This is a genomic window from Paenarthrobacter nitroguajacolicus (genome assembly GCF_029952445.1).
GTDB classification, from domain to species: Bacteria; Actinomycetota; Actinomycetes; order Actinomycetales; family Micrococcaceae; genus Arthrobacter; species Arthrobacter nitroguajacolicus_B.
The window spans coordinates 1-115343 of the sequence record NZ_JAQPPK010000014.1 but is presented as its reverse complement, the minus strand read 5'-3'; the positions used below and the strand labels follow the sequence as shown (position 1 = coordinate 115343).

At 63.6% G+C, this 115343-nt stretch carries 105 protein-coding genes, 1 tRNA gene, 1 pseudogene and 1 riboswitch (1 of these 108 running past the window's edge); of the genes and pseudogenes, 45 read left to right on the top strand and 62 right to left on the bottom strand.

Annotated features, from left to right (window positions below; all coding sequences use genetic code 11):
- On the bottom strand, positions 1–186 hold the beginning of the coding sequence (locus tag PJL15_RS12295) for a GtrA family protein (RefSeq protein WP_281451424.1). The gene continues 381 nt to the left of window position 1, outside the view; the window shows 186 of its 567 coding nt (coding positions 1–186); the start codon lies at positions 184–186; its stop codon lies beyond the left edge, outside the window.
- Positions 187–366: 180 nt separating this feature from the next.
- Here PJL15_RS12295 and PJL15_RS12290 point away from each other — a divergent pair, with 180 nt between their 5' ends.
- From PJL15_RS12290 to PJL15_RS12270, 5 genes are read left to right on the top strand one after another with little or no spacing between them, the layout of a single operon-like run.
- A complete protein-coding gene (locus PJL15_RS12290; RefSeq protein ID WP_281451423.1) occupies positions 367–1554 on the top strand; it encodes a 5-(carboxyamino)imidazole ribonucleotide synthase in 1188 nt (395 codons plus the stop codon).
- Positions 1551–2114, top strand: coding sequence for a 5-(carboxyamino)imidazole ribonucleotide mutase (purE, locus tag PJL15_RS12285; RefSeq protein WP_281451422.1), 564 nt, complete (start codon positions 1551–1553; stop codon positions 2112–2114). Before PJL15_RS12290 ends, purE begins: the two co-directional genes overlap by 4 nt.
- A gap of 11 nt (positions 2115–2125) precedes the next feature.
- Complete coding sequence (locus PJL15_RS12280; RefSeq protein ID WP_281451421.1) at positions 2126–3772, top strand: LCP family protein; 1647 nt, start codon at positions 2126–2128, stop codon at positions 3770–3772.
- 50 nt (positions 3773–3822) lie between these two features.
- Positions 3823–5073 (top strand): mannose-6-phosphate isomerase, class I, encoded by a 1251-nt coding sequence (gene manA / locus PJL15_RS12275; protein WP_281451420.1) that lies wholly within the window; start codon positions 3823–3825, stop codon positions 5071–5073.
- Positions 5074–5076: 3 nt separating this feature from the next.
- Complete coding sequence (locus PJL15_RS12270) at positions 5077–6012, top strand: lipid II:glycine glycyltransferase FemX (RefSeq protein WP_281451419.1); 936 nt, start codon at positions 5077–5079, stop codon at positions 6010–6012.
- A 696-nt stretch (positions 6013–6708) separates the two neighbouring features.
- Here the strand turns inward: PJL15_RS12270 and glpX are convergent.
- A complete protein-coding gene (gene glpX, locus PJL15_RS12265) occupies positions 6709–7731 on the bottom strand; it encodes a class II fructose-bisphosphatase (protein WP_018777307.1) in 1023 nt (340 codons plus the stop codon).
- Between the two features lie 200 nt (positions 7732–7931).
- Here glpX and PJL15_RS12260 point away from each other — a divergent pair, with 200 nt between their 5' ends.
- The 5 genes from PJL15_RS12260 to PJL15_RS12240 all read left to right on the top strand — a co-directional run bounded on the left by PJL15_RS12260 (position 7932) and on the right by PJL15_RS12240 (position 13296).
- Positions 7932–8615, top strand: coding sequence for a DUF4245 domain-containing protein (locus PJL15_RS12260; protein ID WP_281451418.1), 684 nt, complete (start codon positions 7932–7934; stop codon positions 8613–8615).
- Between the two features lie 57 nt (positions 8616–8672).
- Positions 8673–9287 (top strand): carbonic anhydrase, encoded by a 615-nt coding sequence (locus PJL15_RS12255; protein ID WP_281451417.1) that lies wholly within the window; start codon positions 8673–8675, stop codon positions 9285–9287.
- A gap of 87 nt (positions 9288–9374) precedes the next feature.
- Entirely contained in the window at positions 9375–10802 is a 1428-nt protein-coding gene (locus PJL15_RS12250) for a class II fumarate hydratase (RefSeq protein WP_281451416.1), read from the top strand.
- A 152-nt stretch (positions 10803–10954) separates the two neighbouring features.
- Complete coding sequence (locus PJL15_RS12245) at positions 10955–11623, top strand: TetR/AcrR family transcriptional regulator (protein ID WP_281451415.1); 669 nt, start codon at positions 10955–10957, stop codon at positions 11621–11623.
- Positions 11620–13296 (top strand): MDR family MFS transporter, encoded by a 1677-nt coding sequence (locus tag PJL15_RS12240; protein WP_281451414.1) that lies wholly within the window; start codon positions 11620–11622, stop codon positions 13294–13296. The genes PJL15_RS12245 and PJL15_RS12240 overlap by 4 nt, the downstream gene beginning before the upstream one ends.
- Here the strand turns inward: PJL15_RS12240 and PJL15_RS12235 are convergent, their stop codons facing one another.
- Both PJL15_RS12235 and PJL15_RS12230 read right to left on the bottom strand, forming a co-directional pair.
- Complete coding sequence (locus tag PJL15_RS12235) at positions 13297–13773, bottom strand: NUDIX hydrolase (protein ID WP_281451413.1); 477 nt, start codon at positions 13771–13773, stop codon at positions 13297–13299.
- 66 nt (positions 13774–13839) lie between these two features.
- Positions 13840–14391, bottom strand: coding sequence for a prepilin peptidase (locus tag PJL15_RS12230; RefSeq protein WP_281451412.1), 552 nt, complete (start codon positions 14389–14391; stop codon positions 13840–13842).
- A 61-nt stretch (positions 14392–14452) separates the two neighbouring features.
- Between PJL15_RS12230 and PJL15_RS12225 the strand changes: the two genes are divergently transcribed.
- Both PJL15_RS12225 and PJL15_RS12220 read left to right on the top strand, forming a co-directional pair.
- Positions 14453–15214 (top strand): hypothetical protein, encoded by a 762-nt coding sequence (locus PJL15_RS12225; RefSeq protein WP_281451411.1) that lies wholly within the window; start codon positions 14453–14455, stop codon positions 15212–15214.
- Positions 15215–15281: 67 nt separating this feature from the next.
- The gene (locus tag PJL15_RS12220; RefSeq protein ID WP_281451410.1) at positions 15282–15926 is read left to right on the top strand and encodes a GNAT family N-acetyltransferase; all 645 of its coding nucleotides are present in this window, start codon (positions 15282–15284) and stop codon (positions 15924–15926) included.
- A 56-nt stretch (positions 15927–15982) separates the two neighbouring features.
- Here PJL15_RS12220 and PJL15_RS12215 read toward each other — a convergent pair whose 3' ends face one another.
- Positions 15983–17377, bottom strand: a complete 1395-nt coding sequence (locus PJL15_RS12215; RefSeq protein WP_281451409.1) for a PhoH family protein — start codon at positions 17375–17377, stop codon at positions 15983–15985.
- Positions 17378–17614: 237 nt separating this feature from the next.
- Positions 17615–18418 (bottom strand): isoprenyl transferase, encoded by an 804-nt coding sequence (locus PJL15_RS12210; RefSeq protein ID WP_281451408.1) that lies wholly within the window; start codon positions 18416–18418, stop codon positions 17615–17617.
- Between the two features lie 107 nt (positions 18419–18525).
- Here PJL15_RS12210 and trhA point away from each other — a divergent pair, with 107 nt between their 5' ends.
- Positions 18526–19167 (top strand): PAQR family membrane homeostasis protein TrhA, encoded by a 642-nt coding sequence (gene trhA / locus PJL15_RS12205; RefSeq protein ID WP_281451407.1) that lies wholly within the window; start codon positions 18526–18528, stop codon positions 19165–19167.
- A 51-nt stretch (positions 19168–19218) separates the two neighbouring features.
- Here the strand turns inward: trhA and PJL15_RS12200 are convergent, their stop codons facing one another.
- On the bottom strand, positions 19219–19527 hold the full coding sequence (locus tag PJL15_RS12200) for a hypothetical protein (protein ID WP_281451406.1): 309 nt from the start codon (positions 19525–19527) through the stop codon (positions 19219–19221).
- A 106-nt stretch (positions 19528–19633) separates the two neighbouring features.
- On the bottom strand, positions 19634–20539 hold the full coding sequence (gene mca / locus PJL15_RS12195; RefSeq protein ID WP_281451405.1) for a mycothiol conjugate amidase Mca: 906 nt from the start codon (positions 20537–20539) through the stop codon (positions 19634–19636).
- Between the two features lie 74 nt (positions 20540–20613).
- Here mca and PJL15_RS12190 point away from each other — a divergent pair, with 74 nt between their 5' ends.
- Both PJL15_RS12190 and greA read left to right on the top strand, forming a co-directional pair.
- Positions 20614–21072 carry a DUF4307 domain-containing protein gene (locus tag PJL15_RS12190; RefSeq protein WP_281451404.1) on the top strand — a complete coding sequence of 153 codons (459 nt, stop codon included), beginning with the start codon at positions 20614–20616 and terminating at the stop codon, positions 21070–21072.
- A 152-nt stretch (positions 21073–21224) separates the two neighbouring features.
- Positions 21225–21719 (top strand): transcription elongation factor GreA, encoded by a 495-nt coding sequence (gene greA / locus PJL15_RS12185; protein ID WP_281451403.1) that lies wholly within the window; start codon positions 21225–21227, stop codon positions 21717–21719.
- A gap of 141 nt (positions 21720–21860) precedes the next feature.
- On the opposite strand, the gene PJL15_RS12180 is transcribed toward greA, so the two are convergent.
- The 4 genes from PJL15_RS12180 to PJL15_RS12165 form a co-directional block, all read right to left on the bottom strand.
- On the bottom strand, positions 21861–22478 hold the full coding sequence (locus PJL15_RS12180) for a rhomboid family intramembrane serine protease (protein ID WP_281451402.1): 618 nt from the start codon (positions 22476–22478) through the stop codon (positions 21861–21863).
- 14 nt (positions 22479–22492) lie between these two features.
- A complete protein-coding gene (gene ilvA / locus PJL15_RS12175) occupies positions 22493–23731 on the bottom strand; it encodes a threonine ammonia-lyase (RefSeq protein ID WP_281451401.1) in 1239 nt (412 codons plus the stop codon).
- 3 nt (positions 23732–23734) lie between these two features.
- Positions 23735–25015: an AI-2E family transporter gene (locus PJL15_RS12170; RefSeq protein WP_281451400.1), complete on the bottom strand. Its 1281-nt coding sequence runs from the start codon at positions 25013–25015 to the stop codon at positions 23735–23737.
- Between the two features lie 120 nt (positions 25016–25135).
- On the bottom strand, positions 25136–26086 hold the full coding sequence (locus tag PJL15_RS12165) for an aldose 1-epimerase family protein (protein WP_281451399.1): 951 nt from the start codon (positions 26084–26086) through the stop codon (positions 25136–25138).
- 99 nt (positions 26087–26185) lie between these two features.
- On the opposite strand from PJL15_RS12165, the gene galT reads away from it, so the two are divergent.
- From galT to PJL15_RS12150, 3 genes are read left to right on the top strand one after another with little or no spacing between them, the layout of a single operon-like run.
- Positions 26186–27337: a galactose-1-phosphate uridylyltransferase gene (gene galT / locus PJL15_RS12160; protein ID WP_281451398.1), complete on the top strand. Its 1152-nt coding sequence runs from the start codon at positions 26186–26188 to the stop codon at positions 27335–27337.
- Complete coding sequence (galK, locus tag PJL15_RS12155; RefSeq protein WP_281451397.1) at positions 27334–28494, top strand: galactokinase; 1161 nt, start codon at positions 27334–27336, stop codon at positions 28492–28494. The genes galT and galK overlap by 4 nt, the downstream gene beginning before the upstream one ends.
- Before the next feature lie 53 nt (positions 28495–28547).
- Positions 28548–29786 (top strand): acetyl-CoA C-acetyltransferase, encoded by a 1239-nt coding sequence (locus PJL15_RS12150; RefSeq protein WP_281451396.1) that lies wholly within the window; start codon positions 28548–28550, stop codon positions 29784–29786.
- A gap of 120 nt (positions 29787–29906) precedes the next feature.
- On the opposite strand, the gene PJL15_RS12145 is transcribed toward PJL15_RS12150, so the two are convergent.
- Positions 29907–30815: a Bax inhibitor-1/YccA family protein gene (locus tag PJL15_RS12145; RefSeq protein ID WP_281451395.1), complete on the bottom strand. Its 909-nt coding sequence runs from the start codon at positions 30813–30815 to the stop codon at positions 29907–29909.
- 421 nt (positions 30816–31236) lie between these two features.
- Between PJL15_RS12145 and PJL15_RS12140 the strand changes: the two genes are divergently transcribed.
- From PJL15_RS12140 to PJL15_RS12125, 4 genes are read left to right on the top strand one after another with little or no spacing between them, the layout of a single operon-like run.
- On the top strand, positions 31237–32571 hold the full coding sequence (locus tag PJL15_RS12140; protein WP_281451394.1) for a branched-chain amino acid ABC transporter permease: 1335 nt from the start codon (positions 31237–31239) through the stop codon (positions 32569–32571).
- A gap of 9 nt (positions 32572–32580) precedes the next feature.
- Positions 32581–33549 carry a branched-chain amino acid ABC transporter permease gene (locus PJL15_RS12135; RefSeq protein ID WP_281451393.1) on the top strand — a complete coding sequence of 323 codons (969 nt, stop codon included), beginning with the start codon at positions 32581–32583 and terminating at the stop codon, positions 33547–33549.
- Complete coding sequence (locus tag PJL15_RS12130; RefSeq protein WP_281451392.1) at positions 33546–34565, top strand: ABC transporter ATP-binding protein; 1020 nt, start codon at positions 33546–33548, stop codon at positions 34563–34565. The genes PJL15_RS12135 and PJL15_RS12130 overlap by 4 nt, the downstream gene beginning before the upstream one ends.
- Positions 34562–35335: an ABC transporter ATP-binding protein gene (locus tag PJL15_RS12125; protein ID WP_281451391.1), complete on the top strand. Its 774-nt coding sequence runs from the start codon at positions 34562–34564 to the stop codon at positions 35333–35335. The genes PJL15_RS12130 and PJL15_RS12125 overlap by 4 nt, the downstream gene beginning before the upstream one ends.
- Before the next feature lie 238 nt (positions 35336–35573).
- Here the strand turns inward: PJL15_RS12125 and PJL15_RS12120 are convergent, their stop codons facing one another.
- From PJL15_RS12120 to PJL15_RS12005, 24 genes are all read right to left on the bottom strand, one after another.
- Positions 35574–36932, bottom strand: coding sequence for an ABC transporter substrate-binding protein (locus PJL15_RS12120; protein ID WP_281451390.1), 1359 nt, complete (start codon positions 36930–36932; stop codon positions 35574–35576).
- Positions 36933–37155: 223 nt separating this feature from the next.
- Positions 37156–37229 (bottom strand) — tRNA-Leu (locus tag PJL15_RS12115).
- Positions 37230–37250: 21 nt separating this feature from the next.
- Positions 37251–38171 carry an N-acetyltransferase gene (locus PJL15_RS12110; protein ID WP_281451389.1) on the bottom strand — a complete coding sequence of 307 codons (921 nt, stop codon included), beginning with the start codon at positions 38169–38171 and terminating at the stop codon, positions 37251–37253.
- A gap of 102 nt (positions 38172–38273) precedes the next feature.
- A complete protein-coding gene (locus tag PJL15_RS12105; protein WP_281451388.1) occupies positions 38274–39722 on the bottom strand; it encodes an NAD(P)/FAD-dependent oxidoreductase in 1449 nt (482 codons plus the stop codon).
- A 38-nt stretch (positions 39723–39760) separates the two neighbouring features.
- Positions 39761–41149, bottom strand: a complete 1389-nt coding sequence (locus PJL15_RS12100) for a S8 family serine peptidase (RefSeq protein ID WP_281451387.1) — start codon at positions 41147–41149, stop codon at positions 39761–39763.
- Complete coding sequence (locus PJL15_RS12095) at positions 41146–42102, bottom strand: Ppx/GppA phosphatase family protein (RefSeq protein ID WP_281451386.1); 957 nt, start codon at positions 42100–42102, stop codon at positions 41146–41148. The genes PJL15_RS12100 and PJL15_RS12095 overlap by 4 nt, the downstream gene beginning before the upstream one ends.
- Positions 42099–42791, bottom strand: a complete 693-nt coding sequence (locus PJL15_RS12090) for a DUF501 domain-containing protein (protein WP_281451385.1) — start codon at positions 42789–42791, stop codon at positions 42099–42101. The genes PJL15_RS12095 and PJL15_RS12090 overlap by 4 nt, the downstream gene beginning before the upstream one ends.
- 68 nt (positions 42792–42859) lie before the next feature.
- Complete coding sequence (locus PJL15_RS12085) at positions 42860–43600, bottom strand: FtsB family cell division protein (protein ID WP_281451384.1); 741 nt, start codon at positions 43598–43600, stop codon at positions 42860–42862.
- A 132-nt stretch (positions 43601–43732) separates the two neighbouring features.
- Entirely contained in the window at positions 43733–45013 is a 1281-nt protein-coding gene (gene eno, locus PJL15_RS12080; RefSeq protein WP_039240289.1) for a phosphopyruvate hydratase, read from the bottom strand.
- 116 nt (positions 45014–45129) lie between these two features.
- Positions 45130–45729: a MazG nucleotide pyrophosphohydrolase domain-containing protein gene (locus PJL15_RS12075; protein WP_281451445.1), complete on the bottom strand. Its 600-nt coding sequence runs from the start codon at positions 45727–45729 to the stop codon at positions 45130–45132.
- A 115-nt stretch (positions 45730–45844) separates the two neighbouring features.
- Complete coding sequence (locus PJL15_RS12070) at positions 45845–46987, bottom strand: adenosine deaminase (protein ID WP_281451383.1); 1143 nt, start codon at positions 46985–46987, stop codon at positions 45845–45847.
- Positions 46988–47015: 28 nt separating this feature from the next.
- The gene (locus tag PJL15_RS12065) at positions 47016–47699 is read right to left on the bottom strand and encodes a DedA family protein (RefSeq protein WP_281451444.1); all 684 of its coding nucleotides are present in this window, start codon (positions 47697–47699) and stop codon (positions 47016–47018) included.
- 192 nt (positions 47700–47891) lie between these two features.
- The gene (locus tag PJL15_RS12060) at positions 47892–48542 is read right to left on the bottom strand and encodes a DedA family protein (protein WP_281451382.1); all 651 of its coding nucleotides are present in this window, start codon (positions 48540–48542) and stop codon (positions 47892–47894) included.
- 86 nt (positions 48543–48628) lie between these two features.
- Complete coding sequence (locus tag PJL15_RS12055; protein ID WP_281451381.1) at positions 48629–49939, bottom strand: thymidine phosphorylase; 1311 nt, start codon at positions 49937–49939, stop codon at positions 48629–48631.
- Entirely contained in the window at positions 49926–50348 is a 423-nt protein-coding gene (locus PJL15_RS12050; protein WP_281451380.1) for a cytidine deaminase, read from the bottom strand. Before PJL15_RS12050 ends, PJL15_RS12055 begins: the two co-directional genes overlap by 14 nt.
- Positions 50349–50350: 2 nt before the next feature.
- Positions 50351–51640 carry an ABC transporter permease gene (locus PJL15_RS12045; RefSeq protein ID WP_281451379.1) on the bottom strand — a complete coding sequence of 430 codons (1290 nt, stop codon included), beginning with the start codon at positions 51638–51640 and terminating at the stop codon, positions 50351–50353.
- The gene (locus tag PJL15_RS12040) at positions 51637–52986 is read right to left on the bottom strand and encodes an ABC transporter permease (protein WP_281451378.1); all 1350 of its coding nucleotides are present in this window, start codon (positions 52984–52986) and stop codon (positions 51637–51639) included. Before PJL15_RS12040 ends, PJL15_RS12045 begins: the two co-directional genes overlap by 4 nt.
- A complete protein-coding gene (locus PJL15_RS12035) occupies positions 52976–54496 on the bottom strand; it encodes an ABC transporter ATP-binding protein (protein WP_281451377.1) in 1521 nt (506 codons plus the stop codon). The genes PJL15_RS12040 and PJL15_RS12035 overlap by 11 nt, the downstream gene beginning before the upstream one ends.
- A 128-nt stretch (positions 54497–54624) precedes the next feature.
- Positions 54625–55731, bottom strand: a complete 1107-nt coding sequence (locus tag PJL15_RS12030) for a BMP family lipoprotein (protein ID WP_432443816.1) — start codon at positions 55729–55731, stop codon at positions 54625–54627.
- Positions 55732–55975: 244 nt separating this feature from the next.
- The gene (locus PJL15_RS12025; RefSeq protein WP_281451376.1) at positions 55976–56989 is read right to left on the bottom strand and encodes an NADP-dependent oxidoreductase; all 1014 of its coding nucleotides are present in this window, start codon (positions 56987–56989) and stop codon (positions 55976–55978) included.
- A complete protein-coding gene (locus tag PJL15_RS12020) occupies positions 56986–57417 on the bottom strand; it encodes an organic hydroperoxide resistance protein (RefSeq protein ID WP_281451375.1) in 432 nt (143 codons plus the stop codon). The genes PJL15_RS12025 and PJL15_RS12020 overlap by 4 nt, the downstream gene beginning before the upstream one ends.
- A gap of 43 nt (positions 57418–57460) precedes the next feature.
- Complete coding sequence (locus PJL15_RS12015) at positions 57461–57895, bottom strand: MarR family winged helix-turn-helix transcriptional regulator (protein ID WP_281451374.1); 435 nt, start codon at positions 57893–57895, stop codon at positions 57461–57463.
- A 122-nt stretch (positions 57896–58017) separates the two neighbouring features.
- Positions 58018–59223: an amidohydrolase gene (locus PJL15_RS12010; protein ID WP_281451373.1), complete on the bottom strand. Its 1206-nt coding sequence runs from the start codon at positions 59221–59223 to the stop codon at positions 58018–58020.
- A 110-nt stretch (positions 59224–59333) separates the two neighbouring features.
- On the bottom strand, positions 59334–60431 hold the full coding sequence (locus tag PJL15_RS12005) for a mannose-1-phosphate guanylyltransferase (RefSeq protein ID WP_432443819.1): 1098 nt from the start codon (positions 60429–60431) through the stop codon (positions 59334–59336).
- A gap of 289 nt (positions 60432–60720) precedes the next feature.
- Here PJL15_RS12005 and sdhC point away from each other — a divergent pair, with 289 nt between their 5' ends.
- The 5 genes from sdhC to PJL15_RS11980 all read left to right on the top strand — a co-directional run bounded on the left by sdhC (position 60721) and on the right by PJL15_RS11980 (position 65154).
- Entirely contained in the window at positions 60721–61101 is a 381-nt protein-coding gene (gene sdhC, locus PJL15_RS12000; RefSeq protein ID WP_018777254.1) for a succinate dehydrogenase, cytochrome b556 subunit, read from the top strand.
- A 3-nt stretch (positions 61102–61104) separates the two neighbouring features.
- The gene (locus tag PJL15_RS11995) at positions 61105–61581 is read left to right on the top strand and encodes a succinate dehydrogenase hydrophobic membrane anchor subunit (protein ID WP_026542860.1); all 477 of its coding nucleotides are present in this window, start codon (positions 61105–61107) and stop codon (positions 61579–61581) included.
- 99 nt (positions 61582–61680) lie between these two features.
- On the top strand, positions 61681–63480 hold the full coding sequence (gene sdhA / locus PJL15_RS11990) for a succinate dehydrogenase flavoprotein subunit (protein ID WP_281451371.1): 1800 nt from the start codon (positions 61681–61683) through the stop codon (positions 63478–63480).
- Positions 63480–64262 carry a succinate dehydrogenase iron-sulfur subunit gene (locus tag PJL15_RS11985; protein ID WP_018777252.1) on the top strand — a complete coding sequence of 261 codons (783 nt, stop codon included), beginning with the start codon at positions 63480–63482 and terminating at the stop codon, positions 64260–64262. Before sdhA ends, PJL15_RS11985 begins: the two co-directional genes overlap by 1 nt.
- Before the next feature lie 115 nt (positions 64263–64377).
- Positions 64378–65154: an alpha/beta hydrolase gene (locus PJL15_RS11980; RefSeq protein WP_281451370.1), complete on the top strand. Its 777-nt coding sequence runs from the start codon at positions 64378–64380 to the stop codon at positions 65152–65154.
- Positions 65155–65225: 71 nt separating this feature from the next.
- Here PJL15_RS11980 and PJL15_RS11975 read toward each other — a convergent pair whose 3' ends face one another.
- Positions 65226–66527: an ABC transporter substrate-binding protein gene (locus PJL15_RS11975; protein WP_281451369.1), complete on the bottom strand. Its 1302-nt coding sequence runs from the start codon at positions 66525–66527 to the stop codon at positions 65226–65228.
- Positions 66528–66637: 110 nt separating this feature from the next.
- On the opposite strand from PJL15_RS11975, the pseudogene PJL15_RS22715 reads away from it, so the two are divergent.
- Both PJL15_RS22715 and PJL15_RS11970 read left to right on the top strand, forming a co-directional pair.
- Positions 66638–67474, top strand: a pseudogene (locus PJL15_RS22715) (glycoside hydrolase family 43 protein); the annotation flags it as partial.
- A 51-nt stretch (positions 67475–67525) separates the two neighbouring features.
- Positions 67526–69784, top strand: coding sequence for a hypothetical protein (locus PJL15_RS11970; RefSeq protein WP_432443818.1), 2259 nt, complete (start codon positions 67526–67528; stop codon positions 69782–69784).
- A gap of 75 nt (positions 69785–69859) precedes the next feature.
- Here the strand turns inward: PJL15_RS11970 and PJL15_RS11965 are convergent, their stop codons facing one another.
- The 14 genes from PJL15_RS11965 to glyA all read right to left on the bottom strand — a co-directional run bounded on the left by PJL15_RS11965 (position 69860) and on the right by glyA (position 81897).
- Positions 69860–70012 (bottom strand): hypothetical protein, encoded by a 153-nt coding sequence (locus tag PJL15_RS11965; RefSeq protein WP_281451367.1) that lies wholly within the window; start codon positions 70010–70012, stop codon positions 69860–69862.
- Between the two features lie 19 nt (positions 70013–70031).
- Positions 70032–71117: a YihY/virulence factor BrkB family protein gene (locus tag PJL15_RS11960; protein WP_281451442.1), complete on the bottom strand. Its 1086-nt coding sequence runs from the start codon at positions 71115–71117 to the stop codon at positions 70032–70034.
- Positions 71044–71721 carry a 2'-5' RNA ligase family protein gene (locus PJL15_RS11955; protein ID WP_281451366.1) on the bottom strand — a complete coding sequence of 226 codons (678 nt, stop codon included), beginning with the start codon at positions 71719–71721 and terminating at the stop codon, positions 71044–71046. Before PJL15_RS11955 ends, PJL15_RS11960 begins: the two co-directional genes overlap by 74 nt.
- Positions 71722–71725: 4 nt before the next feature.
- Entirely contained in the window at positions 71726–72838 is a 1113-nt protein-coding gene (gene trpS, locus PJL15_RS11950) for a tryptophan--tRNA ligase (RefSeq protein ID WP_281451365.1), read from the bottom strand.
- Between the two features lie 20 nt (positions 72839–72858).
- A complete protein-coding gene (locus tag PJL15_RS11945; protein WP_281451364.1) occupies positions 72859–73692 on the bottom strand; it encodes an exodeoxyribonuclease III in 834 nt (277 codons plus the stop codon).
- A gap of 10 nt (positions 73693–73702) precedes the next feature.
- Positions 73703–74269, bottom strand: a complete 567-nt coding sequence (locus tag PJL15_RS11940; RefSeq protein ID WP_281451363.1) for a hypothetical protein — start codon at positions 74267–74269, stop codon at positions 73703–73705.
- A 125-nt stretch (positions 74270–74394) separates the two neighbouring features.
- Positions 74395–75228 (bottom strand): ABC transporter permease, encoded by an 834-nt coding sequence (locus tag PJL15_RS11935; protein ID WP_281451362.1) that lies wholly within the window; start codon positions 75226–75228, stop codon positions 74395–74397.
- Positions 75225–76043, bottom strand: a complete 819-nt coding sequence (locus PJL15_RS11930; protein WP_348651488.1) for an ABC transporter permease — start codon at positions 76041–76043, stop codon at positions 75225–75227. Before PJL15_RS11930 ends, PJL15_RS11935 begins: the two co-directional genes overlap by 4 nt.
- Positions 76044–76095: 52 nt before the next feature.
- Positions 76096–77025 carry an ABC transporter ATP-binding protein gene (locus PJL15_RS11925; RefSeq protein ID WP_281451441.1) on the bottom strand — a complete coding sequence of 310 codons (930 nt, stop codon included), beginning with the start codon at positions 77023–77025 and terminating at the stop codon, positions 76096–76098.
- Positions 77026–77176: 151 nt separating this feature from the next.
- On the bottom strand, positions 77177–77497 hold the full coding sequence (locus PJL15_RS11920) for an SHOCT domain-containing protein (RefSeq protein ID WP_281451360.1): 321 nt from the start codon (positions 77495–77497) through the stop codon (positions 77177–77179).
- Positions 77498–77636: 139 nt separating this feature from the next.
- The gene (locus PJL15_RS11915; protein WP_281451359.1) at positions 77637–78302 is read right to left on the bottom strand and encodes a response regulator transcription factor; all 666 of its coding nucleotides are present in this window, start codon (positions 78300–78302) and stop codon (positions 77637–77639) included.
- On the bottom strand, positions 78299–79477 hold the full coding sequence (locus PJL15_RS11910; protein WP_281451358.1) for a sensor histidine kinase: 1179 nt from the start codon (positions 79475–79477) through the stop codon (positions 78299–78301). Before PJL15_RS11910 ends, PJL15_RS11915 begins: the two co-directional genes overlap by 4 nt.
- A gap of 99 nt (positions 79478–79576) precedes the next feature.
- The gene (locus PJL15_RS11905) at positions 79577–80470 is read right to left on the bottom strand and encodes a bifunctional methylenetetrahydrofolate dehydrogenase/methenyltetrahydrofolate cyclohydrolase (protein ID WP_281451357.1); all 894 of its coding nucleotides are present in this window, start codon (positions 80468–80470) and stop codon (positions 79577–79579) included.
- Between the two features lie 131 nt (positions 80471–80601).
- Positions 80602–81897 (bottom strand): serine hydroxymethyltransferase, encoded by a 1296-nt coding sequence (glyA, locus tag PJL15_RS11900; protein WP_281451356.1) that lies wholly within the window; start codon positions 81895–81897, stop codon positions 80602–80604.
- A gap of 116 nt (positions 81898–82013) precedes the next feature.
- Positions 82014–82099, bottom strand: a riboswitch (ZMP/ZTP riboswitch).
- 35 nt (positions 82100–82134) lie between these two features.
- Between glyA and purU the strand changes: the two genes are divergently transcribed.
- Together purU and PJL15_RS11890 are read left to right on the top strand one after the other, a co-directional pair.
- Complete coding sequence (gene purU, locus PJL15_RS11895) at positions 82135–82986, top strand: formyltetrahydrofolate deformylase (RefSeq protein WP_281451355.1); 852 nt, start codon at positions 82135–82137, stop codon at positions 82984–82986.
- Between the two features lie 89 nt (positions 82987–83075).
- Positions 83076–83597: a gamma carbonic anhydrase family protein gene (locus PJL15_RS11890; RefSeq protein WP_281451354.1), complete on the top strand. Its 522-nt coding sequence runs from the start codon at positions 83076–83078 to the stop codon at positions 83595–83597.
- A 71-nt stretch (positions 83598–83668) separates the two neighbouring features.
- Here PJL15_RS11890 and PJL15_RS11885 read toward each other — a convergent pair whose 3' ends face one another.
- Positions 83669–85375 (bottom strand): flavin monoamine oxidase family protein, encoded by a 1707-nt coding sequence (locus tag PJL15_RS11885; protein ID WP_281451353.1) that lies wholly within the window; start codon positions 85373–85375, stop codon positions 83669–83671.
- Positions 85372–86886: an amino acid permease gene (locus PJL15_RS11880; protein WP_281451352.1), complete on the bottom strand. Its 1515-nt coding sequence runs from the start codon at positions 86884–86886 to the stop codon at positions 85372–85374. Before PJL15_RS11880 ends, PJL15_RS11885 begins: the two co-directional genes overlap by 4 nt.
- Before the next feature lie 110 nt (positions 86887–86996).
- Between PJL15_RS11880 and alr the strand changes: the two genes are divergently transcribed.
- Both alr and PJL15_RS11870 read left to right on the top strand, forming a co-directional pair.
- Positions 86997–88229 carry an alanine racemase gene (gene alr, locus PJL15_RS11875; RefSeq protein ID WP_281451351.1) on the top strand — a complete coding sequence of 411 codons (1233 nt, stop codon included), beginning with the start codon at positions 86997–86999 and terminating at the stop codon, positions 88227–88229.
- A complete protein-coding gene (locus PJL15_RS11870) occupies positions 88219–89817 on the top strand; it encodes a PucR family transcriptional regulator (RefSeq protein WP_281451350.1) in 1599 nt (532 codons plus the stop codon). The genes alr and PJL15_RS11870 overlap by 11 nt, the downstream gene beginning before the upstream one ends.
- Here PJL15_RS11870 and PJL15_RS11865 read toward each other — a convergent pair.
- On the bottom strand, positions 89814–90659 hold the full coding sequence (locus PJL15_RS11865; RefSeq protein WP_281451349.1) for a carbon-nitrogen hydrolase family protein: 846 nt from the start codon (positions 90657–90659) through the stop codon (positions 89814–89816). The two genes, PJL15_RS11870 and PJL15_RS11865, sit on opposite strands and share 4 nt — an antisense overlap.
- 307 nt (positions 90660–90966) lie before the next feature.
- Between PJL15_RS11865 and PJL15_RS11860 the strand changes: the two genes are divergently transcribed.
- The 6 genes from PJL15_RS11860 (at position 90967) to PJL15_RS11835 (ending at position 98703) form a co-directional block, all read left to right on the top strand.
- Positions 90967–92157 carry an ROK family transcriptional regulator gene (locus tag PJL15_RS11860; protein WP_281451348.1) on the top strand — a complete coding sequence of 397 codons (1191 nt, stop codon included), beginning with the start codon at positions 90967–90969 and terminating at the stop codon, positions 92155–92157.
- Positions 92158–92287: 130 nt separating this feature from the next.
- On the top strand, positions 92288–93844 hold the full coding sequence (mmsA, locus tag PJL15_RS11855) for a multiple monosaccharide ABC transporter ATP-binding protein (RefSeq protein ID WP_281451347.1): 1557 nt from the start codon (positions 92288–92290) through the stop codon (positions 93842–93844).
- Positions 93845–93889: 45 nt separating this feature from the next.
- Positions 93890–95161 carry a multiple monosaccharide ABC transporter permease gene (mmsB, locus tag PJL15_RS11850; protein WP_281451346.1) on the top strand — a complete coding sequence of 424 codons (1272 nt, stop codon included), beginning with the start codon at positions 93890–93892 and terminating at the stop codon, positions 95159–95161.
- 72 nt (positions 95162–95233) lie between these two features.
- Positions 95234–96334, top strand: a complete 1101-nt coding sequence (locus PJL15_RS11845) for a substrate-binding domain-containing protein (RefSeq protein WP_281451345.1) — start codon at positions 95234–95236, stop codon at positions 96332–96334.
- Positions 96335–96517: 183 nt separating this feature from the next.
- A complete protein-coding gene (locus tag PJL15_RS11840) occupies positions 96518–98008 on the top strand; it encodes an ABC transporter permease (protein ID WP_281451344.1) in 1491 nt (496 codons plus the stop codon).
- A gap of 2 nt (positions 98009–98010) precedes the next feature.
- A complete protein-coding gene (locus PJL15_RS11835) occupies positions 98011–98703 on the top strand; it encodes an ABC transporter ATP-binding protein (RefSeq protein ID WP_281451343.1) in 693 nt (230 codons plus the stop codon).
- Here PJL15_RS11835 and PJL15_RS11830 read toward each other — a convergent pair.
- The 3 genes from PJL15_RS11830 to PJL15_RS11820 are packed head-to-tail and all read right to left on the bottom strand — an operon-like array spanning position 98681 to position 101681.
- Positions 98681–99862 (bottom strand): ABC transporter permease, encoded by a 1182-nt coding sequence (locus PJL15_RS11830; protein ID WP_281451342.1) that lies wholly within the window; start codon positions 99860–99862, stop codon positions 98681–98683. The genes PJL15_RS11835 and PJL15_RS11830 overlap by 23 nt on opposite strands.
- Positions 99859–100587, bottom strand: a complete 729-nt coding sequence (locus PJL15_RS11825; RefSeq protein WP_281451341.1) for an ABC transporter ATP-binding protein — start codon at positions 100585–100587, stop codon at positions 99859–99861. Before PJL15_RS11825 ends, PJL15_RS11830 begins: the two co-directional genes overlap by 4 nt.
- 2 nt (positions 100588–100589) lie before the next feature.
- Positions 100590–101681, bottom strand: coding sequence for an efflux RND transporter periplasmic adaptor subunit (locus tag PJL15_RS11820; protein WP_281451340.1), 1092 nt, complete (start codon positions 101679–101681; stop codon positions 100590–100592).
- Positions 101682–101986: 305 nt separating this feature from the next.
- Here PJL15_RS11820 and PJL15_RS11815 point away from each other — a divergent pair, with 305 nt between their 5' ends.
- Positions 101987–103057, top strand: coding sequence for a Gfo/Idh/MocA family protein (locus tag PJL15_RS11815; RefSeq protein ID WP_281451339.1), 1071 nt, complete (start codon positions 101987–101989; stop codon positions 103055–103057).
- A 52-nt stretch (positions 103058–103109) separates the two neighbouring features.
- Here PJL15_RS11815 and PJL15_RS11810 read toward each other — a convergent pair whose 3' ends face one another.
- Complete coding sequence (locus tag PJL15_RS11810; RefSeq protein WP_281451338.1) at positions 103110–103544, bottom strand: DoxX family protein; 435 nt, start codon at positions 103542–103544, stop codon at positions 103110–103112.
- Positions 103545–103738: 194 nt separating this feature from the next.
- On the opposite strand from PJL15_RS11810, the gene PJL15_RS11805 reads away from it, so the two are divergent.
- The gene (locus PJL15_RS11805; RefSeq protein ID WP_281451337.1) at positions 103739–104848 is read left to right on the top strand and encodes an FAD-dependent oxidoreductase; all 1110 of its coding nucleotides are present in this window, start codon (positions 103739–103741) and stop codon (positions 104846–104848) included.
- A 58-nt stretch (positions 104849–104906) separates the two neighbouring features.
- Here PJL15_RS11805 and PJL15_RS11800 read toward each other — a convergent pair whose 3' ends face one another.
- Entirely contained in the window at positions 104907–107126 is a 2220-nt protein-coding gene (locus PJL15_RS11800) for an NADP-dependent isocitrate dehydrogenase (RefSeq protein WP_281451336.1), read from the bottom strand.
- 351 nt (positions 107127–107477) lie between these two features.
- On the opposite strand from PJL15_RS11800, the gene PJL15_RS11795 reads away from it, so the two are divergent.
- Positions 107478–108479, top strand: coding sequence for a trypsin-like serine peptidase (locus tag PJL15_RS11795; RefSeq protein ID WP_281451335.1), 1002 nt, complete (start codon positions 107478–107480; stop codon positions 108477–108479).
- Between the two features lie 123 nt (positions 108480–108602).
- On the opposite strand, the gene purH is transcribed toward PJL15_RS11795, so the two are convergent.
- On the bottom strand, positions 108603–110273 hold the full coding sequence (gene purH, locus PJL15_RS11790) for a bifunctional phosphoribosylaminoimidazolecarboxamide formyltransferase/IMP cyclohydrolase (protein WP_281451334.1): 1671 nt from the start codon (positions 110271–110273) through the stop codon (positions 108603–108605).
- Positions 110274–110766: 493 nt separating this feature from the next.
- Complete coding sequence (locus PJL15_RS11785) at positions 110767–111696, bottom strand: endonuclease domain-containing protein (protein WP_281451333.1); 930 nt, start codon at positions 111694–111696, stop codon at positions 110767–110769.
- 236 nt (positions 111697–111932) lie between these two features.
- Between PJL15_RS11785 and PJL15_RS11780 the strand changes: the two genes are divergently transcribed.
- Genes PJL15_RS11780 through PJL15_RS11770 form a run of 3 tightly spaced genes read left to right on the top strand, consistent with a single transcriptional unit; the run spans position 111933 to position 115206 of the window.
- Positions 111933–112877, top strand: coding sequence for an N-acetylglucosamine kinase (locus PJL15_RS11780; protein ID WP_281451332.1), 945 nt, complete (start codon positions 111933–111935; stop codon positions 112875–112877).
- Positions 112852–113802 carry an N-acetylmuramic acid 6-phosphate etherase gene (murQ, locus tag PJL15_RS11775; RefSeq protein ID WP_281451331.1) on the top strand — a complete coding sequence of 317 codons (951 nt, stop codon included), beginning with the start codon at positions 112852–112854 and terminating at the stop codon, positions 113800–113802. The genes PJL15_RS11780 and murQ overlap by 26 nt, the downstream gene beginning before the upstream one ends.
- Before the next feature lie 51 nt (positions 113803–113853).
- A complete protein-coding gene (locus PJL15_RS11770; protein ID WP_281451330.1) occupies positions 113854–115206 on the top strand; it encodes an MFS transporter in 1353 nt (450 codons plus the stop codon).
- Positions 115207–115343: the final 137 nt, after the last annotated feature.

Genomic DNA, 115343 nt, shown 5'->3' with positions numbered 1-115343 from the left:
CGTTGCCACCACGGCCCCAACGAAGCGCGCCTTGGACGGGCTGTCAGTCATGGGCCCATGCATGAGGTAGTACGTGAGGCCGTTGTCAATAACGAACGCAACACCACCCACAGCGCCGAACTTGGCAACTTCGCGCCAGAAAAGCGAAGCAAGTCCGCGGATGCGATCTGCAAGTGTGGTGATCATGACCCTCCATGGCCGTTGAAAAGTGGGCCGATGGGCCTTCACCATTTTAGCGCCGATTTCCAAGCGCTGCCCGGGAGTACGCTGTGAGAACGCCGATATACCGTCTGGAACGGATCATAAAAGGCACCGAATGAGCGGCAGAATCATTGATCCCGTCGCCGGTTCGGTAGGCTGAACCTTGTGACTTTTCCAGTAATTGGCGTTGTTGGCGGCGGCCAACTCGCACGAATGATGGCTCCGCCCGCTACCGCCTTGGGCTTCGAACTGCGAGTTTTGGCTGAAGGCGAGGACGTTTCGGCTGTTGCAGCCGTAGCCACCGCGCCCATTGGCGACTACAAGGACCTGAACGCCCTCCTGGAGTTCTCAAAGGGCCTGGATGTGCTGACGTTCGATCATGAACACGTTCCCACCGGACACCTGAGGGCGCTGTTGGACGCCGGCGTGAACGTCCAGCCCGGCCCTGATGCCCTGGTGAACGCCCAGGACAAGCTCGTTATGCGGGCCGCCATCGACCGCCTCGGCCTCCCCAATCCCGAATGGTCCGCAGTGCACTCGACCGAGGAACTGGTTGCGTTCGGCGACAGGATCGGCTGGCCGGTAGTACTGAAGACCCCGCGCGGAGGCTACGACGGCAAGGGCGTCAGGATCGTCGACTCGGCCCAGGAAGCCTTGGAGACCGATGACTGGTTCCAGGCCACGAGCCCCCTGCTGGCAGAAGCGAAGGTGGACTTCAGCCGCGAGCTTTCCGCGCTCGTTGCGCGCACGCCCAGTGGCGAGTCCCGGGCCTGGCCCGTTGTCCACACCATCCAGGTGGACGGCGTTTGCGACGAAGTCATCGCCCCGGCCCAGAACATCGCAGTGGAGGTCGCTGCCGCCGCGGAGGAAGCCGCGCTCCGCATCGCCAACGAACTCGGCGTCACCGGCGTGATGGCTGCCGAATTGTTCGAAACGCCGGGCGTCGGGGCAGGATTCCTGATTAACGAACTCGCCATGCGTCCGCACAACACCGGGCACTGGACCCAGGATGGTTCCATCACCAGCCAGTTCGAGCAGCACCTTCGTGCAGTTCTGGATTTGCCGCTGGGTGCCACCGATGCCCTGGCTCCCGTAGTGGTCATGAAGAATTTCCTCGGCGGCGAAAACCAGGATCTCTATACAGCCTTCCCGCTGGCCCTGGCCTACGAGCCCGCAGCCAAAGTGCATTCCTACGGCAAGTCCGTTCGCCCTGGCCGAAAGATCGGCCACGTCAACCTCGTCGGCAGCTCTGTTTCCGACGTCGATTCCGTCCGCCGGCGCGCAACCACCGTGGCCAACATCATCCGTGACGGCCGCAAGCCGGACCAGAGCACTCTCGAGGAGACCCTATGACCACCACACCACAAGCCCCGCTGGTAGGACTCGTCATGGGCTCGGACTCCGACTGGCCGGTCATGGAGGCTGCCGCGGATGCCCTGGCCGAATTCGGCATCCCCTTTGAGGCAGACGTTGTTTCTGCCCACCGCATGCCCACGGAAATGATCAACTACGGCCAGACTGCGCACCAGCGCGGCCTTCGCGTCATCATCGCCGGCGCAGGCGGGGCAGCGCATCTTCCGGGCATGTTGGCCTCGGTGACGCCCCTTCCGGTCATTGGCGTTCCGGTTCCGCTGAAGACACTGGACGGGATGGACTCCTTGCTGTCGATCGTCCAGATGCCTGCCGGTGTCCCGGTGGCTACGGTATCCATTGCAGGGGCCCGCAACGCAGGTCTCCTGGCAGTGCGGATGCTCGCTTCAGGTACTGACGAACTTGCTGCCAAGCTGCGTGGCGACCTTCTCACGTTTGCCCAGGAACTTAATGATGTGGCCACCAAGAAGGGTGAAAACCTTCGCCGCAAGGTAGAGGAAGTCTTCTCCCCGGCCAACGCGTCAGCCCGGAGCACCCGCTAGGAAGGCAGCGGATGACAACCATGCACAAGAACCCGAATCAGCCCGGTTCCGCCCTGACTGATCCTGTCCGCTACCCATCCGGTGCCAGTGCGCCGGTGCGGACCAAACGCGCCTTCGTGCTGGTCCTCCTTACCCTCTTCGTACCCGGCAGCGCGCAGATCGTTGCGGGCGACCGAAAACGCGGACGCCTGGCCCTGCGCGTCACGCTCACAGTGTGGGCGCTGGCGCTGGTAACCATCGCCATCGCCGTCGTGAACCGGACAATGCTGCTGAGCATCGTCACCCACCCGGTTGGATCGCTGTTCATCATCGTGATCCTGGTGGCCCTGGCCCTGGGCTGGGCCTATCTGTTCCTCAACACCCTGCGGATCATCAGGCCCACGCTCCTTGCTCCCGGAATGCGCCCCATCATTGCGGTGGTGGTGGCGGTTTCCACTATCCTGGCGAGCGGGTCCCTCGGCTACATCGCCTACGTCCTGAACGTCAGCCGCAACGCGATCGGCAGCATCTTCGAGTCCGGCCCCTCGATCGACCCCGTGGATGGTCGTTACAACTTCCTGATGATGGGTGGCGACGCCGGCGACGACCGGACCGGACGCCGTCCGGACAGCCTGTCTGTCATCAGCGTTGACGCCAAAACGGGCGAGAGCGCAATCATTTCAGTCCCCCGCAACCTGCAGAACGCACAGTTCAGCGAGGGATCGCCCATGCGGAAGATCTACCCTGAGGGCTACAACTGCGGCGACGAATGCCTCATCAACGCGGTCAACACCGAGGTCACCAACAAATACCAGGACCTTTACCCGGGCGTACAGGACCCCGGTGCGCAGGCTACCTTGGAAGCCGTGTCCGGAACCCTCGGCATCACCGTCCAGGCGTATGTCCTGGTGGACATGGACGGCTTCGCCAAACTCATCGATGCCATGGGCGGCATCCGCATCAAAGCCGGCGGCTGGGTACCGATCAGCGGCCCCGTCACTGACGAGGCCAACGGTATCCACGGCATGCCTGATGGCTGGATCCCGGCCGGGGACCAGCACTTGGACGGCTTCCATGCCCTTTGGTATGGCCGTTCCCGCGAATTCGTGGACGACTACGCCCGCATCGCACGCCAGCAGTGCGTACAGCAGGCCATGCTCAAGCAACTGGACCCTGCCACCCTCCTGACCAAGTTCGAGGACATCGCCAACGCCGGAACCAAGGTGGTTGATTCCAACATCTCGTCCAACCAGTTGGGCAGCTTTGTGGACCTCGCCTTGAAGTCCAAGAACCAGCCTGTCAAACGCCTGACCATCGGGCCGCCGGACTTCGACGCCTCGTTCTCCACGGTGCCCGATTTTGACCTGATCCACTCCAAGGTCCAGGAAGTCCTCGCCTCCTCCAACAGCCCCAAGGCGAGTGACGTCGTCGTGTCCCCTGGCAGTAACGGCGCCTCCCTTGGCAGTCCCGGCGCGGGAAGCATCATGGCCGCCGGTCCGGCCACCGGCCTGGTTCCTGCGAGCCAGTTGCCTTCGCCGTCGGCCGACTTCACCCCGGTGACCACCACTCCGGATGGCACGCCGATCACCATCGAATTGCTCAATGGCCTCAAGGCCCAAGGCGATGAGCAAGGCATCCGCGACCTCGTGGCCACCAACGGCCAGTGCGCACCGCTGTAAATCCTCCCCGTTCCACCCCACGTTCAGCGCAACGATAAGGACTTTCTTTCGTGTACCAGATTGAGAATGTTTTGCGACCCTATGCGTGGGGTTCGACGACGGCGATCGCCGGACTGTTGGGGCGGCCGGCGTCGGGCGCTCCGGAGGCAGAAATGTGGATCGGAGCCCACCCGGACTCCCCCTCCACAGCCGTACACCCCAACGGTGTCACCCAGCCGTTGGATGCCCTGATCGCTTCGGATCCGCAGCACTTCCTCGGGTCCGAAAGCGTCACCGAATTCGGTCCCCGCTTGCCCTTCCTCACCAAACTCCTGGCCGCGGAGCAGCCGCTCTCCCTGCAGGTCCACCCCAGCCTGGAGCAAGCCCGCGAAGGATTTGGGCGCGAGAATGCCTCCGGAATTGCCCCCGACGCCGCCGAACGCAACTACCGCGATGACAACCACAAGCCGGAGATGATTTTCGCCCTCACGCCGTTCAAGGCGCTCTGTGGCTTCCGCTCCCCCGCTGATTCCCGTGGCATTTTCGAACACCTGGCACGGGTCCTTGATTCCGCCGCCATCGATGTACCCGCTGTCATCGTCGACGTCGTCTCCGACCTCGGCCAGGCGGACGACGCCGAGGCCTTGAAGGCCGCCTTCAGCCGGCTGATCCAGGGCGGAAGCGACGTCTCCAATGCCATCGGCGAGGTAGTCGCGGTCCTGGCCGCCGGAGCGCCGTTGGAGCCGCACCGCGAAGCCCTGACGGCAATGCTCGACATCAACGAAGCGTTCCCCGGGGACCCTGGCGTCCTCATCTCCTTGCTCCTGAACCACCTGTCCCTGGAACCCGGCGAAGTTGTCTACCTGCCGGCCGGGAACATCCACGCCTACCTGCACGGGCTGGGCGTCGAGGTCATGGCGTCCTCGGACAACGTCCTCCGCGGCGGGCTGACACCCAAGCACGTCGATGTTCCGGAGCTGTTGAAGACCGTCCGCTTCGAAGCGCTGGGGGTTCCGCGCGTCGAGGCCAGCGGGACCGAATTCGGACAGGAACTGTACCGTCCGCCGTTCAAGGAGTTCCAGCTCCAGCGCATCGAACTCGCCCCTGACGCAGCGCCGGTGCCGTTGGCACAAAACGGACCCGCCGTCGTCGTGGTTGTTTCCGGTGCCGTGCTGCTCGACTCGCCCAAGAGCGATCTCCAGCTCGCGCGTGGCGCTTCGGCGTTCATCCCCGACGTCGAGGCCCCTGTTAACGTCCATCCTGTCCAAGGCGCCACAGGTACAAGTGTTGCCTTCGCGGTGACTACCGGCTTGGGGAACTGACGCATGGAATTTTTCCTTCAAACGCCCGCATGGGCGGCCGTCCAGCGTTCCCTGGGCCGCCGTGTCCACGAAAAGTCCGGGCCCGGGTGGAGCTTCCTCGCCATCGAGGAAAAGAACCCGGCCGGCAAAGTCATCTATGCCCCCTACGGGCCGGTGGCGGATTCCGTGGAAGCCTTCGACGCCGCGACGGCGGCTTTGGTGGAACTGGCCAAAGCCGAGCATGCGGTCTTTGTCCGCATGGAACCGGCTGCGGCAGGATTCACAGCGTCCGACGCCGGTCCCCTCCTGCGTGCCCGCGGCATGCGGCCTGCGCCCGTCAACCAGCAGCCCGAACTTAGCTGGGTGGTGGACCTGGATGGGGATTTCAAGGATGTCCTCGCCGGCATGAAGCCAACAAACCGGAACCTGTACCGCAACATCCACAAAAAGGGTGTGACGTTCCGGGCTTCCCAGGACCCGGCAGACATTTCCGTCCTGCTGCACTTCCTCCACCTGACGGCCGCCCGGAATGGCTTCAAGCCCCAAAGTGACGAATACCTGACCCAGGTTGCGGCGTCGTTACTGCCTTCCGGTGCCGGTACCTTGTTCATCGCCGAGCTTGAGGGTGAGCCGATCGCGGCTGCTTTCGCCTACGACTCCGCCGACACCCGGGTGTACGCCCACGCAGCCTTGGATGACACCCACCGCAAGCTCAGCGCAGGCATCCCCCTCCTTGTGACCCTGATGGCCGATGCCAAGGAAAAAGGCCTCAAGCACGTGGACCTCTGGGGCGTTGCGCCTGAGGACCAGCCTGACCACAAGTGGGCGGGCTTCACGGCGTTCAAAAAGTCCTTCGGTGGCCGCGAAGTCTCCTACCCCGGCACTTGGGACCTCCCGGTCAACAAACTCCGCTACGGCGCCTACCAGCTGGCCCGGAAAGTCCGCGACAAGCTCCGCTAACCTCCTCCCCCTTTTGGGGCGTGCCGCCACCACCCACTTTGAGCACGCGACCTCCGGGACGCGCCGGTCTTCACGGCGTGTCGGGCGCCCTAAGTCGGAAAGTAGGTGGCGACGGCACATCCAGCGGCACGCTCCCGGAAAGCCCGACGTCGGGCACTCACCCGAGTACCGCCGTCGGGCTTTCGACGCGGATCAGCCCTGACGCCGTCCAAATTCAAATGTCCCCACGTCCCGCTGCGACCCACTTTGGGCCCGCTGGGGTCGGGACACGCCGGCGGTTACGGCGTGTCCGGCTGCCCTAATCGGCAAAGCAGGTGGCGACGGCGCACTCCATGGGCGCCGCTCCAAGAAAGCCCGACGTCTGGCACCCACCCAAGTACCGCCGTCGGGCTTGCGACGCGCATCAGCCCTGACGCCGCCCAAATTCAAATGTCCCCACGTGCCGCTGCGACCCACTTTGGGCCCGCCCGGAAGGGGGCACGCCGCTGATTACGGCGTGGCGGGCTGCCCTAATCGGCAAAGTAGGTGGCGCCGGTACACCCATCGGCACCGCCCCACCAAAAAATGCGCGAAGCCGAAACCGGGCGGGCACAGAAAAGGACGGCGGGTATCGCGAAAGCGGCATCAAATCGACGAGGTACGAGGAGATAGCCGCCGAGCGATGCCCGCCGTCCTTCAGTTGGTACGTAGGGGGTACTACGCCTTGCGCGCGTACGTCTCCCACTTGGATGCGTGGTGCTCAGCGTCAACGAAACGGACGGTGCCGGACTTCGAGCGCATCACGATGGACTGCGTGAGGACGCGGTCCTTCTGGTAGCGGACGCCGTGCAGGAGGTCGCCGTCGGTGATGCCGGTGGCTGCGAAGTAGCAGTTGTCCGAGGTGACGAGGTCGTTGGTGGACAGGACGCGGTCGAGGTCGTGTCCGGCGTCGATGGCCTTCTGCTTCTCGTCGTCCGACGTCGGCCACAAGCGGCCCTGGATGACGCCGCCGAGCGACTTGATGGCGCAGGCTGCAACGATGCCTTCAGGCGTGCCGCCGATGCCCATGAGGGCGTCGACGCCGGTGCCGGTGCGGGCTGCGGCGATGGCGCCGGCAACGTCGCCGTCCATGATGAACTTGGTGCGGGCACCGGCCTCGCGGATTTCTTCAACCAGCGGACGGTGGCGGTCGCGGTCAAGGATCATGACGTTGAGCTGGTTGACCTTGACGCCCTTGGCCTTGGCGATCAGGTGCAGGTTCTGCTTCACGGGCAGGCGAAGGTCCACCATGTCGGCAGCTTCCGGGCCGGTGACGAGCTTCTCCATGTAGAACACGGCGGAGGGGTCGAACATGGAGCCACGCTCGGCCACTGCCAGAACAGCCAGGGCGTTGTTGATGCCCAGGGCGGTGAGGCGGGTTCCGTCGATGGGATCGACTGCGACGTCGCACTCCGGACCGGTGCCGTCACCAACCTGCTCGCCGTTGAACAACATGGGGGCTTCGTCTTTTTCGCCTTCACCAATCACCACAACGCCATTGAAGTGGACGGTGTGAAGGAACGAACGCATGGCGTCGACGGCGGCGCCGTCTGCTTTGTTCTTATCGCCGAAACCTACCCAGTGGCCACCGGCGATTGCCGCAGCTTCGGTGACGCGGACGAGTTCAAGCGCAAGGTTGCGGTCGGGTTCGTCGATGCCGACGGCGAGCGACGGCGAAATCGTGGAATACTGCTGGGTCATTGGTGCAGGAGACACTTGAACCTCTTCTTCGAGTGACGATTCACGGGACCGGACATGGTTGCGCGGGGCAACCCGGGGTTCCTCTACCAACGATCATAGTCGCCACGTCCACCGGGAGTCGTTGAATGACCACCGCCCGCAATACCGGTGGTGAGGTTGCCCGATGTGTGTTCCCTGCCTTGATAAGGGATCATGGAGGGGTGAGTGAAACGCAGGACAAGCCCGCTGCCGGCAACCAACCGGATGCTGCCGCGGCTGACCAAACCAAAGCCCCCGATGCCCCGGATGCCCCGTACAAACCCGTCATTGCGGCGAAAGCTGCCAAACGGGCCAACGCCTCCGTCATTGGCATGGTCATCGCACTTTTGCTCTGCGTGCTGGCTTTCCTCCCCATCGTCTTGATGAATCCCGCCCCCAAGGGCGAAAGCTTCAGGCCGCCTATTGATGTCGCTTCCATCGCCAAAAACGCCGAAGGTGTGGCGGGATTCACACCCGTATCGCCTGATACCGGCGACACATTCACCCCGAATTACGCCCGCTGGGAATCCGGCAGCGGAACCGGCGTGCCCACCTGGGAGGTTGGCTACTTGACTCCCAAGGAAGCTTTCATTGGCGTCACCCAGACCAATAAGGCCAACCCCACCTGGACGCTGCAGCAGACCGGCAACCTCCCGGTGACCGGAACCCGCAACGCCGGCGGCCAGGAGTGGGAACTGCGCGACTCGGGCAAGGAAAAGCGCAGCATGGTCCTGGAGTACAAAGGCACCACCATCATCCTGAGTGGCACGGCCAGCCTCGATGAGTTCGCGACCCTGGCCGCTGCCGTCGTCAAGTCTGCCGACCAGGGCACGGCACCTTCCGGTTCGGCGTCGCCGTCAGCCTGAGCACTTCGGGCGCAATAGTTTCACGGACTGCCCTGCCGGCGTCGTAAAGTAAGGTTCGTGCCTACTTACCTGACTCCAGCCCTGGCGTGGCGCCGTCTCCGCGAGGGCAACGAACGCTTTGTCTCCGGCGAATCCCTGCACCCCAACCAGGATGCCGCCCGCCGCTCGTCCCTGCTCAATGACCAGAACCCGTTCGCCGTGATCTTTGGTTGTTCGGATTCCAGGCTCGCCGCCGAGATCATTTTTGATCTCGGTCTCGGCGATGCCTTCGTGGTCCGGACCGCCGGCCAGGTGATCGACGACGCCGTCCTCGGTTCCCTGGAATACAGCATCAGCCAGCTCCGGGTCCCCTTGATCGTCATCCTCGGCCACGACAGTTGCGGCGCAGTGACAGCCACCAAGGCCGCCGTCGAAACCGGTGAAATGCCTGCGGGCTTCATCCGCGACCTCGTTGAGCGCATCACACCGTCCGTTTTGACAGCCAAGCGCAACGAGCAGGAAGACGTCAACGAGATGGTAGTGGAGCACGTCAAGCAGACCGCTGCCCGTCTGGCCGACAGCTCGCGTGTGATTTCCGACGCCATCGACGACGGCCGCGTCGCCGTCGTCGGCCTGTCCTACAAGCTCGACGAAGGCCGTGCGGCCCTCGTTTCAGGGATCGGCAAGCTCTAGGAGGACGTGCTCCGGCGTCAAAGCCGGAGCACGTAGCACTCTCCCCCGGGTTTTCTGTGAGGCGTCGAATCGCCATAAGCTAGCCCCATGACTTCCACCACTGAGTTCCGTATTGAACATGACACGATGGGCGAAGTTCGCGTCCCCGTGAACGCCCTGTACCGCGCCCAGACGCAGCGTGCTGTGGAGAACTTCCCCATCTCCGGCAAGACGCTTGAGCGCACCCACATCGAGGCCCTGGCCCGCGTAAAGAAGGCTGCCGCACTGGCGAACGCCGAACTGGGGGTGCTCGATGGTGAGCTCGCCGAGGCCATCGCTGCTGCTGCCGATGAGGTTGCAACCGGTAAGTACGACGGCGACTTCCCGATTGACGTTTTCCAGACCGGCTCGGGCACCTCGTCCAACATGAACACCAACGAGGTCATCGCCGAACTGGCCTCCCGCGCCCTCTCGGCCTCGGGCAGCGACAAGGTGGTCCACCCCAACGACCACGTCAACGCTTCGCAGTCCTCCAACGACGTCTTCCCGACGTCCGTCCACGTTGCCGCCACCTCGGCCTTGATCAATGACCTGATCCCAGCCCTTGAGTACCTGGCAGCATCGCTTGACCGCAAGGCCGAGGAGTTCAAGGACGTCGTCAAGTCCGGCCGCACGCACCTCATGGATGCCACCCCGGTCATGCTTGGCCAGGAGTTCGGCGGCTACGCAGCACAGGTCCGCTACGGCATCGAGCGCATTAACGCAGCACTCCCCCGCGTTGCCGAAGTACCCCTGGGCGGCACCGCCGTTGGTACCGGCATCAACACCCCCGCAGGTTTCCCGGAACGCGTCATCGAACTGCTCGCCGCCGACACCGGCCTGCCGCTGACCGAAGCCCGCGACCACTTCGAGGCCCAGGCAAACCGCGACGGCCTGATCGAAGGCTCCAGCCAGCTCCGCAACATCGCGATCTCCTTCATGAAGATCAACAACGACCTCCGCTGGATGGGTTCGGGCCCCAACACGGGCCTCGGCGAAATCGCCATCCCCGACCTCCAGCCGGGATCCTCCATCATGCCCGGCAAGGTCAACCCGGTCATCTGCGAAGCGTCCATCATGGTCTGCGCCCAGGTCATCGGCAACGACACCGCGATCGCCTGGTCCGGCACCAACGGCGCTTTCGAACTGAACGTTGGCATCCCCGTCATGGCCGCCAACCTCCTTGAGTCCATCCGCCTGCTGGCCAACACCAGCCGCGTCATGGCCGACAAGATGATCGACGGCATCACCGCGAACGTCGAGCGCGCCCGCTTCCTCGCTGAGGCTTCCCCGTCCATCGTGACGCCCCTGAACAAGTACATCGGTTACGAAAACGCAGCAAAGATCGCCAAGATCGCCGTCAAGGAAGGCCTGACCATCCGCCAGGCAACCGAGAAGCTCGGCTTCGTAGGCGAAGGTGAAGGAAAGGTTTCCGAGGCTGACCTGGACAAGGCCCTGGACGTCACCACCATGACGTCCCCGGCCCACAAGGCCTAGGACAACCAGCCTCACCGGAGGCACTAAGAGTACGACGACGGCCGGTACCTTCCGCACGGAAGGTACCGGCCGTCGTCGTACCCGGGATGTGTGAGAGACGGCACACGGCTATCTTTTTGCACTTTCCTCTTTTGAGTGCAAAACTTTACTTTGTGAGTAATAGTGCAAACATTGACGGCGGCCTCCGCGAGCGCAAAAGGGTCGCCACGCGTTTGGCGATCACCGCCGTCGCGCGTTCCCTGACAGCCGAACGCGGACTGAACGGCTACACCGTGGAGGAGGTCTGCGAAGAAGCCGGCATCTCCCGGCGCACTTTCTTCAACTACTTCCACTCCAAGGAGGATGCCGTGATTGGTTCCTTCTCGGATGAAACGCCGCACGACGCCCTGGAAAACTTCAACCGGGATCCCCAGCGTGTGGATGGGGGCATCTCGAACACGCTGCTGGCCGCGCTTTACCACCTCACCCTGGACATCGTGGAGCGTTCCACCATCAGCCACACCGAAGTCCATCAATTGATCGCCGCCATCAAAGCCGAGCCGCAGCTCCTTGGCCGCATGACGCTTGAGGGCGAGGCCCGGGAACGCGAGTTCATGGAACTGATCGCAGCCCGGGAAGGCCTGGACCCCAACCATCCGGAGATCGTTGTGGCATCGGCTGTTTTCGGCGCCGTATCCAAAAAGGCGTCGCAGGAGTTCTTCTCCGAGGACAACAGCCGGTCCTACCGCGAACTTCTGGACCAGAATCTCTCCGCAGCCCGGAAACTTTTTTCACAACCGCTGGACACCACCCCTGTAGAAACCCCGAAGGACCCCGCATGAGTACACTCTCGAAGGCAGCCGAGCCCTTGCTGCTGACCCAGAAACGTATCTGGATCATCTTCTCGGCGCTGATCGCAGGCATGCTCCTGTCCAGCCTCGACCAAACGATCGTCTCCACCGCCATGCCTACCATCGTGGGCAAGCTTGGCGGCGTGGAGCACCAGGCGTGGATCACCACCGCCTACCTGCTGGCCACCACCATCGTCATGCCCATCTACGGCAAGTTCGGCGACATCCTTGGCCGCCGCAACCTGTTCCTGGTAGCCATCGCGCTGTTTACGCTCGCATCCGTTGGCTGCGCGTTCGCCACTGATTTCTGGGGCTTCGTAATTTTCCGTGCCATCCAGGGCTTGGGTGGCGGCGGTCTGATGATCCTGTCCCAGGCCATCATCGCGGACATCGTTCCAGCCAAGGAACGCGGCAAGTACATGGGCCCGCTGGGTGCCATCTTCGGCCTCTCCGCTGTTGCCGGTCCGTTGCTGGGCGGGTATTTCGTTGACCACCTGACCTGGGAATGGGCCTTCTACATCAACATCCCCATCGGCATCGCAGCCTTCCTCACCGCCTGGTTCACCCTGACCCTGCCGAACAAGAAGGCCGAGAAGAAGATCGACATCCTCGGCGTCCTGTTCCTTTCCGCCGCAACCACCTGCCTCATCTTCTTCACTGACTTCGGCGGCAAGAAGGACGAAGGGTGGGATTCACCCCTGACATGGGCTTTCGGTGCCGGCATGGTCCTGGCCGCGGTGGCCTTCGTCATGGCGGAACGCCGCGCCGAGGATCCCATCATCCCGTTGAGCCTGTTCAAGAACCCCATCTTCGTCAACGCCACGGCCATCGGCTTCACGCTGGGCCTGGGCATGTTCGCGGCCATCGCCTTCGTGCCCACGTTCCTGCAGATGTCTTCCGGCACCTCGGCCGCCGAATCGGGGCTGTTGATGCTGCCCATGATGGTAGGCCTGATGGGCACGTCCATTTACTCCGGTATCCGGATTTCCAAGACCGGCAAGTACAAGATGTTCCCCATCCTGGGTGCTTCGCTGACCATCGCGGCCATGCTGTGGCTGACCACGCTCACCGCCGAAACGCCGATCTGGGTCATTTGCGTCCAGCTGTTCATTTTCGGTGCGGGACTTGGCTTGATCATGCAGGTGATTGTCCTGGTGGTGCAGAACTCCGTACCGGCTGACCAGATCGGAACAGCCACCAGCACCAACAACTACTTCCGCGAAGTAGGTGCTTCCCTGGGGGTGGCAGTGTTCGGTTCCATCTTCACCAACCGCCTGGCCGAGTCCCTGACCAAGGCCTTCACCGGGGCCGGTGCCTCCTCGGAGCAGGCCTCGCAGTCCACCAGCACGCTTGACCCGCAGGCGCTGGCCCAGCTTCCGGAGCAGCTGCGTGACGCAATCGTCAACGCCTACGCCAACTCCTTGGCGCCCGTGTTCTGGTACCTGGTGCCGTTCATCGCGATCGCCCTTATCCTCGCTATTACGTTGAAGCAGATCCCGCTCTCCGATACTGCGGGCATGGTGGCGCGAGGCGAAGCTGTGGGCGGCGCCGAAGCTGAAAGGCTTGAGGCTGAGCGTCTGGGAACTTCGCAGCAGGCCTCCAACAGCGAGGTCTCTGAGGGTCTTCACGAGGATCGTCCAACTGCCGACGCCGGACGTCAGTAGCTAGTCCTCCATCTGGTAAGCCACGGGGCCTTCGGGCTCCGTGGCCAGCCTGATGGCTTCAAGGTTTCCGGCGCTCATTTCCGGGAGGTCGTCCAAGGCAAACCACCCCACGGCCAGGGATTCGTCGTCGTTGACCCGGGCTTCGCCGGACACATATCTGCAGCGGAACGTGATGTCCAGGAAGTCGCAAACGTCACCGTTCGGAAAGGTCACCGGACCCACGACGCCGACGCCGATGATCCGCTCGGTCTCTGCCACCACCGCTGTTTCCTCAAAGATTTCACGCACGAGCCCCGGCGCTGGATGTTCGCCCGGTTCCAGCATTCCGGTGATGAGGGCCCAATGCCCGTTATCGGCGCGCTGGCCCAGCAGCACCCTGCCTTCGTCGTCAAACACCACCCCCCGGACGGCCGGGAGCCACAGTGGATCATGGCCAATCTTCTCCCGCAGTCTGAGCACGAAATCCGGTGCACCCATGGTTCAGCGTTCCTCATAAGCGTGATCGGTCCGGCGGCGGTTGCAGCCTTTGCAGACAGGCTAGCCTCAAGCTGGCAGCAGCACCATTGCGGCGGCCGCTCCGGCCAGCATGAAGGGACCGAACGGGATGGCCGAGCGCATGGTTCCGCGTCGCGTGGCAAGGACGGCGAGGCTCCACAGCCCTCCCAGCAGGAAGGCCGCGAAGGTTCCCGCAAAGAGATGGCTCCAGCCCAAGTAGCCCAGATAAAGGCCCAGCACACCGGCCAGCTTCACGTCGCCAAAGCCCATGCCGGGCGGATGGATGAAACGCAGCACGAAATAGAAGAGCCAGAGGACAACTCCGCCGGCCAGTGCCGCCAGTCCCGGTACCCCAAATAGAGCCGCAGACGCCGCATGGCCGTTGCCCGCCTCCGGGAAAGACGCCAAAACCGCCGCAGCCAGGAGCAGGACACCGGCCACGCCATAGGACGGAAACACGATGCGGTTCGGCAGCAAGTGGCTCCGGATATCGATAACCGTGAGCCGGACAGCCATCACCACGAAATACAGGCAAGCAGCCGCCAGCAACCAGAAGCCCACGGGGCTTGCTGTCCAGAGCTCGGAGAGTCGTCGGATCACCTTCGGATGCTATCCCGTTTTATCCGTCGGGCCTGCTTGAACCCTTCGGTAAACTGTGGATATGGGGCGCTACAGTGCAGAAGTACCGGGCTTTGACTTGTCCTCCACATTCAGGAATCTTTGCCGCTCTTCGCCATGGAAGTGGACCACTTTGCGGTTCGAGTACCTTGAGCGACCCGGCACCGGGGCCAGCCTGGTGCGCGCCTGGCTCCGACGTCCCGGGGCGCTCCGCCTTGAGACGGTTGATGGGCAGTTGCTCCACAGCACCACCGGCATCAACGACTCCCGTGATGACATGTACGTCAGCGCGACCCGGCGCTCCTGGTTGCTTCCGGCCCACCTCGTGACGCCGGTATACGACGACGCCGGGCTGGTCCGTCGCCGTCCGGAGGCGGCTTACGGCGAGCCCTCGTTCGGCAACGGCCGCCTCGCCGCGGCGTTGGATCCGGTGGAGTTGGCGGGCAATGCACCTGTCCCCATCGAGTTTCCGGACACCAACCGCGTTTTTGCCGAATCGATGTGCGAGGTGGACCACGAAGGCCGCCCGGCCTTGGAAGCGATCGTGACACCGAGCCGGACCTACGTCCCTTCCGATCCGATCCACCCCCTGGTCCATGTCGGGAGGACGCTCCTCCGGATCGACATTGGCACCGGGGTCTGCGTGGCCAGCCAGAGCCTCGACGGAGATTCGTCCGGCACAGGCCATTGGCTAAAGATTTTGGGCGTCGACGAGTATATGCTCGATGACTTGTTCCTTGCGGAGTCGATGAACCTCACGGATGTGCGGCGCCACATTCCCTGGGACATCGGCCCCGCCGCCTGACGGCGCCCGGTTGTTTCCCGGTTTGCCGGGTTGCCAGGTTGCCGGGTTGCCGGGTTAGGCTACGGCGATGACATCGCTGGCAGAAATATGGCCCCCGTTCGGACTGACCCTCACCACCCCGAGGCTCACAGTCCGTCCAATTCTCGACGACGACATCCCCGCCGCCGTGGACGCGGCCCGCTCCGGTATCCACGAACCAGGCAAGAGCCCGTTCAGCATGCCATGGGCCGAAATGCCTGACACCGAGCTGGCGCCCAACATGGCGCAGTGGTACTGGCGGTGCCGGGCCAACTTCACACCCGACTCCTGGACGCTCCTCCTCGCGGTCTGGCATGACGAGCAATTCCTCGGCGTGCAGGACCTCGGCGCCAAGAACTTCAAAACGCTCAAGACCGTCAGTACGGGTTCCTGGCTCAAGCAGTCCATACAGGGCCAGGGCTTCGGCAAAGAGATGCGCGCCGCCGTCGTCAGCTTTGCTTTCGATTATCTGGGCGCCGAAGTGGCTGAGTCGGAGGCCGCCGCCTGGAACCAACAATCCCTGGGCGTCTCATCCAGCCTCGGCTACGAACCGAACGGAATTCACCGCGACGGCTGGGGCGAAAAGGTCGAGGAAGTCCAAAGAGTCCGCCTCACCCCAGCCACCTTCAAACGCCCCGACTGGACCCTCAAAGTCCAAGGCCACGAAGAACTGAAAAAGTACCTCAAGCTCTAGGCCAAGGGCCGTGGCCCGGCGAACCGGACCACGGCCCTTGGCACCACTTGAAGAGACTAGATTTCAGCTCCTTCGAGCAACTCCGTCACCAAGGCCGCAATCGGCGAACGCTCGGAACGGGTCAACGTAATGTGGCCGAACAGCGGATGTCCCTTCAGGGTCTCAACCACTGCAGCAACGCCGTCGTGGCGCCCCACTCGGAGGTTGTCGCGCTGGGCGACGTCGTGGGTGAGGACGATCTTGGAGTTTTGCCCGATGCGGCTCATGACGGTCAAGAGAACGTTCTTCTCCAGGGACTGCGCCTCATCCACGATCACGAAGGCATCGTGCAGCGAACGCCCGCGGATGTGGGTCAGTGGCAGGACCTCGAGCATGCCGCGATCCATGACTTCTTCCACCACTTCCTGGCTGACCAGGGCTCCGAGGGTGTCGAACACCGCCTGGGCCCATGGGTTCATTTTCTCGGATTCGGAACCCGGGAGGTAGCCGAGCTCCTGCCCGCCTACCGCGTAGAGGGGGCGGAACACAACCACTTTGCGGTGCTCTCGGCGCTCCAGGACCGCTTCCAGGCCGGCACAGAGGGCGAGTGCTGACTTTCCAGTGCCTGCCCGTCCACCGATGGACACGATGCCCACGGAGGGATCCATCAGCATGTCAATCGCAAGCCGCTGTTCCGCCGAGCGGCCGTGGAGGCCGAAGACATCACGATCGCCCTTGACCAGGCGCACCTGCTTGTCAGCTCCAACCCGACCCAACGCGGAGCCCCGGTTGGAAAGGAGTACCAGCCCTGTGTTGACGGGAAGTTCGGCGGCTGCCGGAATGAAGACCGGTTCGTGACCATAAAGGGCGGTGATTTCGTCGTCGTTGGCTTCAATCTCGGCCATGCCGGTCCAACCGGAGTCTTTGACCAATTCGTTGCGGTACTCATCGGCTTGGAGCCCCATGGCCGATGCCTTGACCCGCATGGGGAGGTCCTTGGAGACCACCGTGACGTTGTGGCCCTCATTGGCCAGGTTCTTGGCTACGGCCAGAATCCGGCTGTCGTTATCGCCCCCGCGGAAACCTGCCGGAAGCACCTCCGGGGAGATATGGTTCATCTCCACCCTGAGAAGTCCGCCGTCCTTGCCCAATGGAATGGCTTGGTCCAGTCCCCCGTGTTCGATCCTGAGGTCGTCCAGGAGGCGCAGGGCTTTCCTGGCGAAATAGCCAAGTTCGGGATCGTGGCGTTTTCCTTCCAACTCGCTGATGACCACGATGGGAACGATGACTTCGTGCTCCGCGAACCGCAACAGTGCGTGGGGGTCCGAAAGCAGGACAGATGTATCGATCACATAGCTGCGGCCCGTGGCGGACGCTGTTGCCCGCGCTTTTTGTGGGACCCGCTTGGCGCGAGAGGTAGCTGCACTTTCCCCGTCGGAAACCATTGCGGGCAGTTGCTCAGAAATAGCCACATCGACTCCAGCCCCGGGCGGTCGCCCGGCCTAATGGTGAAGCGGCTCGGCCGGAAGGCCGGGCGTGGCCTCCCATGTAACTGGTGCGATGTTCCGCTCCATGTACTGGCCTCCCCGATCAGCGGGCGGTTTTGCCTGCTGATGGGATTAACGTAATCCCGGACACATTCATTTCCGCAATCCGTCGTCGGCAAGTCGCATGTCCGGCTCGTTAATTTTCGGTGAACCGGCCGCCGGCTAGGTTCCGTAGCGGCGCTGCCGCCCGGCATAATCCCTGAGCGCACGCAGGAAATCGACCTTGCGGAAGGCGGGCCAGAGGGCCTCGCAGAAATAGAACTCGCTGTAGGCGCTCTGCCACATAAGAAAGCCGGAGAGCCGCTGCTCCCCCGAGGTCCTGATCACCAGGTCCGGATCGGGCTGGCCCCTCGTGTAAAGGAACCTGGAGATGTCGTCCACCGAAAGTTCATCTGCCACCTCCGTCATGGTGCGCCCCTTGGAGGCGGCGTCGTGCAGAAGTTCCCTCACGGCGTCGACTATTTCACGGCGGCCACCGTAGCCGACGGCGACGTTGACGTGGATGTTTTCGTGGACCGGCGTGCGCGAGGTCAGCTTGTTCAGCCGCTCGGCCAGGTAGTCGGGAAGAAGTTCGGGGGCACCCATGGCGTGAACGGAGACGTCCTCGTCTTCGTCCAACCGGTCCATGGTGTTGGCGATGATGCCCATGAGAAGGTCCAGCTCCTCGCCGGAGCGGTTCATGTTGTCCGTGGAGAGCATGTAGAGAGTGACCACTTTGACGCCGAGTTCCTGGCACCAGCCCAGGAACTCGTGGATCTTGTCGGCGCCGGCCTGGTGTCCCTGGCTGGTGGGAGCGTTGAACTGGCGCGCCCAACGACGGTTGCCATCAACCATCACCCCGATATGCCGGGGGATCTGGTCCTGCTTGAGCGAGCGCAGCAGTTTGCGCTCATAGAAGCCATAGAGGAAACCGGGCAGCTCCACCGGACTCTCACCTGACTTCCATTCTTGTACGACGACGCACATCCAAGGCTACCTTCCCAAGGTGGCGAGCCGGTGCAGTCGCAAGTCAAAAACCGTCCCACTGTTGTTACCCAGAAGTAACTTACCGGAACGTAGGTTATTCTTGGACCATGCCCGAGCTCCTCGAAACGAAGCCCCTCTGGCGCGGATGGATCCACGCAGTTGCGGCTCCTTTTGCACTTGCCGCAGGGATCGTCCTGGTGACGGTTGCCCCCACTGCGGATCGCAAAATCACGTCCGCCATCTACGCCCTCACCGGTTTCCTCCTGTTCGGCGTCAGCGCCGTGTACCACCGGGGAAACTGGTCGCCCAAGGTCCGCATGCTGCTCAAGCGGCTGGACCACACGAATATCATGCTGGTCATCGCCGGCAGCTACACGCCACTGGCGTGGTCCTTACTGGAACGGTCCGAGGCCGTGACACTGCTCTGGCTGGTATGGTCCGGGGCCATCGTCGGTGTGTTGTCCCGGATCCTGTGGACCCACGCCCCGCGCTGGCTCTACGTGCCGGTCTACATCGCCCTCGGTTGCGGGGCACTGTTCTACCTGCCGCAATTCTTCGCCGCGAATGCCGCCGCCGCCATCCTCATTTGCGTTGGCGGAGCTCTTTATATCGCAGGAGCGGTGTTCTACGCGCTCAAAAAGCCGAACTTCAGCATGCGGCATTTTGGCTTCCACGAGTTGTTTCACGCCTTCACGGTGCTGGCCTTCGCCGCGCACTTCATCGCCATCATGATGGCCGTACTGGGCTAGCCCGGCGGCACGCCCGGTCGTGCCCAATCGCGCCCCGCGCGGCACGCCGAATCAGCGGGTTCGGGGACCGGCGTCGCCGTTCTCATCAGCGGGATTGCCGGTATCTACCGGATTGCCGTCGGCGGAGGACCCACCGGCTTCGGCGGCCAGGCGCGCCTCCTCAACCTGCGCACGGTAGCGGACACGCCGGATCCTGCGGACCATGTCCACGATCAGGAAGGTGGTGAGGATCACGATGAAGGCCGTGAGGACAAAACCCCAGGTGCCCGGCGTCACCTGATCCTCGGACAGGCCAGGCCGCAGCGTGCCCGTGGGATCGGGCGACGGAGTGACGGTCAGGGCGAGAATCAAGTGGTGCACGGTCAAACCTTCTATGGGAGCTGGTGCGCGCCGGCCGGCAAAGCGTAGCCGGGATGCTGGTGGGCCATCCAGTAATTTCTACGAACGATAGAAACTACGGGCGTTCCTATCTTATCCCTGCAAAGAGGTCCTTTTCCGGCAGCTCGGAGGACACCCGGGACTTGATCAGCGTGTAGTCCTCCCACGGCCACGCGGTCCGCTGCAGTTCCGGCGAAACAGCGAAGAAGAACCCCAAGGGGTCGATCTGGGTCCGGTGGGCCCGCAGGGCGTCGTCGCGGGCCTCGAAGTAGTCGCCGCAGTCGATCTGGGTGGTGGTCTGGTGGCCGCCGCTGGGCGGCGTGTGCCCCTCGGCGTCGGCCTCAAGCCACGCCGCAAGCCGCTCCGCGTACGGCGACTGCAGGCCTGCCTCCTCCAACGCAAAATGCAGGGCACGGAAACGTGCGGGGCTGAAGGCCCGGTCGTAATAAAGCTTGTCCGGAGCCCAGGGTTCGCCCATGCCCGGATAGCGCTCCGGATCGCCTGCGGCCTCGAAAGCTTCGACGGCTACCTTGTGGGCCATGATGTGGTCCGGATGGGGGTAGCCACCGTTTTCGTCGTAGCTAAGGATGACGTGTGGCTTGAATTGCCGGACCAGGCGCACCAGCGGGGCCGTGGCCCGCTCCAGCGGCTGCAGCGCGAAGCATCCCGGCGGCAGAGGAGGAAGGGGGTCGCCTTCGGGCAGGCCCGAGTCCACGAATCCAAGCCACCGCTGCTGGATGCCCAGGACCGCTGCCGCGTTGGCCATCTCCAGGCGGCGGGCGCCCGCCATGTCCCGTTTGGGATGTGGTGCGTCCTCCATGGCCGGGTTCTGGATGTCTCCACGGGATCCGTCCGTGCACGTGGCTACCATGACTTCGACGCCCGCTGCGGCGTACATCGCCATGGTTGCCGCACCCTTGCTGGACTCATCGTCCGGGTGGGCGTGGACGGCGAGCAGCCGCAGCTGCTGGTCGGAACTGCTGGACGCTGTCACGTGACGGCTCCTCTTTCATGGATCTGGCTTCGTGGGCGGCAATACGCCACCGGGATCGGCACTAAACTGGATGGGTGACTTCAGAGGACCTTTCGGCCACCCACGTACCGGCAAGCACCAGCCTAGCCAATCGCTACGGCGGTCAAAAGCGCGCCATGACACGCAAAACCAAGCGGAACATCATCATTGCCGCTTTGGTGGTTGCAATCGCCCTGGCCGCGTACGTGGCAACAGGGTCCGCGCAGGCTCCGGTTACGTTCAAGGACATCGGCTACAGCACGGTGGACGACACCCAGGCGGAGGTCGATTACCAGGTCACCAAGGCCCCTGCGGCTACCGCGAAATGCGCCATTAAGGCCCTGGATTCCAAGTTTGCGGTGGTGGGCTGGAAGGTAGTGGAGATCGGCGCCAACGAGCCCCAGGACGGTGCCGACGGCGGCAGGACCACCATCCAGCGGACGACGCTCCGGACCGAGTCCCCGGCCGTCTCCGGGGTGGTTGACAACTGCTGGATCGTGGACAGCGGGAAATAACAAACGTGTGACCCACGGCTCAACGGGTTTGGGTTCGTCCAGAGGATTTACTACAATGGATGAAACCTTCACCCCGTTAAGTTGGTTACTGAGTTTTTCGAGTGGCCATCTCGGCGGGGTCTTTTGCATTGTCAGATCTAGAGGAGAAATCCGTGTCTACCACCAACAGCGCCACTGCGGCTTGGCTTACCCAGGAAGCTTTCGACCGCTTGAAGGCTGAGCTGGACCACCTTTCCGGCGCTGGCCGGGCGGAAATCGTCCAGAAGATCGAAGCTGCCCGCCAGGAAGGCGACCTCAAGGAAAACGGCGGATACCACGCTGCCAAGGAAGAGCAGGGCAAGATCGAAGCCCGTATCCGGCAGCTGACCGCCCTCCTTCGCGACGCCCACGTCGGCGAAGCCCCGGCTGACGACGGAATCGTCGAGCCCGGCATGCTGGTTGTTGCCCGCATTGCCGGTGACGAAGAGACCTTCCTGCTTGGCTCCCGCGAAATTGCCGGAGATTCCGATCTGGACGTCTTCAGCGAGAAGTCGCCCCTCGGCGCAGCCATCATCGGCCACAAGGAAGGCGACAGCCTCAGCTACGTCGCCCCCAACGGCAAGGAAATCCCGGTGGAAATCGTCTCCGCCAAGCCGTACGTCGCCTAAGCAGCACCCCAGGCACAAAAGCACGACGCCGGCCCCTCCTTCGCGGAGGGGCCGGCGTTTTGCGTTGCGCGGCTACCCAACTGGGTGACAGTACACGTCGCAATGAGGGCTCAGTGGAGCATGTACTGTCACCCAGTTGGGTCAGAGGGCGTCGATTGCGGGCTTGGGACGCAGCAGCACGGCAGCGATGATGCCGCCCACCGCTCCCCCGAGGTGCGCCTGCCAGGAAATGTAGCCCATTACCGTGGGCAACACCCCGAAGAGGATGCTGCCGTAGGCCATGAACAGCACCACGGACAGCAGGATCTGCCACCAGCTCCGGTTGAAGAATCCCCTGACCAGCAGGAATGCGAAGAATCCGAACACCAACCCGGAGGCGCCAACGGTCACCCCTCCCCCGCCAATGAGCCACACGGTGAGCCCGGAGCCCAGCCAACTGAATGCCAAGGCCGTGATAAACACGCGGATCCCTGAGAGGAACACCAGGAAGCCGAAAATGATCAGCGGCAGGGTGTTGGAGAGCAGGTGGTGGAGATTGGCGTGCAGCAACGGGAACGTGAGGATGTCAAGGACGCCGTCCATGGATCGGGGGCGCAGCCCGAACGTGGCGTTGAGACCGTGCCGCATGAGCGTGTTGAAGATCTCGATGACATAGAGCAGGACCACGAACCCGCCCATGAACAGCAGGCCGCCCTTCGCCCGTCCGGCCAGGGATTCCCCGGCTTCGGCTCTTGATCCTTCAGGCGTTCCAAGCACCAAAATGCACTCCCCCGTCAGTGCACCACGATTGGCTGGAAGCCCTCGGCCCGCAAGGCCCCGAGAACCTGTTCGCCGTGTTCGTGGCCCTTCGTTTCCAGGTTGATGGTGATGGAGACATCGCCCATGCTGATGGAACCGCCCAGCCGCGTGTGGTCCAGGCCGGTGACGTTGGCGTCGTTCTCGGCAATGATGCGGGCGATCGTCGCCAAGGAACCGGGGCGGTCGTCCAGCATCATGCGGACTGTCATGAACCGGCCCGCGGCCGACAAACCGCGCTGGATGACTTTGAGCATGAGCATAGGATCGATGTTGCCGCCGGAAAGCACGACGGCGGTGTTCCCAGGGTTTTCGATTTTGCCGTCCATCAGGGCGGCTACTCCCACGGCACCGGCGGGTTCGACCACCATCTTGGCCCGTTCCAGCAGGAAGATGAGGGCCCTGGCCAAGGAGTCTTCGCTGACAGTAACGACGTCGTCAACGAGTTCGCGAATGATGCTGAACGGCAGCTGTCCCGGGCGGCCCACCGCGATGCCGTCGGCCATGGTGGACACCTTCTTCAAGGGCACCAGGGCGTCGGCAGCCAAGGAGGGCGGGTACGCCGCAGCGTTTTCTGCCTGCACGCCAATAACCCTGATCTCACGGCCAAGCTCCTTGGCGCGCGCCTTGATGGCTACTGCCACACCTGCCAGGAGTCCGCCGCCTCCGACGCCCATGAGGATGGTGTCCACATTGGGGATCTGGTCCAGGATCTCCAATCCGATGGTGCCCTGGCCTGCAACAACGTCAACGTTGTCAAAGGGATGCACGAAGACGGCACCGGTTTCGTTGGCATAGCGTTGTGCTTCGGCCAGTGCCTCGTCAACGTTGTGGCCGTGGAGGATAACCTCTGCGCCGTGGCTGCGCGTTGCGGCCAGCTTGGGAAGGGCGACGCCCAGCGGCATGTAGATCCGGGCGTTGATGCCCAGGCTCTTGGCAGCCACTGCCACACCTTGGGCGTGGTTGCCTGCCGAAGCGGCTACGACGCCGCGCTTCTTCTCTTCGTCCGTCAGCCTTGCCATGCGCACATAGGCGCCACGGACTTTGAACGAGCCGGCGCGTTGCAGGTTCTCACACTTGAAAAAGACGTTGCCGCCTACAAGGTGACCCAGTGCCCGCGACGACTCCACCGGAGTCTTGGTAATAATGCCCTCGAGCAACTCCTGCGCCTTGAGGACATCGTCCAGGGTGACGGGCAGGGTATCGAGGGTATTCACTGACTATTCTCCTTTGTTGGTGTCGGCCACAGGGCCCTCCACAGAGGTGCTTCCTGAAGCCTTGGTCTTGCCGGTACCGCCCCTGGTGAGACGGGATTCGGGTCCGGGAAGGTGGACTTCCTTGAAGTTGGCGTCTTCGTCTTTCCGCGCCGGGCCGGCCGCAGCTTGGAGTTCGACGCCACCCAATCCTTCATCATGTTCCCACGTCCGGCCCGCAATGTAGCGAACCGCCGTATTTACTACGGCGAGCAGCGGAACGGCGAACAGGGCTCCCGGGATGCCGGCCAGATATGAGCCTGCGGCCACCGAGAGGATCACTGCCACTGGGTGCAGGGCCACGGCTTTGCCCATGACCAGGGGCTGCAGGATGTGGCTCTCAAGCTGCTGGACCAACAAGACGATGGCCAGCATGATCAGTGCGTTGATGGGCCCATTGGCGACGAGGGCCAGCAGGACGGCGATGGCACCGGTGACCAGCGCGCCCACCACCGGTATGAAGGAGCCGATGAAAACGAGGACAGCAAGGGGCAAGGCCAGCGGGACCTGGATGATCGCGGCACCGACGCCGATGCCCACAGCGTCCACGAACGCCACGAACATCTGGATCCGGACGTAGCTGACCATGGAGGTCCAGCCCCGCCGTCCTGCACCGTCGGTGGCACGCCGTGCGGTCTTGGGCAGGAGGCGCACCAGGAAGCCCCAAATCCGGGATCCTTCAAGGAGGAAGAAGATCAGGATGAAAAGTGCCAGGACCAGGCCGGCAGCGAAGTGTCCGGCGGTGCTGCCGAAGGACAATGCGCCACTGAGGATGCTGCTGCTGTTGTTCTGCAACGCGTTGGCGCCATCGGCGATGTACTGGTCAATCTGGTCCGCGGTCAGGTGGAGCGGGCCATCCGCCAGCCAGGTCTGGATCTGCTGGATGCCCACCAGGGCCTCCTGCCAGAGCGCCCCGAATCCGGACACCAGTTGCCTGCCCACCAATGCGAGCGCGCCGGCGATGACCCCGATGAAGCCGAGCACGGTGATGGCGACGGCGGCTCCGTTGGGAATCTTGCGGTTGCGCAGCCACGCCACCACCGGGTAGAGCAGGCCTGCCAGCAGGGCAGCCACCATCACGGGAATGATGAGGAAACTGACCTTGCCCAGCAGCCACACCAAAGCGCCGATCATGAGCAGGATCAGCCCGGCACGCCACGACCACGCGGCAGCAATCCGTACCCCGTAGGGGATGTCTTCGGCGATTTGGCGGTCAGAACGGGGCTTGGCGTCCGGTGTTGGCGTCATAAACCCATAATTCCGTAGCCCGCGCCGTATGGGAAACCGACCCGCAGGCCGCCGACCGCAAACGGAGGGACACAGCCTGCAGGCACAGGGCCTGAAAGGACACAACCTGAGCTACACCGCCTAAACGGACGCTGTGATGCCCCAGTTCATGGTGAACGCCTCACCCGGCGCCAACCAGCGGAGGCCATCCCCGCTGTTGAACGCGTTCGCCGGGCCAGTCATCGGCTCGATGGCCACTGCCCTGGAGCGTCCCGGAAAGGTGTCGGTGATGAAAACGTGGACGTAATGGCAGTACTCGTCCTGCTCCAAGCTCACACTGCGGCCGTCAGGACCGGTCAGCGTATGGCGTGCCACACCGCCGTCGAACGTCAGGTCCGTCAAGGCGACGTCCACCAGCGCCGAACCAACCGCGGTACCGGCGGAAAAGTCGTACTGGCCATCCGCCGGGGTTGCGCTGCGTGGGATCAGCCGCTCATCGGCGACCAACCGGGTGCGCGCCTTGACGGTGAGGACGAGGTCTTCGGGCGCGGTATCACCGAGGCGAAGGTAAGGATGGGCGCCCAGGACGAAGGGAGCCTCACTCTGCGAGTCATTCACCAAAGTCTGTGAAACCCGCAGGTCCAGGGCCTCGTCGAGTTCGTACCGCACCCGGTGCCGCATCAGGAACGGATAGCCGTGCTGCGGGAAGACCGTGGCGTCCAGGGTCACGGAGAATTCGGACTCGTCCGCGAGCACATAGCCAGTGTTCCGCAGCAGGCCATGGCTGGCGTTGTTGCGGGACGCCTCAGTGATGTCGAGTTGCTGTTTCTTCCCCTCGAGGTACCAGACTCCGTCTTCCACCCGGTTGGCCCACGGCGCCAGGGTGATGCCGGTGGCGCCGGGGGGGATTTCGTCGTCGCCATAGCTCTCCGTCAACTGGATGCCCCCGCGGGAGTAAAGTCGCAGGCCCGCGGCCAGCTCGGTGACGACGGCGACGGCGTCCCCGCGTCGCAGCTCGAACTGGCGGCCGGTGGCAAAACGGCGTGACTCGGAGTGTTGGGCGTTGTCGGAGGGCAAGGAAGAGGCGGACATGCCATTACGGTACTGCATTCCGAAGGTGCCGCCGCAAGCGCAAATGTTTGCTTTTGTTAGAAACTATGCGCTTTTGGTCATTCGTGGAACAATGGAGTCATGAGTCGCATCACCAGAACCCGCCTCGCCGACAGCCGAGAGCTGATCTATTTTGACGATCCCGGAACTCCGGAACGGACACCCGCGTCGCTGGTGGACCACCGCGAGCTTCCAGCGCGTGGCGAGCCCGGCGAGGTCAGGTATGACGCGCTGTCCGGTGATTGGGTGGCTGTGGCCGCCCACCGGCAAACCCGGACGCATCTTCCCCCGGCGGATCAATGCCCCATCTGCCCCACCACGCCTGCGAATCCATCCGAGATCCCGGCGCCGGACTACGACGTCGTGGTCTTCGAGAATCGTTTCCCGTCCCTCGGACCGGCGCTGGGCGACATTCCCCCGCTGCCCGCGCCGGGACTGAGCGGGCATGGCATCACCGGACCGGCTTTCGGCCGCTGCGAAGTGGTCGCCTTCACTCCAAAGCACACGGGCTCTTTCGCGGAATTGGGTGAAACCCGCGCACGAACCGTGATCGAAGCCTGGGCCCAGCGGACCGGGGCCCTGAGCGCCCTGCCCGGCATCAAACAGGTGTTCCCGTTCGAGAACCGCGGCGCGGACATCGGCGTCACCCTGCACCACCCCCACGGCCAGATCTACGCGTACCCCTATGTAACGCCGCGTGCAGCCCAGCTTGGCGCTGTGGCCGGCAAATATTACGACGACGTCGACGCGAAGGAAACGCTCGCGGCGTCGCTGCTCAGGGCCGAACGCGAAGACGGCAGCCGCATGGTCCTCGAGGCCAAGCACTTCAGCGCCTACGTGCCGTTCGCCGCCCGCTGGCCACTGGAAATCCACCTGGTCCCACACCGCAGCGTGCCAGACCTCGCAGCACTGACCGGCGAGGAACGCGACGAACTTTCGCATGTCTACCTGGACCTGCTCAAACGGCTCGATTCCCTCTACCCCACACCCATGCCGTACATCTCGGCGTGGCACCAGGCACCGCTGGACCCGGCCCTCCGCCCCGCGGGCCAGTTGCACCTGCAGCTGACCTCGCCCCGGCGAGCGGCCGATAAGCTCAAGTACCTGGCCGGCTCCGAAGCCGCAATGGGCGCATTCATCAACGACACAACACCTGAAGCTGTGGCCGAGCGGCTGCGCAGCGTCGCGGCAGCACCATCGACCAACCAAACCATGGAAGGCATCCGAGCATGACCACTACAACGGACGCCACCGTCCTCACCGCCCGCTTCCAGGAAACGTTCGGTGCAGCGCCCGACGGCGTGTGGCAGGCACCCGGGCGCGTCAACCTGATAGGCGAACACACCGATTACAACGAAGGCTTCGTGCTTCCCTTCGCCATCGACAGGACCGCGAAGGTTGCCTTGCGCGTCCGCGACGATTCAACGGTCCGCATGTTGTCCACTTTTGGTGGCCACGGCATGGTGGAGGCCAGTGTTGCAGATCTTGAGCCCGGCTCGGGAGAAGGCTGGTCCCGCTACCCGCTTGGCGTCGCTTGGGCACTGCAGGAGCGCGGCATTGAGGTGCCCGGTTTTGACCTGCTGCTTGACTCCGATGTCCCCCTTGGCGCGGGATTGTCCTCTTCCCATGCCATTGAGTGCGCCGTCATCTCCGCACTCAACGAACTGACGGGCGCCGGCTTTGCCGCGGAGGAACTCGTCCTGGCCACACAGCGGGCCGAAAACGTCTTCGTCGGTGCGCCCACCGGAATCATGGACCAGTCAGCATCCCTGCGTGGCGCCAAGGGGCACGCTGTCTTCCTTGATTGCCGGGATCAGCATGTGGAGCTGGTGCCCTTCGACGCCGAGGCCTCAGGCCTGGTCCTGTTGGTCATCGACACCAAGGTCTCGCACTCACACGCCGACGGCGGCTACGCTTCCAGGCGCGCGTCCTGCGAGTTGGGTGCCGAAATCCTTGGCGTCAAAGCACTGCGCGACGTCGGCGTGGACGCCTTGGAGGAGGCGGCCGGACTCTTGGACGAAACGACTCTCCGGCGGGTCCGCCACGTTGTCACCGAGAACGACCGCGTTCTCCAGACCGTGGAAGTACTCGGGGCTCAAGGCCCCGCAAGCATCGGAGCCCTGCTGGACGCCAGCCATGTCTCCATGCGCGACGACTTCGAAATCTCCTGCCCGGAACTTGATCTCGCCGTGGACACTTCCCGTGCCAATGGCGCCATCGGCGCGCGTATGACCGGCGGCGGTTTCGGTGGCTCGGCCATCGCGCTGACTCCGGTGGGACAGGAGCAGCAGGTGCGTGACGCCGTCGTGCATTCCTTCGCGGAGGCGGGCTTTACCACGCCGGACATCTTTACGGTCACTCCAGCCGCGGGCGCACTTCGCCTCGTCTGAGCTGCACCGTTTGCGCCCGGCAACCGCCCCGCTGCCGGGCGTAAGCTGGGGCCATGACTGAGGCTGTCATTGTTTCCACTGCCAGGAGTCCCATAGGTCGCGCCTTCAAGGGCTCCCTCAATGATGAGCGGCCTGACGACCTCGCCACGGCCATGGTCCTGGCCGCGCTGGACAAGATACCGGGATTCGATCCCGGAGCCGAGGACGGGCGCGGCCTGGATGACATCCTCCTGGGCTGCGCCGAGCCGAGCGGCGAGGCGGGCTCGAACATGGCGCGGGTGGTGGCGGTTTTGGCCGGGCTGGACCGGGTTCCCGGAGCCACCATCAATCGTTTTTGCGCCTCGAGCCTGCAAACCCTGAGGATGGCCTTCCACGCCATCAAATCCGGTGAAGCCAACGCCGTTGTCTCAGCCGGAGTGGAAAGCGTGTCCCGCTACCAGAACTGGGCAGGCGCGGGCGAAACCGATACCGCCAACCACAACCCACTTTTTGAAGCATCGGCCCAACGCACTGCAGCCCGGGCAGCCTCCAACATTCCGTGGACTGACCCCCGGCTCGGTGGCCGCTTGCCGGATATCTACATCGCCATGGGCCAGACAGCGGAAAACGTTGCCACCAGCTACGGCATCAGTCGGGCCGAGCAGGATGAATGGGGAGTGCTGAGCCAAAACCGTGCCGAGACCGCGATAGCCTCCGGGTTCTACGCGCGGGACATCACGCCCTACACCCGCAAGGACGGGGTGGTTGTTGACCGTGACGACTCTCCCAGGGCAGGAGTGACCTTGGAAGCGGTGTCCGCCCTGCAGCCCGTCTTTCGTCCGGAAGGGACCGTCACGGCGGGCAATGCCTGTCCCCTCAACGATGGCGCGGCGGCCGTGGTGGTCATGAGCGACACCAGGGCGCGCGAACTCGGACTGGAACCATTGGCGCGTGTGGTCTCCACCGGGGTCAGCGCGCTCTCGCCCGAGCTCATGGGCATGGGGCCGGTGGAGTCCACTCGGCGTGCACTTGCCTTGGCCGGACTGACCATGGACGACATTGACCTTGTGGAACTCAACGAGGCCTTTGCCGTGCAGGTGGTAGCAAGTGCCCGCGAGTTGGGCATCGATCCCGGCAAACTCAACGTCCACGGGGGCGCCATCGCTTTGGGACACCCCTTTGGCATGACCGGTGCGCGGATGACCAGCACGCTGCTCAACGGCCTCAAGGAACGCGATGGGACTTTGGGCCTGGCGACGCTCTGCGTAGGCGGCGGCCAGGGCATGGCGGTGGTGTTCGAGCGGCTGAGCTAGCGCCGAGGGGTTGGCTCTCACCCCTTTGACGCGCGCTTTCCGGCGAAACCTCACCCCTCGACGACACAAAAATGCCCCCGAAGTGACTCGGGGGCATTTTCTGTTGAAGGCTGTGAACGACTAGTCGTCGCCTCTGAGGATGGCCAGCAGTCGGATGATTTCGACGTAGAGCCAAACCAGCGTCACAGTCAGGCCGAAGGCGGCAACCCAGGAGTAGCGCTCCGGGGCGCCCGCACGAACGCCTTGTTCGATGCTGGTGAAGTCCATGATGAGCGAGAACGCAGCAAGGCCGATTGCCAGGATGCCGATGAAGACACCCAGCGGGATACCCGCGATCGTGATGCTGGTGCGCAGGCCGAAGGGCTCCTGCACAGCGCCGGTCCACATCATGACCAGGTTGATCAGTGCGAAGACCGCGTAGCCGATGGTCGCGATCATGAAGAAGCGCACCATCTTGGGGGTGGCGCGGACCTTGCCGCTCTTGAAGAGCACCAGGGTGACACCGAAGACCGCAAGGGTTCCGATGACGGCCTGCAAGCCGACGCCGGGGTACATGCCGTCCAGAATGCGGGTCAGGCCACCAAGGAAAAGACCCTCGAGTCCGGCATAGGCCAGGATCAGTGCCGGTGACGGTTGCTTCTTGAACGTGTTGACCAGGGCCAGGACGAAGCCGCCCAGTGCGCCCACGATCATCAACAAGCTGGAGAGGCCGGGTGCCACGAACAGTGTCACGGCCGCGCCGATCACCAGGACCACCAAGCACGCAACGGTCTTCATGATGACGTCGTCATATGTCATTCGGCCGGTGTCAGCGGGGCCTGCCGCCGGCTGGTTGTACATCTGCTGAAGTTGCTCGTTGGTCATGCCCTGTTGCTGGGCCGACCATGCAGCCTGGCCGTCCATGACCTGTCCGGGCGCGCGGCCAGCGGGGTTAAATTGCTGGCCGTACGGATTTTGCGGTACAGGCGGGGCCTGCTTTGCTCCACGGAAATTCTTTCCGTTGAAGACTGGGTTGCCGCCAAGTGCCATTACGGGTGTCCTCCTGAGAAAGGGCTAAGTGATAGTTCACGGTACCAATTACCACGCGTGCGCGGCAGGGAAAGTTCCCTTGTTCACCGAGACGAAACTCAACCGTGACACGTAACGCGGATAATCGCCGGCGGAGGCTTACTTCCGTGAAACAACAGGCACACTGCCACACAACAAATGTTGCATAGGCCTTGCCTGAATCGGAGGTTGCCTATAGCTTCACAGTTGTTACCTGATCGCGATCTTTGCACCGAAGGAACTGGGCATTTATTCGGCCCGACGAGCTGTAACATAGGCCACACATGGGTGACTTAGATCACAATAGAGGCAGCTAGGCAAGAACTGTTCACAAGCCCCATGACCCGTTCGCACCGGCTGCAATGGCGCAGTCGGGACCACCCCCACTGTGGAGGTTTCCATTTTGAGAAGCACACTGCGCGACCCGTCCAAGAGACGGTCCAAGGGACTGCAGAGAGTCGTGGGGGCACTGTTCGCAGCGCTGATCGCCACTCTGTTGATCGCCGCCCCCTCGGCACAGGCAACCACCCCCTCGCCTTCGCCATCACCCACTACTTATCAGGACAACATCAGCGGGTTCCTCCGCGATGACACCAGGGCCCCCATTCCTGGCGTCAAGATCAAGGCCTCTGGCAACGGATTCGAAGGTGAAGCCACCTCCGGAGCGAATGGCGCCTGGAGTATCGGCGTTCCCGTCCAGGGCACCTACACCGTTGAGCTCGACACCTCCACCTTGCCGGACGGTATCAAGCTCGCGGATGGACAGGAAAATCCAAGGAACGTCACGTTCAGCCAGACGTCCAACCTGTCGGTGATCTTCGCCTTCGGCAAAGGCATCGTGGTCCAGCAACAGGACTTTGGCCAGAACCTCCTGAACCGCCTGGTGGCTGGGCTGAGCTTCGGCCTTCTGCTGGCGTTGGCCGCGGTGGGACTGTCATTGATCTTCGGAACCACGGGCCTTACCAACTTCGCCCACGGCGAGATGGTCACCCTCGGCGCAGTACTCGTTTTCATGTTCAACGGTTTCGGATTCCCCTTCTGGCTGGCAATCCTGCTGGCCCTGGTTGGTGGCGGACTCTTCGGCTACGTTCAGGACGCAGGACTCTGGCGGCCCCTGCGGAAGCGTGGTTCCGGCCTGGTCCCCATGATGATCGTCAGCATCGGCCTTGCGCTGGCCATCCGCTACGTCATCCAGTTCTTCTTCGGCGGCGCAACACAGCAGCTTCCAGGAGCACAAAGCGCTGAGATCCAGATCGGTCCGGTCTCCATTTCCCCCAACAACCTGTGGTCGCTGGTCATCAGTGCCGTTGTGATCGCCCTGATCGGCTTCATCCTGCTGAAGACCCGCCTGGGCAAGGCCACCCGCGCTGTGGCCGACAACCCCGCACTCGCGGCAGCCTCCGGCATCGACGTCGACTCCGTCATCCGCATCGTCTGGATCGTCGGCGGCGTCCTTGCTTCCTTGGGCGGCATCCTTTGGGCCTACTACCGGCCGGGCGTCACCTTCGACATGGGCTCGCAGATCCTGCTGCTCATCTTCGCGGGTGTGACGCTCGGTGGATTGGGCACTGTTTTCGGTGCCCTGATCGGTTCGATCGTCGTCGGCATCTTCGTGGAACTGACCACTGTTTTCGGCCTTCCTGCCGACCTCAAGTACGTTGGAGCCCTTTTCATCATGATCGTTGTCCTTCTGTTCCGACCGCAGGGTATCCTCGGCCGGCGTGAGCGTGTGGGTTAGGAGCGGGCCATGGATTTCGGATTTATTTTCTCCAGCGCCCTTGGTGAATTGTTCAGCCCGACGACGGCGGCCTACGCGCTTGCCGCTTTGGGCCTTGCCGTGCACTTCGGCTACTCAGGCCTGCTGAACTTTGGCCAGGCAGGCTTCATGGCAGTGGGCGCCTACGGCTTCGCCATCTCCACGCTGACCTTCAACGCACCGTTCTTTGTCGCCCTGCTGATTTCGGTTGTCTGTTCAGTTATCTTCGCCTTCATCCTTGGTATCCCCACCCTCCGGCTACGGGCCGACTATCTGGCCATCGTCACCATCGCAGCCGCCGAAATTGTCCGGTACGTTGTCACCACCAACCAGCTCACCAAAGTCACCGGCTCCGCCAACGGCCTGGCTGCCTTCGAGAACACCTTCTACGCCATGAACCCGTTCCCCGAGGGGTCCTACATGGGCATGAACAACCGCGATTTCTTCATCCGCGTCGTGGGTTGGGGCCTGGTGATCGTGTGCTGCGTCCTGGTGTGGCTGCTGATGCGCAGCCCGTGGGGCCGCGTCCTGAAGGGCATCCGCGAGGATGAGAATGCTGTCCGGTCACTGGGCAAGAACGTGTACTCCTACAAGATGCAGGCACTGGTTATCGGTGGCATTTTGGGCGCTTTGGCCGGCATGATTTTCACGCTCCCCCGCGGCGCCGTCCAACCGTCGAACTACGGTACGGAACTGACGTTCTTCCTGTGGACCTGCCTCCTGCTCGGCGGCATGGCCACCGTCCTGGGGCCGGTCATCGGGGCAATGATCTTCTGGGTCGTGCTCTCGCTGACCCAGAGCCTGCTCTACGGCCTCATCGAATCAGGGGCAGTCACGTGGCTGACCACAGTCCAGGCCGGCCAGCTCCGCTACATCCTGGTGGGCGTAGCGCTGATGCTCCTGATGATCTTCCGCCCGCAAGGCGTGTTCGGCAATAAGAAGGAGCTTGCTTTCGCATGAGTGAGACCAACGACAACAATATCGGTAACACCGAAAACACCGAAAACATCGACTACATGACTGATTCGCGGCCCATCGCCGTCGGAGAAAACACTCCAGGTTGCAAGAAGCGTGACCCGATCGTGGTGGCTGAGGACGTTACGCGTTCGTTTGGCGGCATCAATGCCGTGGACGTTGAATACCTTGAGATTCCCCGCCACAAGATCACGGCATTGATCGGACCCAACGGCGCAGGAAAGACCACCCTGTTCAACCTTCTGACAGGCTTTGACACTCCCAACACCGGCAAGTGGCAGTTCGAAGGCAACAGCCTCGCTGGCGTCTCCTCCTACAAGGTGGCGCGGATGGGCATGGTCCGGACCTTCCAGCTGACAAAGGTGATGGGCAAACTGACCGTCATGGAGAACATGCGGTTGGGTGCCGCCGACCAACCTGGCGAACGGCTTTCCAAGGCCTTGTTCAAGGGCATGTGGGGAGGTCGCGAAAAGGAGATCACGGCCCAGGCCAACATCCTCCTGGAGAAATTCAAGCTGGATGCCAAGAAGGATGACTACGCCGCATCACTCTCAGGTGGTCAGCGCAAGCTCCTGGAGATGGCGCGCTCCTTGATGGTGAGGCCCAAGCTGGTAATGCTCGATGAGCCCATGGCCGGCGTCAACCCGGCCCTGACCCAATCACTGCTGGACCACATCAAGAACCTCAAAGCCGAAGGCATGACCGTCCTCTTCGTTGAGCACGACATGAACATGGTCCGCCACATCGCCGACTGGGTGGTGGTCATGGCCGAAGGCAAGGTCGTGGCAGAAGGTCCCCCGGGGGAAGTCATGAAGAACCCTGCCGTTATCGATGCCTACCTCGGCGCCCATCATGACGTCGACCTTGGCGATGCTGAAGGCATCAAGGAACTTGAGGCAGAACTTGAAGCCGACGACGAGTCCGTGGTCGGAACGGAAGATGCGGGCATTTTGTCGGAGATCACCGAACCCACTGAACCCAGGAAAGAGGAGGGGAAATGAGCAGCAGCACCAGCGCCATGCCGGCTCCGGCTCCCGCCCCCACAGGCGACTCGGTGGTCAAGGTCACCAACCTCGTTGCGGGGTACATTCCCGGCGTCAACATCCTCAACGGCTGCAGTATCGAAGCCCGTAAAGGCGAACTCATCGGCATCATTGGACCCAACGGCGCCGGCAAGTCTACGCTGCTGAAGGCAATGTTCGGCCTGGTTAAGGTGCACTCTGGCACGGTCGTGGTGCGCGGGCAGGACCTCACGGGATTGAAGGCCAACAAGCTGGTCACCCAAGGCGTGGGCTTCGTGCCACAAACCAACAATGTGTTTGCCACTTTGACCATCGAAGAGAACCTGCAAATGGGGATGTTCCAGCGCCCCAAGGTCTTCGCCGAGCGCTTCGACTTTGTCACCAGCCTCTTTCCGGAGCTGGCCAAGCGGCGCGCCCAGCGGGCAGGTTCCCTGTCCGGTGGAGAACGCCAGATGGTGGCCATGGGCAGGGCGCTCATGATGGACCCGGCGGTGCTGCTGCTCGACGAGCCATCCGCCGGCCTCTCCCCCGTCAAGCAGGACGAGACCTTCCTCCGCGTCCACGAAATCAACCGTGCCGGTGTCTCGGTGATCATGGTGGAACAGAACGCACGCCGCTGCCTCCAGATCTGCGACCGCGGCTACGTCCTGGACCAGGGCAAGGACGCCTACACGGGCACTGGCCGGGAACTCATGAAGGACCCCAAGGTCATCCAGCTGTACCTGGGCACCCTGGCCGACGAGGTCTAGCCAAAGCAACGCGGGGTCACTTATGGCCGATGTTGGGTCTCCCAACGGGCCATAAGTGACCCCGCGTTGCTGTGTGCACAGCCACCTTGCCCGTTGAACCTCCCCACAACCCGGGGTCACTTATGGCCCATGTTTGGCCCCTGGATGGGCCATATCTGACCCCGCGTTGCATTAACGGAACAGGTCCCCTTCCTGATGAGGAAGGGGACCTGTTTCTGGTTGCTCGGGAGTGTTCGGCTTAGAGCTTGCCGAACTCCTCGCGGACCGGCTTGTAGGTGTTGTCATCCTGGTATTCGTAGATACCGATGTACGCCTCGGTGGGGTCACCGGCGTCGGAGAACGTTACGGGACCGGACTGGCCGTCGTAGTCGATGTCCTTGCCCTGGCGGAGCAGCGTGACACAAGCTGCGAAGCTGGTGCACTTCTCGCCACCTTCAGAGACTTCCTTCAGCTTGGCTGCGATGTCCGTACCCTTGGTGCTCTTGGCGGCCTCTGAAGCCAGTGAGATCAGGTTCACGGCGTCGTAGGACTCGCCTGCGTAGCTGTAATCCTTCAGGGCCGGGTCGATTGCCAGGAGCTTCTTCTTGAAGTCGTCCTTGGCGAACGTGCCGGGGATGGTTCCCTGCGCGCCCTTCAAGGTGCCCGCCTGGAAGTCCTTGCTGTAGTCCGAGGTGTTGCCGTCCACCATGAACAGCTGCGTGGGCTTGATGCCCTTGCCGGTGATCAGCGGAACGATGCTCTTGGCCTGGTCGAAGGTGATCAGGGCAATCGCATCCGGCTTGGCTGCCAGGACCTTGTCCACCTGGCTGCTGAACTGGGAGTCACCTTCGTTGAAGAGTTCTTCGGCTACAACCTTGCCGCCGGCTGCCTCAAAGGCTTCCTTGACGTTCTTCTGGAGTCCGGTGCCGTAAGCGTCGTTGAGGACGATCATGCCCACGGTCTGGGCGCCACAGGTGGCCATGTAGTTGCCAAGGACCTTGCCCTGCAGGACGTCCGAGGGTGCAGTACGCCAGTACAGGCCCTTGTCGTCCCACGTGGTGAAGTCAGGCGACGTGTTCGCAGGCGAGAACTGGATGACACCGGCACCGGTGATCTGGTTGATGACCGTCTTGGAAACACCCGAGGAAGCAGCGCCAATAACGGCACTCACGCCTTGGCCGAGAAGGGCCGTGGTGGACTGCGTCGCAATGTCGGTCTTGGTGTCACCGGAGTCGCGGTGGATCACAGAAACCGGAGCGCCCAGGACACCACCGGCGTCGTTGACTTCCTTGATGCCGAGGTTCACGCCGGCGATTTCGGGTGGGCCGAGGAACGCCAGCGACCCCGTTGTCGGCAGGAGCGAACCAAGCTTAAGTGGTGTGGACGTGGTGGTGGTCGAGGGTGGTACAGATCCCGAATTGGTGGCAGCCTGGCTGTTGCCGGCTCCCGCTCCGCCGCTGGGTGCCGGGCAGGAGATACCTGCCGCCGCTGAGGCGGAGGTAGACCCAGTCTGTGTCGGCGTCGAAGACCCGCCACAAGCTGTGGCCAAAAGGGCGACCCCAATGCCAAGCGCTGTTAGCTTGGCGGCTCGGGGCGCCGCTGGGGAAAGATCAAACATTCGTTGTCTCCTCGATCGAAAGGTGCGAACTGCCTTTGATGCGATTACTCAGGTGTTCCTGATTAAGACTCAAACTAGTGCAATTGATCGGCGAACATAAGTGATTCAGGTCACATCCCTATAACACTCGTTGCCTGTGGGGAATCTACGAGGTCACTGGGAATTTGCGCTGAAGAAGAGGCACGTACTCGGGAAGGGAGATCGCGGTCTCACCTGCCCGCCGTGCCCCAGGTGGGACTCGAACCCACAACACGCGGATTTTAAGTCCGCTGCCTCTGCCAATTGGGCTACTGGGGCGCCCGGACCATGGTATCCCAGCTACAGCCCGTTGAACGGTTCGGCATACCGGAAGGTACCCTGGACGCCGTCGGGCCAGTCCGTCAGCGCCAATAGCTGGAAGTGGTCTCCCCACACGGCTTCGGGAGGCTCCACGCCCAAAGACCTCGCCGGCACAAAGCCGAAGCGCTGATAGTAGGCCGGACTGCCGAGCAGCGCAATACCCGGCTCGCCAAGGGCAACAGCCCGGGCCATGGTCTCGCGCATCAATGCTGAACCAATGCCACGGCCCTGGAACGGGGGCAGCACACCGATGGGGCCAAGACCCAGCAGCTCCAGCTCCCCTATCCAGCCGCGGGTACTGATGGCATGGCCCACGATGTCCCCACCGATTTCAGCCACGATGCTAAGTTCCGGAATGTACTCGCTGCACTCAAAAAGCTCCCGCAACAGGATCACCTCGATCGGGACACCCTCCACCGGCTCCCCCGTGACGGGCGAGACGGAAAACGCCCGCGCCGTCAGTTCGAGGATTTCGGACCGGTCGTCGGCCCGCTCCGACCGCAGCACCACCCCCTGTGCCAGCAGCCGCAGCACCTCCATCGCCCGTGATACATCCGCGACGGGCACCAGCAAATGGTCGTGGTGGAAGCCGGCGAGGACGTTGCAGCTGATTCCTGCGTGCGTGAGCGCCGCGCTGACCGCAGCGGTCAGCCCAACGGCTTCCAGCGCAGAGTGGACCTGAAGCGTGATCCATGCGGCCACAAAGTCATAGCTGAGGCCGAGCCTGTCCGCTTCTTCCCGATGCAGGACTACCGTCAGCCCTTCGGCCTCGCGGACCGCTGCCTCGATGGCACCCTCCACCGGGCGGCCATGAGGCCAGAGCGCATACACGTAGTCACCATCACGCACCACGGGGTGCAGCGACGCGAGCAAGGTGGTCAGATCAGTTTCGCCGGGCATGGCAACAGTCTAAGGAGCCGGATGCGCCTCAGGGCTTAAACGCCGATTAAACGCCGACGGCGGCCACTCCCCTCAAGGGGAGCAGCCGCCGTCGGGCGTGTACTACTTGGCGTCAGCAGTTACCGGGGTCTTGTCCTCGGCAGACTTCCCAGGCGCAGGCGCCGGTGCAGCGGCCGGCTTGGGAGCCGGGGTTGCTGCGGCAACGAAGGCACCGCGCGGGTTGTCCAGATCGATCAGCTGCGTGGTGTCGCGGCCGGCAAAGAAGGACAGGATCCAGCCGAAGATCACGCGGAACTTGCGTTCGACGGTCGGCATGGCCATACCGTGGTAACCGCGGTGTGCGAGCCAGGCGAGGCCGCCCTTGAGGCCGATGCGGCCCAGGAGGTTGATGTTGGCAACACCCTTCCACTCGCCGAAGCCGGCAACAGCACCAAGGTTCTTGTGCTTGTAATCGTGCAGCGGCTTGTCCCAACGGGAAGCCCACAGGTTCTTGGCGAGCTTCTTGGCCTGGCGAAGTGCGTGCTGGGCGTTGGGGACGCAGGTGCCGTCCGGCAGGCCCTTGCCCGTGAGGTCCGGAACAGCGGCGATGTCGCCGGCTGCCCAGGCGTTCTCGATGATGCCTTCATCGCCTGCGATGCGCAGGTCAGGAAGGACGCGGACGCGGCCACGCGGTTCCAGCGGGAAGTCGGTGGAGCGGATCATCGGGTTGGCCTGCACGCCGGCAGCCCACACCAGGGTGTCGGCTTCGACTTCACCGGCGGAGGTCTTGTCCGGCAGGTTGATCAGCTTGAGGTTGTCCTCGGCGCTGTCCAGGGAGGTGTTGAGGAGTACTTCGATGCCGCGGCTGCGGAGGTGCTCCACAACCCACTCTGCCTGCGAAGCGGTGACCTCGGGCATGATGCGTCCCATTGCTTCAACCAGGACGAAGCGGACTTCTTCCTGGCGGACGCGCGGGTTGTTGCGGACCGCTGCACGGGCGAGGTCTTCCATTTCGGTGAGGCACTCGATGCCGGCAAAGCCGCCACCGACAACCACGAAGGTCAGTGCCTTGGCGCGCTCTGCGGGATCGGTCATGGTGGAAGCGGCTTCAATACGCTCCAGGACCTTGTTGCGCAGTGCAACGGCTTCCTCGATGGTCTTCAGGCCGATGCCCTTGTCCGCGAGGCCCTTGATGGGGAAGGTACGGGTGATGGCACCGGCTGCGATGACTACATCGAAGTACGGGATCTCGAAGGGCTCGCCGCCATCCGAGGGCGCCACGACCGCAGTGCGGTTTGCGTGGTCGATGCCAGTGACGCGGCCCTGGATGAGCTCAGTCTGCTTCAGGTGCTGACGGTGCGAGACGACGGCGTGGCGTGCCTCGATGTTGCCACCAGCCACCTCGGGGAGGAACGGCTGGTAAGTCATGTAGGGCAGCGGATCAACGACGGTGACGATGCCACCTGCATTCGCGATCTTCTTCTGCAGTTTGAGTGCTACGTACAGGCCGACGTAGCCGCCGCCGACGACGAGAACCCGGGGACGGTCAATGAGCTCTGGGGTGGTTGCCATGTGTCCAGAGTACAACACTTTGTGAAAATCTTCACTAACTACGTTTTGCTGGGCGGATCCACTGTCGCAAAGGTGCCGGTATCGGCCTCTTCAGGCACGGCTGGAGGGTTCTTGGACACCTTCCGCAGCTGGATCGCCGCTCCTGTCACCAAGGCGACGAAAAGGGCTCCAAAACCCAGCACGACGGCGGCAGGCAAGGCCTCGTCGACAGTCGCTGGAGTCTTCGCGACGGGAACGGTCGGATCGGCCAACGTTGGCGCGGCACTGGTGGGACTGGCAACCGGTGCTTGTGAAGGCTCGCTGAGGACACCGCGCCGATGCACCCGGATCCAGTCCGCGATGGAGCCCAGTGGATTGCTGCTGGTGGCGGGGACGTCACCCTTGAGAGCGGCCTCGGCGTCGAGGATGCCGTAACCGTACAACGGATCCTTGCCCGGAGCGCCCGCGTCCTTCGCGGTACTGACAATCCGGTTGATGACCTGGTTGGCACTCATTTCCGGCCATTTGGAACGGATGAGGGCTGCCACGCCGGAGACGATGGGCGCGGCTCCCGATGTTCCTGCCCACTCGGCGTACCCGCCGCCTGGAAGACCGCCCACGAGGTTCTCCGCCGGGGCAGCCACACCGATGCTGATGCCCTGGGACGATGAGTCGACGCTGGCGCGGCCCTCGCCGTCGAGGCCTGCAACCGTAAGGACGCCGGGAATGGTGGCCGGAGCGCCCACCTGGATGTTGCCACCCACCCTGTTCCCGGCGGCGGCCACAATCACCACGTCCTTCTGCTCCGCATAGAGGAACGCTGCGTCCCAGCTCTGAGGCCAGTCCGGCGACGTGCTGCCAAGGGAAATGTTGATGACCTTCGCCCCGTTGTCCACGGCCCAGCGAACGGCGTCGGGAATCTGTTCCTGGTCTGTCTTGCCTCCAGGGTTTGGCGAGCCAAGCCACGTGGAGACGGAAAGGATTTCAGCCTCGGGTGCCACACCAATGGTCCCGTCCGGTCCCCCGGATGCAGGGGTGGTGGGCGCTGCGGACGCGGTGGGCGAGGCGGAAGCCGACGGCGGCGTGGGCGTCGTGTGGCCGCGGCCGGCCAACATGGTGGCTACCAGCGTCCCATGCTCTGTCTTGGCACCGATGCTCTTTTGCCCATTGGGTGCACCGGCTCCGGAGACATCTGTCCCGCCCGTCACGGCACCTTTGAGGTCCGGGTGGTTGCCATCGACACCGCTATCGATAACCGCCACCTTGACCCCCGCGCCCTTGGAGACCTGCCACGCGGCAGTAACGCCGGAATCCTTGAGCCAGAACTCCTTGTCCCGCCAGGCATCGGCAGCAGCGGCCGGAGCCGTTGCCAAGGCGCCAAGGAGCGCGCCCCCTGCCAGCATGGCGGCAAGCGCGGCGGAGATGGCGCGGCGGTGCGGCACCGTCATGCAGCGTCCCGGATGCTCAGCGCAATACCGTCCAGGATGTCGTGCTCACTGGAAACGGCTGTACGGATGCTGCCATTGCTGACCTCGCCCAAGCGGGCCAGGATACGACGCCACACCAAAGCGCCTGCCCCGATGACATCAACGCGGCCTGGATGCATGTAGGGAAGCGCTGCACGTTCCGCACGGGTCATTTCGAGCAAGCTGGTGCACGCGTCGCTGATGGTCACGAGGTCCAGGGAGGCGCCGTGGATCCGCTCCGGCTGGTATTCGCTAAGGCCCAGCGCGTGTGCGGTGATGGTGGTGACGGAGCCGGCCACCCCCACCACGGCCGTGGCGCGCCCAAGGGGGACGGTTTGTGCGGCAAGGTCGAGGGCGGCATCGACATCGGCTTCGGCGGCGGCAATTTGCGCGGCGGTAGGCGGATCGTTGCGGAGGTGGCGTTCGGTGAGCCGCACGCATCCGATGTCAACGGAGCGCGCAGCGATAACGCCGGCCGAGTCGCCCAGGACAAACTCCGTGCTTCCGCCACCGAGGTCCACCACGAGGATGGGGTCCTCTCCGGTTGCGGGCAGAGCGCTGCTGGCTCCGGCAAAGGACAACGCAGCTTCCTCGTCACCGCTGATGACCTCGGGTTCGACGCCCAGGAGCCCGCGGATGCCATCAACGAAGACCTGTCGGTTGCGGGCATCACGGGTAGCGGACGTGGCCGCGAAGCGCACCCGCTCGGCCCCGTGCTCCCGGATGAGGTCCGCGTAATCGCCAGCCGCTGCGAAGGTGCGCTCCAGGGCCTCGGGAGCAAGCTCACCGGTTGCGTCGACGCCCTGGCCCAGCCGGACCACGCGCATTTCACGCACGACGTCGGACAGCGGCCCGGGTGCCCCGCTTTCGGAGGCGTCCGCGATCAGGAGGCGGATGGAATTGGTTCCGCAATCGATGGCGGCCACGCGGGTCATGCGGTTCCCTCTTCTGCCGGGGATTCTGCGGATTCCCCGGATTTTGACTTTCGCACCGGCGCGGGGCGGCCAACGATGTCCGGCAGTCCCTGGGGGCCGTGGCGGCTCAAGTCCCGGGAGGGGGCTTCGCCAGCAGTGTCCCAGGCGCCGTCGCAGTAGCAGCGGTCCTTGGTCCACCATTCGGTGATGGCTTCCAGGGCTTCGTCGCCGAGCGGATTCACGCCGGGACCGGCAGCCAGGGAGTGGCCCACCAGGACATGGAGGCACTTCACGCGGGTGGGCATGCCGCCTGCGGAGATTCCGTCGATTTCAGGGACGGCGCCTGTACCGGAGCGGTCCGCGATGTCGTTGCGGGCCTGCAGATAGGCCTCATGGGCGCCCCGGTAGGCCTCCGCCAGTTCGTGGTCGCCGGTCAGGCGATCGTTCATCTCGTTCATGAGCCCCCCTGCTTCAAGCCGCGACACAGCGGACGTGATGACGGGGTGGGTCAGGTAGAAGGTGGTGGGGAACGGAGTCCCGTTGCTGAGCCGGGGCGCCGTTGCCGCTACCAGCGGGTTCCCGCACACACAGCGTGCGGGGATCTCAACGACATCCCGCACTGGCCTGCCGAGCTGGCGGCTGAGGACCTCGAGATCATGTGCTGATGGCTGGCGGGATTCCTGCGGCACGGCTGCCGTGTTCTCTTCCACTTGCGCTGCCAACCTTCCTGCCCTTTTTGCCGTGTCCCATGCGGACACGACGGCGGTGGGCGCCGCGTCTAGTCAGTTGCCGATCGTCTGATGGACTCCCAGAGAGCATCCACCCACGGCAGATTCTCCGGGTTTGCAGTTGATCCGGAGCCGGTGCGGCCACCCGGCGTGCCGGCGGCATCTTCCCCGCCAAACACCCAGTAGCCCGTTTCACCCGGCATAACCATGTTAATGCGGTCTCGGGCCTGCTGTTTCACATAGTTGGGATCCTGCCACCGGGAGATCTGCTTGTTCAGCTCCGTTTGCTCGGCTTTCCGGCTGGCTATCTCGGCCTCCAAGGCGGAGATTTCGGCGCGCTTTTCCAGGAAAATCTTCACTGTGGGTGCCAAAAGGATAGTGATGGCAATCATCACGACGGCAAGGGCCAGCATCCGGCCCGAAAAAGCTTTTGCAGGCACGGGATCGAGGTTGTCGGAGTCCCTGTCCCCCGGGCGCGTCGAGCGTGGCTTACCCGCGGAGCCGCCCTTGCTTGCGGACCCACTTTTGTTGCCACTTGCCTTCGTGGCACCCGTCGCGGCTTTGCCGCCTTGCCCGGGCACTGAGGTGCCGCCCGCCGTCGTCGACGGTTTAGTCGACGATTTAGTCGACGGAGTATCACTGCTGCGCGTGGCACCCAACGTGATGATGTCGGCGTCCGCGGAAGCCTGGGAGGAGGGACGGCCGGAAGCGGGCGTCCCGGCAGGACGGCCTGCGCCTGCAGGACGGCCAAGGGCGTCGGCCCTGGGTACTTTTGGTCGACGGGTGGCCATGACACTCCTGTAATGCCCGGTGCTTGCCTGGCGGGGTTTGCAGCGCTTGCTTTCGAACCTGGCCAGCCTTAAACAGAACCGGTGGCCATGGTCTTTCCACCATAGCCACCGGTCAGCTGTTTTCGCTGAAGGCTAGCCCTTGAAACGCGGGAACGCGCTGCGGCCGGCGTAGCGTGCGGCGTCGTCGAGTTCCTCTTCGATACGCAGCAGCTGGTTGTACTTGGCAACGCGCTCGGAGCGGGCCGGGGCACCAGTCTTGATCTGACCGGCGTTGGTGGCAACGGCGATGTCGGCAATGGTGGTGTCCTCGGTTTCGCCGGAGCGGTGCGAGGTGATGGTGGTGTAGCCGGAACGCTGGGCCAGGGAAACGGCGTCCAGGGTCTCGGTCAGCGAACCGATCTGGTTGACCTTGACCAGCAGGGAGTTGGCCGTGGCGGCGTCGATGCCCTGCTGCAGGCGGACCGGGTTGGTGACGAAGAGGTCATCGCCCACCAGCTGGACCTTGTCGCCGATGGTGTCGGTGAGGGTCTTCCAGCCTTCCCAGTCGTTCTCATCCAGTGGGTCCTCGATGGAAACCAGCGGGTAGTCGGCAACGAGTTCGGCGTAGTAGGCGCTCATTTCCGTGGCGGAGAGTGCCTTGCCCTCGAACTGGTAGGCGCCGTCCTTGAAGAACTCGGAGGAAGCGACGTCCAGGGCCAGTGCAATGTCCGTGCCCGGCGTGTAGCCGGCGTTCTTGATGGCTTCCTGGATGAGATCCAGTGCAGCGCGGTTGGACGGCAGGTTGGGGGCGAAGCCACCCTCGTCGCCGAGGCCGGTGGAGAGGCCCTTTTCCTGGAGAACGGCCTTGAGGTTGTGGTAGACCTCAACACCCCAGCGCAGGCCTTCGGAGAAGGTCTCGGCACCGATCGGGGCGATCATGAATTCCTGGATGTCAACATCGGAGTCGGCGTGCGAGCCACCGTTGAGGATGTTCATGAGGGGAACCGGCAGAACGTGTGCGTTCGGGCCGCCCAGGTACTTGTACAGCGGCAGGTCTGCGGAGGCGGCTGCAGCGTTGGCAACGGCCAGGGAGACACCCAGGATGGCGTTGGCGCCGAGCTTGCCCTTGTTGGGCGTGCCGTCGAGGTCGATCATGGCCTGGTCGATGCTGCGCTGGTCAGTGGCGTCGAAGCCAATGAGTGCCGGGGAGATCTCGTCGATGACGGCGTCGACGGCCTTCTGGACACCCTTGCCGAGGTAACGGCCCTTGTCGCCGTCGCGGAGTTCGACAGCTTCGTGCTCGCCGGTGGAAGCACCGGAGGGAACTGCTGCGCGGCCGATCTGGCCGTCGGAGAGCAGGACCTCAACTTCTACGGTCGGGTTTCCGCGGGAATCAAGGATCTCGCGTGCGTGGATGGCATCGATAAGCGCCATGGATGTGCTCCTTATGGGCAAATTACAGGAATGAGGAGGGAAATTCTCAACGTCCTCGTCGCTACTAGCGTAGTCCAGAGTGGCTCAGGTTACGGAACGACTTCCAACCTTTCACGTCATGAAGGCCGGCTCTTGCTGTTCTGAAACGATCGAACAGCAGCCCGGAGGGCCCGTTCTGCGTCGAGTCCCTGCTCCCGGGCCCCGGCGACAACTGCCATCAACAGCTCACCGAGCTCCTCTTCCGAAGCAGGGATGACAGGAATTCCGACGGCGGCCGTGCGGCTTTGGGGGTCAGCGGCAAGGCCCGCACGGGCCGCCCGTTCCAACGACTTTTGCGCCGCCGCCAACGCAGGAAGGTGCGGCGGAATGCCCTCGAAAGGATCTTTCCGCTCCGGCTTCTCGGCTCGTTTGGCGGCATCCCACTTGAGGATGATTTCCTCGACGCTGGCCGGGAAGCTTTCCTGCAGGGAACCGTCGGCCTTGAAGACATGGCGGTTGCGCCGGACCATCTTGGCATTGATGTCCCGGGCGACAGCCTCAAAGTCGAAGCTGCCGCGCTCCTCGGCGAGCCGGGCATGAAGCACTACCTGAAGCAGCACATCACCCAGCTCGCCACGGAGTTCGTCGTCAACGGCACCGGACTCGATCGAGTCCACTACCTCGTAGGCTTCCTCGATCAAGTACTCCACCAAGGACTCATGGGTCAGTGCACCCATCCAGGGGCAGTGCTCACGCAGTGCGGCAATGGTCCCCAGCAGCTCCCCGACCTCGCAAGCTCGGCCGGGTACCCCGGCTGCTGTGGGCCCATGCAGCTTTGGCAGGCTGGAACCGTTAGCCGAGGTTGGCGTAGGCGTCATTGATGTACTCCACCAACGCTTCGCGTTCATCCAGCGGAAGGAAGGCTGCCTCCGCTGCGTTGAGCGTCAGTTCCAGCAGGTCGTCGAGATCGTAGTCGAAAGTCTCCACCAGGAGCTCGAACTCGTCCGTCAGGGTGACGCCACTCATGAGGCGGTTGTCAGTATTGATGGTCACGTTGAAGCCCAACTGGAAGAGCATGTCCACCGGGTGGCTTTCAATGCCGTCACCGAAGCCGGAAATGGCGCCTGTCTGGAGGTTGGACGACGGGCAGATCTCCAACGCGATGCCGCGGTCGCGGACCCAGGCAGCCACGCTGCCGATGGTCACCATGCCAACCGTGTCTTCGCCGTCGTCGTCCGAGTTGTCCTCGAACTCCACCGAGATGTCCTCGGCAATCCGAACGCCGTGGCCCAGGCGCAGTGCGCGGCCGTCCACCAGAGCGGACTGGATGCTTTCCAGGCCAGCCGCCTCACCGGCGTGAACGGTGGCGGGGAAGTTGTTCTCGGCAAGGTAGGTGAAGGCGTCCTTGAAGCGCGAGGGCAGGAAGCCGTCCTCGGCTCCGGCGATGTCGAAGCCAACGGCGCCGTTGGCCCGGTGGCGGACGGCGAGTTCCGCGATCTCCTGGCCACGGTCCGCGTGGCGCATGGCGGTGATGAGCTGGCCCACCTGAATCTGCTGGCCGCGCTCTTCCGCAGCGTCCACGCCCGCTTCGAGACCGGTCTGGACGGCCTCCACAACCTCATCCAGGCTCAGGCCCTTCTGGAGGTGCTGCTCCGGCGCCCAGCGGACTTCGCCGTACACCACGCCGTCTTCTGCCAGGTCTTCCACGAATTCCTTGGCGACCCGGAACAGGCCTTCCTTGGTCTGCATGACGGCGATGGTGTGGTCGAACGTTTCGAGGTAGCGGACCAGCGAGCCGGAGTCGGCGGAATCGCGGAACCACTCACCGAGGGCAACGGCGTCGGTGGAAGGCAGCGTGTGGCCAACTTCCTGGGCCAGTTCAATGATGGTGGCGGGGCGAAGGCCCCCATCCAGGTGGTCATGAAGGGAAACCTTGGGCAGGCTCTTCAGATCGAAGTCGAGGGCAGGGGCGGCGTCAAGTATGGGCTCAGTCACCTACTAAGAGTAGGGGGACGGCCGGACCTTAGCCAGCAGGCTTGGAACGGTCGACGCCGACAATCGCCTTTTGGGACTTTTCCGCCGTGGGTGCCTCCGCTGCTGCGGCGGCTTCCTTGGAGTGGTCCTTTTTCTCGAGGTATTTGTGCCACCAGCGGAGCGCATGATCCACCACGATGCCCAGCACCACAGCGAAGGCAACAGCAATACCCACGCCCAGGAGCGGATTGTTGTGGACCCACTGCCCGGCAAGCAGGCCGATTCCGATGGAATAGGCCACCCAGGTGACGCAGGCAAAAGCGTCCAGCAAGAAGAAGGTCCGGTGCCGGAATCCGGTCTGCCCGGCAACGTAGTTGACCGCCACACGACCCCACGGGATGTAACGGGCCGTGAAGATGAGTACGGCGCCGCGCTTGTCCAGTTCGTACTGGGCCCACGCGAACATCTTCTGCACCTTGGGGCGCCGCATCCACTTCCAGCGCGTCAGGCCGATCTTGCGGCCGAGCATGTACGCCATGTTGTCGCCCGCCATGGCTCCTACCAGGGCGGTTGCCCCCAGGATCCAGAGGTTGGGCTCTCCGCTGTGAAGGGACAGCGCCGAGAGGCCCACGATGGCCGTTTCGCTGGGGAGGATAGTGGCGAATCCGTCAATGAAGAAGAAGACCAGGAGGACCGGATATATCCAGGGCTGCCCGGCTGCATGCTCGAGCATTTGGTTCAAAAACTCCACGCGGCGGTAGCTCCTAGATGAATATGACTTGACAGTGTGACCGAAGTCGCTCTTAGTGTCCCACGGCCGGGACGTCGTTCGCTACGCCCCAGCCTTGGGATCACACGCTTAACGCTATCGGTCCGGCTTTCCAGGGGCGTCAACCGGCGGACTGATCTTGGGAGGCCATCAGCGTCATACCGTGGGTGGAGGCGGAGCGTCCTGTTCGGGAATGTTTTTGGGATCCAGGGGCACGGAACCGCGCACCCTGCTGATGATGCGGTCAATGATGACGCCGAGGATCACGGCCACCACAATCGCTATGACGGCACCGAGCAAGTGGTTGTGCTCGAACCAGACGCCGAAAAAGTATCCCAGCACCACCGAATATGTTGCCCAGAGGATGGCCGAGACTGCCGTCAGCAACACAAAGCGGCGGTGGTTGAAATGGGTGGCTCCAGCGGTCAGGTTCACTGCCACCCTGCCAATGGGGATGAACCTTGCCACCATGATGAGCGAGGCCGCCCGGCGTCGTAGTTCCTTGCCTGCCCAGTGGAAGGCGCCTTGCATCCGTGGCCGGCGCATCCAGCGCCAGCGCTGCGTGCCGATTCGGCTGCCGATGATGTAGGCGATGTTGTCCCCGGAGAAGGCTCCAAGGGCAGCCATCAGGCCCAGCAACCAGATGTTTGGCGAACCGCTGCTTCCAGAGACCGCGCTCAGGCCCACCACCACGGACTCGCTGGGTATCGGGGGAAAAAAGCCATCGATCAAGCAGCAGGCAAGCACCAGGAACAACACCCACGGCTGTTCTGCCGCGGCGAGGATGAAGTCGTTGATGCCCTGCACGGTTTCCTTACGGTAGGCGGCTCCCCCACAGGCGCCGGGTGAAAAGTGTTCCGGGCAGTCCGCTGGACAACCCGGAACACTTAAGCCTAGGCGACGCGGCTGATAATTAGCTGACGGGCAGGACGTGATCCTTCAGGCGCAATGACCACTGCATCCTGGAGGGCTTCCTTTGCGCGCTCGAACTTCTCCGGAGTGTCCGTCAGGAGCGTCATCAGCGGCTCGCCGGCCCTCACCAGGGCGCCGGGCTTGGCGTGCATCCGCACCCCGGCCCCGGCCTGGACCTTGTCCTCCTTGCGGGCCCTGCCGGCACCGAGGCGCCAGGCGGCGACACCCACGGAGAGGGCATCCAGTTCAACCAGCACGCCATCCGCGGGGGCGTAGATAACCTCGGATTCCCTGGCGACCGGCAACGACGCCCTTGGATCCCCGCCCTGGGCTTCGATCATCCGGTTCCAGACATCCATGGCCCTGCCATCCTTGAGGGCTGCTGCCGGATCGGCATCGTGGACGCCGGCACCGGCCAGCATCTCTTCGGCCAGCCGGACGGTAAGTTCGACGACGTCTTCCGGACCACCGCCGGCGAGGACTTCCACCGACTCCTCCACTTCGATCGCGTTGCCGGCAGTCAACCCCAGGGGCGTGGACATGTCAGTGATCAGGGCGACGGTGTGCACGCCGGCATCCTTGCCCAGGGCCACCATGGTTTCGGCAAGCTCCTTGGCACGGGCCTGGTCCTTCATGAAGGCGCCCGAACCAACCTTGACGTCCAGCACCAGCGAGCCCGTGCCTTCTGCGATCTTCTTGCTCATGATCGAGGAAGCAATCAGCGGAATCGCCTCCACCGTTCCGGTGACATCACGCAGTGCGTAGAGCTTCTTGTCGGCCGGAGCCAGCCCGGATCCGGCCGCACAAATGACTGCGCCCACATCCTGCAGCTGCGCCATGATCTCGTCATTGGACAGGTTGGCCCGCCACCCGGGAATCGCTTCAAGCTTGTCCAGCGTGCCGCCCGTGTGGCCAAGGCCGCGTCCGGACAGTTGCGGTACCGCGACGCCGAACACGGCCACCAACGGGGCCAGCGGCAGGGTGATCTTGTCCCCTACCCCACCGGTGGAGTGCTTGTCGCTGGTGGCTTTCCTGCCGCCGTCGGGCGTTGTCAGCCACGAAAAGTCCATCCGCTCACCCGAGGCGATCATCGCGGAGGTCCAGCGCGAGATCTCCTGGCGGTCCATGCCGTTGAGAAGGATGGCCATGTTCAACGCAGCCATCTGCTCCTCGGCAATGACGCCCCGGGTGTAGGCATCGATGGTCCAGTCGATCTGCTCCGGCGTGAGCGTGCCTTTGTCCCGCTTGATGGTGATGATCTGGACGGCGTCGAACGCTTCAGTGCTGGTCACGTGTTTCCTCCAGGTTTTCAGGACCGAAGGCGTCAGGCAGTACCTGGTCCATGGTTTTAATGCCTTGGGTGGTCATGAGCTGCATGCCGGGGGCCCTGAATTCATAAAGCAGCTGGCGGCAGCGCCCGCACGGCATCAGGATGGTGCCCTGTCCGTCCACGCAATAGAACGCGGCGAGGCGGCCGCCGCCTGTCATGTGGAGTTGGCCCACCAGCGCGCACTCGGCGCACAGGGTCAGGCCATAGCTGGCGTTTTCCACGTTGCAGCCGCTGATGATCCGGCCGTCCTCGGTGAGGGCCGCAGCCCCCACCGGGAACTTTGAGTACGGGGCGTAGGCGCGTTGCATGGCCTGTTTCGCGGCCTCTTCCAGGGCGGTCCAATCGACCTGTTTTTCATCCAGTGCCGGCATCGTCAACCCTTCACGTACGGTATGCCGCTCGCCGCCGGTGGCCGCGATTTACCCACCAGGCCGGCGACGGCGAAGATGGTCACCAGATACGGCAGCATGGCCATGAACTGGCTGGGCACCGGGGTACCGATGATGCCCAGGATCGACTGCAGGTTGTAGGCAAAACCGAAGAGCAGCGACGCCAGGAACGCGCCGATCGGGTTCCAGCGGCCAAAGATCAGGGCAGCCAGGGCAATGAAGCCGCGGCCACCGGAGATGTCCTTGGTGAAGGAGTCGATGGTTACCAGCGTGAACACCGCACCACCGATACCGGCGATCGCACCGCCCAGGGTGACATTCCAGAAGCGGGTGGCGTTTACGTTGATGCCCAGGGTGTCGGCAGCCTGCGGGTGCTCGCCGACAGCGCGGACACGCAGGCCCCAGCGGGTCTTGAACAACCCGAACCACACCACGGCCACCGCGATGTACATGAGATAGCCGGCGATGGACTGCTCGAACAGGATGGGCCCAATGATGGGGATGTCCGAAAGCAGCGGAATCGGCAGGATATCGAGGCGTCCCGGGGTGTTGAACTGCTCCTTGTTGGGAACCATGAGGGTGCCGTAAAGGAAGCCGGTCAGGCCGGAGACCAGGACGTTGAGCACCACGCCGACGATGATCTGGTTGACGAGGTACTTGATGCTGAAGACCGCCAGGACCATGGAGACGACCGCCCCAGCAGCAGCAGCCGCAATGAGGCCGATGTACGGGCTGCCGGTCATGGTGGCTACCAGGGCTGCGGTAAACGCGCCGCCCAGGAGCTGGCCTTCGATGGCGATGTTGACCACGCCGACACGCTCGCACAGCACGCCTGAGAGCGAGCCGAACACGAGGGGCACGGCGAGGGTCACTGAACCGGCTACCAGGCCCGCGAGGGATATGGATGGCTGCCGGGCACCGGCCACGATCCACACCAGAAGGGCGAAAACAAACACCACGGCAAAGGCAATGGGAAGCCACTTCGGCGACTTTTCTCCCTGCGTCCAGCGGTAGATCGAGTAGGCGGCCATGGCCAGCAGCAAGATGCCGAGGACAATGCCGCCCACCTGGCCGGGGATCATCAGGGCAGGGACGGCGACGGCGTCACCGGCGTCGCTGATCTTCATCTCGGCAGTCTTGTCCGAGCCAAGGAAGCCGAAGAAAACCAGCGCAATGAGCGCGAGGACGCCCAGTGAAACGGGAACCTTCAGCGAGGGTCGGAACGCAGGAAGGGCCGTTGACCCCGAGCGTGGAACGGTGGTTGTCGCGCTCATTTGGCACCTCCGGTGGCATTGGCAAGGGCAGCTTCCGGAGCCGCCTTCGGTGTCTTGTTCTTCTTCTTTTTCTTGCTTTCCAACCGGAAGATCGATCGGATCAGGGGCGGCGCTGCGATAAAGAGAACGATCAGGGACTGGACCACCAGCACGATGTCGATGGGCGTTCCCGTTTGGATCTGCATCTGCACGGCACCGGCACGGAACGCGCCGAACAGCAGTCCTGCGAAGAACGTCCCCCACGGCGTGCTGCGGCCAAGCAGGGCGACAGTAATCGAGTCGAATCCGATCTGCGCTGCCACGCCACCGGTAAGTACCTTTTCCGTGCCCGCCACCTGGGCCACGCCACCGAAGGCCGCGAGGGCACCGGCCAGGGCCATCACCAGGATGGTGGCACGGGGCACCTTCACTCCGGCTGTACGCGCCGCGATGGGGTTGGCGCCGACGGCGCGGAACTCAAAGCCGATGGTGGACCGGTTCAACATCCACCAGACGCCATACGTGAGGGCGATTGCCACCAGGAAGCCCAGGTGGAGCCGGGATCCCGGGATAAGCACCGGATAGGTGGCCGATTCGTCCAAACGCGGAGAGATGGGGCTGTTGTCCCCCGGCCGCCGGAAGGCGGAGGTGTTCAGGAGGAAGTCCAGGAGGAACAAGGCGACGTAGTTCAGCATGATGGTCACGATGACCTCATGCGCACCGGTCCTGGCCTTGAGGATGCCGACGATCGCACCCCAGGCGGCACCGCCGAGGACGCCCATGATGATCACCAGGAGAAGGTGCAACCCGAAGGGCAGGTGCCAGGTGAAGCCGACGTAGGCGGCCAGGGTGGCACTGATGATGATCTGCCCCTGCGCACCGATGTTGAAGAGGCCCGCACGGAAGGCCAGGGCCACGCCCAGGCCTGCGCAAATCAGCGGGGTGGCAACCGTCATGGTCTCGAGGATGGGCTTGAAGCCTTCCCGTGGGCTGAAAACCGAGCCCTGGAAGAGTGCAACGTAGCTGTCTGTCATGGCCGACCACAGTGCAGTCAGGAAGTCGCTGGGACGGGCAAAGAGATAGCCAGCGGTTTTGGCTACCTGGGCATCCGTGCTGGCAATCAGGAGGCCACCGAGGAAGAGCGCCACAATGACGGCCAAAACCGACACGAAGCCATTGCCCATCACGATGCGGCGCATGAGGCTGCCCTGTTGGTGCCCGGTATCCCCGCTCTGGGACGATACCGGCACGATCGAGGGCTCAAGCGTCCCGCCGGCAGTATCCAAGGCAACATCTGCTGCCCGTACTTCCGCAGTGGACTCCTCAGGGGTTTGGTCCTTGGTGGACCCTTCGCTGCTACTGGTCATCGGAGCCTCCTTCCGGGCCGACGCCGGCCATCATCAAGCCGAGCGTGTCGCGGGGCGTGCCCGCCGGGACGATTCCCACGAGTTTGCCCTTGTAGAGCACGGCGATCCTGTCTGCGAGCTCAATGACCTCATCAAGCTCGGTGGAAACGATCATGACCGGAGTTCCAACATCCCGCTCGGCGACAATGCGCTTGTGCAGGAATTCGATGGAGCCTACGTCCACGCCACGGGTTGGCTGGCTGGCAATGAACAAACGCAGTGGCCGGGACAGTTCCCGGGCCATGACCACCTTCTGCTGGTTGCCGCCGGACAGGGTTCCCGCAGCCGAGCCCGCGGAGGGCGTCCGGATATCGAATTCCTCGATCTTGGCCTTGGCATGTTCGGCCACCTTGGCAGGTTTCATGCTGATGCCGCTGGCAAACGGTGCTTGGTCGTAGAGGTCAAGCACCAGGTTTTCGGCTACGGAGAAGGGACCGACCAGTCCGTCCACGGTCCGGTCTTCGGGAACGAAGCCGACGCCGGATCGCAGGACATCCTTGACGGGGAGGCCAAGGAGTTGCTTCCCGTCAAGGACCACTGAGCCCGTCACGTGTTCCTGAATGCCGAGGATCGCTTCAGTCAGTTCCGTTTGGCCGTTGCCCTGGACCCCGGCGATGGCCAGGATCTCGCCCTGGGCAATGTCGAAGCTGATGCCGTCCACCACGTTCGTCCCGTTGGCGGCACGGACAGTGAGGTTTTCCACGACGAACGTGGTTTCCTTGGGCTGTGCAGCGGCTTTGTTGAGGCTCAGGCTGACAGGCCGGCCAACCATCATGGAGGCCAGTTCAGTGGCGGAAGCCGTGGGAGGGGCGTCCCCAACCACTTTGCCGCGTCGCACCACGGTGATGACGTCGGAAACGGCCTTCACTTCCCGCAGCTTGTGTGAGATGAAGACAATGGACGTCCCGCCGGCCTTGAGTTGGCGCATGATGTCCAGCAGTTCGTCGGTTTCCTGCGGGGTGAGCACGGCTGTGGGCTCATCCAAAATGAGGACTTTGGCTTGCCGTACCAGTGCCTTGATGATCTCCACGCGCTGTTGGACGCCTACAGGGAGGTCCTCCACCAAGGCGTCCGGATCAACGTCGAAGCCGTATTTGTCGGAAATTTCGCGGATCTTTTTCCGGGTTTCCTCGATACTGAGGACGCCGCCGAACGACGTCGGCTCCGCACCCAGCGCAACGTTTTCTGCGACGGTGAAAACGGGAACCAGCATGAAGTGCTGGTGCACCATGCCGATCCCTGCGGCCATGGCATCGCCGGGGCCGCGGAAGTTCACGGGTTTGTCATCCACCAGGATCTGCCCGGCGGTGGGCTCGTACAGCCCGTACAGCACATTCATGAGGGTTGATTTGCCGGCACCATTCTCGCCAAGGAGGCAATGGATCTGGCCGGATTCAACCACGAGGTCAATATCTTGGTTGGCGTAGAAGGTCCCGAATGCTTTCGAGATCCCCTTCAATTCGAGTTTCACAACTCCCACCGTTCTGTGAGTCCGAGGGACTTTGCTGCCGCAAGCCGTTGGCTTGGGATCAGCCTAGTCAGGGCAAAAACGCGCCGCCAGTACCGGGGCTCGGTACTGGCGGCGCGTCCAGGAATTGCTTACTTCTTGGGGCTTGCCTTCGACTCGACCACGAGCTTGCCGGAGACGATATCCGCCTTCAGGGCATCGAGTTCGCTCTTGGTTTCAGCAGAAACCGCGGAATCGAGGTCGTGGAACGGGGCAATGGCCACGCCGTCGTTCTCAAGCGTGCCAACGTAGGCGGTGTTGCTGAACTTGCCGTCCTTGTCGTCCTTCACCACGGTTTCAACGGCCTCGCCCATCTGCTTGACCACGGAGGTCAGCATGAGGTCCTTGTACTCGGGAGCCGTGAGGTAGCCGTCGGAGTCAACCCAGATGAGCTTGACGTCCTTGCCTGCAGCCTTGGCTTCCTTGAGTGCGGCGCCTGCACCCTTGCCAACCGGGCCGGCCACGGGCATCACGATGTCCGCGCCCTGGTCCAGCAGGTTGATGGTGACCTGCTTGCCGGTGTCCTGCTTCTCGAAGTCGCCGGTGAACGAACCGTCCTGGGTGTTCTTGTCCCAACCAACCACCTGGACAGACTTGCCCTTGGCCTTGTTGTACGCCTGGACGCCGTCGTAGAAGCCATCCATGAAGATCGTCACTGTGGGGATCTTGATGCCGCCGAAGGTTCCCACCTTGCCGGTCTTGGTGGTTGCAGCAGCAGTGTAACCGGCCAAGTAGGCAGCCTGTGCGGTGTCGTAGACAACGGGCTTGACGTTGGCGATCGGAGTCTCGTACGCGTAGTCGATGATCGCGAAGTGCTTGTCGGTGTTCTTCTCGGCAGCGGCCTTGGTGGCATCGCCCAGGAGGAAGCCCACGGTAATGGTCAAATTGCAACCGGCGGAGACCATGCCATTGAGGTTGGTTTCGAAGTCGCTGTTGGCCTTGGATTCGGCCGACTTGGTCTGGATGCCAAGATCTGTTTCGGTCTTCTTCAGTCCCTCGTACGAGGACTGGTTGAAGGACTGGTCATCGAATCCGCCGGAGTCGGAAACGATGCATCCGAGGAAGTCGCTCTTGGTGGCGGCGCCGGATCCGGCGTCGGGGGCCTGGCCACAGCCGGTCAGCAGGAGCGCTGCTGCGCCGACGGTTGCAACACCGGCCATTGAACCGCGCTTCAGGGTGGCACGCAGTGGTTTCTTCAATTTTCCTCCAGGAAGAAAGTGATTGGCGCTACGACGGATGGTCAATGAGTGTCCGTTTCCTATACCTGAGGCAGAAATTCTGTTTTCACTGATGCTCGCAGCTGCGCCGAAGCGCATTTGATGACACCACCCTAGTGGCCTGGAACACACCCGGATAGCACAAAGGTGCCGTCCGGGTCAGATTGTTGACTTTTTGTTACCAAGCAGTAGCCGGGTGCGCAAGTCACACCCGGCTACTGCCGCCTCACAACCGGACCAGCATTTTTCCGGTGTTGGCTCCGTCCAGCAAATCGATGAAGGCCTGCGGTGCATTCTCCAGCCCGTCGACGATCGTCTCGTCGTAGCTGATGGTGCCGTCGGCAAGCCATCCGGCCATCTTTTGGGCAAACTCGGCAGCATGCTGCCGCTGTCCGCCGACGAGGAAACCACGGAGGGTCAGCTGCTTGCCGATCGCCACCGCCATGTTCCGCGGGGCGGCAGGCGGCTCGGTTGAGTTGTACTGGGCGATGGCGCCGCACATAGCCACGCGGCCACCGACGGTCAGGGTCGCCAACGCGGCCTCGAGGTGTTCCCCACCGACGTTGTCGAAGTACACATCGATGCCGCGCTCCCCCGCAGCTTCCTGGAGCTGCTCGAGGACGGGACCATCGTTGTAGTTGAACGCAGCGTCAAAGCCAAGCTCCAGCAGCCGGGCCACTTTCTCCGGCGAGCCCGCGCTGCCGATGACCTTGGAGGAGCCCATGGCCTTGGCAATCTGGCCCACCATGGAACCGACGGCACCGGCAGCACCGGAGACGAACACGACGTCGCCCTCTTTGAACTCGGCCACCTTCAGCAGGCCCGCGTAGGCGGTGAGCCCCGTCATGCCCAGCGCGCCCAGGAAAGCGGAGGTGGGAGCGAGCCCACCCGGCACAGGCGTGGTCGCTGCGGCGTCAACTACCGCGTGTTCACGCCACCCCAGTTGATGTACGACGACGTCACCCACCTTGTGCGCGTCCGAACGGGACGCGATCACCTCACCTACGGCACCGCCGTCGAGCGCTGCATCCAGGCGGAAGGGCGCGGAGTACGACTTGACGTCGTTCATGCGGCCGCGCATGTAGGGATCCACGGACATGAACTGGTTTTTCACCAGGAGCTGTCCGTCAGCGAGCTCGGGCAACTCGGCCTGGGCCAGCCGGAAGTTCTCCGGAGCCGGGCGGCCGACGGGACGTGAGGCAAGCTGGATTTCGCGGGTTTCGGTGACGGCGGCGCTCATGCTGCGAACTCCACGAGCTTGAGGTCGACATTCATGTTCCCGCGGGTTGCGTTGGAGTACGGGCAGATCTGGTGCGCTTTGGCCATCAGGGCTTCGGCGGTGTCGCGGTCCAGGGCCGGCAAGGCGATCTCGAGTTCGGCAGCGAGGCCGTAGCCTTCGCTGTCGGTCAGCGCGCCAAAGTGGATTTTGGCTGCAACGGCGGAATCGCTGACGTCGGCACGTTCCTTGCGGCCGACAAGCCGCAGCGCGGAGTGGAAGCAGGCGGCATATCCCGCCGCGAAAAGCTGCTCGGGGTTTGTTCCCTGGCCGTTGCCACCGAGTTCAACCGGGCTGGCGAGGGCCACATCCAGCTTGCCGTCCTTGGTGCGGGCGTTGCCGTCGCGGCCTTCGCCCGAGGCCAGGGCCTCTGCTGTGTAGAGAGTCTTCATGGTGTTTCCGTTTCTCTTCGGGAATGTAATGGCGTAAAAAGCTTCAGAGTGAGCTGTTCAGCGCTGCAGTGAGCTTGCCCAGGGTTGCGTGCAGTTGCTCGATCTCGGCCGCGGAAAGTCCTGCGGCGTCGGCCAACCGCTGGGGCACCGCTTGGGCCCTGGCGCTGAGCGCCGTTCCGGCGTCGGTCAGGACGACGTCCACGCGACGTTCATCCTCTGCGGAGCGCTTCCGCTCCACCAGCCCCAGGCCCTCAAGGCGTTTGAGCAGCGGCGACAACGTTCCGGAATCGAGCCCCAGTTCGGCGCCGAGTTCACGCACGCTCCGCGGCTCCTGTTCCCACAAGACCAGCATCACGAGGTACTGGGGATAGGTGAGTCCAAGGTCGTCGAGCACGGGGCGGTAGACCGCCGTCGCGGCCTTTGATGCCGAGTACAGCGCAAAGCAGACCTGGTGGCGGAGGCGGGGTGCATCACTCATGACTAAAACGATAGTGCACAATTCAATTGTGTACAACTCAATTCCCGCCGCAAGTACCCAACTGGGTGACAGCACATGTTCCACTGAGCACTCAGTAGAGCATGTGCTGTTACCTGGTTGGGTTACTGTTCGAGGTCGCGGATCGTGCGGAGGGCAGCGGCGGTGAGGACGCGGATGGCGTAGCCCAGGGCGCGCTCGTCAACAATGAAATCGCCCCGGTGGAGGTCGTACTCTTCGCCACCAGGAGTATGCGTGCCCAGGCGCATCATGGCACCCGGAAGGTCCGCCAGGAACCATGCAAAGTCCTCGCCGCCCATGGATTGCGGAGTCAGGACCACAGCGTTCTCGCCCAGTTCGGCGCGCGCTGACGCTTCGATAAGGGCGGTCTCATGCTCGGAGTTCACCACCGGTGGCACGCCGCGGGTGTGCTCAAGATGGACGTCCACGCCGTAGGGTGCAGCGACCTGCCTGACGACGTCGTCCAGCAACTCCCCCGCGCTGTGCCAGGCATCGCGGTCCAGGCAACGCATGGTGCCGGCCATATATCCGGTACCGGGAATGGCGTTCGGTGCCGAACCTGCCGAAATCTGCCCCCACACCACCGAGACGCCGCTGCGGACATCAACCCGGCGGGACAGGACTGCGGGCACGTTGACCGCTATCTGCGCCAACGCGAACACCAGGTCTTCAGTCAGATGCGGCCTGGAGGTGTGGCCGCCCCGGCCGGAAAGCTCGATCTTGATCGTGTCCGACGCCGACGTGATGGCACCGATGCGCGTACCGATCTGGCCCACGTTGATCCGGGGATCGCAATGCAGGGCCAGGATGCGCGGCACGCCTTCAAGCACTCCCTGCTCGATGCAAGACAACGCACCGCCGGGCATGGTTTCCTCGGCAGGCTGGAAAATGATGCGCACCGTGGCGCCCAAGGGGTTGTTCTTGTGCATCCGCTGAAGTGTCAGGGCAATGCCCAGCATGGCTGTGGTGTGGACGTCGTGCCCGCAGGCGTGCGTGACGCCGTGGTTCTTGGAGGCGAACGGCAGTCCGGTTTCCTCGATGATCGGCAACGCGTCGATGTCCCCACGAAGCGCCGTGGCGATGGGGCCCTCGCCCACGTCAACCGTCAAGCCGGTTCCTTCGAGCCTGCGCGGCTTCAGCCCGGCTGCTTCCAGGCGCTCCGCGAGCTTGTCCGTGGTACGGAATTCCTTGAAGGACAGCTCCGGGTGCGCATGGAGGTCCCGGCGGAACTCGATGAGTCCGGGCAGCAGTTCATCAACCCAGGGACTCACAACGGGGGCGGGCTCGGTTTCAGTCGTGTAATTGCGCACGTCACAACTCTAGCCATCCGCGGCACCCGAAGAACGAAAGCCACCTCTTGGTTACGCTGCGTTCAGGCGCAGGACAACCAAAGAGGTGGCTCACGGTATAAGCGCAGGCGTTACAGGACGTCGGTGTCGCCACTGGCTTTCAGGGCGTCGACGGTGCCTTTCACCAGTTGCGCATGTTCCTTGGTGGTGACCAGCAGTGCGTCCGGGGTGTCCACGATGACCACGTCCTTGATGCCGATCAGGGCGATCACGCGCTTGGTATCGGAGACCACCACGCCACTGGCGTTCTCCGCGAACACACGTGCGCCTTCGCCGAGAACCGTCACCTCATCGACGTCGCCGGCGTTGTTCAGGCGGCCGATGGCGGCAAAGTCGCCGACGTCGTCCCAACGGAAAGTGCCAGGCACGACGGCGACATCGCCGGCTGCCGCGGCGGGCTCCGCGACGGCGTAGTCGATGGCAATCTTGGGCAGCGTGGGCCAAACCCGCGCCGTGACGTCGGCACGCTGCGGGGTGTCCCAGGCTTCGGCGATTTCCTGGAGGCCGGCAAAAAGCTCGGGTTGGTTGGCTTCGAGGTGCTTGAGCATCAGCGCCACGGGAGCTACGAACATGCCCGCGTTCCAGACGTAGTCGCCTGCTTCGACGTACTTGTTGGCAACTTCCTGGCTGGGCTTCTCCACGAACTCCGCTACCGCAAGTGCGTTCGGAGCACCGTCCACGTTGAGCGCGGCGCCCGAACGGATGTAGCCAAAGCCGGTGGAAGGGTGGGTGGGTTTGATGCCAATGGTGACGATCTTGCCCGTCGCAGCGGTGTAGATCGCTTCCCGGACCGTTTCCTGGAAGAGGTCGTCGGGGCTGATGACGTGGTCCGCCGCGAAGGAGCCCATGATGGTGTCCGGGTTGCGGCGGTAGAGGATGGCAGCGGCCAGTCCGATGGCAGCGCCGGAGTCCTTGGGTTCACTTTCGAGGACGAGTTCGTCGTCCCCTACTTCGGGCAGCTGGCGGCAGACGGCAGCACGGTGGGCCTGGCCCGTCACTACCAGCACGCGTTCGCCGGCCAGTGGCTCCAGGCGGTCGTAGGTAGCCCTCAACAAAGTGCTGCCGGATCCGGTCAGGTCATGCAGGAACTTGGGCGCAGCGGCACGCGAGAGTGGCCATAGCCGGGTCCCCACACCGCCCGCCGGAATAACCGCATGGAAGCGGTTCATGGGCGATTCCGGGTATTTCGCGTCTTCTGTACTCACCGCAACACTTTATCCGACGCAGCGGGTAAGCTCCGCAGAACGCCACGCATGTGGCGTTCGTCTCAGACAGCACCCAAAATCGCCTGAATCCGGGCAGGAAACACGGAATTAACAAGCAGAGAAGCCCGTCCTAAATTGAATATGCTGTGAGCGAAGCCTAGATTTAGGCGTGAGCTACGAGTGCTCTCGCAGCAGGCGTTCCCCCCGCATGGATCCCATGCCAGCGCCGCTGTGTTGCAGGAAGGTTTAATCAGTGCCGACAAAACCAGCTGGCACCTTGTACCGCGGCCGTGAAGGCATGTGGTCCTGGGTTGGACATCGTATTACCGGTGTAGTGATCTTTTTCTTCTTGTTGGTCCATGTGCTGGACACCTCATTGGTGCGCGTGTCCCCTGAGGCCTATACGGCCGTCATTGGTGCTTACAAGAACCCCCTCATGGCCCTGGGGGAAACGGGCCTGGTCGCCGCGATCATCTTCCACGCCTTCAACGGCCTGCGTGTGATCGCGATCGACTTCTGGAAGAAGGGCGCGAAGTACCAGCGCCAGATGCTGTGGGTCGTGCTTGCACTGTGGCTGGTCACGTTCGCCGGCTTCGCTATCCGCCACCTTTCCCTCGCGCTGGGAGGCCACTAAGCCATGACAACCATCGAATCCCCGCGCAGCGGGAAAATCGGCTCCGGGAAAATCGCCCCGAAGTACAACCGCACCGGCTCCAGCCGTGGCAACTTCGAGATGATCGCCTGGCTCTTCATGCGGCTCTCCGGCATCGTCCTGGTGGTGCTGATCTTCGGCCACCTCTTCGTTAACCTGCTGGTGGGCGAAGGCATCCACGCCATCGACTTCGGTTTCGTCGCCGGCAAGTGGGCCGATCCCTTCTGGCAGTTCTGGGACCTGGCCATGCTGTGGCTTGCCATGCTGCACGGCACCAACGGCGTCCGCACCATCATCAACGACTACGCCGAGAAGGATTCCACTCGCTTCTGGCTCAAGATGGTCCTTTACGCGGCCACCCTGGTCATCATCATCCTGGGCACCCTGGTGATCTTCACCTTCAACCCGTGCCCCGTCGTCGACGGCGTTCAGCTGCCTGGCGGATTCTGCCCGGCCCCGTAGCGGGCTGTGCCACAGTGGCGGTCCGGCTTCGGCCTGCCGCCTGACGTAGCGGAGCAGCCTCCGCCGACCATCTGAATTTTGAAAGAGAGAGCATCTGGTATGCAGGTCCATAAGTACGACGTCGTCATTGTCGGTGCAGGTGGCGCCGGCATGCGCGCCGCGATCGAGTCCGGTCAGCGTGCACGCACAGCGGTACTGACCAAGCTCTACCCCACCCGCTCGCACACTGGTGCGGCCCAGGGTGGTATGTGCGCAGCACTGGCCAACGTCGAAGAAGACAACTGGGAATGGCACACCTTCGACACCATCAAGGGTGGCGACTACCTGGTTGACCAGGACGCGGCCGAGGTCATGGCGAAGGAAGCCATCGACGCCGTGCTGGACCTGGAAAAGATGGGTCTGCCGTTCAACCGCACCCCCGAGGGCCGGATCGACCAGCGCCGCTTCGGTGGCCACACCCGCGACCACGGCAAGGCTCCCGTCCGCCGCGCTTGCTATGCAGCAGACCGCACGGGCCACATGATCCTGCAGACCCTGTACCAAAACTGCGTCAAGCACAACGTTGAGTTCTACAACGAGTACTACGTCCTTGACCTGCTCATCGTTGAAGAAGACGCTGTACGCGAGGACGGCACGCCGTACAAGCAGAAGCGCGTCGCCGGCGTCGTCTCCTACGACCTCGCCTCCGGTGAACTGCACGTCTTCCAGGCAAAGTCCGTGGTCTTCGCCTCCGGTGGAGCCGGCAAGGTCTTCAAGACCACCTCCAACGCCCACACCCTCACGGGCGACGGCATGGGCATCGCGTTCCGCCGCGGTATCCCCCTGGAGGACATGGAGTTCTTCCAGTTCCACCCGACCGGCCTCGCCGGCCTGGGCATCCTCCTCACCGAGGGTGCGCGTGGTGAAGGTGCCATCCTGCGTAACTCCGAGGGTGAGCGCTTCATGGAGCGCTACGCCCCCACCATCAAGGACCTCGCGCCCCGTGACATCGTGGCCCGCGCCATGGCAAACGAAGTGCGTGAAGGCCGCGGTTGTGGCCCGAACAAGGACTACGTCCTCCTGGACCTCACCCACCTCGAGCCGGCACACATCGAGGCCAAGCTTCCGGACATCACCGAATTCGCCCGCACCTACCTGGGTGTGGAGCCGTTCACCGATCCCGTCCCCGTATTCCCCACGGCGCACTACGCCATGGGCGGCATCCCCACCAACATCACCACCGAAGTACTCCAGGACAACGACACGATCGTTCCTGGCCTGTACGCAGCCGGTGAAGTTGCCTGTGTCTCCGTGCACGGCTCCAACCGTCTTGGCACGAACTCGCTTCTGGACATCAACGTGTTCGGCAAGCGCGCAGGCATCGCCGCAGCGGAGTACTCCAAGACCGCCGACTACGTCGAGCTGCCCGAGGACCCCGAGGCAATGACCCGCGGCATCCTGAATGGCTTGCTCAACGGCAACGGCACCGAGCGTGTTGCGCAGATCCGCAAGGAACTGCAGGACACCATGGATGCCAACATGCAGGTGTTCCGTACCAAGGAATCCCTGGAGCAGGTCCTCCGCGACATCGCCTCCTTCGAAGAGCGGTACAAGAACGTCACCGTCCAGGACAAGGGCAAGCGCTTCAACCTGGACCTCCTGGAAGCGGTGGAGCTGGGCTTCCTGCTGGACATGGCCAAGGTCATGACCGTCGGTGCGCTGCACCGTGAAGAGTCCCGCGGTGGCCACTACCGCGAGGACTTCCCGGACCGCGACGACGAAAAGTTCATGAAGCACTCCATGGCTTACTTGGACAATTCCGTCACTGCCGCCTCCTCGGCGGAATCCGTTGCGGGCATCCGTCTGGAGACGAAGCCCGTGATCTTCACCCGTTACGAGCCGATGGAGCGTAAGTACTAATGACCACCGAAATGGCAGAGCCCGCCTCCAAGATCGAGCTTCCGGCCAGTGTTGCCGGCGACGGTGAAATTCCCACGTTCCACATCACGCTCCGCGTGCGCCGCTACGACCCCGAGATCTCAGAAGAAGCCCGCTGGGACGACTACAAGCTGACCATGTACGGCACGGACCGCGTGTTGGACGCCCTCCACAAGGTCAAGTGGGAGATCGACGGCAGCGTTTCGTTCCGCCGCTCCTGCGCCCACGGTGTGTGTGGTTCGGATGCCATGCGCATCAACGGCCGCAACCGCCTCGCCTGCAAGACCCTCCTGAAGGACCTGGACACGTCCAAGCCCATCACGGTCGAGCCGATCAAGGGCCTCCCCGTGGAGAAGGACCTGATCGTGGACATGGAACCGTTCTTCCAGTCCTTCCGCGAAGTCATGCCCTTCCTGATCAACAAGGGCCACGAGCCCACCAAGGAACGCCTGCAGTCCGTTGAGGACCGTGAGCGCTTTGACGACACCACCAAGTGCATCCTCTGCGCAGCGTGCACGTCGTCCTGCCCGGTCTTCTGGACCGACGGCCAGTACTTCGGCCCGGCAGCGATCGTCAATGCACACCGCTTCATCTTCGATTCCCGTGATGACGCCGGCGACATGCGCCTTGAGATCCTGAACGACAAGGAAGGCGTGTGGCGCTGCCGCACCACCTTCAACTGCTCGGAAGCATGCCCCCGTGGCATCCAGGTGACCAAGGCAATCGCCGAGGTCAAGCAAGCCATCCTGGCCCGCAAGATCTAGTCTGACGTTCTCCAAAGAACAGCACGACGACGGCGCCGCTCACCACTGCAGGTGAGGGGCGCCGTCGTCGTTAATCAACTGCCGTAACCGCACACCGCAACGCAAGGAGACCAGCGTGTCACGCTCTGAGAAGATCAGCTTCACGGGAAGCACCGGCGATACGCTGGCCGGAATCGTGGATGTTCCCGAGGGACCAGTGCGCGGTTGGGGGCTGTACTCGCATGGCCTCACCCTGGGCAAGGACAGCCCTGCGGCGTCGCGTATCTGCAAGGGCCTGGCCGAGCAGGGGGTCGGCATGCTCCGGTTCGACAACCTGGGCCTCGGCGGTTCCGCAGGCGAATGGTCGGCTGGATCGTTCAGCGTCAAGGTGGCCGACACGATCCTGGCGGCAGACTTCATGCGGCTCACAGGCCGGGAGATTTCGTTGCTGGTGGGCCATTCATTCGGCGGTGCGGCTGTGCTCGCCGCCGCCCGCGACATTCCCGGGCTCAATGCAGTGGTGACTGTTGCCGCGCCTTACGAACCAAAGCACGTGGAGCACATGTTCGACGCCGAAATTGACTCCATCCTTCGCGACGGAAGCGCCGTAGTTGACCTGGGTGGCCGCCCGATGGAGATTCGCAGGCACTTCGTGGAGGACGTGGAAAGCGCCGACCTGCGTGATTGCATCCGGACACTCCACAAGCCCCTGATGGTGATGCACTCCCCCACCGACAACACCGTGGGGATCGACAACGCGAGCGAAATCTTCCGCACAGCCCGCCACCCCCGGAGCTTCATCTCCCTCGAGGGCAGCGAGCACCTGCTCACGGGGAAGGGCCAGGCGGCACGGGTTGCCCGGATCATCGGTGCCTGGGCCGACCCGTACCTGGAGATCCGCGACTCTGCCTGACGCCCATGTAGGTGACAGCAAACGTTCAACTGACGCCTCAGTGGAACGTTTGCTGTTACTTAGTTGGGTGCTTATTTGCCGATGGCTGCTTTGCTCTCGCTGATCCATTGCTCGGCGGCTTTCTCGGGTGTCAGGCGCTTGAAGAGCACCTCCGTGTTGATGCGGGCCGTGATTTCCGAAACAGCCGTGGAACCCGTGGGGCCGATAAACGTGGGCGCGAAGTCCATCTTGCCGACCTGGTCGATGTAGGAGGCCTCAACCTTGCCCTGCGGGGTGAGAAGGTCCTGGATGGCCGTGCGCATACCCGAGTTGCTGGGCACCCCGCGGTCGCTCTGGATGATCTTGGCTGCGGCTTCATTGTTGACCAGGAAGCTCACGAGTTTTGCGGCGGCGTCCGTGTGCTTGCTGCGGGCTGAGATGGTGTAGAACTGCGAGGACTGGAGCCAGATGCCGGGAGTAGGGGTCTCGCCGGGGAGCTTGAACAGCTTCAGGTCCGCGCCCGATGCCTTGCTCAACGCAGAAAGCGAGTTGCTCCACGTGAGCATCATGCCCGCCTGTCCCATGCCCATGAGCGTCTGCTCGGTGCTGACATTGAGCTTTTCCACTGTCTCCGAGGCACTGGGGGCTGCACCGGATTCGCTGAGTTTGAGCGAGTAGTCGAAGTAGGCCTGCACAGTGTCCTTGTCCAGTCCCAACTGGCCATCCTGTGTGTACAGGGACTTGCCGCGTTGGCGGGCGAAGGCATCAAGTGAGTCGTGCGTCAGGACCGTTGCCGTGCCGTAGGTTCCCTTGGGGCTCTTGGCCGTGACATCGGCGGCCACCTTGGCGAAGTCATCCCAGGACCATTTGCTGTCATCGGGTAGCTCGACACCGGCCGCCTGGAAGACGGCCGGGTTCACCACCACCGCCAGCGCATTGGCCCCTGTGGAGACGCCGTATTGTTTGCCCTGGATCTGGCCGTTTTCCAAGGCGCCCTGATCCATCTTTGACAGGTCCAGTGAACCCTGCACCTTCGACAGATCCAGGAGTGCTCCCCGGTTGGCGTATTCCGCAGGGTAGGCGCCACCCATGGTGATCACATCGGGGGCATCGTTGGCTGCAACCTGGGTGGCCAGTTTGTCGAAGTAGCCGCTGATATCGCCGTACTCGGGCTTGACCTTGATGTTGGGGTTGGCGGCCTCGAATTCTGCGATGGCCTTGTTGGTCAACTCGGCACGGGAAGCGTTGCCCCACCAGGAAAAGCGGATTTCCACGGGTCCGTCCTCGGGCTGGTTCGACGACGGGCTGGAGCAGGCGGCGGTCAGGCCCACCAGGCCGACTGCAGTGAAGAATGCGAGTGATTTGCGAATGTGTCGGAGAGATTTACGCGTCATTGGGTAAGCTTCTTTCAGCCTCGAGAAAACGGTTCCTGAAACGTATCAAGACCGTGTATATTCGTCAATAGTTTTGAGCATGAACTATTCATCCCCCAGAGGAGTTCGCCGTGCCACAACGCCCTAACCAAGTCGGGATTGGCCAGATCCAGATCCGGGATCCCTACGTCCTGACGCTGCCCGGGTCGCAGGAGTATTTGCTGTTCGGCAGCACTGACAAGAACATCTGGTCCGGACCGGCCACAGGCTTCGACTGCTACCGAAGCCGCGACCTCGTGGAGTGGGAGGGCCCTTACCCTGCGTTCCGTCCCGCCCCGGATTTTTGGAGCAAGGAACAGTACTGGGCGCCCGAGGTTCATGAGTACCAAGGTCAGTTTTTCATGTTCGCCACGTTCACCGCCCCGGGCCATTCCCGCGGGACGCAAATCCTCTCCGCACCAGATCCGCAAGGCCCTTACGAACCCTGGAGCGATGGCCCCGTCACCCCTGCGGATTGGGAGTGCCTTGATGGAACCCTCCACGTTGATGAGTCCGGCGTGCCGTGGATGGTGTTCTGCCACGAATGGAAACAGGTCAGCGACGGCGCGATAATGGCCCAACGTTTGAGTCCGGATCTCCGTGGTTCGGACGGAGAGCCGGTAGTGCTGTTCAACGCCTCCGAGGCACCGTGGTCGCGCGCACTGGAACGGGCATCGACGGCGGCATCGACACAGGCCGCTCCGGTTTACGTCACGGACGGCCCTTTCCTCCACCGGCTCTCCAGCGGCGGCCTGATCATGCTGTGGTCCAGCTTTGGCAGCGACGGCTACGCCATGGGAATCGCGCGCAGTGAATCCGGAACGGTCCTTGGCCCCTGGACCCAGGAAGTGGAACCACTGTGGAGCACGGACGGTGGACACGGCATGATCGGCCGGAAACTCGACGGCAGCCTCTTCCTGACCCTGCACCAGCCCAACAAGAGCCCCCACGAGCGGGCCGCGTTCCATCCGCTGCACGAGCTGGAAGACACAGTGGTGCTGGAGCCCGCAGGTACTGGGCACTCCCCCGCCACCATCGATCGCAAAGCCCTGGTCCGGCGCCACAGTGTCAGCCAGCGTGAGCTCGATCCCCGGAGCCCTGTCTCTGTGGGCAACGGCGAGTTTGCCTTCACCATGGATCTCACCGGCTTCCAGACGCTGCCTGAGGCCTACCCCGTCGCTTCCCGGGGTGACCTGGCGCCGGGCACGCTCCTGGGTACGCAATCGCAGTGGGGTTGGCACACCATACCGTCCGCGGAGTCGTACGACCTCGCCGGATCCACTGTCCTCTACGACTCGCCGCGCGGCCCCGTCCCCTACGTGGACATGGTGGGCGACATCGTCAACGATCGCGAGACCAACACCTCCGCCGCCGAAGAGTGGTTACGCGCCAACTCGCATCGGCTGGACCTGGGGCGCATCGGCCTGCGTTGGTTGGAGGACGGTGTGGAGCGCCGGGTCAGGCCGGAAGAGATCACCGATGCCGTGCAGACGCTGGACCTGTGGACAGGGGTGGTAACCAGCCGCTTCTCCCTGGGCGGGCACCTCGTCAAAGTCACGACGGCGTGCCACCCGGATCGTGACGAGCTCGGCTTCCGTGTGGAGTCGGCTGCGCTCGGGGCCGGGTTGGTGGTGGGACTTGCCTTTCCTTACGGATCGGAGGCCTGGCATGACGCGGCGGATTGGACCAGGCCGGGCGAACACCGCACAACCCTCACCGAATCCCTGCCTTTGGCCGGCGATGACGATGCCACGATGTGGACGGCCACCCGTGAACTGGATAATTCCCGTTACCGGGTCATCATCACTGGCCGGCACCTCGGAGTCGAACAACCTCAGGAACATGGCCTCCGCGTGCGTCCCGCGGGCCAAACGAACAACGGCATCCTGGACTTCGCCATCTCCTTCGTTTCTTCCGGCGACGGCGACTGCCTCCCACGGGGTGGGCACGTCACACGAGGTAGGCACCGCGCCGGTGACAGGGCGCCGGAACCGGCCGGCCACGCCAAGACGAGTGCCGGCGTCGTGCTTTCGCCTGGCAGCGGTGTTGCCGCGGCTTCGGCTGGTCATTGGCCGCAGTTCTGGTCCTCGGGTGGGGCGATAGAGCTCCATGCCACGGAAGATCCTCGGGCCAAGGAGCTGGAGCGCCGGATTGTCCTGTCCCAGTACCTGACGGCGGTCAACTGCTCGGGTTCACTGCCGCCGCAGGAGACGGGCCTCGTGTGTAATTCCTGGCGCGGCCGCTTTCATTTGGAGATGCACTGGTGGCATGCGGCGCATTTCGCGCAGTGGAACCGGATGGAGCTGCTGCTGCCGTCCCTGCGGTGGTACTCGACGGTGCTTGAGACCTCGCGGCAAACCGCGAAAGCGCAGGGTTTCGACGGCGTCCGCTGGCCCAAGCAGGTAGGTCCGGAGGGGCGGGAGAGTCCAAGTCCGATCGGGACGTTCCTGATCTGGCAGCAGCCGCACCCGATCTACCTGGCCGAGCTCGTGTATCGGGCCAACCCCAGCCGGGATGTGCTGGAAGAGTTCGCGGAGGTCGTGTTCGAATCGGCGGCTTTCATGGCAAGCTTTGCGCATCCGACGTCGCGGGGATTCGAGTTGGGCCCACCCTTGATTCCGGCGCAGGAGAGCTACGGTGCCATCAGGGCCTCGGTCACCAACCCCACCTTCGAGCTGGCCTACTGGCAATGGGGTCTGCAAACGGCCGCCGCCTGGCGCGACCGGCTCGGACTGGAGCCTGTGGAGGAATGGTCGGCCGTGTCACGGGGCATGGTGGCGCCCAGGGTGGTGAACGGCGTGTACGCAGCCATCGACGTCGAACCCTTCACCATCCGCACCGACCACCCATCGATGCTGTGCGCACTGGGTGTCCTCCCACAGACCGAACTGATCGATCCCGCCATCATGAGGGCTACTTTGAACGACGTCCTGGCCGACTGGGACTGGGCCAGCACTTGGGGGTGGGACTATCCCGTAATGGCCATGACCGCCGCGCGCTTGGGCGACCCCGAGGCCGCCGTCGACGCCCTGCTGTTGAGTGCGGGAAAGAATACCGTGCTTCCAAACGGCCACAATCGCCAGACTGATTCCTTGCCGCTGTACTTGCCGGGCAACGGTGGTCTCCTGTCCGCGGTCGCGTTGATGGCCGCCGGCTGGGACAACGGACCCGAGCGGCACACCCCGGGATTTCCTGAGGATTGGACGGTGGCGTGGGAAGGACTGGTGCAGTCGCCCTAGCTTCAGGGCAACGCGGGGTCACTTATGGCCCATAATCCGCCTCCGGATGGGCCATAAGTGACCCCGCGTTGCTTCTCAACCGCGGCGTGGGCCTACTGCCGCACCAACAAGAGCGCCCAAGCCCACGCCGAGGAGAATCCCCAGGAAGGGTGAATTGAAGATCAGTTGACCCACGATCAGGCCCACGGCAGCCCCCAGCAAGCAGGCTATCCACAGTTGGTTGTTCATGCCGCCTCCACCGGGTCCGTCAGGTGCGCGGCGCTACGCGGCGCGAACCGAGGACCCTCTTCCGCGGAGTCTCCCCCGACTCGGTATCGGCCTCGCGGATGGCTGACCACGACGCCGAAACAAGGTACACCTGGCTCACCAGGTTGAACCAGATCAGCAGGCCGATGATGATGGCAAACGAAGCCAGGACAGGATTGTTTCCGGACCGGGCCAGGAGTTCGGTGCTGAAGAACTGCAGGACCGTGGTGCCAACGCCTGCCAGTACTACCCCTTCAAGGAACGCCTGCCGGGTCAACGTGAGGCCACCGGCCACGCGGAACAGGACGGCCGCCGTCGCGCAGTTCAGCAGGAGCGGAACCACGATCTTGACGACCGCCGCGATGGGTGCGGCGATGGTTTCGTCGAGCTTCAGGACCCCGAAGAACCAATCCGCGGCGGTTCCAAAAACCAGGGAAGCACCGGCGCTGACCACCAGGATGACGCCCAGGAGCAGCAGGGTGCCGGCATCGATGAGCTTTTGCAGGATGGCGTTGCGCACCAAGGGACCGGCGTTCATCACCCCGCGCAAGCCTTCCCTGACGCTCGCGATCCAGCCGAGGGAAGTGAAGATCGTGACAGCCGCTGCGATCACCGCAGTCCAGCCCAGGCCGGAAGGGTTGAGCAGCGACTGCGGATCAACAAGGCCCTCTCCACCGTTCACCTGCAGCAGGCCGGGAGCTGCGGCCGCGACGCTCTTGATGACCGCGTCCTCCAGCACCGGATTGCCACCCAACACGATGCCTGCAACTGCGAAGCCCGTGGTGAGCAAGCCGGTCACGGAGAAGAACATGTTGAAGCCGATGCCCGCACTCAACAGGGGTCCGTGCTGGCGGGAGTAGTGCTGGAAGGAACGCATGGCGCGGTTGGTGTTGAGCCGCGCCATGAACAGCGCGAAAAAGGCACCTGCCTTCTTCAGCAGAGGTTCCCCGGCGCGTTTGGAGTGGCCCCAGTCCTGCCGCTTGCGGAGCAGCTCAAGCTTGAGTTTTGCCAGCTCAGTTGGCAGCGGAGGAGCGTCCGCCTCCGTGGCCTGAATCCGCCTGCTGTTCTTCGTCAGTATCGCCGCCAAAGTCGAGCTCTTCCCGTAGCTGCCAAATTCCATTGGTGTCGTGCTCGTAAAGTCCCATGCTAACCACAGGGAAGGTGGCCCGGTAATCTCTGAGGACCGTTTCGGCCTCGTCAAGATTTTCCTGGGCGACGTCGTGCGCCACGGTGACGTGCGGATGGTAAGGGAAAGGAAGCATTCGCTCGAGGGGACCCGTCTGGAGTTTCTCGTGCAATTGCACGCATTCCTCAAAGCCCTCTTCGACGTTCACGAACACTACCGGCGAGACAGGCCGGAAAGAGCCGGTGCCGGAGATCGTGATGTGGAACGGTTCCTGGGTACGGGCGACCTCCCTGACGTGCTCACGGGTAGCGTCCCAGTCCTGGGTGGGCGTTGTGGTGATCAGCGTGATGTGGGCGGGAATAACCTCGGCCATGGGATCGCCGAAGGAAGCCCGCCATTCCTGGAGTTCACGGGCTATTTCCGGCGGGAAGCCAAGGATCACGCCTACGCACATGGCGTCACCGGCGCCGCAGTCAGCGCCGGTGACAGCCGGCTGGCGAGAGTCGTCCGGACCCACACCGCTGCGGGTGTCGGTCTTGACGTTGAGCTGGCCAGCAGAGCACATGGAGTTAGCGGACTCCCTGCTCGCCGTGGTTGGCGTCCCCGCGGTACGGCAGGAAGCCAACCTTGGAGTAGACGTCAGCGAGGGTAGCCGAGGCAATTTCCCGCGCCTTGTGGGCACCATGCGCCAGGAGCCGGTCCAGTTCCGCGGGGTCGGACAGGAGCTCGTTGGCGCGTTCGCGGATGGGTGCCAGGTGCCCGGAGACAAGCTCGGCGAGGTCGACCTTGAGGTGGCCGTACATCTTGCCCTCGTAGTCAGACACGATCTTCTCCACCGGTGTGCCGCTGATGGCTGAGTAGATGGTCAGCAGGTTCGAAACACCCGGCTTGTTCTCGCGGTCGTAGCGGATCTCGGTCTCGGTATCCGTGACGGCAGACTTGATGCGCTTGGCAACGGTCTTGGGGTCATCGAGCAAGTTGATGAGGCCGGCTGGTGATTCCGCGGACTTGGACATCTTGGCGGTGGGGTTCTGGAGGTCGTAGATCTTGGCCGATTCCTTCTGGATGAAGGCCTCGGGAACCTGGAAGGTCTCCCCGAACCGGCTGTTGAACCGGTTTGCCAGGTCACGGCTGAGTTCCACGTGCTGGCGCTGGTCTTCGCCGACCGGAACGCCGTGCGGCTGGTAGAGCAGGATGTCCGCAGCCTGCAGGATGGGGTAGGTGAAGAGGCCAACACTGGCGTGGTCGGAGCCCTGCTTCTGTGCCTTGTCCTTGAACTGGGTCATCCGGGCGGCTTCACCCATGCCGGTGATGCAGTTCAGGACCCACGCCAACTGGGCGTGTTCAGGGACCTGGGACTGGACGAACAACGTGCACTTGTCCACGTCCACACCGCCGGCAATGTATTGGGCAGCAGTGACGCGGGTGCGACGTGCGAGTTCGGCGGGATCCTGCGGCACCGTGATGGCGTGCAGGTCCGGGATGAAGAAGACGGCGTCGTACTCGTCCTGCATGCGGACCCAGTTGACCAGGGCACCGAGATAGTTGCCCAGATGCAGGGAATCGGCCGAGGGCTGCATTCCGGAGAGGACCCTGTGCTTGGCACCGACAGCCAGTTTGGTGGACGTGATGGTTTCCGGTGCGGCTGCCGTACCGGTTTCAGTCGTGGTGGAACTTGTCATGGAGGAATACCTTAGGGAGCTTAGAGCCGGTAGTCGACTACCAGCGGTGCGTGGTCGGAGAAGCGGGTGTCCCACGAAGGCGCCCGGTCCACGACAGCCGAGAAAGCAGCTGCGGCAAGATCCGGGGTGGCCAGGTGGTAGTCGATGCGCCAGCCAGTGTCAGTGTCAAAGGCCTTACCGCGCTGGGACCACCAGGTGTAGGGGCCGGCGACATTTCCTGCCAGGCCCCTGTGGACATCCCTCCATCCGATTTCTTCGCCGAGGAAGCGGTCAAAGTAGGCCCGCTCCTCCGGGAGGAAGCCGGCACGCTTGACGTTGCCCTTCCAGTTCTTGATATCGAGTTCTGTGTGTCCCACGTTGAGGTCGCCAACAACCAGGGCGTGGTCGCTGTGCTTGGCCAGTTCCGGGAGCCTGGTGATCATGGCATCGAGGAAGCGGTACTTGTCATCCTGCTTTGGGGTTCCTGCTTCTCCGGAGTGCACGTAGGCGCTGACAACCGAAAGCGTGGTGGATTCGCCTGCCGCGTTCTTGACGTTGAAGTCGGCTTCGACCCAGCGCCCCGAAGTATCGAAGTAGGAATCGCCGATGCCTACACGGGTGGCGGCAGGTTCTTCACGGGAAGCAATCGCGACGCCGGCACGGCCCTTGGCTTCAGCCTCGGTGTGGAGGATGTGCCAGCCTTCGCCGATCAGCTTCCTGACGATGTCGTCAGGAGCGCGGACTTCCTGGAGGCAGAGAATGTCGACCTCGCGCGGCTCCAGCCATTCCGCCATGCCGTTCTTGTAGGCAGCCCTCAGGCCGTTGACGTTGACCGATGCGATGCGAAGGAAGTCCTTCTTCAATGCCGTACTCACCCGCTCTACTCTAGTCGATGATGGTGCCGGCAACGGGCTCGTCCGAGCCGCCGGAGGACTTGATCATATCCCTGGCGTTGGTGGCCGTAATGGCGATGGTTTCCAAGGCGCGGTTGATGGTGTCCTGGTTGGCGGCGTCGCCCTTTGCGCGTTCCTCATCCACCACCCGGACCTGCACCTGGACAATCTTGAAGGAGTGGTCCAACTTGAGGTCGCGGACCTCGTCGGCTTGGTTCCGTTCGGCAACCACGCGGGTGCCACCGTGGTCGGCAACGTTCGACGACGGCGCGCGGCCGGCTGCGGCGTTGAAGGCATTTTGCGCTTCGGTCAGCTTTGCGCCGGCTCGCTGGGCGGCCCGCCGGATGCTCAGGACAACGAACGTTGCAAGGGCCAGCCAACCGAACGCCACGACAGCGACTACCCAACCAACAACATCGTTCTGGTTGGCCGCGAAGATGACGGCCACCAGGAAGGCGATGATAACGACGGTCATCCCCAGGCCACCAATGCGGAAGCCCTTGAACATGCCTTTGCTGGCGGGAGACGTGGACGGGTGCGGGTCACCGAGAGATTGCATGACCCCATTCTCTCAAACGCCGAAAGGTGCCCGGGACGCTTCCACGGACGGCGAACACAGGATGTCTTGTACAGCTAATGCTCCCAGGAGGCCCTCATCAGCGCGTTAGCTGCACAAAAACTCCATCATTTGAGGAACAATCGGCGCAGCCTTCCCGTGGTGAGCATGATTCCCAGCGCGATCATCACCAGGTAATAGCCCACGTGGATGGCGGTCGCAGGAGTAAAGACGCCCACGCTGATTTGCCGGAGGAGCTCCACGCCGTGCCAGAGCGGCATGGCCTGGATGAACCACTGGATCGGCTGCGGGTACACGCTGAGCGGATAGAAAGTGGCGCTGAACAGGAACATGGGGAGCAGGAAGAAGTTGATCCAGTCCATCTGCTGGAACGTCTTCATGAAGCTGGTGATGCCCATCCCAAAGCTGGCGAATCCAAAGGCGATCAACACGGAGGCCGGAATGACCAGGATGGCCCACCAACTGGTGATCAGGCCCATGGCACCCATCACCGCGGTAAACCCGGTGGCATACAGAAGTCCCCGTAATAACGCCAGGAAGATCTCCCCGATGGCCACATCCAACGGACCAAGCGAGGTATAGAGCATCCCCTGGTACAACTTGGCGAAGTTCATCTTGAAGAAGACATTCCAGGTGGAGTCGTAGATTGCCCCGTTCATGGCGGACACTGCGAGGAGCGCCGGGGCAATGTAGGCGGCGTAGTTGATTTCCGCACCGCCCGGGCCTTGGACCGTCCCCACGATCGATCCCATGCCTACGCCCATGGCCAAGAGGAAGAGCACCGGCTCGAAGAACCCGGATACCAGCACCAACCAGGTGCTCGATTTCGCTGCCATGAGGCCACGACCCACCACAGCCCTGGCGTTGCGGGAGTACAAGGAGCCGAACTTCCGTTCGCGGGCAAGATCCGTGGCGCTGTGGCCACCGGTCAGGACGCTCATGAGCCCATCCTCTTCACGAATTGGCGGCGGACCAGCACCCAGCCCACAACGGCCGCAGCCACCAGGAACAACCCGTGGGTGATGGTCAGCAACGGGTCCTCGTCCATTCCATATGTGAAGACCCTCCCAAGCTCGGTTCCGTGCCAGACCGGCGAGATCCAGCCGATCCAGCGCACCGCAAGGGGCAGGGTATCCAGCGGGAAGAACGTTCCGGAGAACAGGAACAACGGCATCACGATGAAGCGTTGGACCAAGGCGAACTGGCCTTTGTCCTGGGTGATGCTGGCCGCGTACGCCATGAGCGGCAGGCCAAACGAGAGCGCGGCAACTGTGGCCACCAGCGCGGAGACCCAGCCCCACGGGCCCGGCGATGCACCGAACATGGCTACCACCGCGAAGTAGATCACCGATTGCAGGAGGAAGCGGACGGTGCTGGCCATGACATGTCCGCTGGCGATCTGTTGCGGTGTCAGCGGCGAGGCATGCGGCCCGTAAAACACGCGGCGCCATTTGAAGCCGTCGGTGACGGGGTACGAGAACTCGCCGGACGCCGTCATCACCGCAGCGGATACCAGCAACGCCGGCGCCACGAACTCCAAATAGCTCACTCCGCCAAAGGCCGCCACACTGTTGGCGTCCACCAAACTGGCCAAGCCGACGCCCATCGCGAACAGGTACGCCACGGGCTGCCCCACGCTGTAGAGGAACACGGACCAGCCGTAGTTGCGCATGACGCGGAGAACCTGCTCCGCGTAGAAGAAGGAGCCCCAACGCCGCGCTTTGGCGGCCGAGACGGCAGGTGGGTGGGCCCGCAACGGCTGCTCCGCCGTCGTGAGTAGCTTGTCAGTGCCGCCAGTCAACGGTCCCCTAGTCAACGAGACTCCTGCCCGTCAGCCGAAGGAACACGTCCTCCAGCGATGAGCGGCGCACCAGGGACGTCATGGGCCGCAGCCCGCGTGCCGTCACCTGCTCCAGGGCGGCCTCGCCGTCGTGCGCGTAGATGAGCACGCGGTCCGGCAGCGTCTCCAGCCGCTCGCCGATACCAACAAGCTCGACGCCGATGGTCGCGTTCCGCTCGGAACCGAACCTGAGCTCGAGTACTTCGCGCGAGGAGTGCTCGCGGATAAGGCTGGCTGGTGAGCCCTCGGCCATGATCCGGCCCTTGTCCACCACGATCAGGCGATCGCAGAGTTGCTCAGCCTCATCCATGTAATGGGTGGTGAGGATGAGCGTCACGCCGTTTTCCTTCAGCCTGAACAGCCGGTCCCAGAGGATGTGCCGCGCCTGCGGGTCCAGCCCGGTGGTGGGCTCGTCCAGGAGCAGGATCCGCGGTTCGTTGATCAGCGATCGGGCAATGGTGAGGCGCCGCTTCATGCCGCCGGACAATGCGTCCACCTTCGAGTTGGCCTTGTCCGTGAGCTGCGCGAATTCCAGGAGTTCATCGGCTTTCGGGCGCAGATAGCTCAGCGGCAGGCCGAAGTAGCGCCCATAGACGATCAGGTTTTCGCGGACCTTGAGCTCTTCGTCGAGGTTGTCCTGTTGCGGGACCACGCCAAGGTGGGCGCGGACCTCGGGGCCGTGGGATTCGGGGTCCAGGCCCATGATGCTCAGCGAGCCGGAGGTCCGCTGGGAGACGCCACCGATCATTTTCATGGTGGTGGACTTGCCCGCACCGTTGGGGCCCAGCAGTCCGAAGGACTCCCCTGCCGGCACGTCGAAGGAGATGTTGTCCACGGCGGTGAGGTCCCCGTAGGCCTTGGTGAGGTTGCGTGCGCTGATGACGGTGGGTGGGTTCATGTCGAAGCTGGTTTGCGACGATCCTGGGGAGGTTTCAGAGCGGATTGCTTCATTGTGCACCCTCAGCAGACTAATAGCCCCTGGGAAGATGTGAAAGATCTATTCCGCAAATTCCTTGAATATAACCCTCCCTGAGGCCGGCACGGGACCCCTAGGACGAGGGCTGCGAGCGCAGGACCTCCAGGCGCTGCCGGAACTCGGTCTCGTCAATCTCGCCGCGCGCATACCGTTCGCGGAGCACGCCTTCGGCGCCCTGCGTCGCAGCCCACTGGTGGTTCCGGCGCCAGGTTCTGCGGGCCGTGAAGATGATCAGGCCGATCACGAGGATCCAGAACAACGGGAACAACAGGAAGAATGGCCAGGCAACGCCGTCTCCCCACGGAGCATGGGCGACGACGGCGGCCGGCACCTGCGCCAGCGAGCCTGGCAGCGTGGTGGTTTCGCCAACGATTGACGTCAATGCTGTGAACATGTCAGTGATCCAAACTCTCTCCGCCGGTTCGGGCGGGAACCGTCTTTCGGCTCTGGTTCAAGTCTGTTCAGAAGCGGCGGGCGGGGCGTCCGACGTCGGGAGTCACCTTGGGGTGGCCGCCTACTCCGCGGGGAGTCGGTCAGCTGCTCCAGCCGGGTTTCACCAGTCCGGATTCGTAGGCCAGGACCACCAGTTGGGAGCGGTCCCGGACCATCAGCTTGGTCATGATGCGGGACACGTGGGTTTTGGCTGTCAGGGGCGTGATGAAAAGCCGTTCTGCGATCTCGGCGTTGTTCAAGCCCTCACCGACCAGCGCCAGGACTTCGCGCTCACGCTCTGTCACCTGATCGAGCGGGACCACTTTGCCTGCCGCGCGGCTCTGGGATGCCAATTGGGCCATGATCCGCCGGGTTACGGAGGGGGAAAGCAGCGCGTCTCCATCGTGGACCACCCTGACGGCGCGGATGAGTTCAGTGGGTTCTGTGTCCTTGACCAGGAAACCCGCTGCGCCGGCGCGGACGGCTTCGGCAATGTACTCGTCCAGCTCGAAGGTGGTGAGGATGATGACCCGCGTTCCGGCCAGGGCCGGGTCGCTGAGGATCTTTCGGGTGGCGGTCAGTCCGTCTTCGTCCGGCATGCGGATGTCCATGAGGATGACGTCCGGCTTTTCGCGCGTGGCCAGGCGCACGGCGTCCCGGCCCGTGCCGGCCTCCCCCACCACTTCCATGTCCGGTTCGGCGTCCAGGAGCGCCCGGAAACCTGCCCGGATCAGGGTTTGGTCGTCGGCCAGGAGGATGCGGATCATGGGAGGTTTCCTTCTTGGGGTGCGGGCAAGGTTGCTTGGACCCTCAGCCCGGGATGCAGCTCGCCGAGGGTGAGCGTCCCGCCCAAGGCGGCCGCCCTCTCCCGCATCCCCGTGAGGCCGTTGCCCGGGAGCGCCCCACCCATGCCGCCGCCGTCGTCCTCAACGGTCACCGTCAGTGACTCGGCGGTTTGGGCAATGCGCACGACGGCGGATCGGGCACCTGAGTGCCGTCCGACGTTGGTGAGGGCCTCTTGGATGATCCGGTAGGCGGCTTCCTGCTGGGCGGATCCGACGAGCTGATGGTTGGCGTTGTCCGTCAGGGTCACCTGGAGGCCTCCGACCTCCGCGTTCTTTACCAGCTCGGGGATTCGGACGAGCGTGGGCCGCGCGGCAGGGGCCAGCGGGATGTCCTCGCGCAGCACGCCCAGGAGTTGCCGGACCTCGGTGAGCGATTCCTTGCTGGCAGCCTTGATGGCCTCCAAGGCGGGCCTGAGTTTCGCCGGATCATCGGCGCCAACATGCAGGGCCACCGACGCCTGCACGTTGATCATGGACAAGGAGTGCGCCACGACGTCGTGGATGTCCCTGGCCAGCGTGAGCCGGTACTCGTCGCGCTCGGCTTTCTCGGCAGACTCGCGTCGGCGCCGGTACTCGGCGAACCGTTCGCTCCGGCGTCGGATCCCCTGCCCGATCAACACCAGGATCGCAGCCCAGGCCACCCCGGCGGAGGCACGCACCGGCCAATTGTCGTCGCCTGCCAGGGCTGCCGCAGCAATAACAGCCGCAGCGGCCACCCCGGCACCGGCCCAGGCCTGCCAGCGAAGGCCCGCTGCCGCCGTCATGATGACGGCCAGGGCCAAGGACAAGACGATGGGCCCCCAGGGGTAACCCAAGGCCAGGTAGGCGCCAGTGGCAACAAGCGCGATCGGCAGCATCAGCTGCGGGGCGCGCTTGCGGAAGGCCAGCCCGGCGGGGCCGGCCAGGAGCAACAGGATCGCAAGCACGTCCAGGGGCCGGGGTGCATCCTGGCGGCCTGCGGAAAACAACGTACCCACAATCTGGATGACGGCCACCGTGATGACGATGAAGCTGGTGGGCGGGCCGGCAAAACGGCGTGGACCCGGGTATCGCGAAGGCCCCGGACGCCGCGTTGGCCCAAGGGAACGGGGCTGCATACACAGAGCCTAGCGGTGGTTGCCGTGTGGCGTCGTCGGGTTAACGGAGCAGGGCGCCTACTCCGTGGGGAGTAGGCGCCCTGCTGTGTTGCGGGAGACCTAGGCGATACCGGCCTGGCGCTCGGCGCTCTCCACGACGTTGGCGAGCAGCATGGCGCGGGTCATCGGGCCAACGCCGCCCGGGTTCGGGGACAGCCAGGCGGCGACGTCGGCAGCTGCCGGGTCCACGTCTCCGGTGACAACAGCCTTGCCGTCGCCGTCGTCCACGCGGCTGACGCCGACGTCGAGCACGATCGCACCCGGCTTGAGGTCCTCAGCCTTGATCATGTGCGGCACGCCTGCAGCAGCAATCACGACGTCGGCCTGCCGGAGTTCGGCGGGCAGGTCCACGGTTCCGGTGTGGGCCAGGATCACCGTGGCGTTGACTTCCTTGCGGGTCAGCAGCAGGCCAATCGGGCGGCCGATGGTGACGCCGCGGCCAACCACCAGGACGCGCTTGCCCTTGAGCTCGATGTTGTGGCGGCGAAGCAGCTCCACGCAGCCCTTGGGAGTGCAGGGCAGCGGGGACTTCATTTCGCCGTTGACATTGGCCACCAGGCGGCCAAGGTTCATGGGGTGCAGGCCATCGGCGTCCTTGTCGGGGTCCATGGCTTCGAGGATGACGTCCTGGTCGATGTGCTTGGGCAGCGGCAGTTGGACGATGTAACCGGTGCACTCCGGATTCTCGTTGAGTTCCTGGACAACTTTCAGGAGCTCTTCCTGGGAGATGTCCTCCGGAAGGTCGCGGCGGATGGACTGGATGCCAACCTCGGCGCAGTCCTTGTGCTTGCCGCCGACGTACCAGGTGCTGCCGGGGTCGGATCCCACCAGGATGGTGCCCAGGCCCGGGACGATTCCCTTGCCGGCCAGGACGGAAACGCGAGTGGTCAGTTCTGCCTTGATGGCTGCGGCGGTGGCCTTGCCGTCAAGGATCTGTGCGGTGGACTGTGTCATTCCATCTGCTCTTTCTGGTGGGTGACCTGTTGGCTCATGCCAACGGGACCCGCCGCCGTATGTGTGGCGGCGGATCCCGTTAGCTCCGGGTCAGTGCCCGGGTAATGCGTGTTCAGCCCTGGGAAGGCTGTTTACCACTGCTCGTGCTGCGGGTACAGCGGGAAGTCAGCGGCAAGCTTGTCGACGCGGGCCTGGAGGGACTCGACGTCCGCAGCCGAGCCGGCCTTCAGTGCGGTGGCGATGATCTCGGCAACCTCGGTGAACTCTGTGGCGCCGAATCCGCGGGTAGCCAGTGCCGGTGTACCGATGCGGAGGCCGGAGGTGACCATCGGCGGGCGGGGGTCGAACGGAACAGCGTTGCGGTTCACGGTGATGCCCACGGAGTGCAGGAGGTCTTCGGCCTGCTGGCCGTCCAGCTGCGAGTTGCGCAGGTCAACGAGGACCAGGTGGACATCGGTGCCGCCGGTGAGGACCGAGACGCCGGCTTCGGCGACGTCGGACTGGTTCAGGCGGTCGGCGATGATCTTGGCGCCTTCGAGGACGCGCTCCTGGCGCTCCTTGAACTCTTCGCTGCCGGCGATCTTGAAGGCAACAGCCTTGGCCGCGATAACGTGCATCAGCGGACCGCCCTGCTGGCCCGGGAAGACGTTGGAGTTGATCTTCTTGCCATACTGCTCCTTGGCCAGGATCACGCCGGAACGCGGACCCGCGAGGGTCTTGTGCACGGTGGAGGTGACGACGTCGGAGTACGGCACCGGGCTCGGGTGCAGGCCTGCTGCAACCAGTCCGGCGAAGTGCGCCATGTCCGTCCAGAGGAGCGCGCCAACTTCATCGGCGATGGAGCGGAAGGCAGCGAAGTCGAGGTGGCGGGGGTACGCGGACCAGCCGGCGATGATGACCTGGGGCTTTTCGGCGATGGCCTGCTCGCGGAGCTTGTCCATGTCGATGCGGAAGTTGTCTTCTTCAACCTGGTAGGCAGCAACGTTGTACAGCTTGCCGGAGAAGTTGAGCTTCATACCGTGGGTGAGGTGGCCACCGTGGGCCAGGGAAAGACCAAGGATCTTGTCACCCGGGGTGATCATGGCCGAGAGTGCTGCGGCGTTGGCCTGGGCACCGGAGTGCGGCTGGACGTTGGCGTACTCGGCGCCGAAGAGCTCCTTGACGCGGTCGATGGCAAGCTGCTCAGCGACGTCGACGTATTCACAACCGCCGTAGTAGCGCTTGCCCGGGTAACCTTCGGCGTACTTGTTGGTCAGGACGGAGCCTTGGGCTTCCATCACGGCGCGGGGGGCGAAGTTTTCGGAGGCAATCATTTCCAGGGTGCCGCGCTGGCGGCCAAGCTCCTGGTTGAGGACTGCTGCGATCTCGGGATCGAGATCGGCGAGCGACTGGTTGCTAACAGACGCTGAAGTAGTGGTGTTAGTCACGGAGATCTCCTGGCTAGGCAACGGGTGGTGCTACAGGTCAGGCTACCGGCAGCAGCATTCCCGCGTCCCCTTGATGACGGGAGGCATCGGTCACGTGCGTGCGACGGTAAGACATGACCCTCGGCCCAGGCGTACGATCCGTGGTCTTCATGATTGCCGCTCCCTGGTGGTAGTCCACCCAACGCCAGTTGCGACCCGTTAACAGTACAACAAGGCTGCACCGGTAGGCTTATCCGTGTGACTGAATCCACCGCTTTTGTTGTGACCCTCTCCTGCCCCGACCGTCCCGGCATCGTCCACGCTGTTGCCGGCGCCCTTCTTGGTGCGGGGTGCAACATCGCCGATTCGCAACAGTACGGAAGCCCCACCACAGGCAACTTCTTCATGCGCGTGGAGGCAACGACGTCGAGCACCCAGGCGGAACTCGCAGCGGCCCTGCAGCCTGTCGCCGAAACCTTCGGCATGACTTGGCAGATCAACCCCGTGGGCCAAAAGGTGCGCACCCTCATCCTGTGTTCCAAGGACGCGCACTGCCTCAACGACTTGTTGTTCCAGCAGCGCACCGGAACCCTGCCCATCGAGGTTCCGGCCATCGTGTCCAACCACCGCGACCTTGAGTCCTTGGCGGAGTTCTACGGCATCCCGTTCCACCACATCCCCGTCACCGCAGATACCAAGCCGCAGGCCGAAGCGACGCTGTTGAAGCTGATCGCCGAGCACGATGTTGAGCTCACCGTCCTGGCAAGGTACATGCAGGTCCTTTCCAACGATCTCTGCACGGAATTGAACGGCCGGGCCATCAACATCCACCACTCGTTCCTCCCCTCGTTCAAGGGAGCCAAGCCGTACCACCAGGCCCACGCGCGCGGCGTGAAGATCATCGGCGCAACAGCCCACTATGTGACCGCCGACCTGGATGAGGGTCCGATCATCGAGCAGGAAGTGATCCGGGTGGACCACGCCCGCACCGCCGCCCAGTTCGTCCAGATGGGCCGCGACGTCGAGGGACGCACGTTGGCCCAGGCTGTCCAGTGGCACGCCGAACACCGCGTGCTCCTGGACGGCACCCGGACCGTGGTGTTCAACTAGCCCCTTCACCCAACTAGGTGACAGTAAACGTTCCACTGACCCTTCATAGCGACGTTTGCTGCTACTTAGTTGGGAATAAGCTGGGGCACATGGCACCTTCTTACACCTTCGCCGGGGACACCCCGGACATCCATGAAACGGCTTTTGTGGCACCCACGGCGTCGATCATCGGCAAGGCGACACTGGCGGAAGATTCCAGCGCTTTCTACGGCGTCTCTGTACGTGCGGACACTGCAGCGATCAAAGTCGGCGCTGGATCCAACCTCCAGGACAACGTGGTCCTGCACGCGGACCCCGGATTTCCCTGCACCGTCGGCGAGCGCGTCTCGGTAGGGCACAGTGCTGTGGTCCATGGCTGCACTGTTGAGGACGACTGCCTTATCGGCATGAGCGCCACCATCCTCAACGGCGCAGTGATCGGCACCGGTTCCCTGATTGCCGCGGGTGCCGTGGTGTTGGAAGGCACGGTCATTCCCCCGCGATCCCTCGTAGCCGGTGTTCCGGCGAAGGTCCGCCGCGAATTGACGGACGAGGAATTCGAGGGCGTCAAGCACAACGCGTCCCACTACAAGGAACTGGCTGCGGCTCACCGGGAGATGCACGCGGCTTAAACGGATGCGAGGCCCGCTCTGCACGCCATCCTGGGGATATGACGTGCAGAGCGGGCCCCGCAACGTTTGGACTAGTCGAGCGAAATCGGGCCGAGCTCGTCCAGCAGGTCACCCGGACCCGGGTTTCCGGCCACCGACGAGCCACCCAGGTGGTTCACGACGCCCCACACAGCGTTCAAGCCCGTTGTCACTGCGCCCTCGGCCCAACCGGCTGTGAAGGAGACGTCATCGCCGGCCAGGAAGATACCGCGCTGGCCCTCAGGCAGTTTGTCCTGCTTGAAGTGCGTGAAGAGCCTCTGCTGGTACCGGTAGTGCCCGGGCAGGTTGGCCTTGAAAGCCCCCATGAAGTTGGGGTCCGCCTCCCAGGAGACCGTGATCGGCTGGCCCACGATGTGGCTGGCGATGTCCACGCCCGGGTAGATCTGCTCCAGCGAGTGCAGCATCAGCTTGACGCGCTCCTCCGCGGTGAGGGCCAGCCACTTCAAGGCGTCGTCATTCCAGGTGTAGGACAGGAGGATGACAGCGGGCTTGTCGGGGCCGTCGTCGAGCAAGTATGTTGCCCGGTTGAGGCGGTCGGTGAGGGTCATGGACAAGACCTCACGCCCGGTCTCGGGGTCGATGTCCTTCCAGAAGGGCCGGTCCACCATCACGAAGGTCTTGGACGACTGCATATAGTGCGAACGCTCGATCGCCGTCCACATCTCCGCGGGGAACAATGCTTCTTCGGTGTGGATGCGGGTGGAGAGCAGCCAGGACTGGCACGTGGTCACCACGGCCTGGTAGCTGGCTTCGCGCCCCCAGTTTTCCCGTACAACGAGGTCGCCGTTTTCAGAACGCCGGATGTTGTCCACGGCTCCGCGCGGCGAACCTGAGTGCAGCGATGCCAGCGAGGTGCCTTCCGGCCAGTGCTTAATGCCCGACGGCGCGTGGTTCCAGAGTGCCTCGGGGAGCCTTTGCGCTCCTCCCGCGATGGAGCGGTGCTGGTCATCCGCGTCGGTGTAAACGACACGCAGGATCTCCAGGATCGAGTTGGGGAAGTCCGTGTCCCAACCACCGGTGCCGAAACCCACTTGGCCGAATGCCTCGCGGTGGGCGAAGCCGGCCTCCTTGAAGGACTTGCTGGCCGCGATGAAGCCGTAGAAGGTCTGCTCATCCAGTTCGGGCAGGAGCGCGTTCCACAGCTCCTTGATCCGTTTGGTATCGCGTGCCTTGATGGCCTCCTGCATCTCCGCAAACGCAGCGCCGTCGTTGATGGCGGCCTTCCAGGCATCGGCAACCTCGCGGAAGAATTCGGGGAGCTCATCGGCCGTTGTGGCGTAGTGCTTCTTGCCAGCGAGTTCGATCACGGTGCTGGACGTTGCCGGTGCCATGGGGTTGGGGAAGTCGTTGGTGTCCAGGCCCAGCAGGTCCACGTAGTGGTAGAAGGCTTTGCCCGAAACCGGGAAGCGCATGCCGCCAAGGTCTGCCACCACGCCCGGGGCGGAGGGGAAGCTGGCGGTCCGGAGCCGGCCACCGATCTGGTCTGCCTCGTAGATGACCGGCTTGAGGCCGAGCTTCATGAGTTCGTAGGCGGTGACGAGCCCTGAGAGTCCGGCGCCGATGACGGCGACTTCGGTGCCGTACTGCTCCTTGGGGATGGAGCCCAGTCCGTCCGGGTGCGCCAGGTAATGGTCGTAGCTGAAGGGAAAGTCCGGGTTCAGCATGGTGATGGGGGCTCCCGTGGCACCTGGCGCGGGAGCTATCGCGTCGGCGGTGGGAAGTTCGGTGGCGATGGTCATGGGTTCGCTGCTTTCACAGGTTCCGGGCTCATGGCCCTGGTTGTCAGTTCACGGTAGTCCTGCTCGCTGAGCGCGGCTACCTTGGAGTTCCGGCGTCCATAGCCGAAGTAGACGGCGATGCCCACGAGCATCCAGATACCGAAGGTGATCCAGGTATCGGCGCCGAGGTTGAGCATCAGGTAGGCGCACATCAGGGCGCCAAGGATCGGCGTGATCGGGTACAGCGGGACGCGGAAGCTGCGCTCAAGGTCGGGTCGGTTGCGTCGCAGGTAGATCACGGCAACGTTGACCAAGGCGAAGGCAAACAGCGTGCCGATGCTGGTGGCGTCGGCCAGGGCACCCAGCGGCACCAAGCCTGCGGTGAGGGCGACGGCGGTGCCAATGATGAGCGTTCCCGCCACCGGCGTGCCGGTCCTGCGTGAGACGCGGCCGAAGATCTTAGGCACCATGCCGTCGCGGGACATGGACAGCAGGATGCGCGTCTGGCCATAAAGGACGGTCAATACGATGCTGGCGATGGCAAGCACGGCACCGATGGAGAAGACTAGGGCGATCCAGGGCTGGCCGGTGATCTCGTGCAGGATCTGGACAAGGGCCGCTTCGGTTCCATCGAACCATCCCCAGGGGCGGGCACCTATGGCGGCCACGGAGACCAGGACGTAGATGCTGGTAACGATCACCATGGAAAGCATGATGGCCCGGGGCAAGTCTCTCTTGGGGTTCCTGGCCTCTTCCCCAGCAGTGGAGGCGGCATCGAAGCCGATGTAGGAGAAGAAGACGCTCGATGCGGCGGCCGAAACACCTGCAGCGCCCATGGGCAGGAGGGGCTCGAAGTTGCCGGCATTGAAGGCCGTGAAGGCCACTGCGCAGAAGAAGACCAGAATGCCGATCTTGATGATGACGATCGCGGTGTTGATCCATGCACTCTCACGGGCGCCCCTGACCAGCAGGATCATGGCGAAGACCACGATCACGACGGCGGGCACGTTGACCATGCCGCCATCCCCCGGTGGTTGCGACAACGCATCCGGAAGGACCTGGCCGAACGCGGCCAGGGTCTCGTTGACGTATTGTCCGGCGCCAACAGCGACCGCTGCCACGGAGACGGCGTATTCGAGCACGAGGCACCAGCCACAAATCCATGCCATTCCCTCGCCCATGGTGGCGTAGGAGTAGGAGTAACTGGAGCCGGCTACGGGGACAAGCCCGGCCATTTCGGCGTAGGAGACGGCGGACAGGAGCGCTGCCAGGCCGGCTATGACGAAGGAGATCCAGATAGCCGGGCCGGCCAGCGGAACGGATTCGCCAAGAATCACCAGGATGCCGGTGCCAAGCGTGGCACCAACGCTGATCATGGTCAGTTGCAACACGCCGAAGCTGCGGACCAGCGGAGTGCCGCCCTCGCCGCTGCCGGACTCGCTGACCATTTGCCCAATGGGCTTACGACGCAGCAACTGGGCTCCGAGGCTCGGCCTCGCAGCGCCCACCGCCGCTGGATTTTCGGTGTTCACAGGCACAGTCACCCTTGACGTCCCTTCCAAGTAGTTTCGATTTCCCCTCCACAAGACTGGCATGTGAGCCACCTCTCACCACGGTGCAAAATGACCTATAGTGTTCAACCATGAGACGTAATGCACAGTATCAAGAGGCTGCCTCCGCAGTCCTCTCCGGACAGGTCACCGTTGACCTGTCCGCCATTTCGGACAACGTCAAGGCCCTGAAGCAGCGCACTGAAGCGCCGTTCTTCATGGCCGTGGTCAAGGGCAATGCCTACGGGCACGGCTTGGTGGAAGTTGCCAGAACGGCAGCGGAAGCGGGAGCTGATTGGCTGGGAACAGCCCAGCTCACCGAAGCCATTGCGCTGCGCAAAGCGGGTATCACCCTGCCCATTCTTTCGTGGCTTTATCTGGCATCCCAGACAAGCGCCACGATTCTTGAGGCGCTGGAAAACGACATCGATGTCTCCCTCGGGAGCGTCGGGCAACTGGAGGTCCTGGCAGGCATCGCGGCCCGCCTTGGCCGTCCCGCCGTCGTGCATCTGGAGCTGGACAGCGGCCTTAGCCGCGGCGGCGCGCGCAAGGAAGACTGGGCTGAACTCGTGGCGCAGGCACGGCAGGCCGAAATCGACGGAACCCTGCGCGTCCGCGGCCTCTGGACCCACCTGGCCTGGGCCGATGTTCCCGCGCATCCCGGAAACGCCACCGCCGTCGCCGAGTTCGAGGACGCTGTCCGCGAAGCCCGTGACGCCGGACTCACGCCCGAACTCAGGCACGTTTCCAGCTCTGCAAACATCCTTGACCGCCCCGAATTCCATTTCGACATGGTCCGCGCGGGCCTGGCGATTTACGGCCTGGCTCCCGCCGACCACTTGGACCCCGCCGACTTCGGACTCCGCCCCGCGCTCAGCGTCACGGCGCCGCTGGTAATGGTCAAGAAGGTCCCTGCAGGCACCGGCGTGAGCTACGAACACCAGGCCATCACCTACGAACCCAGGTACCTCGGCCTGATCCCCCTCGGTTATGCGGACGGTATCCCCAAGGGCATCAGCGGCCGTTCGGTTGTGAAGATCGCCGGCCGCAGCGTGCCGGTAATCGGCAAGGTCTGCATGGACCAGTTCATGGTGGACCTCGGACCGGACGCGTCCGGGATCGCCGTCGGAGACACCGCTGTGCTCTTTGGAGACCCCGCCACAGGGGCCGCGAGCGCCGACGACTGGGGCGCCGCGATCGGCAGCCACGGTGACGAAATCATCAACAGGATTGCGCCGCGCCTCCCGCGTGCCTACGCCAATACCGCTTACGAGTGCCCCGATTACCAGGAGCCGGCCGCCGCCGGGCAGGGCAATGTCGCCTGAGCCTGCCACCGCCCGCCTCAGTTTCGTCACGCTTGAACAGTTCGTTGAGCAGCTGCCGCCGGAGTTGACCATGATTCACGACGGCGGCAGCGGTGCCTCGCTGCTGCGGTGGGTGGAACCCAGTGAGCTTGAAGACCCCACCCCCTACCTTCCGGAGGGCGAGTTCCTCCTCACCGCCGGGCTGCCCTTCCTTGGGAAGGGCGGCTCGGCGGCCAAGGTTGATGCCTACGTCCGCCGGCTGGTGGAAGCGAAGGTTGCTGCACTGGGCTTCGGCATCAGGCCGTACTTCGACGCCGTCCCTGAGGCCTTGGTTGATGCCTGCCGGAAGCACAACCTCACCCTGTTCGAGGTCCCGGAATCGGTACCGTTCGCCGCGATCGGGCTGGAATTCTCGCAACTCCTGGAGACGGACAACGCCCGCGTTTTCCGGCAGCTGGCCGAGACGAACCGCCAACTCATGCGCGCGGTCCTCTCCCCCAGGCCGGAACACGAACTGTTGGCCGCCCTCGTCCAGCGGGTGCCGGTGTGGGCGCTGCTGGTGGGGGCGGACGGGCGGGTCAGGGCCCGCGGGCACAGTGCCGGCGGCAGCACCGGCGTCGAGCATTCCTTGCTGGCACCCATGCTGGAGCGGCTGTTGTCCGGCAGCGGTCCGCGCGTGGAGATGGACGGCTTCGAGCAGCCGGGATCTGCGCTGGTATTCGGCCATCCCCTCCGCAGCACCAAGGACGCGAATCTCGGGGCCCTGATCCTTGGCTCGGACACCCCCTTGTCTCCTGCGCAGAACAACGTGGTGCAGGCCGCCGTCGGCTTGCTGGAATTGCTGGTGCGGCAGCGGACCAGTGGCTCACTGGCTCCCAGCCAACTGGCCACCGCGGTGTTGCTGCACCCGGAATCGCTGGTTTCGGGCGGAACGAAGCACGTCAACGGGCTCAAGGACCTGTTGGCGCAAAGCCTGTCCTCCACGCGGTCTGCCCAAATGCGGGTCATCCAGGGAGTGCGCGTGGATGGGACGGCCGATGACGGCCCGGTTCGCGAAGCGCTCCAGTGGCGCCGGCTTTTCGATACCAAGCTGGTGGAGATCACCGAGTATGGCTTCGCGGCGATCACCCGCTTGAAGGTTGACGATTCGTTGCTGGCCGACGTCGAAAAGCTCGGCTGGCGCCTGGTTATTGGCGAGCCTACGGAACTTCATGGACTCTCGGCCGCCTATCAGCGCGCCAGTTCCCTGCGAAGCCGGGTGCTGTCCACCGGGTTGAGCGCCCGTGTGGATGAAGTGACGTGGTCCGTCACCGGCTTGTTGGGCCGGGAGGCTGGCACCATGCTCGCCGAACGACTACTGGCACCAGTGCTCGCACTGGAACCGGACCGCAGGGATCCGCTCTTGTCAGTGCTGCGCGGGTGGCTCAGCGAAAACGGCAGCTGGGACGGCTCCGCCAAGCTCCTGGGCCTGCACCGCAACAGCGTGCGGCGGCAAATCGGCGTGCTGGGCGAACTCCTGGACATGGACCTCAACCAGGCGCAGGTCCGGGCTGAACTATGGATTGCGCTGCAGTACGCGGATGAGTTGGTGGCGGTACCTGCGGACTAGCTCTGCCATTCCCGGTACAGTTCCGGCCTGCGCTCCCGCAGGTACGGGACTTCCTCGCGGGCAGCTTTGACCGTTTCAGTGCCAACCTCCGCGAACAGCAAAGCTGGGCCCTCCCCTGCTGCGGCGAGCAGCGAGCCATCAGGACCGGCCACGACGCTGCCGCCCAGGAAGTTGTACACGTCCTCGTGCCCTGAATGGTTGGCATAGGCCACGTTCAGCTGGCTCTCCAGGGCCCGGGCGCGGATGAGCACTTGCGGCACGTTGTCGAAACCACTGGACAGCGCGGTGGGCACCAGCAGGAGTTCGGCGCCGCGGGTGGCGGCAGCCCGCACGGCCTCCGGGAATTCGACGTCGTAGCAGATCAGCATCGACGTCCGGATTCCGCCGAAATCCACGACGGCGGGAGGTTCTTCGGCGGCGACGAACGCTTTGTGTTCCTCCGGACCGAAGAGGTGGACCTTGGCGTAGTTGAGGACTTCATGGCCCGTGGCGTCCAGCAAGGTAGCCGTGATGTGCCAGGCGCTAGCGGCGTGAGTGGGCCGCGCGGCGTCGTCGTCCGCGCCCTGCTGCGGTACCTTCGCGACTGCCGGGAGGCTGTAGACCAGTCCAATCCTGTGCTGCCGGGCGATACCGGCCAGGCGTTCACGAACTCCCGGCAGCGTGGCGGGGTCAAGTTCGGCATCCAGCCTGAGCGGTGCGTAGCCAACCGGAAACAGCTCGGGCGTGAGCAGCAGCCCGGCTCCTGCTTGTGCGGCGCGCCGGGCTGCGTCATCGATTGTGCGCAGGTTGGCGTCAACGTCCATCACGGAAGCATTGGCTTGCAGGACTGCGAGCAGCATCATTACCACCTTGTTTCTCCTGATCCCGGGCGTTCAGAGGCCGGGGACATCTTCTTGCTTCAAGCCTAGGCTCGGCCATCTTGCTTGTGGCGAGGCGATTGGACCCGCCAAGCCCGGATGCGGGACGCAATGCACGCAACTCCTGCCGTTGCGGGGCCCGCCCTGCGTGGAATTGGAGGGATTATCCCTGCATAACGGGCCTCGCAGGGGGTACTTAAGGGTAATCCTTGCGTTGGAGTATGTAAGCGATGCTTGACTCACTGTGTTCACTTCTTGACTACAACATGGCTTCTGGGGCAATCTTCTTGTCATGCCCGCTACGCAGCGCTCAACGAAGAGCCATCCAAGAAAACCCGGCTCGCAATCCGCGCTCCGCCACCTTAACCAGCAACGGATCATCGAGTGCTTGTTGAGCGGGCCGTCCACGCAGGCAGAGCTTTCCCGGCAGACCGGGCTCTCCACTGCCACGATTTCGAACATCGTCAAAATCATGCAGGACGCAGGGCTGGTGTCCACCGAACCAACCACGAGCTCCGGCCGCCGGGCAACCAACGTGAGGTTGAACAGCAACGGCGCTGTCGCCGTCGGAATCGACTTCGGCCGCCGCCACCTCCGGGTAGTCCTGGCGTCGCTGGGCTACCACGTGATTGCCGAGGACTACATTGAGTTGCCCTTGGGGCACCAGGCGGAAGAAGGCATCGCCGCCGCAGTCCGGCTGCTCGAAAAATTGCTCCGCGAGAACGGCATCGACCGGACAGCGGTGGTAGGTGCCGGGGCCGGCATTCCCGGCCCGATCGACCGCCGGTCCGGAACCGTCGCGCAGGGCGCCATCCTGCCCGAGTGGGTGGGGATCGACATCCTCCACCGGCTGGAAGAAGCCCTGAATTGCCCCGTCTTTGTTGACAACGACGCCAACCTCGGCGCCTTGTCGGAAGTGACCTGGGGACCCCACAGCGGAGTCTCCAACCTCATGTTCCTCAAGATCGGCTCAGGCATCGGCGCGGGCCTGATCCTGAACGGATTCCCGTACTACGGCAACGTTGGCATTACCGGTGAAATAGGCCATGCGACCATCCACGAGCACGGCCTCGTGTGCCGTTGCGGGAACAGGGGTTGCCTGGAAACGATAGCGTCCACCACCACCATGATCGAGTTGTTGGGCCGCGGTCAGGACACCCTGCTGACCCCGCAGGACATCGTGCGCAATTGCCTCGCCGGGGACTCCGCCACCCAGCGCGTAGTGGACGACGCCGGCCTGGCCGTCGGCCGGGCGCTGGGGAACGTTTCCAACCTGATCAACCCGGAAGTGATCGTTGTCGGTGGCCCATTGGCGGGCCTTGGCGACCTCCTCCTGGACCCCATCCGCAGGTGCCTGGTGCGGCATGCCGTGCCCGTGGTGGGCGAGACTACGCACCTGGCAATGTCCTCCCTCGGAGCCCGCGCGGAGGCCCTCGGGGCGGCCGCTTTGGTGTTCCAACACGCGGGTATTACCGGTAGGTAACGAAATCGTTAGCTGGATCATGCGTTCAAGTCTTGACGACAATATAGGTGATCCAGTTTACTTTTTCATCAGACAGCTCCGCCGTTTGCGGGGCCGACAACGAAGTCATGCATTGGAGGCGTAAGGGCTGATGACAACCCTCGACACGCAAGGCGAGCCCATCCTTTTGGAGATGCGCTCCATCACCAAGGAATTCCCCGGAGTGAAAGCCTTGTCGAACGTAAGCCTGCGCGTAATGGCCGGCGAGATCCACGCAATTTGTGGTGAGAACGGTGCAGGCAAATCCACCCTGATGAAGGTCCTGTCCGGGGTTTACCCCTACGGCAGCTACACCGGCGACATCGTGTACCAGGCCGAAACGCAGCAGTTCAAGGACATCCGCGCCAGCGAAGCGGCCGGCATCGTGATCATTCACCAGGAACTGGCGCTGATCCCGGAATTGTCCATCATGGAGAACATCTTCCTGGGAAACGAACCCACAAAGTGGGGCGTCATCGACTGGGCCGAAGCCCGGAAACGTTCCCTCGAACTCCTGGCGCGTGTGGGCCTCCGGGACGACCCTGACACCCCCATCAAGGAAATCGGCGTTGGCAAGCAGCAGCTGGTGGAGATCGCCAAGGCGCTGAACAAGTCCGTGAAGCTCCTGATCCTCGACGAGCCCACGGCAGCTTTGAACGAATCGGACTCCCAGCACCTGCTGGACCTGATCCTGGGCCTGAAGGGCCGCGGCATTACCTCGATCATCATTTCCCACAAGCTCAACGAGATCGAACAGATTGCGGACGAGATCACCATCATCCGTGACGGCAAGTCGATCGAAACGCTGAACGTGAAGCGCGATGGCGTGGACGAGGACCGCATCATCAAGGGCATGGTGGGCCGGACCCTCGAATCCCGCTTCCCGGACCACGAACCGAAGATCGGCGAGGTCTTCTTCGAGGTCAAGGACTGGACCGTCGGCCACCCGCAGATCCAGGACCGCCTGATCTGCAAGGGCTCGAACTTCTTTGTGCGTCGTGGCGAAATCGTCGGGTTCGCGGGCCTCATGGGCGCTGGCCGGACGGAACTGGCACGGTCGGTATTCGGCCATTCCTACGGCCGGTTCATCAAGGGCCAGATCTACAAGGACGGCAAGCCGATCCAGATCCGCAGCGTCCGCGCCGCGATCGACGCCGGCCTGGGCTACGTGACCGAGGACCGGAAATCGCTCGGGCTGAACCTGCTGGACGACATCAAGACGACCACCGTTGCGGCCAACCTTCGCGCCATCAGCAACTACTCAGTGGTGGATGACCGCAAGGAGTTCAGCGTCGCGGAGGAATACCGTAAGTCGCTTCGGACCAAGACCCCATCGGTTGAAGAGGGCGTAGCCAAGCTCTCCGGCGGCAACCAGCAGAAGGTAGTGCTGGCCAAGTGGATGTTCACCGATCCGGACCTGCTCATCCTGGACGAACCCACACGTGGCATTGACGTCGGCGCCAAATATGAGATCTACGGCATCATCCAAAGGCTGGCGAACCAAGGCAAGGGAGTGATCGTCATTTCCTCGGAGCTTCCAGAACTCCTGGGCCTGTCCGACCGCATCTACACCATCTTCGAAGGCGCCATCACCGGCGTCCTGAACAAGAACGAAGCGAGCCAGGAAAGCCTCATGAAGCTGATGACTTCCTCCCGCAAAGCAGCTTGACCCTTTGGCCCAGCCCCGCCCCTTCCTGACACAAGGACCAAAACAATGAATGCGCTCAAGAAGCTATTTGGTGGCAATACCCGCCAGTTCGGCATGATCTTCGCCCTGGTGGCACTTATCGTCTTCTTCCAGATCTTCACGGACGGCCGCACGCTGACGCCCGGCAACGTGATCAACCTGTTCAACGGCAACTCCTACATCCTCATCCTGGCCATCGGCATGGTCCTGGTCATCATCGCCGGCCACATCGACCTCTCCGTTGGTTCCGTGGCCGCATTCGTGGGCGTGTTCGTGGCCCTCGCCATGCGTGACTGGGGGCTCCCCTGGTGGGCGGGCGTGCTTTTCGGCCTGCTCCTTGGTGCCGTGATCGGTGCCTGGCAAGGGTTCTGGGTGGCGTACGTGGGCATCCCCGCGTTCATCGTGACACTGGCCGGCATGCTCCTGTTCCGCGGTTTCAACCAGTTCGTCGGCAAGTCGAACACCATCCCTGTCTCCAAGGATTTCCAGTTCCTGGGCTCCGGCTACCTGCCTGAAATCGGACCGAACACCGGCTTCAACAACCTGACACTGCTCCTGGGCATCCTTGCCGCCGCCTTCGTCGTCATCATGTCTCTGCGTGCCCGCGCCACCAACAAGGCACTGGGCGCAGACGTCCCCGAACTCTGGGTAGAGGTCACCAAGCTGGTACTGATCTGCGGCGCCATCCTCTACGCCACGTACCTGTTCGCTACGGGTCGCCCCGGAACGTCCTTCCCCATCCCCGGCCTGATCCTCGCGGTCCTGGTCCTCATCTACGGTTTCATCGCTGACAAGACCGTCCTCGGCCGCCACGTCTACGCCGTGGGTGGCAACCGCCACGCAGCCGAGCTGTCCGGTGTCCAGTCCAAGAAGGTCAACTTCATGGTCATGATGAACATGTCCGTGCTGGCAGGCCTTGCGGGCATGATCTTCGTTGGCCGCTCCACGGCCTCGGGCCCGTTCGATGGTGTCGGCTGGGAACTTGACGCCATCGCCGCAGTGTTCATCGGCGGCGCTGCCGTTACCGGTGGTGTTGGTACCGTGATCGGTTCGATCGTCGGTGGCCTGGTCATGGCTGTCCTCAACAACGGCCTCCAGCTCCTGGGCGTTGGCGCGGACCTTACCCAGATCATCAAGGGCCTGGTGCTCCTGGCAGCTGTTGCCTTCGATGTCTACAACAAGTCCCAGGGCAAGCGCTCCATCACGGGGTTGCTGCTGAAGAACTTCCAGCGCAACAACAACGAGCTCAAGCCCGACGAAGCCACTTCCACCAAAGAGGTCATTTCCCGGGAAGCCTGAGCGGCTTCCACCCCAAACTTCTCCACCCAGAAGACTCGCTCCACCCCACCCACACAGAAAGTGAACCAAGATATGCGAATGTTTGGTAAAGCAGGAAAGGCAGCAGCAGTCGCTGCCATCGCGGCACTGGCGCTGACAGCCTGCGGCCGCACAGACAGCGGCTCAAGCAGCAGCAGCACAGGAGGCGGGGAAGCATTCCCCAAGGACTCGCTGATCGGCGTCGCACTTCCTCAGAAGACCAGTGAGAACTGGGTCCTCGCGGAGAAGCTGTTCAACGACGGCCTCACCGGCGCCGGCTTCAAGGCAGACGTCCAGTTCGCCAACGGCGGCGTGTCCGAGCAGCAGAACCAGATCAGCGCCATGGTCACCAAGGGTGCCAAGGTCATCATTGTGGGAGCCATCGACGGCGCCCAGCTGGGTACGCAGCTCCAGCAGGCCAAGGACTCGGGCGCTACGGTCATCGCCTACGACCGTCTCCTCCTGAACACGGACAACGTGGACTACTACGTGGCGTACGACAACTTCAAGGTTGGTGTCCTGCAGGGCCAGGCGCTTCTGGACGGACTGAAGGCCAAGAAGCCTTCCGGTCCTTACAACATCGAGCTCTTCGCCGGTTCCCCGGATGATGCCAACGCCAAGGTCTTCTTCGACGGCGCCATGAGCGTCCTGAAGCCGAAGATCGACGACGGCACCCTCAAGGTACTCTCCGGCCAGACCTCGTTCGAGCAGGCTGTTACCCAGGGTTGGAAGGCTGAAAACGCCCAGCGTCGTGCTGATACGCTGCTCACCGGCAGCTACGGCACCGCTTCGCTGGACGGCGTCCTGTCCCCCAACGACACCCTTGCCCGTGCGGTTCTGACGTCCGTCAAGGCTGCCGGCAAGCCGCTCCCCGTTGTGACAGGCCAGGACTCCGAGGTTGAGTCCGTCAAGTCGATCATGGCTGGCGAGCAGTACTCCACCATCAACAAGGACACCCGCAAGCTCGTTGAGCACGCCATCACCATGGTGAAGGACCTCCAGGCAGGCAAGCAGCTGGAAATCAACGACAAGGACTCCTACAACAACGGCGTCAAGACCGTCCCGGCCTTCCTCCTGCCGCCACAGATCGTGACCATGGAGAACGTCAAGACCGCCTACGTCGACGATCCGGTACTCGGCCCGATCACCAAGTAACACTTCTTTAAGCACGACAGCAAGCCCCGGTCCGCCAACAGGCGGGCCGGGGCTTTTTGCCGTGTTCAGGGTTTCACAGCCCACGCATAGCTTCGACTGGCGTGCCACACAGCAGCGCTTAGCAAGGTTGGACCTGCAGCCCGCGGTTCCGCGGGCACAAAACTGCAGGTCCAGAGGAGAAACGTGAGCGTCCTTGCCCGAAGCGTAGGCAATGCCTTCCGCAACAAAATCAGAACAGCGGCGGTGGTCGCAGTTCTTGCCGTAGCAATCGGACTGGCCCTGTCCATGCTGGTAGCCAACCAGGCCGTAGGGTCCAAGGTGCAGGAGCTCAACGCTTCGGTGGGCACCACCCTCACGGTAAACCCGGCCGGTGGACAGGGCTTCGAAGGCGGCGGTGAACCACTCACGACGACGGAAGCCCAGACAGCGGCTTCGGTAGCCAATGTTACGTCCGTAGTCGGAACGAAGGCCCTGCGCCTGCAGACGGCAACAACGGGAACCACCAGCACCACTGGCACTACGGGCACCACCCAGCAGACGGGGCAAGGCGGGGGCTTCGGTCCTGGCGGCCAGCAGGCATCGGTCAGCACCAATCTGACGGCCGCCATTGATGCGGGCACGCTGGGCAACCGCAACAACTCCAGCGGAACCACGGGTACCAGCGGAACCACGGGTACCAACGGGACAACTACCCAGCCCGCTCGTGCCCTTCCCATCACGGCAACGGGCATCGGAGCGGAGGTGGACAGCACGGGCAAGGCGCTGAACATCACCAGCGGCACCGGCCTGGGCGACTACACCACCGCCGGTGACAAGGCCCTGGTAGGCACATCATTGGCCACCAAGAACAACCTGAGCGTGGGATCAACCTTCACCATCCAGGACAAGACCTTCACAGTGGCAGGCATCTTCGACGCCGGAACCGCGTTCGGCAACAACGCCGTCTACGTGACGCTCCCCGAAGCCCAAACCCTGGCCGCGACACCGGACGAACTGTCCACCATGATCGTCACCGTCAACAGCATGGAGAATGTGGACAGCACCAAAACCGCTGTCCAGAACGCCCTCGGCGCGGACAAAGCGGACGTCACACAGGGCCAGCGCAACCTCGAAACCGCGGTCAGCTCACTGGACAGCGTCAAGAACATCTCACTGGTCGCGTTCATCGCGGCCCTCGCCACGGCGGGGATCATCATCCTGCTGATCATGGTCATGCTGGTCCGCGAGCGGCGTCGTGAAATCGGCGTGCTCAAGGCCATCGGCGCCCCCAACCGCACCATTGGGCTGCAGTTTGTTCTTGAGTCCCTGGTCCTGGTCGCCATGGGCAGCGTGGTGGGCGCAGTGATCGCTTCGTTCGCCAGCGGCGGCATCGCCTCCGCGCTGATCAGCTCGAACACCAGCACGACGGCGGCCACCACCACCCAGCGCGGCGGCGGCCTTGCCGGGGCCGTGCCCAACGGCGCCGTCCCCGGAGGCGGCGGCTTCGGCGGAGGCGGGCAGGGAGGACCTTTTGGTGGGGCCTCGCAATTGCTCACCTCCGTCACGGCCAGCGTCTCCCCCGGCGTCCTCGCAGCAGGCATCGCAGCTGTGTTCGCCGTCGCCATTATCGGCGCGCTGGTTCCGGCGCTGCTGACAGCCCGTATCCGTCCCATCGAAGTACTCCGAGGAGAATAGCCGTGATTGAAGTCAAGGACCTGGTCCGCCAATTCAAGTCCGGTGACCGGACCATCAAGCCCGTCAACGGTGTGAGCTTCGAACTGGAAAAGGGCTCGTTGTCCTCCATCGTGGGCAAGAGCGGCAGCGGCAAGAGCACACTGTTGTCCCTCCTGGGTGCGCTGGACAAGCCCACCTCCGGGGACGTCGTCGTGGACGGCGTCAGCCTGGCGGGCCTTCCGGATGGCAAGCTGACCGAGTACCGTCGCCGGGATATCGGCTTCGTGTTCCAGCAGTTCAACCTGATCCCCAACCTCAGCGCCGTGGACAATGTCATGCTGCCCATGGAGTTCGCCGGTATCCGCAAGGCGGCCAGGCTGAAGCGCGCCAAGGAGCTGCTGGAGCAGGTGCAGCTGGATCCAGAGAAGCACCCGCGCCGGACCAACCGGCTCTCAGGTGGAGAGCAGCAGCGTGTGGCGATTGCGCGGGCTCTGGCCAACGAGCCCAAGTTGATCCTGGCTGATGAGCCCACCGGAAACCTGGATGAACAGACCGGCGAGCACATCATCGAACTCCTGAGTTCGCTGAGCCGCGACCACAACACCACCATCCTGGTGGTCACGCATGATCGCAGCCTGGCGCAGAAAACCGAACGCTGCTTCCGTCTTCAGCAGGGCCGGCTCACCGAGGAGGTCAGAAGCGGATCGCGTCGATAACCTTGACGCGCACCGCCACGAGCGCCGGGATGGCTCCGGCGAGTGCGCCCACAAGGACCGCCGCACCGAAACCCAGCAGCGCGGCGTCGATGGGAAAGGGCGGATACTCCGTCAGTCCCGGGGCTACCTTTGATTCGATCCACGGGTTTTTCACCACGGCCACGGCCAGCATGACTCCTGCCAGGCCGGCAACAGCAGTGGCCACCACGGATTCCATCATGACCCCCACGAAGATGCGGCCTGAGGTAGCGCCGAAGCTGCGGCGAATACCGATTTCACGGACACGGTAGCGCACCGTGACCATGGAAATGTTGAGCATTCCCACCGCACCGAGCAAGAGCACCAGCCCGGCTACGCCGCCAATGATCCACTGGGCCGGTCCCAGGGGATCACCGTGGGCGGCGTAGTCGAGGCGCTGGGCTTGGGCGTAGTATCCCGGGAATTGGCCCTGCAGGTCTGCCGAGATGGCCGCGGTCAGTGCGCCCGCCTGCTCCTCCCCCACCCACAGCTTGAACTCGGACATGTCGGGTTTCATACCGGTCATGGCTGCCCCTTTGGTGAGGATGAACGCAGCGGGCGGGGTGCCCGGCCAGGTGTCCGGAACGACGCCGATAATCACCGCCGTTGCCGGCTGGTCCCCTGGGATGCTGACCGTGGGATTGGTAGCCAGGTTGGGCCTGCCGGCTTGGTTGTAGAAGCCCTCAGAGACGACGACGGCGGGTGCGAGCCTTTGGTCGTCGTCGGCGGCGAACCAGGTTCCTTGGGTGAGCGGCACGCGGTGGATGATGCCGTAGCCAATGTCCACGATGGTCATGTTCACGGCTGTCACGCCGCGGGGAAACTGGAATCCCGCCTGGGTGCGACCCACATGGGTAGAGGTTGTGATGCCGTAGCGCTGCTGGATTCCTTCGTAGGCCTTCTCCAGTTTTTCGGCATCCGGAGTGGACGGTCCGTTGACGCTCAGGGTCAGGGTTGCCACCCGCCCACCGTCGCGTTCGGACTGCGCTTTGATCCCTTCGCGGACCAGGCTGCCAAGGCCCACCACGGATGTCAGCGCGGCCACCGACAGGGCGACCCCGAGGAGGGCCAAAAGGATACGCACTTTGTTGATGCGGAGTTCCTGCCACGCTTCGACCAGCGAGGACACAAAGCCGGTCATGCGTGGGCTCCCGCTTCTGCCAGCGCCATGGGGCTGAGCACACCGGAATCGAGGCGGTAGCAGGCTCTGGCCAAGGCTGCCACGTTAGTGTCGTGCGTGATGGTTACCAACGCGGCGGCCGTTTCGGTGGCGACGGTGTCCAGGAGGGCCATGACTGCCTGGCCGGTTTCGACATCCAGGGCACCGGTTGGCTCGTCGGCCAGGATGAGCCTGGGCCGGCGAACCAGCGCACGTGCGATGGCAACGCGTTGTTGTTCGCCGCCTGAGAGCATATTGGGCATGGTGTTCGCGCGGGCGGACAGCCCAACACGGTCCAGCATGTCCATGGCGATCTCGCGGCGACGCCAAAACTCCCTGCCCTTGGCATAGAACAGCGGAGTAATGACGTTGTCCAGCGCGCTGCGCCCTGGCAGCAGGTTGAATTGCTGGAACACGAAGCCCACAGTGGACCCCCGAAGCCTTGCCCGGGCATTGCTGCTGAGCCGCTGCGCGGGCTGCCCCATGAATTCGAGTTCCCCCGACGTCGGGACGTCCAGCAGGCCGAGCAAGTTGAGCAACGTCGACTTACCGCAACCGGAGCGTCCCACGATGGCCGTATGGTCACCGCTGAGCACCTCAAGGTCGACGCCGCGCAGGATGTGCAGTTGCTGGTCGTCCGGCAGGGTCACGGACCGGGTCACCTCGCGGAGGCTGACCAGGGTTTCTTTGGCAATGGTGGCGTCCATGCTTAACCCGCCGGAATGTAGGTGCCCTGGCCAGGACCCATCATTGGATCCTGGGCCGCCGGGGTGCCGGGCACGAACTCGAGGACCTGCTCCCCCTCGGTCAGTCCGGATGTCACTTCCACTACGTTGCCATCGTTCAGGCCGAGCTGGATCGTGCGTTGTTCCGGTGCCCCGCCGGTTGCGCCGGCTACCCAGACGATGCCATCCTTCACGCTGCCCTTCACCGACGTCAGCGGAACGGTCACCACATCGGGCGAGACGCCGGCACTGACGGTCATGGTGGCACCGAGTCCGGCAAAGACCTGCTGATCCTTCGGGACCGCGCAGCTGATGGTTCCCGTCGGGGTGCTGCTGCCGTCTGGCTGGGTGCCGGAACTGCTGCCGGGACCAGCGATCGCGCCGGCCACGCCCATTCCCGCGCCCCCGCCTGTAGCGGCCAAACCGCCCGAGGAGGTACCGCCGTCGTCGGATGAGTTGTTCTTGAGCGTCACTTCGCTGCACTGGAACGGAGCCGGACCGCCCACCAAGGCAATCTCGGCTGGACCGGGTTTGTCCAGGAGACGGTACTGCTGGGAGGCGGTGACCGGGCCGGCCACTGTGTACGTGCCGGGATCGATCTTGCCCACGGCCTCTCCAACATTGACCTGCTGGTCCACCAGCGTGGTCAGTTGCTGCAGGGTGCCGGCGCGCGGGGCCAGGATATCGAAGTAGTCATAGACGGGTTTGGGCGCAGCGGCTGGCCCGTCCTGGGACGGTTGGGCCACCACGGTTCGTTCAGCCTTGACCTGGAAAAGGGCGTCGCCCTTGGCTACTGTGGCTCCCTGCTCAGCAAAAATCTGCACGACTTTTCCCGCCGAGGTGCTGCGGACAGCCTCCGCGGCGTCGCTTTGGACAGTGCCTTTTATTTGAACGGTGTTGGTGACGGTGGCCCGGGTGGCGGGGACCACGGGAATATCAACCTGGGCCAGTGGTGCTGGGGCGGAACCGGCCGACTTCAGGCCATCCACAAAGGCGATCTTGACCAAAGCCACGGCGATAACCGCGAAAACCAACAACCAGGCAACCGGCAAAATGACGCGCCGAAAAATACCCATCCCTGCTCCATTTCGGTAACTCCCCACAGAACCTCTGCGAGGGATGATTGCCTCAGCCTAAGCGAGGTGGCTCCCGGCGCCGGGCATTCCCGGGACCGACAGGGTGCTTAGTGTGTCGGTTGTTTAGCGAATTCCGGGAGCGACCAGGGCAAGCATCGGATGCCCCCATTCCCGCCCGACGCACCAGTGCTTGCGGGAGCGAGCGGCGACAACGGGGGCGGGATGCAGCCGCGTCACCGCTGTTCTCGACCGTAAACAAGATGCGATCGTGCACGGACTTAACAGCTTCTGAGAGGATGACACTCATGACACTCCCCATCGCCGCGCCGTGGCTTTCCTCCCAGACCAACCAGGATCCCCGTTCGGCAACAGGGCGGCGGTTGAAGTGGGGCGTGGTGTCCACGGGCAACATCGCCAACAGCGTTTCCCAGGATCTGGCCCTTCTCGAAGATGCCGAACTCCACGCCGTGAGTTCCCGCACCCAGGCCGCCGCGGACGCCTTCGCGCAGGCGCGCGGATTCGCTAAGGCGTACGGAGACGACGGCGGGGTTCCCGGCTACCAGCGCCTGTTCGACGATCCTGCCGTGGACGTGGTCTACGTGGCGACTCCCCATGCCCAGCACTTCCAGATTGCTTCGGCCGCATTGCGTGCCGGGAAGCACGTCCTGTGCGAGAAAGCCCTGACCATCAACGCCCGTGAGGCCATGGAGCTGGTGAAGATCGCGCGTGAGCAAAACGTGTTCTTCATGGAGGCCGTGTGGAGCCGGTTCCTGCCCAGCATGCAGCGGGCTTTCGAGATCGCCGCCTCCGGTGAGCTCGGACAGCTTCAGTGGGTCAGTGCGGACCTCGGGTTTCCGGCTCCGTATGATCCCTCGGCGCGGATCTGGGCTCTGAACGACGGCGGCGGAGCGCTGCTGGACATCACCGTCTATCCCTTGCTCTGGGCCTTGGGGACACTCGGTTTTCCGCAGTCCGTTTCCGCGATCGGTTCCTTGAACGAGGACGGCGTGGATACCCAGAACGCATTGACGCTGGGCTATGACACCGGTGCACAGGCGCAATTGACGTCGTCCCTGATGGCGCATGGGCCGCGGACGGCCACTGTGGCTGGCGGCCTTGGTTTTCTGCAGACAGTGGGATCCGTGAACAACCCACGCGAGCTGCTCATCCGTGTTGGTTGGGACGAGCCACGGACCGAACACTTCGACGTCGTGGGTATTGGTTACACCTACGAACTGCGGGAAGTGACACGATGCATCCAGCAAGGACTCCTCGAAAGTCCGGTGATGCCCTTAGAGGACTCCGTCAACGTCATGCGCCTTTTCGACGGAGTGCGCTCCCAGCTCGGTGTCCGCTACCCCAACGATGCCCGCTGACTTCGTCCTGAGGTGAGGTCCGGCGTCGTGATTTAACGCAGGCGGGTTAAGATCATCGGCGGCTTGGCTGCCGGGAGAGTTTGCGGTCAAGCGACAACGCGCCGGAGCCCAGGAAGACAAACGCCACGGACACTGCGAAGTAGATGATCAGCAGTTCCGCTGTCACCCCCGCCCTGTCCGTGAGCAAGGGTTTGCCGGCTTCGGTCACGAACCAGATCCCTGCAAACATCAAAGCTGACAGGAAACCAGCCACACGGGTCAACGCCCCGAGGACCAGGAGCAGCCCCAGGCCGACTTCTCCGGCGATCACCAGCCAGGCTACGAGTTCGGGCTTCTGCACACCCATGGCAGCAACGGATGCTGCGAAGGCGGCATGACCGGCCATGAGCTTCTGTATCCCGTGGACCATGACAAGCGCGCCGAACACCACGCGCAGAATGGTGATGCCACGAGCAGAGGACTGGGGTGAGGGGTGAAGGAATTTCACGGGTTCCAATCTTCCATGCCTGCGCGTCAGCCGCCAACCCCACCCCCTTGGACCCAACTAGGTGACAGTAAACGTCGCACTGAGCCATCACTGGAGCATGTGCTGTCACCTAGTTGGGTGAGTGGGGGCAGAATGGGAGGTGGCCCTGTTCGGGGCCCGGTATCGACGCGCGACTACGGTGGGATGGAGCAGGCATGCAGGTGGATGTTGTGGTTGTTGGCGGCGGAGCCATGGGATCGGCCGCCGCGTGGCAGCTGGCCCGGTCGGGCCGCTCGGTGGTTCTCCTGGAACAGTTCGAGGCCGGACACCACATCGGCGCCTCCCACGGTGCCACCCGCAACTTCAACACCGCATACGCCGAGGCCGATTACCTGGACCTCCTGGCTGAGTCCAAGATCCTGTGGGACGAGCTCGCAGCCGAACACGGTGCACCCTTGCTGGACCTCGTGGGGCTCGCGAACCACGGCAACCTGCCCAAGCTGGAACTGGTCCGGGAGGCACATCAGGAACGCGGCATCGAAAGCTACTTCATCTCCGCTGACGAGGCCGCCAACCGCTGGCAGGGCATGAACTTCGCCACGGACGTCCTTTTCGTCCCCGGGTCCGGGCGGATCCGCTCAGCTGATGCGTTGGTGGCACTGCGCACGGCAGCCGAAGCCCGAGGTGCGGTCTTCAAGTACTCGACGCCGGTCCGGGACATCCGCGTCGACGGCGCCGAATCGGTAGTGGTGGTGACGGAGGAGACCGAGTACACGGCAAAGCGAGTGGTGGTAACCGCGGGCGCCTGGACCCCCAAAGTCCTCAAGGACCTCGCCAAACTCCCTGCCCTGGTGGTGACCCAGGAGCAGCCCGCGCATTTCACTCCTACGGACAAGACGCTGGTGTGGCCCAGCTTCAACCACAACCCCGATCCCGACCCCAACAACGAGCTCTACGAGTACTGGTTTAGCCCCGTCTACGGCATGCTCACCCCAGGCGAAGGCGTCAAGGCAGGCTGGCATGGCGTCGGCCCGGTCATGGACCCCGATGAGCGCACGTTCGAGCCCATCCCCCAGCAGCTCGAAGCCCTGGTGAGGTACGCGGAAGAGTGGCTCCCCGGCGTCGACCCTTCCTCAGCGGTGCCCATCAGCTGCACCTACACCACCACGCCCAACGAGGACTTTGTGCTGGACAGTTTCGGTCCATTGGTGGTGGGCGCCGGTTTCTCGGGGCACGGTTTCAAGTTCACGCCGGCCATCGGACGGGTGCTGAAGGACATCGTCGACGGCGGCACGGCACCTGTGCGGTTCCACGCCGAACGCTAGGAGCCACGAATGAAAGAGTCCCCGCAAGCACAATGCTTGCGGGGACTCTTTGCCGTGGCTACTTCAGGGTCGCGAGGACCTTGTTGAAGGTGGCCGACGGACGCATGATCGCAGCGGCCTTTTCGGCGTCCGGGCGGTAGTAGCCGCCCAGTTCGACGCCGGGACCCTGGACTGCGGCGAGCTCGCCGACGATTGCCTCTTCGTTGGAGGTCAGGGCGTCCGCAATCGAGGCGAAGTCCTTGGCCAGCTCGGCATCTTCGGTCTGCCTGGCCAGTTCCTGGGCCCAGTACATGGCCAGGTAGAAGTGGCTTCCGCGGTTGTCCAGCTCGCCGACACTGCGGCGCGGGGACTTGTTTTCCAGCAGGAACGTGCCCGTGGCGCGGTCCAGCGTGTCAGCAAGAACCTGTGCACGCGCGTTGCCCGTGGTGGTGGCCAGGTGCTCGAAGCTGACGGCCAGGGCCAGGAACTCGCCCAAGCTGTCCCAGCGGAGGTGGTTTTCCTTGACAAGCTGCTGGACGTGCTTGGGAGCGGAACCGCCGGCGCCAGTCTCGAACAGGCCGCCACCGTTGATCAGCGGAACGATGGAGAGCATCTTTGCACTGGTGCCCAGCTCGAGGATCGGGAACAGGTCCGTGAGGTAGTCGCGGAGCACGTTGCCGGTGACGGAGATGGTGTCCTCGCCCTTGCGGATGCGCTCAAGGGTGAAGGCCGTGGCCTCAACCGGGGAAAGGATCTTGATTTCCAGGCCCTCGGTGTCGTGGTCCTTGAGGTACTCGTTGACCTTGGCGATGAGGTTGGCGTCGTGTGCACGGCCCTCGTCCAGCCAGAACACAGCCGGGGTCTGGGAAGCGCGGGCACGGGTAACAGCCAGCTTGACCCAGTCGCGGACCGGGATGTCCTTGGTCTGGCACGCGCGCCAGATGTCACCGGGGAAGACCTGGTGTTCGGTCAGGACGGTGCCCTTGCTGTCCACGAGCTGGACGGTGCCGGCTGCCTGGATCTCGAAGGTCTTGTCGTGGCTGCCGTATTCTTCGGCCGCCTGTGCCATGAGGCCCACGTTGGGAACGGTGCCCATGGTGGTGGGATCGAATGCACCGTTGGCGCGGCAGTCGTCCAGCACAACCTGGTAGACGCCGGCGTAGGAGCTGTCCGGGATGACGGCCAGGGTGTCGGCTTCCTTGCCGTCCGGGCCCCACATGTGGCCGGAGGAACGGATCATGGCCGGCATGGAGGCGTCAACGATGATGTCCGAGGGAACGTGAAGGCTGGTGATGCCCTTGTCGGAGTCCACCATTGCCAGTGCGGGACCGTCTTCGAGGCCCTTGGTGATGGCTGCCTTGACGCCTTCGCGGACGTCCTCGGGCAGGTCTTCAAGACCGCTGAGGATGGCTGCGAGGCCGTTGTTGGGGCTGATGCCTGCGGCGGCGAGCTGCTTGCCGTAGGTGTCGAAGAGCTCGGAGAAGTAAGCCTTGACCACGTGGCCGAAGATGATGGGGTCCGAGACCTTCATCATGGTGGCCTTCAGGTGTGCGGAGAAGAGGACGCCCTCTTCCTTGGCGCGGGCAACCTGGGCCTTGAGGAACTCGTCCAGGGCGTCGGCGCGCAACACAGTAGCGTCAACGACTTCGCCGGCGAGGACAGGGAAGTCCTTCTTGAGGACCTTGGTGGTGCCGTCTTCACGGACCAGCTGGATGCTCAGGGAGTCATCAGCCTTGATGACAACGGACTTCTCGTTGGAGCGGAAGTCATTCTGGCCCATGGTGGCAACGTTGGTCTTGGAGTCAGCGGACCAGGCGCCCATGGAGTGCGGGTTCTGGCGGGCGTAGTTCTTGACCGACAAGGGGGCGCGGCGGTCCGAGTTGCCTTCGCGCAGCACAGGGTTCACAGCGGAGCCCTTGATCTTGTCGTAGCGCGAGCGGATGTCCGTCTCGGTGTCCGAGGAAGGGTTGTCCGGGTAGTCCGGGAGGGCGAAGCCCTGGGCCTGGAGCTCGGCAATGGCAGCCTTGAGCTGCGGCACGGAGGCGCTGATGTTGGGCAGCTTGATGATGTTGGCTTCGGGCTGCTTTGCCAGTTCGCCAAGCTCGGCAAGGGCGTTGCCCGTGCGCTGCTCTTCAGTCAGGAAGTCGCCGAAGACGGCGATGATGCGGCCCGCCAACGAGATATCGCGGGTCTCAACCTCTACCCCAGCGGTGGAGGCGTACGCTTCCACGATCGGCAGGAATGAGTAGGTTGCCAGCATCGGCGCTTCGTCTGTGTGGGTATAGATAATCTTGGCCATTGGCGGGGTTCTCCCTGAAAGTCTGCAGATTTCAACACTCCTAACTTACCCGAGTAGACGGTTTTGACGGCTCTTCGTGTCCGGGATCACGTGTTCGTTACCGGGTTCCGGCGGTTAGCGCGCGGTTAGCGTGCGGTTTACGCACGGCTAACGTGCGACGGCGACCGGCCCGCCGGCCGTACCTGCCGGCGTCGTGCGCTCCTTCCAACAGCACGACAAGGAAATGACAGCAAATTATCACAAACTCTGAAACATCTCTTTACAAACTTGTCACACGCCGGGTAGCTTCGATTCCGTCAGTCGGCGGTCGCCATCACTGGCCGCCTCACTCCCTCGATAGGTAGGAACAACGTGACAAAAACCAAGACCCTGGCCACAAGCCTGCTGAGTCTGTCCGCTGCCGCAATCCTGGCGCTGGTTGGAACCACCAGCGCCAACGCAGCACCGTCAAAGGACGCGGACACGTCCGGCGCAGCGGTCAGCAGCCATGCAGTTTCCGACGCCGGCGCTGCAGACTACTGGACCCCGGAACGCATGAAGAATGCCAAGTCCGGCGACATCCTCGGTGCCAAGGCGCTGGAACGCGGGCAGCTCCTCAACCTCGGCAAAGCCCCCGCGACCGAAGCCCCGGGCGCCACCAGCAGCATCGCGGGCCAGCCTGCGGCCACCGACTCCACGGCCATCAACCGGAAGGTCAACCAGAGCGAAACGCCGGTCAAGCACATCGGCAAGATCTTCTTCACCTTGGGCGGCTCCAACTACGTCTGCTCGGGCAACTCCGTGACAGCGGCCAACAAGAGCACAGTGTCCACCGCAGGCCACTGCGTCAATGAAGGCCCCGGCGCCTACGCCACCAATTTCGTCTTCGTGCCTGCCTACCTCAACGGCGCAGCACCCTACGGGAAGTGGACGGCAAAGGCGCTGTACTCCCCCAGCCAGTGGGCTTCCAACGGCAACATGCAGTACGACACCGCCTTCGCCGTCATGAACACCCTCAACGGCCAGAAGCTCGCCGACGTCGTGGGCTCCTCCGGCGTCCAGTTCAACGCCGCCCGCGGCCTGAGCTACAAGTCCTTCGGCTACCCGGCAGCCTCCCCGTTCAACGGCGAATCCCTGAAGAGCTGCTCCGGCACCGCCACCAACGACCCCTACAACCCGCAGTTCGCCACCCAGGGCATCCCGTGCAACATGACCGGTGGGTCCTCGGGCGGTCCGTGGTTCATCGGCAACAGCTCCACCGGTTACCAGAACTCGATCAACTCCTACGGCTACGGCAGCAACTCAACCACCATGTACGGCCCTTACTGGGGCACCGTGATCCAGTCCACCTACAACACCGCGGCGGCTTCGTAACGGTCCTGCTTTTCCAGCACGTCCCTGTTAAGTACGTGCACTTGAACGACGACGGCGGCCCTCCCCTCTCCGGGGGCGGCCGCCGTTGCGTTGGGGGTAGGCCCTTTCGGGCCGCGCCTCTTCTTAGTGGAAGAAGTGGCGTGCGCCCGTGAAGTACATCGTGATGCCGGCAGCGTTGGCCGCGGCGATGACTTCCTCGTCGCGGACCGATCCGCCCGGCTGGACCACGGCGCGGACACCGGCGTCGATCAGGATCTGCAGGCCGTCAGCGAACGGGAAGAACGCATCCGAAGCCGCAACCGCACCACGTGCGCGCTCGGGTGCGTTGGCACCGCTGGCGTTCGAGGCACCGCCGGCGCCATCGACGTCGGACTCCACCTGGACGCCCAGCGTGTTGGCGCGCTCGACGGCGAGGCGGCAGGAATCCAGGCGGTTGACCTGGCCCATGCCGATGCCCACGGCAGCACCATGGTTGGCGATCAGGATGGCGTTGGACTTGGCTGCACGGCAAGCGGTCCAGGCGAAAGCGAGGTCCGCGAGCGTGGCTTCGTCAGCGGCTTCGCCGGCGGCGAGGGTCCAGTTGGCGGGGTTGTCGCCGTCGGCGTCCACCTTGTCGCTCATCTGGACCAAAACGCCACCGGACACCTGGCGCATCTCGGACGGGTAGCGGCCGTAGCCCTCGGGAAGGGCGAGGAGGCGGATGTTCTTCTTCTTGGAGAGGATCTCCACGGCTTCGGGTTCGAAGTCCGGTGCGATAACGACCTCGGTGAAGATGTCGGCGACCGTGCGGGCCATGCCTGCGGTGACGGTGCGGTTGGCTGCGATGACGCCGCCAAAAGCGGAGACGGGGTCGCAGGCGTGGGCCTTGGCGTGGGCGTCGGCGATCGGGTCTGCGGCATCAGCGGAACCGACGGCAACGCCGCACGGGTTCGCGTGCTTGACCACTGCAACGGCGGGCTCGGCGAAGTCGAACGCAGCGCGGAGGGCGGCATCGGCGTCGACGAAGTTGTTGTAGCTCATGGCCTTGCCGTGCAGCTGGTCGGCCTGGGCGATGCCCGCCGGAGCTGCCTTGTCCACGTAAAGCGCGGCCTGCTGGTGCGGGTTTTCGCCGTAGCGGAGGACCTCGGAGCGCTCCAAGGCAAGGCCGGCATAGGCGGGCCAGTCGATGACGCCGTCGCCGTCTTCGTCCAGGAACTGGCTGGCGGTCCAGGAAGCAACCGCATTGTCGTAGCTGGCCGTGTGGGCGAAGGCCTTCGCAGCCAGGCGGCGGCGGGTGTTCAAGTCGAAACCGCCGTGCGCAGCGGCGTCGACTACGGCTCCGTAGAAGTTGGGGTCCGTGACGATCGCGACGGCGGCGTGGTTCTTCGCGGCCGAGCGCACCATCGCGGGGCCTCCGATGTCGATCTGCTCAACGACGTCGTCCTGCGCTGCGCCGGACTTCACGGTCTCGACGAACGGGTAGAGGTTCACCACCACGAGGTCGAACGTTTCGATCTCCATGCCGGCGAGCGTCTCCATGTGGGCTTCCACGCGGCGGTCAGCGAGGATGCCGCCGTGCACGCGCGGGTGCAGCGTCTTGACGCGGCCGTCCAGCATTTCCGGGGAGCCGGTGACTTCTTCGACTTCCTTGACCGGGATGCCTGCGGCGGCGATCTTCTTGGCAGTGGAGCCGGTGGAAACGATGGCGACGCCGGCTGCGTGCAGGCCCCTCGCGAGCTCCTCCAGTCCCGTCTTGTCGTAAACCGAGATCAGTGCACGGCGGATGGGAACACGGTCAAGCTGCGTCAAGCTCACAAAAGTCTCCGTCTTAGTTCGCGTAAATGTCGCGGGTGGTGGGATACGGAGAGTTTATCGTGTTTCGTTGGCGGGCTCGTTTTGCGTCATTCTGCGTTGCGAGGCCCGCTCTGCGTGTCATACCCCCAACGAACCACGCAAAGCAGGCCCCACAAATCCACCCCCACCCTTGCGAGGCCCACTCTGCGTGTCATACCCCCAACGAACCACGCAAACCAGGCCCCACAAATCCACCCCCACCCTTGCAAGGCCCACTCTGCGTGTCATACCCCCAACGAACCACGCAAACCGGGCCCCACAAATCCACCCCCACCCTTGCGAGGCCCACTCAGCGCTCCACCTCCTAGGTTTGGCACGCAAAGCAGGCCCCACAAATCCACCCCCACCCTTGCGAGGCCCGCTCTGCGCTCCACCTCCTGGGTTTGCCACGCAAACCAGGCCCCACAAATCCACCCCCACCCTTGCGAGGCCCACTCTGCGCAAGCAACCCGACTCACGAAGGCAGGCGCCGCCAGCCGCGGGACAGCAGAGCGTCCTGGATCTTTTTTTCAGCGTGGCCCCAGCCGCCCTTCATCTGGACGTCCGTGAAGCGGAGCACGGTCCACCCCAACGCCCGCAGCCGGTCGTCGCGTTCAATGTCCTTGCCCCACTGGACCGGGTCTGATCGGTGGTGGTCACCTTCGTATTCGAGGGCAATCTTGTACTCCTTGTATTGCAGGTCAGGAGTCGAAATGTAGTTACCGTGATCGTCGAAGACCGGCTGCGTTACGGCAGGCTCCGGGAAACCGGCGTCGAGAATCTTCAAACGCAAGCGTGACTCCTGGGGCGAGTCGACACCGGCTCGTAGCAGAGGAAGGATGGCGCGCGCCATCTGGATACCTTTGACCTTTGGACGGCGGTCGATGACTTCTTGAATGGCTTCAATTGAGGTGAGCGGATCCTTACGTTTAAGTAGGGCGTCCCCGGCCGCTACGAGCGATGACCTCCCAAGGTGCCGTGCCAGGTCCACCCAAGTCCATTCCGGCGAGGTGAGTTGGACTCCATTCACCACCCGAACATCCCTGGCCAGGAGCGGCGCCCGATGTCCGACGACGCCGCGACGCTTCACGCGACCGATCTCGTGCCGGCGAGTGACGTGGATCGGCCCTGCTGCCCCCTCGTCCTCCAGGTACATCGGGAGCGGGATTGACCAAAGGAGTGCTGCCGTGATGTGGCTGACTGCGCATCTCGGAGTCACAGCGGTGTGCAGCCGCGCCACGATGGCAAGATCGCGTTCCCCCGCCTTGGCCAGTCGAATACCACGACTGGGGGTCACGAGCTCACTGGCCTGGAGCCGCCAACGAGGCACTCCAGCGGCATAGGCCTCAGCGACCAGGAAGCCCCGGGGGTCAACGTTTACCGGCAAAGGGTTAGGTTTCCGCATTGAACAATGCTCGCGGGAAACGATGGTCCGCATTCAGTTATCCACAGAAATCGCGCCGATGAGGGGCGGGGACTTCTCCTCCACAGGCGTTGTGAGGCCCGGTCTGCGTTTCGTTGTGGACGAATAGGGCGTAGAGCGGGCCTCACAACGGGGTAGGCGCCCGTTGCGAGGCCCGCTCTACGCGGTAAACCCACGCCTAACCACGCAGAGCAGGCCCCGCAACATAGGGTTGCTTCATGGAATCCACCGAGGTCATTCTTGTCGCCGATATTGGGAAGAGCCGATGCCGGGTGGAGCTGCGCAGCGGTGACGGGCTACTGGGTGCCGCCGACCACCACGGATTCCCCGGGGTGCACGTTGAAAACGGTCCCGTAGCCGCCTTCGAGCTTCTGATGGAAACCCTGTCCATGCTGCCGCCGGGGCTGCCGGTCAGTACCCTGACGGGGATCGGCGCTGCCGTGGCGGGGGTGGAAGCTTCCGCGGAAAAATCACGCGAGCTGGCCATGATGCTCTCGCAAAGGTTCGGGGTGCCCGCGGCTGTCCTGTCCGACGCCACGGCCGCCCAACTTGGCGCCCTCCAAGGCGCTCCCGGCACCACGTTGATCGTGGGCACCGGCGCGGTCGCCTTCAGATTCGATGAAGCCGGGGTTCTGCACCGGGCCGACGGCTGGGGTCCCTACCTTGGTGATCGCGGCAGCGGCCGTTGGATAGGCCAGCAGGGACTCCAGGCAGTTCTTCAGGCGCACGACGGCGGCCCCTCCACATCGATGTCGGTCGCGGCCGGGGCCTTGGTTGAGTCGCCGGAGCTACTCCCGGGTTGGCTGGCCGAACAGGAAAACCCGTACCGGGCCATGGCCAGGTTCGCGCCGCTGGTTCTGCAGGCAGCGGAGGCCGGTGACGCCGTCGCCCGTGACATCATCGGCGAGGCGTGCCGCATCCTGACCCGCACCGTGGAGCTCGCGTCCGCAGGCGGGCAAGGGACGCCACGGGTCGCGCTGCTGGGCGGCGTGGTCGGTTCGGAGTTCTTTGCCGCGCTCTTGCGGAAGTCCCTCGCTTCGGCTGGGATTGAGGTGGTGGCCCCGTTGGGCGACGGCCTGGACGGTGCCGCCCTCGCTGCGACGCGCCGCGGGCTCCTCCAGGAAAGGTACATCCACCGTGACGGAACAAACTGGCCCGACTGACGCGGACAAACTCGCAGGCCTGCGCACCGAACTCGCCGGGTTGCAGACCGAAGCCACCACGGAGGGCCTGGAGAACCTGGACGTCCTGGGCACGGAGGAACTGGTCGCAGCCATGCTTGCGCACAGTGCAGGAGTACACGCCGCAGTTGAAGCGGCCAGCGCCGCGATTGTCCAAACGGTCGACGCCGTTGCGGAGCGACTCCAGCGCGGGGGTCGCCTTTTGTACGTGGGTGCCGGGACGGCTGGACGTTTGGGTGTGCTCGACGCGAGCGAGTGCCCGCCAACGTTCGGCACCCCGCCGGGCCTCGTCGTCGGGCTGATCGCCGGGGGCCGGGACGCGATACAGAAGCCCGTTGAGTATGCCGAAGACAACGCAACCGCCGGCGCGCGCGACCTTCACGATGTCAACGTGACGGAAGCCGACGCCGTCGTGGGTATTACCGCCTCCGGGAGGACGCCGTACGTGATCGGCGCGCTGGAGGAAGCCCGGAAGAAGGGCGCGTTCACGGCGTCGTTGGCGTGCAACAGGGGCTCGGCCGTTAGTCATCTGGCGGACGTGGCTATTGAGGTGGTGGTGGGTCCGGAGTTCATTGCGGGCTCAACTCGTCTGAATTCGGGTACGGCGCAGAAGCTTGTCCTCAACATGATCAGCACGCTGGTGATGGTGAAGCTTGGCAAGACCTACGGGAACCTGATGGTGGATCTGCGTGCTACGAACGAGAAGTTGGTGGCCCGCTCGCAGCGGACGGTTCAGCACGCAACCGGTGTATCTGCCGAGGAAGCGGCTGCGGCATTGGACTCGGTTGGTGGCTCCGTGAAAGCGGCGATTTTGGTGGTTCTCACGGGCATCGAGGCTGGTCAGGCCAAGATCGCGCTTGAAGAAGCCGGTGGTTTCCTGCGGAGGGCCATCGGGAACCAGAAGTAACGCGGACTTCCGCGCCGTGCGCAGCGCATAAAGTTGCTTGCAGGAGGCCCAATGAATACATACACAGCCGTGCCCAGCGGCGAACAAGTAGTGCAGGAACTGCCGTGGCGGTGGAAGGTTCAAGGCAGGATTTTCCTGATCGGCGGGCTCGGGTTCATGTTCGACGCCTGGGACGTCACCCTCAACGGCATCCTGATTCCCCTGCTGTCCAAGCATTGGTCGCTGCAACCGGCCGACGCTGCGTGGATCGGCACGGCGAACCTGATCGGCATGGCTGTGGGTGCGTTCGCATGGGGCACCATCGCCGACACCATTGGGCGTAAGAAGGCCTTCACAGCTACCCTCCTGATCTTCAGCATTTTCACGGTTCTTGGCGCGTTCTCGCCGGACATCGTGTGGTTCTGCATCTTCCGTTTCATGGCCGGCTTCGGACTGGGCGGCTGCATCCCTGTGGACTACGCACTGGTGGGTGAGTTCACGCCCCGCAAGCAACGGGGCAAAGTGCTCACGGCCATGGACGGTTGGTGGCCTGTTGGTGCTGCGCTGTGTGGGTTCATCTCCGCCGGGCTTGTTGCTGCCTTCGGCGACTGGCGGCTCACCATGCTGATCATGGTGATCCCGGCGCTCCTCGTTTTCTGGGTGCGGCGAAGCGTTCCTGAGTCTCCGCTGTTCCTGATCCGGGCCGGCCGGCGCGCTGAGGCCGCCGCCGTCATTGATGGCCTGGTGGACGCGACCGGAGCTTCTCCGCGCGCCTACAGCCTGCCCGAACCGCAGGCCGCTCCCCGGCTCTCCCCCGGCAGTGCATGGGCGCAGCTCCGCAACATCTGGACCTTCAACTGGAAGATCACCACCGCCGCGTGGGCCCTCTTCTTCTCCGTGCTTCTGGTCTACTACTTGTCGCTGACCTGGATGCCGCGCATTCTGATTGGCGCCGGGTTCGAGGAGTACAAGGCGTTCGTGACCACGGCGGGCATGGCCGCCGTCGGACTTTTGGGCGTGGTGGTCGCCGCTGTCCTGGTGGAGCGCGTGGGCCGCAAGTGGATCCTGGCCATCACCGGTCCCTTGTCCGCGCTAACGCTGGTGATCGTGGCGTTCGTTGTTGACGTGCCGTCCGCGGCCATGTTCTGGCTGCTGGTGTTCGGCTTCGTGGTGCAGGTGGCCATCCCGGTCCTGTACGCGTACGTGTCCGAGCTCTACCCAACTGAACTCCGTGGCTCGGGCTTTGGCTGGGCATCGACGTTTTCCCGCATTGGCGCGGGCTTTGGGCCGTTGGTCTTTGCCTCGTACTTCTGGCCTGAGTTCGGGCTGGCGACGTCGTTCGCGATGGCAGGTGGGCTGGTCCTGTTGTCTGTGCTGTGGATGGCGTTCTTCGCTCCCGAAACGAAGCAACGAGTCCTGGACTAGCCCAACTAGGTGTACTGCCCAGGGAGATTGGTTGAGGCCGTGTGAGGACACGGCGTGAGATTTCCGGGATGACGAAGGCCTCCCGGTGTGGAGTGGAGCTGTCTAAGAAACCGCTGCACACCCAGGAGGCCTTCGTG

Excerpts from the sequence above, each read along its gene's own strand:
- galT (WP_281451398.1), top strand. The coding sequence starts at position 26,186 with ATGAGTCGCATCACCAGAACCCGCCTCGCCGACAGCCGAGAGCTGATC.
- sdhA (WP_281451371.1), top strand. The coding sequence starts at position 61,681 with ATGCAGGTCCATAAGTACGACGTCGTCATTGTCGGTGCAGGTGGCGCC.
- PJL15_RS11785 (WP_281451333.1), bottom strand. The coding sequence starts at position 111,696 with ATGCGGAAACCTAACCCTTTGCCGGTAAACGTTGACCCCCGGGGCTTC.
- PJL15_RS12015 (WP_281451374.1), bottom strand. The coding sequence starts at position 57,895 with ATGAGTGATGCACCCCGCCTCCGCCACCAGGTCTGCTTTGCGCTGTAC.
- PJL15_RS11780 (WP_281451332.1), top strand. The coding sequence starts at position 111,933 with ATGGAATCCACCGAGGTCATTCTTGTCGCCGATATTGGGAAGAGCCGA.
- PJL15_RS12145 (WP_281451395.1), bottom strand. The coding sequence starts at position 30,815 with ATGGCACTTGGCGGCAACCCAGTCTTCAACGGAAAGAATTTCCGTGGA.
- PJL15_RS12165 (WP_281451399.1), bottom strand. The coding sequence starts at position 26,086 with ATGTCCGCCTCTTCCTTGCCCTCCGACAACGCCCAACACTCCGAGTCA.
- purE (WP_281451422.1), top strand. The coding sequence starts at position 1,551 with ATGACCACCACACCACAAGCCCCGCTGGTAGGACTCGTCATGGGCTCG.
- PJL15_RS12280 (WP_281451421.1), top strand. The coding sequence starts at position 2,126 with ATGACAACCATGCACAAGAACCCGAATCAGCCCGGTTCCGCCCTGACT.
- PJL15_RS11910 (WP_281451358.1), bottom strand. The coding sequence starts at position 79,477 with ATGCAGCCCCGTTCCCTTGGGCCAACGCGGCGTCCGGGGCCTTCGCGA.
- mmsA (WP_281451347.1), top strand. The coding sequence starts at position 92,288 with ATGACAACCCTCGACACGCAAGGCGAGCCCATCCTTTTGGAGATGCGC.
- eno (WP_039240289.1), bottom strand. The coding sequence starts at position 45,013 with ATGGCGCTTATCGATGCCATCCACGCACGCGAGATCCTTGATTCCCGC.
- PJL15_RS12045 (WP_281451379.1), bottom strand. The coding sequence starts at position 51,640 with ATGAGCGCGACAACCACCGTTCCACGCTCGGGGTCAACGGCCCTTCCT.
- PJL15_RS11815 (WP_281451339.1), top strand. The coding sequence starts at position 101,987 with ATGACACTCCCCATCGCCGCGCCGTGGCTTTCCTCCCAGACCAACCAG.
- PJL15_RS11885 (WP_281451353.1), bottom strand. The coding sequence starts at position 85,375 with ATGACCATCGCCACCGAACTTCCCACCGCCGACGCGATAGCTCCCGCG.
- PJL15_RS11890 (WP_281451354.1), top strand. The coding sequence starts at position 83,076 with ATGGCACCTTCTTACACCTTCGCCGGGGACACCCCGGACATCCATGAA.
- PJL15_RS12130 (WP_281451392.1), top strand. The coding sequence starts at position 33,546 with ATGAGTGAGACCAACGACAACAATATCGGTAACACCGAAAACACCGAA.
- PJL15_RS12105 (WP_281451388.1), bottom strand. The coding sequence starts at position 39,722 with ATGGCAACCACCCCAGAGCTCATTGACCGTCCCCGGGTTCTCGTCGTC.
- PJL15_RS12150 (WP_281451396.1), top strand. The coding sequence starts at position 28,548 with ATGACTGAGGCTGTCATTGTTTCCACTGCCAGGAGTCCCATAGGTCGC.
- PJL15_RS11925 (WP_281451441.1), bottom strand. The coding sequence starts at position 77,025 with ATGAACCCACCCACCGTCATCAGCGCACGCAACCTCACCAAGGCCTAC.
- PJL15_RS11865 (WP_281451349.1), bottom strand. The coding sequence starts at position 90,659 with ATGATGCTGCTCGCAGTCCTGCAAGCCAATGCTTCCGTGATGGACGTT.
- PJL15_RS12100 (WP_281451387.1), bottom strand. The coding sequence starts at position 41,149 with ATGACGGTGCCGCACCGCCGCGCCATCTCCGCCGCGCTTGCCGCCATG.
- PJL15_RS12025 (WP_281451376.1), bottom strand. The coding sequence starts at position 56,989 with ATGAGCGCCGCCGTCACCGAAACCCGCGAAATCCAGCTTGCCTCACGT.
- PJL15_RS11770 (WP_281451330.1), top strand. The coding sequence starts at position 113,854 with ATGAATACATACACAGCCGTGCCCAGCGGCGAACAAGTAGTGCAGGAA.
- PJL15_RS11825 (WP_281451341.1), bottom strand. The coding sequence starts at position 100,587 with ATGGACGCCACCATTGCCAAAGAAACCCTGGTCAGCCTCCGCGAGGTG.
- PJL15_RS12095 (WP_281451386.1), bottom strand. The coding sequence starts at position 42,102 with ATGACCCGCGTGGCCGCCATCGATTGCGGAACCAATTCCATCCGCCTC.
- PJL15_RS12235 (WP_281451413.1), bottom strand. The coding sequence starts at position 13,773 with ATGGGTGCACCGGATTTCGTGCTCAGACTGCGGGAGAAGATTGGCCAT.
- glpX (WP_018777307.1), bottom strand. The coding sequence starts at position 7,731 with ATGACCCAGCAGTATTCCACGATTTCGCCGTCGCTCGCCGTCGGCATC.
- PJL15_RS12170 (WP_281451400.1), bottom strand. The coding sequence starts at position 25,015 with ATGACGCCAACACCGGACGCCAAGCCCCGTTCTGACCGCCAAATCGCC.
- trhA (WP_281451407.1), top strand. The coding sequence starts at position 18,526 with ATGCCCGAGCTCCTCGAAACGAAGCCCCTCTGGCGCGGATGGATCCAC.
- PJL15_RS12240 (WP_281451414.1), top strand. The coding sequence starts at position 11,620 with ATGAGTACACTCTCGAAGGCAGCCGAGCCCTTGCTGCTGACCCAGAAA.
- PJL15_RS12210 (WP_281451408.1), bottom strand. The coding sequence starts at position 18,418 with ATGTGCGTCGTCGTACAAGAATGGAAGTCAGGTGAGAGTCCGGTGGAG.
- PJL15_RS11800 (WP_281451336.1), bottom strand. The coding sequence starts at position 107,126 with ATGGCCAAGATTATCTATACCCACACAGACGAAGCGCCGATGCTGGCA.
- PJL15_RS12040 (WP_281451378.1), bottom strand. The coding sequence starts at position 52,986 with ATGACCAGTAGCAGCGAAGGGTCCACCAAGGACCAAACCCCTGAGGAG.
- PJL15_RS11860 (WP_281451348.1), top strand. The coding sequence starts at position 90,967 with ATGCCCGCTACGCAGCGCTCAACGAAGAGCCATCCAAGAAAACCCGGC.
- PJL15_RS12110 (WP_281451389.1), bottom strand. The coding sequence starts at position 38,171 with ATGCCCGGCGAAACTGATCTGACCACCTTGCTCGCGTCGCTGCACCCC.
- alr (WP_281451351.1), top strand. The coding sequence starts at position 86,997 with ATGAGACGTAATGCACAGTATCAAGAGGCTGCCTCCGCAGTCCTCTCC.
- PJL15_RS12075 (WP_281451445.1), bottom strand. The coding sequence starts at position 45,729 with ATGGGTGCACTGACCCATGAGTCCTTGGTGGAGTACTTGATCGAGGAA.
- PJL15_RS12225 (WP_281451411.1), top strand. The coding sequence starts at position 14,453 with ATGGGGCGCTACAGTGCAGAAGTACCGGGCTTTGACTTGTCCTCCACA.
- PJL15_RS12020 (WP_281451375.1), bottom strand. The coding sequence starts at position 57,417 with ATGAAGACTCTCTACACAGCAGAGGCCCTGGCCTCGGGCGAAGGCCGC.
- PJL15_RS12120 (WP_281451390.1), bottom strand. The coding sequence starts at position 36,932 with ATGTTTGATCTTTCCCCAGCGGCGCCCCGAGCCGCCAAGCTAACAGCG.
- PJL15_RS11905 (WP_281451357.1), bottom strand. The coding sequence starts at position 80,470 with ATGACACAGTCCACCGCACAGATCCTTGACGGCAAGGCCACCGCCGCA.
- PJL15_RS11935 (WP_281451362.1), bottom strand. The coding sequence starts at position 75,228 with ATGAGCGTCCTGACCGGTGGCCACAGCGCCACGGATCTTGCCCGCGAA.
- PJL15_RS12125 (WP_281451391.1), top strand. The coding sequence starts at position 34,562 with ATGAGCAGCAGCACCAGCGCCATGCCGGCTCCGGCTCCCGCCCCCACA.
- mmsB (WP_281451346.1), top strand. The coding sequence starts at position 93,890 with ATGAATGCGCTCAAGAAGCTATTTGGTGGCAATACCCGCCAGTTCGGC.
- PJL15_RS11985 (WP_018777252.1), top strand. The coding sequence starts at position 63,480 with ATGACCACCGAAATGGCAGAGCCCGCCTCCAAGATCGAGCTTCCGGCC.
- PJL15_RS11830 (WP_281451342.1), bottom strand. The coding sequence starts at position 99,862 with ATGACCGGCTTTGTGTCCTCGCTGGTCGAAGCGTGGCAGGAACTCCGC.
- PJL15_RS12085 (WP_281451384.1), bottom strand. The coding sequence starts at position 43,600 with ATGGCCACCCGTCGACCAAAAGTACCCAGGGCCGACGCCCTTGGCCGT.
- PJL15_RS11955 (WP_281451366.1), bottom strand. The coding sequence starts at position 71,721 with ATGTGCTCTGCTGGCCAGCTCAACGTCAAGACCGACACCCGCAGCGGT.
- PJL15_RS11820 (WP_281451340.1), bottom strand. The coding sequence starts at position 101,681 with ATGGGTATTTTTCGGCGCGTCATTTTGCCGGTTGCCTGGTTGTTGGTT.
- PJL15_RS11975 (WP_281451369.1), bottom strand. The coding sequence starts at position 66,527 with ATGACGCGTAAATCTCTCCGACACATTCGCAAATCACTCGCATTCTTC.
- PJL15_RS11940 (WP_281451363.1), bottom strand. The coding sequence starts at position 74,269 with ATGCAATCTCTCGGTGACCCGCACCCGTCCACGTCTCCCGCCAGCAAA.
- PJL15_RS12250 (WP_281451416.1), top strand. The coding sequence starts at position 9,375 with ATGACTTCCACCACTGAGTTCCGTATTGAACATGACACGATGGGCGAA.
- PJL15_RS11995 (WP_026542860.1), top strand. The coding sequence starts at position 61,105 with ATGACAACCATCGAATCCCCGCGCAGCGGGAAAATCGGCTCCGGGAAA.
- PJL15_RS12220 (WP_281451410.1), top strand. The coding sequence starts at position 15,282 with ATGACATCGCTGGCAGAAATATGGCCCCCGTTCGGACTGACCCTCACC.
- trpS (WP_281451365.1), bottom strand. The coding sequence starts at position 72,838 with ATGACAAGTTCCACCACGACTGAAACCGGTACGGCAGCCGCACCGGAA.
- PJL15_RS11845 (WP_281451345.1), top strand. The coding sequence starts at position 95,234 with ATGCGAATGTTTGGTAAAGCAGGAAAGGCAGCAGCAGTCGCTGCCATC.
- PJL15_RS12270 (WP_281451419.1), top strand. The coding sequence starts at position 5,077 with ATGGAATTTTTCCTTCAAACGCCCGCATGGGCGGCCGTCCAGCGTTCC.
- PJL15_RS11920 (WP_281451360.1), bottom strand. The coding sequence starts at position 77,497 with ATGTTCACAGCATTGACGTCAATCGTTGGCGAAACCACCACGCTGCCA.
- PJL15_RS11915 (WP_281451359.1), bottom strand. The coding sequence starts at position 78,302 with ATGATCCGCATCCTCCTGGCCGACGACCAAACCCTGATCCGGGCAGGT.
- PJL15_RS11870 (WP_281451350.1), top strand. The coding sequence starts at position 88,219 with ATGTCGCCTGAGCCTGCCACCGCCCGCCTCAGTTTCGTCACGCTTGAA.
- galK (WP_281451397.1), top strand. The coding sequence starts at position 27,334 with ATGACCACTACAACGGACGCCACCGTCCTCACCGCCCGCTTCCAGGAA.
- PJL15_RS11965 (WP_281451367.1), bottom strand. The coding sequence starts at position 70,012 with ATGAACAACCAACTGTGGATAGCCTGCTTGCTGGGGGCTGCCGTGGGC.
- PJL15_RS12050 (WP_281451380.1), bottom strand. The coding sequence starts at position 50,348 with ATGCCGGCACTGGATGAAAAACAGGTCGATTGGACCGCCCTGGAAGAG.
- PJL15_RS12135 (WP_281451393.1), top strand. The coding sequence starts at position 32,581 with ATGGATTTCGGATTTATTTTCTCCAGCGCCCTTGGTGAATTGTTCAGC.
- PJL15_RS12065 (WP_281451444.1), bottom strand. The coding sequence starts at position 47,699 with ATGCTCGAGCATGCAGCCGGGCAGCCCTGGATATATCCGGTCCTCCTG.
- PJL15_RS12005 (WP_432443819.1), bottom strand. The coding sequence starts at position 60,431 with ATGAACCGCTTCCATGCGGTTATTCCGGCGGGCGGTGTGGGGACCCGG.
- PJL15_RS11805 (WP_281451337.1), top strand. The coding sequence starts at position 103,739 with ATGCAGGTGGATGTTGTGGTTGTTGGCGGCGGAGCCATGGGATCGGCC.